Here is a 115343-nt window from a genome sequence, read left to right on the forward strand (position 1 = left end):
CAAATATAAAAACAAGCTGGTTGCAAAGAATCAGGGACATCCTACTTCAGCAGCACCGTCCGGCAGTATCCGGAAAGAATTCATAGAGTCTGAAGAAGAGTCTCCCGAGGACAACGAAATCCGTATCGTACGTACGAAAAAGTTCGGCATTAAACCGATGTATCCTGAAGATGCATGTATTCAGATGGAACTTCTGGGACACAGCTTCTTTGTTTTCTCCAACGCAGAGACCGAAGAGGTCAATGTAGTATACAAAAGAAAAGACGGATCTTTCGGTCTGATCGAGCCTGAATTCTCATAACTTCTGATCACACGTTTTACCTCCGCCTGTGAAAACGGATTCCATGAGTCCCTCATGAAATACCGCTTTCACAGGCGGTTTTTATTCATTCCAGATCTGGATGCCATTTTCTGTCTGCGCAAACCAGCAGTCACCTTTTTTCTCCATGACAGCCTGTCCGTTCGTCCCTTCCTGCACTTCTTTACTGAACGCCCTCTCTTCTTCCTCCGGAACAAGGACCGATATCACCACCCGGTCCGTATAGACCGTATCCTGTATATACAAGCCCCGCTGAGCGATCAGATACTGTATCTTTCCCAGTCCGGCATAGTCTGTATGGATGTCCACTCTGAATCCGAAAATTCTGGTAATGATCACACTGTGGGAAAGCGCTTCGGCAGACGCGGCAGTATATGACCGCACAAGACCGCCTGTCCCCAGGAGTGTGCCTCCAAAATACCGGGTAACGGCAACCAAAACATTCGTGATCCCTTTGCCGCGGATCACTTCAAGGATCGGTTTTCCCGCTGTACCCGCCGGTTCCCCGTCGTCACTCATCCGCTCTGAAGCAGGATTCCTTCCGATTATATATGCCCAGCAGTGATGTCTTGCATCCCAGTATTTCTTCTTTATCTCCTCCAGATAAGCGAAAGCCTCCTCTTCAGAGGCCACCGGATAAACTTGCCCTATAAAACGTGATCTCTTTTCGATATACTCTCCTGTTCCGCCTCTGTATACAGTATCATATCTGTCCATACCAATTCTCCTTCCGGCGAAATCCGCACTCTGCAGATTAACGATATTATATTATCAAATAATTTAGAAAATATGAAGATTTTATTTTTAACTTTATTTATATGCGTATATTTGATATAATCATGAGAGTTGAAAAGGAGGATGTTATTCGTGAATTACGGGAAAAAAAATCTTTCCAAAAGAAAGAAAGCTCTTTCTTCAAAAAAAAGAATGAAAAAGAAACGTGTAGGCGTACGGTTCTTTAAAGCTCTTATCATATGTATAATCCTTCTGGGTATCATATGCGTCGCCGGGGCGGCGGTTTTCGCCAAGAAGATTATAGACAACGCACCGGATGTCTCGGCAGAGGACATACTTCCGCAGGGATATACGACCAATATCACGGATGAAAGCGGGAACGTGATCGAGACTCTGAGCGACTCCGATTCAAACCGTGTATACAAGACATATGAGGAGATCACAGCCAATTCCGAATATCTTCCGCATGCATTTGTCGCCATTGAGGATGAACGTTTTTACGAACACAACGGAGTTGACCTTCAGGGCGTTATACGTGCCGGAATAGTGGGAATTACCAACGGCTTTAATTTTTCAGAGGGTGCCAGTACACTTACACAGCAGCTTATCAAAAACAATATCTTTCCTGATTTTGTCAACGAGAGCAGTTTTGAGAGAGTTGAACGTAAGCTCCAGGAGCAGTATCTGGCCCTGCAGTTTGAAAAAGAAATGAGCAAAGAACAGATTCTGGAAGCTTATATGAACACGATCAATCTGGGGCAGGGATGTCTCGGAGTAGAGACTGCGGCTCAGCGCTATTTTAACAAATCAGCCTCTGATCTGACGCTGTCCGAATGCGCGGTCATTGCAGCTATCACACAGAATCCGACTGCTTATGACCCGGTGACAAACCCTGAAAAAAATGCGCAGCGCCGGCAAACCGTCCTCGATAATATGCTGGAGCAGGGGGATATCACCCAGGCTGAATATGATGAAGCTATAGCAGATAAGGTGTACGACCGCATTCTTGAGACCGCAGCCGTCACACAGGATACTACTCCTTACTCCTACTTCACTGACGCTCTGATCGAAGATGTTGTTCAGGATCTTATGGATGTAAAGGGCTATTCGGAGACACAGGCATACAATCTGCTCTATAGCGGCGGACTTACGATCACTTCCACGCAGGATACGTCGATCCAGGATATCTGCGATGAAGTAATCTCTAATGAAGACTATTATCCGGTCAAGGAGTACGGGCTTGATTTCGCTCTTACGATCCATCGTGCCGACGGAACTGCCGAGAACTACAGCAGGGAAATGCTCGGTCAATATATACGGGAAACAACCGGGGACAGCAACCCTCTTGTCTTCTCTTCCGAGGAAGAGGCCAAGCAGGCGATCGAAGATTATAAGAGCACACTGAATATTAATACAGAAGCAGGTGATACAGTTGATGAGAATTACACTGTCACGCTGCAGCCTCAGGTATCTTTCGTCGTCATGGATCAGTACACCGGCGAAGTCAAAGCCATCGTAGGGGGCCGCGGCGAGAAATCAGGAAACCTCACGTTCAACCGCGCCACTGACGACCCTCAGCAGCCGGGTTCTGTATTCAAGATCCTTTCAACTTATGCGCCCGGCCTGAACGAGGGTAAGATTACTCTTGCAACGACGAAGGTAGACGAACCGTACAAATATGCAACCGGACAGAACGTGCCCAACTCCTACAGCGGTTACCGCGGAGCCATGTCCGTCCGCGATGCGATCAAGATATCATGTAATACGATTGCCGTAGAGACCTTCACTGATGACGTCGGACTGCGGACCGGATACGAATATCTGAAAGAGTTCGGATTTTCAACGCTCAGCGATTCCGATATTGCTCAGGCAACGGCGCTCGGAGGAATCACAAACGGTGTCTACAATCTCGAGCTGACTGCCGCATTCGCTTCTATTGCAAACAGCGGCACATATACGGAACCAGTCCTTTACACACAGATCCTTGACCATGACGGCAATGTCCTGATCGACAATTCAACTCCGTCCACTCATGAGGTAATAAAGGACTCCACTGCTTATCTTCTGACCAGTGCCATGGAGGATGTAGTCAACAGTGGTACAGGTTACGGTGCCGGATTAAGCAATATGACAACAGCAGGTAAGACTGGTTCCACAGACGACTATGCGGACCGTTGGTTTGTCGGATTTACACCTTACTACACTGCCGGTATCTGGGGAGGTTATGATTCCAACAAATCCATGGCGAGCTACGGCTCCTGGCATCTTTCTATCTGGAATGCCATCATGGAGAGGATACACCAGAACCTTGAAGATAAAGACTTCGAGATGCCTTCTTCTGTTGTGCAAAGGACAATATGTACGGAAACCGGACTTCTGGCAGTAAGCAGTTGTCCATCCCGAACAGATTATTTCGATGCAGATACACTACCTACCGAGAGCTGCTCAGGGCATTACGTTGAACCTGAACCGGAAGAAGAGGAAGAAGACAGCGAGGAACAGGACTCAAATACCGATAATAATCAGGACAATACAACTGGCGATAATACCGGTGACAATAACACCGGCGGTGATAATACCGGTGACAATAATACTGGGGGCAACACCGGCGGCGGCAATACTGACGGCGGCAACACTGGCGGCGGCAGTACCGGCGGCGGCGATTCCGGCGGTGGCAACACCGGCGGCGGTAACACCGGCGGCGGTAACACCGGCGGCGGCGGAACAGCACCGCAAGGATAAAAGAAAGATCATACCATAAAGAACGGAACCCCTTCCTTTTATACCGTGAAGGGGTTCCGTTCTTTGTTTATGTGACCGTCATGATCCTTTTATATTAATCCATCTTATTATAGATTTCTTTATTAAGCACGCCCTCTTTAAAGTTTACGATAACGTTTGTAGCTGCATCACCGATAACGTTCAATGTGATAACCGCCATTCCCGGCAGATAGTTCATTGCAAGAACTAATGAATAGCCGATCATGCACAGTTCTGAAGTCATTCCGAGTCCGGACATAACGACATATACCATTGTTGTTCCCGCTACAGGGATCGCCGGGCACCCCATTGCTGTACAAATTGAAAGGAATGCTGCCATAACCAGTGTTGACGGTGTGATATCGATTCCCGCCGCTGTAGCAATAAATGTGATCGCTATCATATGCATTGCTGTCGTACCGTTCATATTGATCGTCATACCTGTCGGGAGTACGAAACTGCTGATCTCTTCCGTACAGCCAAGTTCATTGATACATGTCTTTGTATTCAGCGGAAGTGTTGCTGCCGATGAGTTTGTTGCCGCCGCAAACAGACCGATCTTAAATGATTTCTTAAGGAACGGAATCGGATTCAGCCGTGTGGTAAGGAAAATACCGATGGGATATATAGTAGATACAAGCACCAGACTAACAATGATGGTTGTTATCATCCATACAAGCGTCGGTCTGATATATTCCACACCGTAAACAGCAAGTGTCCTGCAGATCATACAGAAAATCGCAACAGGTCCCACTCTGTCGATAAGGAAATTCAGGAACATCTGAATAATATCATTGAGATTCTCAAGCACTTTCTTCAAAGGATCTGCCTTTTCGCCTAAGAATGTCATGCATAATCCCATTATGATCGCTACCACACACACTGCCAGAATCTCATTATTTGATGTAAATGCCGAAAACAGGTTTGACGGTACAGCCGTAATGACAGCTGTCAGCGGATTATATCCTTCCATCGTTACTGCTTCTGTCGCCATTTCACTTGGCAGGTTGACGTTAAACCATCCCATGCTTCTTACAAAGTAAGCTGCCGCCCCGGCAAGAGCTGCTGCTACAACATAAAAGCATATGTATGTAATAAATGTCTTGCCTGCGATCTTCCCCAGCCTCTCAGGATTAGCCAGACTGCACATCGCAAGGCTCAACGAGGTCAGTACCAGTGGTACGATCGCCATCTGTAGTCCTCTCATAAAAAGCTGCCCGATAATATAAAGGAGGCCAAGCCCTTCAAACCCGTCTGTTGCCGTGATATCCTGGAAGAATATCGCGTCTACAATATTCCAGACTCCTTCATTTCCGTTTCCATTGAGAAATTCTCTGAGGACAAGACACAGAAAACCGACTACAAAGCCGGCGATCACTGCGATGATCATCCTTTTGACAATTGAACCTCTCTTCTTTTCTTTCTTTTCGTTTGCCATAATTCCACCTTCCCCGTTTTTTGTTTTTAACTTGTATACCAATGACTTCTCATTGTGTATACTGCACGAATGCTTTACATGTATTTTACGATTGAGAAAGTTTAATGTCAACATTTTTTCTTTATTTCAAAGATTTTTCTATGTTTTAACCAATTTTTTTGATTTTTTTTGTTATATATTTTTTTGATTTATGCATTTTATTTTCGTTTCAAAGATATTTCCAAAAGCAAACAAAAAATTCCTCTTCATTTCTCTGCGGATGAGCCTTCATATACGGAAACAGGGGGCCGGATTCGGGTAAATATATCTCCTCGATTCCGGCACCCCTGTTTCAGTGCACATTCTGTCAATATTCAGTTTCCATCATTTTCCGGGATAAAGCGGCTTAATATATAAGCTCTATACCATATTCGTTGCAGTAATCGACCCATTCGTCGTCTGGTTTTCTATCCGTAACAAGATAGTTCACACGTTTCAGATCAATCAGATTGACAAACGCCGACTGTCCGAACTTAGAATAATCTGCCAGAAGAGCCACTTCTTCCGCCTGGGCAAGCATAGCCTTTTTGATCTCCGCCTCGCTCTCATTGGAATCCAGGACGCCTTTTTCGATACTCAGGCCCTTGCAGCTGATCAGCGCAAGATCTACATTATACTTTTCAACATTGGTCTTTGCCAGCTGACCCTGAAGAGACAGAGCCTTTTTGTTAAATTCCCCGCCCGTGGAAATAATATTAAAGGGCGATTGCTGAAATTCCCGAAATACTTCTGTGGAATTTGTCACGATCGTAATCTCCTGAGACTCTGGGATAATCTTCAATGCCTCTACCACTGTCGTGCTGGAATCTGCAATAATCGTGCTCTTTCCCTCTAGAAGTCTCGCTGTCTTCCTGGCAATTTCCTGTTTTTCTCTCAGATGTCTGCTCAACCTCCTGTAAAAATGGATGCCTTCTTTCTGGGCGCCCTCATTCCAGATAGCGCCGCCGTGTATCCTTGTCAGAATTCCTTCAGTCTCGAGCTTATCCAGATCTCTTCGAATAGTTTCTTCCGTCACCCGGCATATTCTGCTCAGATCACTGACAGTTACCTTTTTTTCGGTCTGAACAGTCTGGCGGATGACCATCAATCTCTCTTTGCCGGCCATACTTTCTTCCCTTTCCCCGCTCACGGTATTTATCCTTTCTTTATCTAATAATATACCTTCCGGGTTGGTTTTTGCAAGACTTTTGTCCTGTGAAAGCATGTTATCCTCCTTTAAAACCTACATGTTTGAGGTTGAAATCAAATGAAACAGTCTTTAAAAAGCAGACAGCCCAATTTTACCGATTATTTGTCAATCTCTTCTGCCAGTTCTCTCATGTAAGCCACATCCTCCGGATCAAGATCCAGTTCTGCAGATTTTACATTTTCCTCAATCTGCTCTGCTGTAGTTGAGCCGCTGAGAAGGTTCATGAAATCTCCCTGTGCCAGGATCCATCCAAGTGCAAGATTGGCAATCGTGCAGTTGTATTTCTCACAAAGCGGTTTCCACTTGTCCATCATATCCATAGCAGCCTGCATGTTATCCGGCTGAAACCATTTTTTCGGAATCTGCGCGCCTACCGGTTTGTAGTCTCTCGGCATTGTTCCTGATAAAAGTCCCATCTCAAGCGGCGAGTAGGCCTGGATTGTCACACCGTTCTCACGGCAGCATGGAATAATCTCGTCTTCAATTCCACGGTCAAGTATGGAGTATTTTGCCTGTACAATATCAAGATCTCCCCATTTCAGGTATTCTTCGATATGATGAATATCTACATTTGCAGCTCCGATCGCTCTGATCTTTCCCTGTGCTTTCAGATCATTAAGTACATCCATTGTCTTTTCGATCGGCACGTAATACGGAGAGCCTTCGATTGACTGCCAGTGCGTCATATATACATCTACATAGTCTGTTCCCATACGCTCCAGAGATGCCTTGATCTCTTTCTTTACGGACTCGCTGTTTAAGTTCTTGTAAAGCTGGATACCGTTTACGACATTAAACATATCGCCTTTCATTTCCTGATCCCACGTAACTCCGCATTTTGTGATGATCACAAGATCCTCACGGTTCATACCTTCAAGTGCTTTTCCGAGAATCTTTTCACTGTTTCCGAAGTTATATCCCGGTGCTGTATCGATCAGGTTGACACCTGCTTTCGGCGCTTCCCTGATCGTGTCAACTACAACCTGGAGATCATGGTCTCCGCCCCATGCAGAACCGCCGCCGATGGACCATGTGCCAAGACCGATTCTTGAGATATCAATACCTGTTTTTCCTAATTTCATTGTTTTCATAACTGATTTATTCCTTTCTCCTGTCCGGTACCTGTCCGTACAGATTTTACTGCTGCTGTCCGTAGTCCGCAAGATACTTCGCGAGCATCTTATCTACATCCGCCTTCTCCTGGACTCCTCCGGTAGCGCCGACATACTGAACCGACACAGCCGCCGTACAGTTTGCATAGACGGCACAGTCCCGGATGCTCTTGCCCTCAAGAAGTCCGGTTATGAACCCTGAGGCAAAATTATCTCCGGCGCCGATCGTGTCGATGGCTGTCACTCCTTTGCATGCCGGAACAATCTGTGCTCCTTGTGCATTGCGGATATAGCAGCCTCTCTTTCCAATCTTCATGACCACATTCTTCACTCCGCACGCATACAGCTTATCGGCAACCTTTGCCTCGTCTGTCTCGCCTGTCATTTCGCTGGCTTCTTCAAAGTTCGGGAAGAAATAATCCACATACCCCAGCGCCTCCGTGATATCCTCCAGTTTTTCATTTAGTCTGGGGGATACCATATCCGCACAGATGATCATGCCTTCTTCTTTAGCTTTCTTAAATACGGATACCATTGCCTTGTTATCAAACAGCGGATTATTGAAAATACTTGCAAACGAGAGGATCTTCGCATCCTTCAGGGCGGACAGATCCAAATCATCATATTTGAATTTCCACAGGCTGCCCTGACGGTTCGTAATAAATGTACGTTCCCCGTCCGCAGCTACCAGCCCCACATTGATCGAGGTGTCAATTCCGGGATCCTGTTTGATATATGTAGTATCAATTCCGGTACGTTCACAATGACTCAGCACAAAAGCGCCCGCCACATCGACGCCGATACAGCTCATCAGCGACACCTTATGTCCCAGCCTTGTAATGATCGTAGCTTCATTTATGGCATCTCCGCCTATGGTCATGGAAATCCCATCCACCGGATAAGAGACGGTATCAAACACCTCTTTGCTCACCGGGCGCAGCGGCAGATCCACGATCGCCGCCCCGATGATAATTACGTCTGTACCTTTACTCACTTTATTCATCAGCCCTTCCATCATCACCAAACAATTTAATCTTATACATTGCGCGCTCTTTCACTGCCTGTCTTACAGCTCGTTCTACTGCCAGGAACGGCTCGTCCTTATGCTCGTTGATCGCTTCCATCGCAGCCTGGCACAGTTCTGTATGGATATTGATCTTTGCGATTCCAAGAGAGATTGCTTTTTTGATATCCTCATCGCCGATGCCGGAAGCGCCGTGCAGTACGATAGGAACATCTACTGTCTTTGCAACTTCCTCAAGTATATCAAACGCCAGTTTCGGTTCGGAAGAGTATACTCCGTGTACATTTCCGATAGCGATCGCCAGAGAATCACACCCTGTTCTGTCTACAAAGTCCTTCGCCTGTTTCGGATCTGTATAGTGATACTCCGCCAGAGCTTCTTCATATATTGTCTCATTTCCTACATGTCCGAGCTCGGCCTCTACAGGAATGTTATATGCATGGAAATAATCAACGCATCTCTTTATCTCTGCAACATTTTCCTCATACGGAAGAGCCGAAGCGTCACGCATTACAGAGTTCATACAGTGATTTACCGCATTCTGCAGGATCGTCATATTGCGTCCGTGATCCCAGTGCAGGATAACCGGTACAGTTGCCTTTTTCGCCATAGATTCCATCATATAGCAGTAGTCTTCAAAGGAAGTGTTCCCTGTAAATCCAGTTCCAAAAGAGATAATGATCGGAGCACGCAATTCCTCTGCGGCATCGATAACGCCCATCAGCATCTCTGCATTCCACACGTTGAAATGAGGAATTGCGTAATGTCCTTCACTTGCTTTCTTTTCCCAATATCTGATATCTGATATCATAACTTATTCTCCTTTCTCACCACGGTTGAACGTCTACTCCGCAACCTTCACAACGCCTTTGATCATCTCTGTCTTCTTAACCGGATCAATAGCGTCCTCGAAAGCCTGCTGAACATCTTTGTAATCATAAACATTTGTTACCATATCTTTTACATTAAACTTGCCTGTAGCGATCGCTTCGATCGTCTGCGGGAAGTTATTGCAGTAACGGAATGAAGTCTGGATGGTCACCTCACGGTTGATCTTAAGGAAATCGATCGGCACCGGTTTGGACTGTGTTCCAACCATCATGATCTTGCCGCCGCGGGCAACGATCTGGACTGCCTGCTGAGCCAGAAATACGGATCCGCCGCACTCAAATACAAGCTCTACGCCGTGATCGCCGTACATCTCTTCGGAGCGCAGATATGCAACCGTATCCTGCTCTTTGCCGTTGATCACTCTCTTTGCGCCAAGTTTCTTCGCCAGATCCAGACGTTTCTCTATAACATCTACAACTGTAATGTCCGTAGCGCCAAGGCTTAAGCATGCCTGAAGTACCATAAGTCCGATTGTACCTGCACCCAGGATAACAATACTCTTTCCAAGTCTTGCCTCGCCCAGGATAGCAGCGTGCATACCGACTGCCGCAGGCTCTACAAGAGCAGCTTCCATCGTCGTCATGCCTTCCGGAATGTGGTAAGTCCACTCCTCCGGATGAGTCATATACTGTGTCAGGGCTCCTTTATAATTCGGCTGTGTCGCCATGAAATCCACGCCCGGGCAGATATTGTAACGTCCTGATTTGCAGTAGTCGCATGTATTGTCCGGTACGCCCGGTTCGATGAGAACTTTGTCTCCCACTTTAAACTTCGTTACTTTTGATCCTACGGCCGCAACTTCACCTGCGACCTCATGGCCGAGACCGATCTTCTGGTTCGGATCTTTCGGAGGGATGAATGGTCCGAACTCGAAACCGTGGATATCAGACCCGCACATTCCCACATACTCTACTTTCAGGAGGATTTCATTCTCCTTCGGCTCCGGAACCGGGCACTCCTGGATCTCAAAATGTTTTGGAGTCACTAAGATTGCTTCTGAATTTTTCATCTTCGTTACTTCCTTCCTTTTAAATAATATTCTGTGCGAAATATTTAACACAGACTAAACTTAGTCGACATTACCGATATCTTCTACAGACTCTCCTCTTGTCTCAACACCGAATACTGCAACGCTCACAGCGATGACAACAGCTACGATAGAGATCAGGACGAATACGCCTGCGCTTCCCATTGAGCTCGCCGCAACATATGTAACAAGGAACGGGAAGAAGATGTTGCTGACACGTCCGATCGCATTACAGAAACCGGAACCTGAAAGCTTCGCCGATGTAGGCCACATCTCCGGTACGTACACTGCAGATGCATAGCATACATACATATAAATAACCGTGTTCAGTAAGAATGTTGATACAATCAGCGGAGTCATTGCCGTCTGCTGGCTTGTGATAACACCGAGTACAGCCATGAGGATGAGCAGGATTACACCTGTGACTCTTCTCGGGATCTTATCCATGTAAAGTGATGCGATAAAGATTCCAAACGGAGCTCCAAAGAGGCCGAACATTGTCATGAACTGAGACTGTGATGTATCATATCCGAGTGATACAAGCAGTGAAGGCATCCATGTCATCAATGTATACTGGATCGTGTTCATACCGATCAGCACAAGGGAACCGACGATTGTTCTTCTGAGCAGTTTTCCTCTGAACAGCGCGGAATACGGAAGCTGTTTTACCGGCTTCGGCTCCTCTGTTACAGGCGGAAGCGGTTTACCTGTTGAAGCTTCGATCTCTTTCTCGATCTTTGTAAGGATTGCGTCAGCCTCGTCTACTCTGCCCTGGGACTCCAGCCATCTCGGAGACTCCGGGAATTTCTTGGCGATAAGGGCAACTGCGATAATTGACAGGATTGACGGGATCATGTACTGGATTCTCCAGTTTGCATTCAGGCCAACGCCTGTCAGGCCAATAAGGAATGCGATACCGTTGCTGACCGGGTGAGACCAGTTCCCGATAAAGGAGTTACGGCTGGACCATGTACCACGGTTTCTGCCCGGCACATACTCTGTAAATCCTGCAAACAGAACGACCAGAAGAGCTCCAAGTCCGAATCCCTGAACCAGTCTGAATACATACAGTACATATACGTTAGGAGAAATAGCTCCTCCGATCATAGCGATGATATGTATTATTTCATATAACATAATACTTTTTTTACGTCCGATCTTATCACCGATCGGTCCTCCGACAAGTGCTCCGAAGAGCTGTCCTGCCGTATAAGTTGTTCCCCACATTGCAAGGAGCGTTGTACCTGGCTCCAGCCAGTGAAGTTCATTTAACAGTACGTTCTGTACAGAACCGCCGATTGCGTTTGACCAGCACACGAGAAGTGCGAATGCTGTGATCAGCCACATTTTGATATGCCAGCCGGAATTCGGCAGACGGTCAAGTCTTGCGCCGATATTGGCGCTTTTCTTATTAGATGCCATAATTGTTTTCCTCTCTTCCTTCTTTATAGTTTATAAATTTTCCTTTGTTTTACATTTCTATCGGGCAGTGCGGCAGGCAGAGAAAAAGCCGCACCGCCTCAGTCAGTTATCGATTTAAGTCTTTTAACTCTTCGTCAACTTCGCCCTGCATGATCGTCCACGCTTTCTTGATGTCGGGATCTTTATTCCACAGAGCCGGCGGTCCGAGAACCACCACATCCGCGCCCGCTTCATACAGCGGAGCGTACACTCCGGCGTTCATGGAGCCGTCCGCTTCGATCAGGAAATCAAGCCCCATCTCTTCTCTCCACTTCACCAGCGTCCGGATCTTATCATACATCTGTGTGATGACTTTCTGCCCCGCATAACCTGCGTCCACGATCATGATCGTAACTTTAGACAGCAGCGGCAGATAATACCGGATCGCCTCCAGCGGCGCGGCGGGATTCATTGCGATTCCCGCCTTGCAGCCAAGAGAGAGGATTTTGTTGATTGTGACGAAAGCATCACTCTCTATACAGTCGGTATGCGGAGTTATATAATCTGCTCCTGCCTCCGCACACGCCTCGATAAAGTCCTGCGGGTGTTTTACCATCAGGTGGGCATCCATTGGTTTTTTGACCACTTTCTTCAATACCGTCATAAAGTCAGGGCCTACACCAAATGTCTTGACATAATTGCCATCCTTAATATCAATGTGGAGAAAATCTGCATGTTCATCGATATATCTCACCTGATTCTCAAAATCATATAAATCACAGCATCCCATTGAGGGAGCCAGCAAAAGTTTCTTTTCCATCCGGATTACTCCTCATCATCAAAGTCATAGTGGAAGATTACTTTGATTGCTTCTTTCCTTGCCATTGCATCAAATCCTTCCTCATACTGTGATAAACCGAGTCTGTGTGTGATCATCGGCTGAACCTTTATCTGACCGGATGCGAGCAGACGGATCGCATTTCTCCATGACGTGGAGTCATATGCCATATGTCCGATGATGCTCTTATTCCAGGATGTTATGTCGTTAATAGAGAAGTCAAGCGGCTTGAATCCCATTCCAACACGGACAACCTCGCCGTTCGGACGAAGCATCTCAATCGCCTGTTTCAGGGCAATGTTGGCTCCTGAGCACTCAATCACAAGACCTAAATTATCTCTTCCGCAGATCTCTGTACATCTCTTAACGACGTCCTCTTTTGATCCGTTGACCACATGCGTAGCGCCGACTTCAAGGGCAACCGGGAAGCGGGTCGGAACATCCTCGTCAAGTCCTACCATTACAATGTTGACAGCACCCATGATACGTGCAATCTGTACGGAGAAGAGTCCGAGCGGGCCTGTTCCGAATACAACAACATCCTGCCCCGGCATAAGATGGCTCTGCTGGGCTACAGCCTTGTATGCATTACAGATCGGATCGAGCACTGCCGCTTCTTCGTATTTCACGTTCTCAGGAATTTCCCAGATCGCATGTTTGTGAATTGCGAGGATTTCGCCCGGAACCTTACAATACTTGGAAAATCCGCCGCCCCATGTATTATTGTCCAAACCTAAGTTTACTTTCTCTTCACAGCAGAGAAAATCACCCTGCTCACAGGCCGGGCATACGCCGCATACATGAGCGCTGTTATCGGATACAACTCTCTGTCCGACTTTCCAGTCCTTTACATTTTCTCCCACTTCTACGATATCTCCTGCAAACTCATGTCCACGGATGGAGTTGAATTCATCTGATCCGTTATCTACTCTCCAGTGCTTCATATCAGCCCCGCAGATAGCGGCTGCCTTGATCTCAATGATAATATCATCCGGTCCACAAGTTGGCTTCGGGACATCAATCATTGTATATCCGCCAAATTCTTTTCCAAATCTTGCTATTGCTTTCATTTTTCAATCTCCTCTTCCTTCTTAACATTCGGGGGATTCCCCCATTGCTTGATACTCGTTCCCGGCCAGAAACTTTATTTTTTTGATCTGTCTGTATTTTATCGCTTTTCTTTGTTTTAGTCAATTATTTTCTTTGAAATAAAGATTTTTCAGCATTTTTAATACTCATATTTCTGTGAAACCCACTTTTTACGTTCTTATCAATACAGTTTTTTGGTTATTTTGTACATCATTTCTGTGTTTCACATATTTCAAAAATTAAAATCAAAGAAACAAAGAAAAGCGCCGGAACCCGAACCAGTTCCGACGCATACTTCCCGACTTCAGCTTCTCAGTATTTATTTGTGTTCTATCCTATTCATTGTCCAGCACAAGCTTGGCAGCTCCACAGATTCCCGCATCGTTTCCAAGTTTTGCAAGGACAAATCTCACGTTCTTGTTGGCAAAAAAGGCCCTTTCCATGTACGGTTCTCTTATGTACGGAATCAGAACTTCTCCTGCCTTAGACACGCCGCCTCCAATGACAAACACAGCCGGATCTGCCACCACTGCCAGATTAGCCAGCCCGTATCCCAGATATCTTCCGAATACAGTTGCTATCTCTTTTGCCACTTCATCGCCTGCTTTAACTGCATCAAACACATCCTTCGCTGTTACATCCTGCTTATTCAAGATTGTCGGCCGCATTTCCTGTCCAAGTTTCTGTCTGGCCAGCCGCACGATCCCTGTTGCCGACGCATACTGCTCAAGGCATCCTCTGTTACCGCAGCCGCACTGGTCTGTCTCTTCATAGTTTACGCAGAGATGTCCGATCTCTCCGCCTGCTCCGTTTGAACCTACGAGTATCTTCCCGTCAATGATGATTCCGCCGCCGACACCGGTTCCGAGTGTCACCATGATCATATTCTTCTCGCCTTCGCCGCCGCCTTTCCACATCTCGCCGAGCGCTGCCACGTTCGCGTCATTTCCGATATATGACTTCAGACCGGTCAGTTCCTCAAGTTCTTTCTTTACTTCTTTATACGTCCATCCGAGATTTGCGCTTCCGTTCACAACACCTTCTGCTGTAACAGGAGCCGGAACTCCGGCACCGATTCCGATAATATCGTCCTTGATCAGCTTATGCTCCTCGATCTTCATCTCAATAGAAGCCGCGACATTCGGAAGAATCGCTTTTCCCTCCTCAGATGTATCTGTCGTGATCTCCCACTTGTCAAGGATCGTTCCCGTCTCCTCAAACAATCCCATCTTCACTGTGGTCCCTCCGATGTCAACCCCAAAACAATACTTCATAGTTCTGCTCTCCTTTCCGCTCTTCCCTTATTATTTTCTCTTTTTGGCAATATTCTCCTGAACCCTCTTGTAGAGCTCTTGAGCTGCATTATACCCCATTTGTTTCTGTCTGTGGTTTACAGCCGCTGATTCGACGATGATAGCCAGATTTCTTCCAGGACGGATCGGAATCCTGTGACACACAACTTTATTCCCGAGAAATTCTGTATACTCCTCCTCCAGACCCAGCCGGTCGTACTCCTTATCTCTGCTCCAATCTTCCAGCGTAATAACAAGGTCTATATTCTGTGTCTCCCTGACGCTCTGCACACCAAACATGGATCTTACATCTACAATACCGATACCTCTAAGCTCGATAAAATGTTTTGTAATATCCGGCGCAGTACCGACAAGCGTCTCATCACTCACTTTTCTTATCTCAACCACATCGTCCGTCACAAGACGATGTCCTCTTTTGATCAGCTCCAGTGCAGCCTCGCTCTTACCGATCCCGCTCTCTCCCATGATCAGGACGCCGACGCCGTATACGTCGACAAGCACTCCGTGAATAGAGATACACGGTGCCAGACGCACATTCATCCAGCGGATGATCTCAGCCATGAAGTCAGATGTCTGTTTCACAGTATTAAAAATCGGCACACCGTATTTCACGGCTGTTTTCAGAAAACTCTCCTCAGGCACAATATCCCGGCAGAACACAATACACGGGATCGGATGCTGCAGCAGCTTCTCAAATGTATCTTTCCGCTGCTCTTCACTCAGTGTCTGAACATATCTGCTCTCCACATTTCCTATGATCTGTACTCTGTTTGAATCAAAGCGGTCATAAAATCCGGCAAGCTGCAGCGCCGGCCTGTTCACATCCGGTACGTTTACCTCCTTCTCAACCATATCGACTTCAGGTGTGAGATTTTTCAAATTCATCTTTTCTACTATCTCACTTAATTTTATCCCATGTCCCATAGATTTTCTCCTCACTTTCTCCTGCTCTTTTTATCATATCACTAGTGAAAGAACTTGTACACAGATTCTGCTGCTTTTTCATTCATTGATGGAATTTTTGCAAGTTCTTCCACAGATGCTTTCTTTATATCTTCCAGGCTCAGATATTGTCTCATCAAGGCTTTTCTGCGCGTCGGTCCGATCCCCTCGATATCGTCAAGTATAGAATGCACCTGCCCCTTGCCTCTCAGCTGACGGTGATACTCGATTGCAAACCGGTGTGCCTCGTCCTGAATCCTGGTGATCAGACGGAACGCCTCCGAAGACCTGTCGATCGGAATCTCTTCATTATGATAGTATAACCCGCGTGTGCGGTGATGATCATCTTTTACCATGCCGCACACCGGAATATTCAGATGCAGTTCATCGAGCACCTGCAGCGCCACATTGACCTGTCCTTTTCCTCCATCCATCATAATAAGATCCGGGAATGCCGTGAACTTGCCCAATTCTGTATTCTCACTGCGCTCTTTCAGGCCATGGGTAAATCGGCGCGTCAGAACTTCACGCATACTCCCATAATCGTCGGCACCTTTAATTCCTTTAATCTTAAATTTGCGGTAGTCGTTCCGTTTCGGACGCCCGCGCTCATATACAACCATCGAACCCACCGATTCAAATCCGTTCGTATTCGAGATATCGAAAGCCTCCATACGAACAATCTCGCTGAGACTAAGAAGGGCAGCAATCTCTTTCACAGCGCCGATCGTGCGTCCCTCTTCCCTTTTCAGCCTCTCTTTGTCTTTGGACAATACCAGCCGGGCATTCTCCTGTGCAAGCTCCACCAGCTTTTCTTTTGTCCCTTTCCTTGGTACTTTCAAGATCACTTTCTGTCCGCGCTTAGATGTAAGCCATGTTTCCAGCAGCTCCCGGTCTTCTACTTCTTCCTGAAGCATCAATTCCCCTGGAATAAAGGGAGTCCCCGCATAATACTGGAGAATAAAGCTATTCAATATCTCCGACGCATTCTCCCCTTTTGAAATACGCAGATAAAAATGATCCCGTCCGATCAGCCGCCCGCCCCGGATGAAAAAAACCTGCACAACTGCATCTTCCTCTTCTGACGCTACGGCCAGTACATCTCTGTCCTCACCACTTGAATCCGTGATCTTCTGTTTCTGTGCCACTTTCTTCACACTGCTGATCAATTCTCTGTATTCAATCGCCCTCTCGAATTCCAGCTCCTCGGAAGCGGCATTCATTTTATCTTCCAGTTCTTTCAAAACTGAATCATAATTTCCGTTCAGAAAACGCAGGACTTCATTTACCGCTTTCCCGTATTCTTCCCGAGAAATATACCCCTGACAGGGAGCATCGCACTGCTTGATATGATAGTTGAGACACGGACGCTCTTTCCCGATATCCCTGGGCAGGCTGCGGTTGCAGCTCCTCAAATGGAACAACTTATGAATCAGGTCGATCGTGTCCCTGACTGCCTGAGAACTTGTATAAGGCCCGAAATACCGGGCCTTATCCTTTAACATCTTTCTTGACAGCACCACTCTGGGAAATGCCTCGTTAGTCGTCACCTTGATAAACGGATATGTCTTATCATCCATAAGCATCGTATTGTACTTCGGATGATGCTCCTTGATCAGATTGCACTCCAGCACAAGCGCCTCCAGCTCCGAATCGGTGACGATATACTCAAAACGGCGGATATGCGTCACCATCTGCTCGATCTTAACGCCTTTATTCCTGCTGCTCTGAAAATACTGCCGCACCCGGTTCTTAAGGCTGATCGCCTTGCCTACATAAATGATATGATCCTTCTCATCATGCATGATGTAAACACCGGGTCTGCCCGGCAACTTCTTTAACTCTTCCTGGATATCAAAATTATTATTCTCCATCTTTCATAACAATTCGTCCTTCACGCTCTGTCGAACTGCTCTCCTCTGTCTCGTCCGGTTCCGGTATTCCCTTTACCTCGCGGAATATTTTCATAAATTCTTTGCCTGTGATCGTTTCTTTCTCAATCAGAAACGCGGCGATCTTATCCAGAGCCTCACGGTTCTCTGCGAGCAGTTTCTTCGCCTCTGCATATGCGCCTTTGAGCATCTTCATAACTTCCTCGTCGATCTCACCTGCAGTCGCATCACCGCAGTTTAATACCGCCCGGCCATCCAGATAGCGGTTCTGGATAGACTCAAGCCCCATAAGACCGAAACGCTCGGACATTCCATACTGTGTGATCATTGCACGGGCAATTTTCGTCGCCTGCTCAATATCATTGGCTGCACCGGTCGTCACTGTATCGAAGACAATCTCCTCCGCGGCACGTCCGCCCAGAGCCACGACTATCATTGCTTCCAGCTCTTTCTTTGTATTTAAGAATTTCTCTTCTTCCGGAGTCTGCATTACATAACCGAGAGCCCCCATGGTCCTCGGAACGATCGTGATCTTCTGTACTGGTTCCGTATTTTTCTGAAGCGCCGTCACAAGAGCATGGCCTACCTCATGATATGAAACGATCTGGCGCTCCTCTTTGCTCATAATGCGGTCTTTCTTTTCTTTGCCCACAAGTACGACTTCAACCGCTTCAAAAAGATCTTTCTGGCTGACCACTTGTCTGCCATGCTTCACCGCATTAATTGCCGCCTCGTTGATCATATTTGCAAGATCTGATCCGACTGCTCCGGAGGTAGCAAGGGCAATTGCTTCCAGATCCACACTCTCATCCATACGCACATCTTTTGCATGGACTTTCAGTATCTCCACACGGCCTTTCAAATCCGGCTTATCCACGATAATCCGGCGGTCAAAACGTCCCGGGCGCAGAAGTGCCGGATCCAGGATCTCAGGACGGTTTGTAGCTGCAAGTATCAAAAGTCCTTTATTTGTGTCAAACCCGTCCATCTCGGCAAGTAACTGGTTAAGAGTCTGTTCTCTCTCGTCATTTCCACCCAGGGATGAATCACGGGTCTTTCCTATTGCATCGATCTCATCGATAAACACGATACACGGAGCCTGCTGCTGGGCCTGTTTGAACAGGTCACGCACACGGGAAGCTCCCACACCGACATACATTTCCACAAATGCAGATCCCGACAGAGAGAAGAATGGCACCTTTGCCTCTCCTGCCACCGCCTTTGCAAGGAGCGTCTTACCGGTTCCCGGCGGTCCTACAAGCAGGGCACCTTTGGGCAGCTTGGCACCTATCCCGCTGTATTTCCCGGGATTATGCAGGAAATCCACTACTTCCTGCAGAGACTCCTTGGCTTCATCTTCCCCGGCCACATCCTGGAATGTAACTCCAGTCTCTTTTTCCATATACATCTTGGCGTTACTTTTGCCGATTCCCATTACGCCGCCGCCTTTGGTCATCTTGCGCATCAGCCAGACAAGCATGGCCGCCATCAGACCGATTGGCAGGATCACGGTAAGGAACAGTTCAAGGAGTGTCTGCCCCACAGTATCCGCCGGCTGACTCTTGAACTCCACACCCGCCTCGTCAAGTCTCTCCACCAGTGTATAATCGTTGACATATCCGGTATAGTAATCCGGATCTCTCTTGGCTTCTTCATCGCCGCTTCCCGTCTGTATCTGTTCCTGCATCTGGCTCCAGATATTTCCCGTATTTGCGATCTGTCCGTTTTCTTCCAGTTCTTCCTGACGCGCCTCATCCGTCAGTGTGATGTAGATCCGGTCGCTGTTGAGACTTACTTCCTGTACCTTTTTGTCATCTATGAGCGTAAGGAATTTATCATAGCTGATTTCCTCCGGACCGGATCCCCGCATCATGGAATATAATCCCATCACCATAAAAGTGACCAGCAGGGTTGTTATGAGGATGATTCCCCAGCCCTGCCGGTTATGGTTCGGATCTCTATTTTTATTATTATTGTCCATTCTGTTCCTCCTAAAAATAACTATTATCATTATAAAGACAGGTTTTGCATAAATCAATAAAAACATTATGAAAATATTGTAAATCCATGAGATTTTATAGTATACTGGGTACGAAATATGTCCTGTTATCTTTCAGCGCCTTATCAGCGCCATCCAATATAGATACAGAGTAAAATTTGAAAGGGGAAAATATGAAAATCGGTTTTGACAACGAAAAGTATCTGAAAATGCAGTCTGAACACATTCGTGACCGAATCAGCAAATTCGACAACAAACTTTACCTTGAATTCGGAGGAAAACTTTTTGACGATTATCACGCCTCCCGCGTGCTGCCGGGTTTTGCTCCCGACAGTAAGCTCAGACTTTTAAAAGAGCTCAGCGATCAGGCTGAAATTGTCATCGTCATCAGCGCGAAAGACATCGAAAAAAACAAGATCCGAGGGGATCTCGGCATCACTTACGATACAGATGTTCTCCGTCTGATCCAGACATACAGAGATCAGGGGCTCTATGTTGGAAGTGTCACGATTACCCAGTTCTCCGGCCAGGAAAGTGCGCTTCTCTTTAAAAACAGGCTGGAAAATCTGGACATCCCGGTATATCTTCATTATATTATTCCTGGTTATCCGTCAAATGTACCGCTTATTATCAGCGAAGAGGGATATGGAAAAAATGACTATATCGAGACCTCCCGCCCACTTGTAATTGTAACGGCGCCGGGACCGGGAAGCGGCAAGATGGCCACCTGCCTTTCACAGCTCTATCACGAGCACAAAAGAGGCATTCATGCAGGTTATGCCAAGTTTGAGACATTCCCTGTCTGGAACCTTCCGCTCAAACACCCGGTCAATCTGGCTTATGAAGCGGCGACAGCCGACTTAAATGACGTAAACATGATCGATCCTTACCACTTGGAAGCTTACGGGGAGACAACCGTCAACTACAACCGCGATGTGGAAATATTCCCTGTATTAAATACGATCTTTGAAAAAATCTACGGAGAAAGCCCTTATAAGTCGCCGACGGATATGGGCGTAAACATGGCCGGAAAATGCATCTGCGACGATGAAGTGTGCCGTGAGGCTTCCCGTCAGGAAATCATCCGCCGCTACTATGCCGCCCTTAATGCTCTTGTAAAAGGGGACAGCTCTGATAAAGAAGCCCAGAAGATCGAACTTCTTATGAACATGGCGGGAATTACCATTGCGGACCGCAAAGTAGCTGTCGAAGCACAGAAACGTGCAAAAGAAACCGGCGGTCCGGCAGCTGCACTGGAACTGGAGGACGGTACGATCGTGACCGGAAAGACCACAAACCTTCTGGGGGCCTCCGCTGCCCTGCTTCTCAATGTACTGAAACTGCTTGCCGGTATCGATCACGAGGTGCATATCATCTCTCCAAACTCAATCGAACCGATCCAGAAACTGAAAGTAGACTATTTAAAAAGCAAGAATCCAAGACTTCACACAGACGAAGTGCTGATTGCCCTCTCAGCCAGCGCTGCGGAAAATCCGCAGGCACGTCTGGCCCTCTCTCAGCTGCCGAAACTTGAAGGATGCCAGGCGCACACTTCTGTCATGCTCTCGGACGTAGACATTAAAATATTCAAAAAGCTGGGCGTACAGCTTACCAGTGAGGCAGTATTCGAACATATACTTCTCTCATAAAAAAGTACTGTACTTTCTCTGGTTTATGTTGTATACTATATAGGTATTGTTTCAGACAGTCTGACTATATGTATGGACAGGTCACAATGGCGTTACCTTCCATTCATAGTCAGACTGTACTCTTTTTTAAGAATCAATTAATACCGTTCAGCAGATAGTTTATTGACAGGAGGGCATCTATTATGGCAGTTAAATACGTATTTGTCACCGGCGGCGTTGTGTCCGGATTGGGAAAAGGAATCACGGCTGCATCTCTCGGGCGTCTCTTAAAAGCCCGTGGGTATACCGTCACTATGCAGAAATTTGATCCTTATATCAACATCGATCCCGGTACAATGAATCCAGTCCAGCACGGAGAGGTTTTCGTCACAGACGACGGCGCTGAAACCGATCTTGATCTGGGGCATTATGAAAGATTCATAGACGAGAGTCTTACTAAGAATTCCAACGTCACGACCGGAAAGATCTACTGGTCCGTACTCCAGAAAGAGCGCCGCGGCGACTTCGGCGGCGGCACCGTACAGGTCATTCCTCATATTACAAATGAGATCAAAAGCAAATTCTACCGGAACCCTGCTGCTAAAGGCACTGAAATCGCCATTATCGAGGTCGGAGGCACAGTCGGGGATATTGAGAGTCAGCCTTTTCTCGAATCAATCCGTCAATTTCAGCATGAGAAGGGGCCGGAGAACGTCATCCTCATCCACGTAACACTGATCCCGTATCTGAAAGCTTCCCAGGAGATGAAAACAAAGCCGACACAGGCAAGCGTCAAGGAACTTCAGGGGATGGGAATCCAGCCGGATATAATCGTGTGCCGCTCCGAATATCCTCTCGATACCGGCATGAAAGACAAGATTTCTCTGTTCTGCAACCTGCCGGCAAGCCATGTGCTCCAAAATCTGGATGTAGAATATCTCTATGAAGCTCCGCTCGCTATGGAGAAAGAGCATCTTGCACAGGTTGTATGCGAATGTCTCCATCTTGACTGCCCTGAGCCGGATCTGAAAGACTGGATCGAGATGGTAGAAAACCTGCGCCATCCCACTCAGGAAGTAACTGTCGCTCTTGTAGGAAAATATATCCAGCTGCACGATGCATACATCAGCGTTGTAGAGGCGTTAAAGCACGGCGGTATCTACTCTCACACTACTGTAAATATCAAATGGATTGATTCCGAGACAGTAACCGCAGACAACGTGGATGAACTCTTCTCTGATGTAAGCGGTATCCTTGTTCCCGGCGGCTTCGGTCACAGAGGGATTGAGGGTAAAATCACTGCCATACAGTATGCCCGCACTCATGATATCCCCTTTCTCGGGCTGTGTCTGGGCATGCAGCTTGCTATTGTGGAATTTGCCAGAAACGTCATCGGATATAATGACGCCCACAGTATGGAGTTGAAACCCGATACCACTCATCCGGTCATCCATATCATGCCTGATCAGATTGGTGTCGAAGATATCGGCGGAACACTCCGCCTTGGTGCTTATCCGTGTGTACTCAAAAAAGGCTCTCTGGCAGAGAAGCTGTACGGTACAAACGAGATCAGCGAACGCCACCGCCACCGTTATGAAGTAAACAACGATTACCGCGAAGTACTGGAGAAGCACGGCATGTCTCTGTGCGGTCTTTCCCCTGACAGCCGTATCGTCGAGATGATCGAAATTCCGGCTCACCCGTGGTTTATCGCTACTCAGGCTCATCCTGAACTCAAATCCAGACCGAACAGGCCGCATCCGCTTTTCAAAGGATTTGTTGAAGCCGCTCTAAAAAAACAGAACAAATAACAGCAGAAGATCAGCGCCCCTGTTCATCAGGATGCGCTGATCTCCTCATTTTCAAATAACTCTTCTACTACTTTTTCATAAACCGCACATTTCTCTGCCTTTTTAATTTTCTTCGCATATTTTTTATAATCAGTGAAACAAGGGGCGAGATATGTCCAGAGTTCTTTCATCTTATATAGTATCGTCCGGTCACCGGACATCTCTTCACAGTACCCCGCATACAGCAGATCGTGAAACCGCCGCAGTTCTTCCTTTCCCGCCGCGCTGCCTCCCCGGATCCTGCGCGCAAGTGCCGGATCAGCCATCACTCCCCTCCCCGTCATGATCCGATCGACAGACGGCTGCAGCCCCGCGAATCTCTCATAATCATCCGGAGTAAAAATATCTCCGTTATAACATACCGGATTTCTGCTCTTTGGCAGAATTTCCGAAAACAGTTCCAGATTCGGTGTATTTTTATAAAAATCTTTCTGCACGCGCGGATGGATGATCAGCTCTTCCATCGGGTATTTATTGTATATTTCCAGCAGATGATAGAATTCTTCCGGTTCTTCCATTCCAAGTCTTGTCTTAATCGAGATCCGAATGTCACATTTTTCGAATATCTCGTCAAGAAAGGCATCCAGTCTGTCCGGGTATGCAAGGAATCCTGCGCCCCTCCCCTTTGTAACTACTGTCTTGGATGGGCAGCCCAGGTTCAAATTAATCTCTTCGTATCCGTATTCTTTCAGTTTGGCGGCAGTCCGTATAAAATCCTCCGGTTTGTTCGTGAGTATCTGGGGTACCGTATACATTCCTTCGTTGTGTGCAGGAAGGATATCCTTTTTCTCTCTGGCGCTGAAATGTCCCATCTGATTTGGCCGGATAAACGGCACGAAATATTTGTCAAATCCGCCGAAGCATTTGTAAAGGGCACTGCGGAAAATCCAGCCCGTAATTCCCTCCAGCGGAGCAAGATATAGTCTCATAATACTCTCTCTTTCTCTGTAAATTAATGTAGCATACAATACATACGCAACAATTCAGCTCACACCATTTGCAAATCTGAACTATTACATGATACGTTATTACAGGGGATAACTTCTTGTCAAGCAGAAAATGATATGCTAAGATGGTCAGCAGGGTATAATGATTGAAACAAGGAGTGAGACTATGCATACAATAAGAAAATTCATAGACTACTATGCACCATATAAAGCAGTCTTTTTTATCGACCTTATCTGTGCTGCTTTTATCAGTATCGTGGATCTCGCATATCCCCAGATCCTGCGTACTATGACAAATACACTTTTCACAAAAGACAGCCACATTATCCTCGGCACGCTGCCCTGGATTGCCCTCGGGCTTCTGATCATGTACATCATCCAGAGCTTATGTAAGTATTATGTAAGCTATCAGGGGCATATGATGGGAGCCAACATGGAACGTGACATGCGCCAGCAGCTCTTCGATCACTATGAAAAGCTCTCATTTTCCTATTACAGCCGGAACAATTCCGGACAGATGATGAGCAAGCTTGTATCTGACCTGTTCGATATTGCAGAGTTTGCCCACCATGGTCCGGAGAACCTGTTTATTTCCGTAGTAAAGATTGTCGGCTCTTTCATTTTTCTATTCCTCATTAACTGGAGACTGGCTCTTCCTCTTGTCGTGCTCGTACTGTGCATGTTTATCTTCTCCTTCCGCCAGAATCAGCGGATGCAGGAGACCTTTATGGAAAACCGCAGGAAAATAGGTGACGTCAACTCAAGTCTCCAGGACACACTGGCCGGCATCCGTGTTGTTCAGTCTTTTGCCAACGAAGACATAGAACGTGAGAAATTCAGAAAAAGTAACCACGCCTTCCTCATTTCCAAAAAGAATAATTACAGCTGCATGGGAAATTTCATGGGATGGAACTTATTCTTTCAGGGAATGATGTATCTCGTTACCCTCGTATTCGGCGGCTGGCTTATCGCTCATGATATGATGAATGTGACAGATCTGGCAATGTACGCCCTGTACATCGGCATTTTTATCAGCCCCATCCAGATTCTGGTGGAACTGATTGAAATGATGCAGAAGGGGCTGGCAGGATTCCGCCGTTTCCTCGATGTAATGGAGACAGAGCCGGAAATTGTAGATGCTCCGGATGCGAAACCTCTTACTGATGTAAAAGGCCGTGTCTGCTACGAGGATGTCTCCTTCCATTACAGCGATGACGAGACTCCTGTGCTCTCCCATGTATCCTTCGAAATCCCGGCCGGAAAATCTATTGCTCTCGTCGGACCATCAGGCAGCGGAAAGACAACTATATGCTCCCTTCTGCCGAGATTCTATGACGTGACCGGAGGCCGGATAACGATCGATGGCAAGGATGTGCGTACACTCGGACTTAAAAGTCTGAGAAGTCAAATTGGTATGGTACAGCAGGATGTCTACCTCTTCTCTGGCACTATCCGGGAAAACATCGCGTACGGAAAACCCGGCGCATCCATGGAGGAAATCATAGAAGCCGCAAAACGCGCCAATATCCATGACTTCATCGAAGAACTTCCTGACGGCTATGACACCTTTGTCGGCGAACGCGGCGCCCGCCTCTCCGGAGGACAAAAGCAACGCATCTCCATCGCCCGTGTGTTCCTGAAGAATCCGCCCATTCTTGTCCTCGATGAGGCGACCAGCGCACTCGACAACGAGAGTGAGCGCTGGATCCAGCAGAGCCTGGAAGAACTTTCCGAAGGCCGTACTACCATAACTATCGCTCACCGGCTTTCCACAATCCGAAACGCCGATGAGATCATCGTAATCACTGAAGACGGCATCGCCGAACGCGGGACACATGAAACACTGTTGAAGAAAAACGGAATATATGCACACTACTATAACATGTAGATGAATTCCGGATTTATCGTACTGGCTGATAGTACAGAAAACGTCCGAAATACAGCAATATACAGCGACCTGACTTGCGTGTACGCAGGCGGAGAAAAAGGTTGATCCCGGCTCCGGTTACAGGAAATAACTCAAAGTAACAAAGCAGGAAAATGGTTAAAAGCAAGTGAAAAAATGACGAACTCGCAAGCTCAGACAGCATCATTTTTTCACTTAACACCATTTCCCTGCTTTTAACTTTTCCTAATTTCCTTCCACAGTCGCCGTTCTCAATCTTTTTCTTCCTCTGCGTAAGGTGCATCAGAGCGGCTGTAACCGTCCATTTTGACGTTTTACCGACTAACAGACCAACCCGAAAATCCTCATACAAACAGGAGGAAGTCGGCGCTTTTTCGTAAATGGTTGATAATTCTACAATTATTTCCTTAATCTTTTTATGTCAGATAGATAACCGACTCCGGTTATGGAGATTTCTGGTTCCGCTTGTCTATTTTATATCTGCAGAAATAATTCCATGTCAAGCCCTTGCCCGTAAACGGGTGCTTTGCAGGCTTGACATGGAATTATCCTGCAGATAAGTATTAATCAAGCGGACCAGAAATCAAAGCGGCTCGAATTCGCCCCCACAGCTTAACTAATACTATATCAGCCAGGATTTATGAAATCTTAGTTAAGAAAGATCCGGCTTTGTTCCTTCCGTCAGAAATTCGATTTTCGGGATGGGAAAGAAAGCAGCCGGGAGGTATGTATTGTGTACGCACCGTTGGAGCGGCGTCGGCATTTAGAGCGCGTTTTCTGCGCTCTTATGTACCGCTACGCCGCGACCGAGTGAAAACGTGTGCGCTAACAATACATACCTCCCGGCGGACTCTTTCTCAGTCAGATAAATCCGGAATTTTAATTCCAGAAATCCGTCTTGCTTTGAAGCCCGATATCTTTTGCCCGGAATACGGGATTCTTCCCTTCTTTTTTCTGTTTCATGTAATCTTTCATGCATCGAAGCGCGGGACCTCCGAGTATGATGATAACCGGCAGGTTGATAAGCGCCAGGAATCCCATGATGACGTCTGCCGTGCTCCATGCCACGCTGAATTCCATCAATGCTCCACCGAACACAACGATGGTAGCTATAGCGCGCAGTCCGATGAGGAGTGCCTTGTTTGGCTTTTTATCACACAGATAGCCAAGCCCCATCTCCGCGTAGAAGAAATTCCCGATCAGTGTTGTAAATGCAAACAGGAACAGTGCGATCGTGATAAATGTAATACCGATCTCTCCTAAAGCAGCCTCCGCGGCAGCCTGTACCCATGGCATCCCTTTTAGTGACTCGCTCGGAGCGACTCCGGAACAAAGCAGCAGGAATGATGTTGCCGAGCAGATTACGATCGTATCGATAAATACAGAGAGCATCTGCACCAGTCCCTGTTTGACAGGATGAGACACAGAAGCGCTGGCAGCCGCATTTGGAGCGGAACCGACGCCTGCTTCATTGGAGAAGAGCCCACGCTTGATTCCGTGCATCACACAGGAACCGGTGAATCCGCCGAAGATTGCCGGAAGATCAAATGCATTTGAAAAAATATCGGCAAACATGCGCGGAATCAGTTCAAAATGCGTGATGACAACAAAGAGCGCCAGCGCGAGATAGAAAATTCCCATTGCAGGCACGAGGATTCCCGTGATTTTTGAAATCTGCTTACTGCCGCCGCAGATACAGATGCAGAAAATCACGGCCAGGATCCCTCCGATAACTGCCGGCGACCACGATTCATTGAAGAAGCTGTATGCCCGGAATGTATCGATAATATTAAAAGACGCTACAAGATTAAAGCCGACCATATATGTGAGGATCAACAGTATGGCGAAAAGTGCGCCCAGCCATCTTCTCTTCAGTACTGCCTGAATATAGTAAGCAGGGCCTCCGTAGCATGTGCCGTCTTCGGCCTTTCTCTTATAGATCTGTGCCAGTGTGCTCTCAATAAAAGCAGACGCGCTGCCGAGAAGTGCAGTGATCCACATCCAGAATACAGCGCCCGGACCGCCCAGGCAGATAGCGGTTGAGATTCCGGCGATATTTCCGGTGCCGACGCGCGATGCAGTGGATACCATCAGTGCCTGAAAGGATGAAAGCCCGTTTTCGTCCTCTTTCGGTTCCATGACAACCCGGATGGATTCCCGCAGCATGCGGAACTGTACAAAATGCGTCCTGATCGAGAAGTAAATGCCTGTACCAAGGAGCAGGATGATCAGAATATAGCTGTACAAAAGATCACTCAGTGTGTTGATGATTTGTGCAAACAATATGTGGTCCTCTCTTTCCTTTTCTTTTTGTGCTGCATCCGCTGTGAAGCGGAGTGTTTCTTTATGATGTATTATATTTTCTCCAGTATTTCCCACAGGATACAGCCTGATATATTATATAGAACAGAGCATTGGTTGTCCAGAGCGGATGTGACAGTTCAGCCAGCGTTATTCGCAAAGGCGCACTGACTGAACTGTTACGGGCAGATAGACTTTGCAACCCATCGTGTATTGTGTTATCCTATAATATAATGTTGGGGGCAAAGGCCCCAACCATTAAGTGAGACAATCAGGAGGAATTGATCGTGAAGTTAAATAAACTACTGGAACGTCTGGACTACGAAGTGGTACAGGGTAGTGATGAAATTGAGATCACGACGCTGATCAATGATTCGCGAAAGGTGGAGAATGGTTCTGCCTTTGTATGTATCAGCGGCGCGGTGTCCGACGGGCATAAGTTCATCCCGGATGTAGCAGCGAAAGGCGCGGCGGCTGTTATCGTGGAGCGCGAGGCGGAAGCGCCGGAAAATGTGACGGTGATCCGCGTGAAGGATACGAGATATGCGCTCGCCCTTATGTCGGCGGCTTATTTCGGATATCCGGCTGAGAAGCTGAAAGTTATTGGCATTACGGGGACTAAGGGAAAGACAACGACGACATATATGATCAAGTCGATCCTCGACAGTGTAGGGTACAATGTGGGGCTGATCGGAACGATAGAGGCGATCATCGGGGATAAGAGGATTCCGGCGGCGAATACAACGCCTGAGTCTTATACGATCCAACAGTATTTTGCACAGATGGTAGAGGCAGGATGCGACTGTGTCGTGATGGAAGTTTCATCCCAGGGACTGATGCTCCATCGGACAGCGGGGATTCCGTTTGAGATCGGGATCTTCACTAATCTGGGCAAGGACCACATCGGTCCGAACGAGCACAAGGATTTTGATGATTACAAGCGCTGTAAAGGCCTTCTGTTCAAACAGTGCAGGCTTGGCATTGCAAATGTAGACGACAAGTATTTCCATGATGTATTCCAGGGTGCGACATGCCGTACGGAGACGTTCGGCTTCTCAGAGGAGGCGGATCTGCGGGCGGAGAATGTACAGCTTGTCTCCAGACCGGGATATCTGGGAGTTGCCTATCATGTGGCAGGCCTGATGGACTTTGATGTGGAGATCGATATTCCGGGCACATTCAGTGTATATAATTCGCTGACGGCGATCTCGGTATGCCGTCACTTCAACGTGCCGGTAGAGAAGATCAAAGATGCACTCAAGAAAGCGAAAGTAAAAGGCCGTATTGAGATGATCAAGGTGTCAGATGAATTTACCCTGATGATCGATTACGCGCACAATGCCATGAGTCTTGAGAGTCTTCTTACTACATTGAAAGAGTACAATCCGAAACGGCTCGTCTGCCTCTTCGGATGCGGGGGCAACCGTTCAAAAGACCGCCGGTACGAGATGGGCGAGGTGTCCGGAAGGCTGGCAGATCTTACGATCATTACCTCAGACAATCCGAGGTTCGAGGAACCTCAGGCGATCATTGATGATATTAAGATCGGTATCGGGAAGACAGACGGAAAATATGTGGAGATCTGCGACCGGAAAGAGGCGATCAAATATGCGATCGAAAACGGTCAGCCGGGCGACGTGATCGTCCTGGCAGGAAAAGGACATGAGGATTATCAGGAGATCAAAGGTGTGAAATATCCCATGGATGAACGTGTGCTGATCGCGGAAGTTTTAGAAGAGCTGGCAGAGGAAAAGAAACAGGAAGTGTGACCAATTGTTTGCAGATGTTATCGTAGATATACAGCATGAAAAACTGGATAAGATCTTCCAGTACCGGATTCCGGCTTCCATGGAAGACCGTCTGGAGCCGGGCATGGAAGTGCTCGTTCCGTTCGGAAAGGGAAACAGACAGATCAAAGGCTATGTGACAGGCATCTCTGAAACGTGTGATTATGATCTCTCAAAAGTGAAGGAAATCATTGAGATTCCGGAGAGAGGGATGGAGATCGAGGCAAAGCTTGTTGCTCTTGCTGCCTGGATGAAAGCAAATTACGGCGGCACGATGATCCAGTCGCTGAAGACCGTCCTTCCCATCAAGCAGAAAGAGAATGCCAAAGTGAAGAAGAGGCTGCGGCTCCTGCTCGATGAGGAGACAGGAAAGCGCCAGCTCCATTATTACCTGGAGAAGAATCAGAAGGCGCGCGCCAGGCTGATGGCGGCGCTTCTGGATGATCATCTTCTGGAATATGAGCTGGTGACGAAGAAGCTGAATATCACTATGCCGGTCATCCGGGCCCTTGAAGAGCAGGGGGTGCTTGCTGTCGAGACGGAACAGGTATTCCGCACGCCTGTAAAGCAGACGGAACAGAAGGCACAGCAAATCACGTATACGCCGGAACAGCAAAATGTGATCGAATGTTTCCGGCAAGACTATACGGAAGGGCTGCGGAAGACCTATCTGATCCATGGCGTGACCGGGAGCGGAAAGACAGAAGTCTACATGGAGATGATCCGCACAGTCGTGGATCAGGGCAAACAGGCGATCGTACTCATCCCTGAGATCGCTCTGACCTATCAGACGGTGATGCGTTTCTACAGGAGATTCGGCAACCGGGTGGCTATCATGAATTCCCGGCTGTCGGCGGGGGAAAGGTACGATCAGATGATGCGGGCGAAAGCGGGGCAGGTAGATGTAATGATCGGTCCCAGATCTGCCCTTTTCACACCATTTCCGGATCTGGGGCTCATCGTCATAGACGAGGAGCATGAGCCTACCTACAAGAGCGAGCAGACGCCCCGATATCATGCCAGGGAGACCGCTATACGCCGGGCAGAGACGGAAGGAGCCAGCGTAGTGCTCGGAAGTGCCACTCCGTCCATGGAGGCCATGTACCGCGCAAAGCGCGGAGAGTATGTACTCTTTGAGATGAAGAACCGTTCACGGATGCAGCAGATGGCAGAAGTATACACTGTCGATATGCGGGAAGAATTAAAGAATGGGAACCGTTCCATCCTCAGTATAAAGCTGAAAGAGCTGATGGAGGACCGGCTGGAGAAGGGGGAGCAGATCATGCTCTTCCTGAACAGAAGAGGATATTCGGGTTTTATCTCCTGTCGGGAATGCGGCCATGTGGTGAAGTGTCCTCACTGCGATGTGTCGCTCTCAGTCCACAGAGACGGGAAGATGCGCTGCCACTATTGCGGGTACGAACAGCCGAAGATCACGGTGTGCCCGGAGTGCGGCTCACGGTACATCGGGGAGTTCCGCGCGGGCACCCAGCAGATCGAGGATATGGTGCGGGAGACATTTCCGCAGGCGAGAGTGCTCCGGATGGACATGGATACGACGAGACAGAAGGATGCTCATGAGAAGATACTTTCTGCGTTTGCCAATGAAGAGGCGGACGTTCTCGTGGGAACACAGATGATTGTGAAAGGCCATGATTTCCCGAATGTGACGCTTGTGGGCGTGCTGGCAGCAGATATGTCGCTCTATACAGGTGATTACCGTTCCGGGGAGCGCACGTTCCAGCTCCTGACACAGGCGGCGGGCCGGGCAGGCCGCGGAGAGAGGCCCGGCGAGGCGGTGATCCAGACGTACGACCCGTCTCATTATGCCATCGAGACAGCGGCGAAACAGGACTATAAGGCGTTTTATGAGGAAGAGATCCGGTATCGTGAACTGATGGGGTATCCGCCGGCGGAACAGCTCCTGGCGGTGTTCGTCTCCGGTGAGGACGAAGCACTTCTGGAGAAAGGCTGTCATTATCTCAGGGAATATATCCTGAGAGTGATCAGACATTTGTCCGGTGCGGGAAGTATCAAGGGTGGAAGTCCGGACGTACAGACTGACAGAACAGGCGCGTATGCGGCAGGTGTCATCGGCCCTGCGAGTCCGGGGATCGATAAGATCAAGGATGTCTACCGGAGAGTGATTTATGTCAAGGCGGAGCGGTATGACATTCTGGTAGGGATAAAGGACAGAGTCGAGAAATATATTGAGATAAATTCCGGTTTTGACAGGATGCGGATTCAGTTTGATTTTAATCCGATGTAAGATGATGTTGGGGCAAAAACCTCCAACTATATACAGAGAAAATATACAATAAAAAGGAGAAAATTATGGCAATCAGACAGGTAAGAGAAATTGGAGATGACATACTGACAAAACAGTGCAAGGATGTACCGAGGATGACACTTCGCACGAAGATCCTGATTGGGGATATGCTGGAGACAATGTACGAGTATCACGGAGTCGGCCTTGCCGCACCGCAGGTAGGAGTCCTGAAACGGATCGTTGTCATCGATGTGGGCGAAGGACCGATCGTTCTGATCAATCCTGAGATCGTCGAGACATCAGGCGAGCAGACCGGAGAGGAAGGATGCCTGAGCGTGCCAGGGAAATGGGGGATCGTGACAAGACCGAATCATGTGAAGGTGCGCGCTCTCGATCAGGAGATGAACCCGATCGAACTGGAAGGAGAAGGACTTCTGGCAAGGGCATTCTGCCATGAGATCGATCATCTCTCGGGACAGCTCTATGTGGATAAGACAGAGGACGGACTTCACGATGTAACATACGACAATGAGGAAGATGAAGGAGAAGAAGAAACGGAGGAATAGTCAGATGCGTGTAATATTTATGGGTACCCCGGATTTCTCCGTGGGAACACTGGAAGCTCTGATCGCGGCGGGACACGACGTCTGCCTGGCAGTGACACAGCCGGATAAGCCGAAAGGAAGAGGCGGAAAGATGCAGTATACGCCCGTCAAGGAGAAAGCGCTGTTCTATGATATACCGGTGTATCAGCCGAAGAGAGTGCGTGATCCCGAGTGTGTAGAAGAACTGCGGAAATATAAAGCGGACGTGATCGTGGTCATTGCTTTCGGACAGATTTTACCAAAATCTATCCTCGAGCTGACGCCTTATGGCTGCATCAATGTACACGCATCTCTGCTCCCGAAATACAGAGGCGCCGCCCCGATCCAGTGGGCGGTCATCGACGGTGAGAGCGTCAGCGGCGTGACGACTATGCAGATGGACGAGGGGCTGGATACCGGAGATATGATCATGAAGACGGAAGTGCCGATCGCGGCGGATGAGACCGGGGAAAGTCTCCATGATAAGCTGGCGGCAGCAGGCGCGGCCCTCTGTGTGAAGACTCTGAAAGCACTGGAGGACGGGACTGCCGTGCATGAGAAACAGGGAGAGAGCCCTACGGCTTATGCTAAAATGCTCACAAAGGAACTGGGGAATATTGACTGGACACAGCCGGCGGTCAAGATCGAACGGCTTATCCGTGGCTTAAATTCATGGCCGGGTACTTACAGCCATTGGAACGGGAAGGTGATGAAGATCTGGCGCGCCGAAGCATATACAGCAGAAGAAGGCGTGAAGTATGTACAGGGGACGGCAGGCGCAGAAGAGTCCGCGCAGCCCGGAACAGTGCTGTCTGTAGGTAAGAACGACTTTACGGTTCAGACCGGTGACGGTGTTTTGCGTATCCTGGAAGTACAGATGCCGGGCAAGAAGAGAATGGAGACAGGGGCTTTCCTGAGGGGGAATGCGATGGAACCGGGAGATGTTCTCACACAGGAGTGACATCAGGGCGTGAAAGCAGACTTTCGGTTCTCGTGATTTCAGGAGGTTGATCTTATGTTTTACTATTACTATGACTGGACATATATACTTGTACTGATCGGGGCGCTGATCTGTATTGCGGCGTCGGCCAGGGTGAAAAGTGTTTTCAACAGGTATTCGACAGTGCGCAGCCACACAGGCATGACGGGACGTGAGGCGGCGGAACAGATCCTGCGCAGGAACGGGATCTATGATGTGCAGGTGGTCCATATAGCGGGAAATCTGACGGATCATTATAATCCGGGCAATAAGACACTCGGACTTTCGGATACGGTCTACAACTCCGCGTCTGTCGCGGCCATCGGCGTGGCAGCGCACGAATGCGGGCATGCGGTACAGCACGCTACGGGCTATGCTCCGCTCTCTATCCGGGGAGCGCTGGTACCGGTGGCGAATTTCGGATCTATGGCGGCGTGGCCGCTGATCATCATCGGCCTGTTTATGAACGGAGAGACGTCGGCGTTTTTGATCAATCTTGGCATACTGCTTTTTTCGGCGGCAGTGCTCTTTCAGCTCGTGACCCTGCCGGTGGAATTCAACGCGTCGAACCGCGCAGTGAAAGTACTTGAATCGTCAGGGATGCTCTATCCCGATGAGGTGGGATCGGTAAAGAAAGTTCTGGGTGCCGCAGCTCTTACTTACGTGGCGAGCGCTGCTTCTATGATCCTGCAGCTTCTGCGTCTCATCATTTTGACAGGAGGAAGAAGGCGGAATGACTAAACCGGTAAATGAACGGGAGATCGTACTTGAAGTTCTCCTGGAAATTACAGAGAAGGGACAGTTCAGCCATATTATTTTAAGAGATGTGCTCTGGAAATATCAGTATCTCGAGAAGCGGGAGAGAGCGTTTATCACCCGGGTGACCGAGGGGACACTGGAGCACATGATCGAGATCGATTATATACTGGACCGATTCTCAAAAGTAAAAGTGAAAAAGATGAAGCCTGTGATCCGGGCGATCTTAAGGAGTGCGGTATATCAGCTCAAATATATGGACAGTGTGCCGGACAGCGCAGTGTGCAATGAAGCGGTAAAGCTGGCGGCCAGAAAAGGCTTTTCCGGATTAAAAGGATATGTAAACGGAGTGCTCCGGAGTGTGGCGAGAGGAATTGACAGTGTGCAGTATCCGAAAGAGAAGATGGAGGAACTGTCTGTGAGATATTCCTGTCCGGAGTGGGTGCTGGATCTGTGGAGCGGATCATATGATATAGAAGTGATCGAGATGATGCTGCGCGATTTCCAGAAGGAGAAACCGGTCACGATCCGGTGCTGTCTGAACCGCACTACGCCGGACGAACTGAAAAAACGGCTGGAGGCAGAAGGCGTGAAAGCAGAAATTCATCCGTATCTGCCTTATGCGTTTCAAATTTCAGGATATGATCATCTGAATGATCTTGAAACTTTTCAGGACGGATTGTTTGTCGTGCAGGATATCAGTTCTATGTTAGTGGCAGAGATCGCGGCTCCGTCCGCAGGGGCACAGGTGCTCGACGTATGCGCAGCGCCCGGAGGAAAAGCTCTCCATGTGGCCGAGAAGCTGTTCCTGGCGGAAGCTGTCTGCGGGGATGCAGCCTGCGCCGGGAACAAAAGCGGCGGCGGAGCCGCGGCCGGATGCGGAATTGAAGACCAGATGCCTCCGGGCCATGTGGAGGCCCGGGATCTGACTGAGCTGAAAGTGGATCTGATCCGGGAAAATATTGAGCGAACAGGACTTCCCAATATTACAGCTGTGTGCCGGGACGCATCTGTGCCCGACGAGACAGCGGCAGAGAGTGCGGACATTGTGATCGCGGATCTGCCATGTTCCGGGCTGGGAGTGATCGGGAAGAAGCCGGATTTAAGATATAAGGCGTCCCCGGACGGGATTGACAGTCTGGTCCGTCTGCAGAGGCAGATTTTAAGCTGCGCGCAGGATTATGTAAAACCGGGCGGAACCCTCGTCTATAGTACCTGTACAGTGAATCCGGCGGAGAATATGGACAACGTGCACTGGCTCATGGAACAGTATCCGGAGTTTATCCTGGATGACATCCGTGGGAAACTCTGCCCGGAACTGCGTGACAACGTCATGGAGAACGGATGCATCCAGCTCCTGCCGGGTGTACATAAGAGCGACGGGTTTTTCATTGCAAGACTGGTGAGAAAGATAGAAAGCGAAGGAAGTCGGAATATATGAAAAAAGATATCCGGTCATATGGATATACAGAACTGAAGAAAGAGATGGAACATCTCGGGGAGAAAGCGTTCCGCACTAAACAGGTCTATGACTGGCTGCATGTGAAGCTTGCGGACAGTTTTGATGAGATGACGAATCTCTCTCTGAAACTGCGGGAGAGACTGAAAGAAGAGTATGAGATCTATCCGGTGGTCATGGAGGAGCGTCAGATATCGAAGCTTGACGGGACGAATAAGTTCCTGTTCCGTCTCTGTGACGGAAATATGATAGAGAGTGTACTTATGAAGTATAAGCACGGCAATTCTGTGTGCATCTCTTCACAGGCGGGCTGCAGGATGGGATGCGCCTTCTGTGCGTCTACCATCGGGGGACTGAAAAGGAACCTGTATGTATCCGAGATGCTCGGACAGATTTATCAGATCCAGAAGATCACGGGAGAGCGTGTGTCCAATGTGGTGATCATGGGCACCGGGGAGCCGCTTGATAACTATGATAATTTCGTAAAGTTCATCCGCATGCTGACGGATGAACACGGACTGAATATCAGCCAGAGAAATGTGACGGTATCTACCTGCGGCATCGTGCCCAATATGCTCCGCCTGGCGGATGAGGGATTCCAGATCACGCTCGCCCTCTCCCTGCACGGCTCTACTCAGGAAAAGCGGCGGAAGCTTATGCCGGTGGCAAATAAGTATGAGCTCACGGATGTACTCGCAGCCTGTGATACATACTTTGAGAAGACAGGGCGCAGAGTGACATTTGAGTACAGTCTTGTGCACGGTGTCAATGACAGGGACGAAGATGTGCGGGAACTGAGTGCGATTTTGAAGCCGAGAAACTGCCATCTGAACCTGATACCGGTCAATCCGGTAAGGGAAAGACAATTTGTGCGTCCGAGCAGGGAAAATGCCCTGAATTTCAAAAATAAACTTGAAAAAAGCGGAATAAATGTTACTATAAGAAGGGAAATGGGCTCTGATATTGACGGGGCCTGTGGACAGCTCAGACGCCGTTATGTGCGATAAGCGCGGAAAAACAGCCGCTGTGCCTGCACGAGCGGAGATTTGACGAACGACGGGATATAAGGAGAAAGATATGAGGACATTTTCTATTACAGATGTGGGAATGGTACGACAAGTGAATCAGGATTATGTCTATACGACAGACAGACCTCTGGGTATTCTCCAGAATCTTTTCGTAGTTGCTGACGGAATGGGCGGACATCAGGCGGGAGATTATGCCTCAAAATATACAGTGGAAGTACTGCAGCGGGAACTGGAGATGAGCGAGGGGGAAGACGTGGAGAAGTGCCTCGTCAAAGCCATCAAGACAGCAAACCGCGAGATCATCAGAGAGGCGTCCCGGGATGAACATTTGAAGGGAATGGGGACAACAGTAGTAGCTGCAACGATCATGAACCAGATGATGTATTTCGCAAATGTGGGGGACAGTCGTCTGTACCTGATCAATCAGGGAATCCAGCAGTTGACAAAAGACCATTCACTGGTAGAGGAGATGGTGAGACTCGGAGGCATTAAACCCGAGGAAGCCAAGCACCATCCGGATAAGAATATCATTACAAGGGCTATCGGCGCCAAGGCCGATGTGGACGTGGATTTTTACGAGCACCGTCTGAAACGGGGAGACATTATATTGATGTGTACAGACGGTCTGAGCAATATGGTCGAGGATGAAGAACTCTTCCATATCGTCCAGGGCGGCAGGGATATCGTGGAAGCCGGCCAGGCTCTTGTGGACGCTGCAAAGGAAAATGGCGGTACGGACAATATAGGGGTTGTCCTGGTAGAACCGTTCGCAGATGAGGTGAGTGTATTATGATTAAAGAAGGAGTTATTTTAGGGAAACGATATGAGATACTGGGCCGTATCGGCAGCGGAGGTATGGCGGATGTCTATAAAGGCAAAGACCATAAGCTGAACCGGTATGTGGCGATCAAAGTGCTGAAAAGTGATTACCGTTCCGACGAGGTGTTTATCAAGAAGTTTTTAAGCGAGGCCCAGGCAGCAGCCGGGCTGATGCATCCGAATGTAGTAAATGTCTATGACGTCGGCCAGGACCGCGGGCTTTATTATATGGTCATGGAACTGGTAGAAGGGATCACGCTGAAAGACTATATTGAGAAAAAAGGAAGGATTTCAGCGAAGGAGACAGTCAGTATTGCAATCCAGATGGTGACAGGTCTCCAGGCAGCTCACAACCATCATATCATCCACAGGGATATCAAACCGCAGAATATAATTATTTCAAAAGACGGGAAAGTAAAAGTAACCGATTTCGGTATTGCGCGGGCAACTACGTCTACTCAGACGATCAGTACAAGCGTGATGGGATCGGTCCATTATACGTCTCCTGAACAGGCCAGAGGAGGGGTTGTCGATCAGAAGAGCGATATTTATTCTATAGGAATTACTCTGTATGAGATGGTGACAGGGCATGTGCCATTTGACGGGGATTCCACTGTGTCTGTGGCGCTGAAACATCTGCAGGAGCAGATCGCCTCCCCGGCAGAGGAAGTGCAGGATCTTCCGTACAGTCTGGAGTGCATCATAATGAAATGTACCCAGAAAAACCCAAATCTCCGTTACCATGACTGTGCGTCACTGCTTCTTGATCTGAAGCGGTCGCTGGTCGATCCGGACGGAGATTTCGTCGTGCCCGGAGCAGGCGCCGGAGCAGATACTGACCGTACGGTCGTCATGTCCACAGAAGAACTGGAGAGGGTGCAGCAGCGGCAGTACGATCAGAACGATGATGATGAGTACGACGATGATGACGAATATGATGATGACGAATACGACGACGATGATGATGACGATGACTATGACAGAAGGCGCCAGGACCGCAGACGTAAGAATAATGTGAATTCTGATACGAAGCGGATCATGAAGATCCTTATGATCGTGGCCGGAGTTGTGGTGGCGCTGCTTGTTCTTTTCCTCGTGGCAAATGCGGCCGGCTTCTTCAGCGGACCGGGACTACTTACACAGAATGAGACCGAGATGGTGGAGGTGCCGGATCTGAGAGGAATGACAGAGGAAGAGGCAAGAGAGGAGCTTAAAGGAACGGGGCTCGGACTGGACGTTGAGAATGAGGCGCAGCCGTCTAATCAGTATGAGGAAGGCGAGATCATGAGTCAGGATCCGGAGCCGGGTAAAGAAGTAGAGGCACACACAACGATCACTGTTGTTTTAAGCAGCGGAGAAGAAGCCAAGATGACGGAAGTTCCGGACGTAGTCGGCAGGAGCGAGGCTGAAGCAGAGAAGATGATCCAGGATGCAAACCTCATCGTACGTCATGATTCGGATTACAGCAGCGAAGTCGAGGAAGGAGATGTCATCTCAAGCGATCCTAAAGGCGGAACAGAAGTGGAAGAAGGAACTGAGGTGACGATCGTGATCAGCCTCGGGGCCGAGCAGGCAACTGTGCCGGATCTTAGGAACAGGACTGCATCGGAAGCAGAGTCGGCGCTTGCGGATGCAGGCTTAAGCGGCAGCGCGAGCGAGGAATACAGCGACAGCGTGCCGGAAGGACAGGTTATTTCACAGGGCATTGATCCCGGGGAGAAAGTTGAGAAAGGAACAACAGTATCCTATGTTGTCAGCCTCGGGGCAGAGACAAAATATGTCACTGTGCCGGGACTTGGCGGATATAAAGAAGCGGATGCCAGAGCGAGACTTGAAAACGCGGGGCTGAGCGTCGGGAATGTGAGCTATGCTTACAGCAGTACTGTGGGAGAAGGGTATGTTATCGACCAGACAGCAAGCCCGGGAAGCTCCGTGGAGGAAGGCACTTCCGTAGGATTTACAGTCAGTCTCGGACCGGAATCACAGCCGGAGGATCCATCCGGCGGTGACGGTACGGATACCGGAGACGGCACAGAGACACAGTCAGATTGATCTCCGGAGAATTGTAAATATATGCAGGGAAAAATTGTAAAAGGTATTGCCGGATTCTACTACGTTCACGTAGTAGAATCCGGTGTTTATGAGTGTAAGGCAAAAGGAATCTTCCGTAAGGACGGCGTGAAGCCGCTGGTAGGTGATAACGTTGAGATTGAGATTCTGGATGAAAAAGACATGGAAGGAAATATTACACAGATCCTTCCACGGAAAAATGAACTGATCCGGCCGGCAGTGGCAAATATTGATCAGGCGCTTGTAGTATTTGCCGTGACAAAACCAAAGCCGCATTTTAATCTGCTGGACCGGTTTCTTGTTATGATGGAAAGCCGGGAAGTGCCGGTTATTCTATGTTTTAATAAAACGGATATTGCAGAAGATCCTGAGATCGCAGAGCTGAAAGATATCTATGAGGGATGCGGATATCCGCTGCTGTTTACCAGCGCTAAGCAAGAACAGAATATTGAGGAACTGAAAACGGTGCTGCAGGGGAAGACTACAGCGATCGCGGGACCGTCCGGCGTGGGAAAATCGTCTCTTATCAACCTGCTCCAGTCCGGGGTGAAGATGGAGACCGGACGCATAAGTGCAAAGATAGAGCGAGGCAGGCATACGACAAGACATTCGGAGCTGATTGTCCTTGGAGAGGATTCCTATATTATGGATACGCCGGGATTCAGTTCACTCTATATCAGTGATATAGATAAAGAGTCGCTGAAGTATTGCTTCCCGGAATTTGCTTCTTGTGAAGGATACTGCAGATTCAACGGATGCGATCATGTACACGAACCGGGCTGCGCAGTCAAGCAGGCCGTAGAAGAGGGAAAGATACACAACTCCAGATACGAAGATTATCTCACTTTGTATCAGGAACTTCAGGAAAGGAAGAGGTACTAGACTATGCAGAATATTCTCGCACCGTCTATATTGTCGGCTGATTTTAAAGTGTTGGGAGACCAGATCCGGCAGACGGAAGAAGCAGGAGCCGGGTATATCCACTTTGATGTAATGGACGGAATCTTTGTCCCGAGTATTTCTTTTGGGATGCCTGTGCTCTCATCGATCAGAGGATTGACCGGCCAGGTGATGGATGTACATCTTATGGTGACAGAGCCGGTCCGCTATGTAAAGCAATTCGCTGAATGTGGGGCAGATATCATTACAGTCCATTTTGAAGCGTGTGAAGATCTCGGGGCAACGCTGGAAGCGATCCATGCCTGCGGAGTAAAAGCAGGTATTTCCATAAAACCGGGTACACCGGTGGAAAGTCTGGTCCCTTATCTGGAGCAGGCGGAGATGTTTCTTATTATGAGTGTGGAACCGGGATTCGGCGGCCAGGCGTTTATCCCGGAATCACTGGAGCGCATCAGAACACTGAGGGACATGCTTGAGGAAAAAGGAATCGAGAAGGACATTGAGGTGGACGGAGGCATCTATCACAGTAATGTGGCGGAGGTGCTCAAAGCCGGAGCCAATGTCATTGTATCGGGATCCGGAGTCTATAAAGGCGATATCAGAGAGAACACGACAGGATTCATGGAGATATTGAAAGCATATGAATAAGAGAACTGTGATCGTGAGCGGCGGAATGCTTGAAGAAGATTTCGTGCTCCCAATATTAAAAAATGAAGCGACAGAATTTATCATCGGCGTAGATAAGGGGCTTGAATTTCTTTATAAACATGAGATCAAACCGGATTATATTGTCGGGGATTTTGACAGTGTGTCCAGAGAACTGGTTGACTATTACAGGGAAGAGCTGAATGTTCCTGTGCGGGAGTTCAATCCGGTGAAAGATGCATCTGATACAGAAATTGCATTGAGACTCTGCCTGGGGCTTAACCGGAAAGCAATCTGGATACTGGGAGGTACCGGGAATCGGATCGATCATCTGTGGGCAAATGTACAGTGTCTTCAGATAGCCCTGGATGCCGGGGCGGATGCAAGAATCATAGACAGCCATAATCAGATCCGTCTGCTCGATAAGGACATTACGCTGAAAAAGTCTGAGGCGTTTGGCCCGTATTTTTCGCTGTTCCCGCTGGAAATGCCGGTGGATGAACTGAGTATCAGAGGCGCCAAGTATCCTTTGAAGAATCATTTCCTCAAGCCGAACGACAGTCTGTGCGTGAGCAATGAGTTTGAGGAGGACGAAGTGACTATTTCGTTTGTATATGGCAAACTGATACTGATGGAGACGAGAGACTGAAAGGAGATATAAAAATTATGAAATTAGGAATCGTCGGACTCCCCAATGTGGGAAAAAGTACATTATTTAATTCACTGACCAAGGCGGGCGCGGAATCTGCAAATTATCCGTTCTGTACGATCGACCCGAATGTCGGCGTCGTGACAGTGCCGGACGAAAGACTGAATGTGCTGGGCGAGATGTACCACACGAAGAAGATCATTCCGGCAGCGATTGAGTTTGTGGATATTGCAGGACTCGTCAAGGGCGCGTCCAAAGGAGAGGGACTCGGCAACCAGTTCCTTGCTAATATCCGTGAAGTCGATGCAATCGTGCATGTGGTGCGCTGCTTTGAAAATACGAATATCGTACATGTGGATGGCAGCATTGATCCGATGCGTGACATAGAGACGATTAATCTGGAGCTGATCTTTTCAGATCTGGAAGTACTGGAGAGAAGGATCGCAAAGACTGTAAAGTTATCCCGCAACGACAAGACAGCTGCAAAAGAACTGGATCTGCTGAACCGTGTGAAAGCCCATCTGGAGGAGAATAAGCTGGCAAAGAGCTTTGTGACGGATGATGAGGATGAGCAGGCATGGCTGGCAGGGTATAACCTTCTGACCGCTAAGCCGGTTATCTTTGCGGCAAATGTATCAGAGGATGATCTGGCCGACGACGGAGCGTCAAACACGGGTGTTCAGGCTGTACGCGAATATGCGAAAGAAGAAGACTGCGAAGTATTTGTCGTATGTGCGGAGATCGAGGAAGAGATATCCCAGCTCGACGATGATGAGAAGAAAATGTTTCTCGACGATCTCGGACTGGAAGAATCCGGTCTGGAGAAACTTATAAAGGCAAGTTATCATCTTCTCGGCCTGATCAGCTATCTGACGGCGGGCGAGCCGGAAGTGCGTGCCTGGACGATCACCAGAGGAACGAAAGCGCCCCAGGCTGCAGGTAAGATTCATTCTGATTTCGAGAGAGGATTCATCCGTGCGGAAGTTGTAAGCTACGATGACCTGATCGAATGCGGTTCACATGCAGCCGCAAAGGAAAAGGGCCTGATACGTCTTGAAGGAAAAGACTATGTAGTGCAGGACGGCGATATCATGCTGTTTAGGTTCAACGTATAGCACCAGTTCAGCCATGCGTATACTCTGGCAAGGAAAATCATGCTTGCATGGATTTGCTGCCAGGTATATGCATGAGATGAGCGCCAGAATACGAGCAAAACAGCGGCGTCAGCCGCAGTAAGCACGGAGTGCGGTTTTGCGAGTGGCGCGGCTGAACTGTGGAAGGAAAGGGGCATTTCCATGCATTATGACATTGCGTTCCCCAATTTGGGCATTTATCTGGAACATGTTGGGAAGAATATTGATATTTTCGGTTTTACGATCGCTTACTACGGTATCATCATCGGATGTGCGATTCTGATAGGGTTTCTGATCGCTACGGCAGAGGCGAAGCGGACGAGACAGAATCCGGAAGACTATCTGGATATGGGAATCATCGGCGTGATTGCAGGAATAGCGGGAGCCAGAATATATTATGTGGTTTTCTCGTGGGATATGTACAAAGACAATCTGCTCGATATCTTTAATCTTCGGGAGGGCGGACTTGCTATTTACGGCGGTGTGATCGGAGCAGTGATCGCTGTGTTTGTCCTTGCGAGGATAAAACATCTGTCACCTTTCCAGATCCTGGATACCGTGGCTCTCGCGATCCTGAACGGGCAGATGCTCGGACGCTGGGGCAATTTCTTTAACCGTGAGGCATTTGGTGACTATACTGACGGTCTGTTTGCCATGCGTCTTCCCGTGGATGCGGTCCGTGCAGGCGATATTACAGATACGATGCGGGAACATATGGAGACAATCGCAGGAGTCGATTATATCCAGGTAAGCCCGACATTTCTTTATGAATCAGTGTGGTGTGCTGTCCTTCTGATTCTGCTCGTGCTGTACCGGAAGCATAAGAAATATGAGGGGGAAATGTTTCTCCTTTATATTTTCGGGTATGCACTCGGGCGAGTGTGGATCGAGGGACTTCGTACGGATCAGCTGCTGATCCCGGGAATCGGGTTCCCTGTATCACAGGCACTTGCGGGATGTGTGGTGGTATTTGCCGGAATAGCATTGCTTTATCTGCGTAAGAATCATAAGCGGATGCCGCTTTTGAAAAGTGAGAAAGTGTATGAACCTATGCCGGATAGGATCGAGGGGAAGAAGCCGCCGAAGAAAAAAGACAGGATCTTTAAATTTAAAGATAAATAATGGTTTAGCTGACAGTTATACGGAGGAAAAAGAAAATGGGAATAGCTTCACTTGTACTTGGTATTATCTCAATCGTGATCGGCGTGTTCAGTGCCGGCAGTCTCGGATGGATCGGAGCGATCATCGGCATTATCGGTATCGTCATCGGAGTCCAGGGAAAGAAGACTCCGGATCAGGCCGGAATGGCACAGGCAGGATTTATCTGTTCGATCGTCGGAACAGTCCTCTGTCTTCTCTCGTACATTGCATGTATTGGCTGTATTGGCTGTCTCGCGGTGTTAGCATAAATTTGAGCATTTTTAATCGGGAAAAGGGGTGGAGATCACTCCTTTTTCTTTTATAAAAGACAGCTGTCCGTAAATGTGGGATACAGTGTAAAGGAGACGGGAATATGGGAATACAGATTGGGACAATCATGATATCGTGGTATGGATTATTTATCGTGCTTGGGATTGCAGCGGGAGTTCTCCTGGGATATATTTTGATGAGGATAAATCATTTGAAGTTTGATGATTTTATCCAGATTGCATGTTTTGTGGGGCTGGGAGCAATGGCGGGTGCCAAGCTGTTGTATCTGATCGTTTCATGGGAAAGTATCGATTTCTCGAGAATTACAGACCCGGAGTATTTTAGTGCGCTCATGGGCGGCGGATTCGTATTTTACGGGGGCGTGTTTGGCGGGCTGCTAGGGCTGTATCTCTGTGGCAAAATCCTGCATATACAGGTGGCGGTTTACGCGCGGGCTGCAATTCCGGTAATTCCGGTGGCACATGCTTTTGGAAGAATAGGGTGCGCATTGGTGGGATGCTGTTACGGCGTGCCATATGACGGCCCGGGGGCGGTCGTATATACAGAGTCGATTGCCGCACCGTTAAATGTGCCGCTCTTTCCGGTTCAGGCGGTTGAAGCGGCAGGCAATCTTGTGATTACCGGTGTGCTGTGTATGTATGACGTATACTGCCGTAGACAAGGCAGGAGGGCAAAGAGCGTACAACTGTATCTTGTCATGTATGCTGTCCAGCGTTTTGTTCTGGAGTTCTTAAGGTATGATGACAGCGAGAGGGGGATTATACTCGGACTGTCTACGTCGCAGTGGATCGGCATAGGGATATGTGCAGGAGTTATTACGGTGGAAATTTTCCGGCAAAAGAGAGTGGCAATGAAGAGAAAAATGTAAATAGCAGAAAATCCGGCTGAATAATCGGTTACAGATATTCAGCCGGATTTATTTTTTTGTTCGGAAATACTGGATTAATTCATAGACAAGTTGTATTTCTCGTTCGTTTAGATGGGAGATATCCAGTGTTACATTATCGGAGAGACCGAGCAGATAGTCAGTGGATACATGGAATAACTGTGCAAGTGCGATAATGTACGTTGTTGATGGAGTGGAGATGCCCATCTCCCAAGCATTGACGCTGCTTCGAGTAATATTTAGTTTTTTTGCAAGATCAGTCTGCGTCATGTCATTTGACATGCGCAGATTTTTTATTCTTTCGGAAACCATATTATCAATCCTTCCTGTTCTAAAGAGTGATAGTAAACTAAACCTTGCGATATTACATTATCAAAAAGATAGTTTAAATTGACACAAACATTTCTCAGTGATAAAGTAATGGTGAAATAAAAGAATAGTTACGATATATTCTTAAAAGTATTATATGAATATTGGAAAAGAATATTATGAAGGCGGCTTTGAAGATCCTTAGCCGCAATTGTTGAAGTATTTTGATGAGATTACAAAGATGGAAAATGAACGACAGATCGAGCAGAACTCTGCAATAGATCATATATGCGTGTCGGCTTTAAACAAGGTGAAAAGGATGAATACTGGATACTTGCAGACAGTCGCGGTAACATGGTTGATGAAAAGTTCGATTATATGTATTACCAGAGCGAGAATGGTTGGATTGTTGTCGGAGAGATTGTGGAAGAAAGAAGTGATGGTTCGCCAAGATACATACAGTTATATTGACACACAAGGAGAGAGAATGTTGGATTTGTCGGAAAAGTATACTTCTGCATGTCAATTTGTATCGGTATATCAATAGTTGCCATATTGAGATGGTTACAGTTTTGAGATAGAGGAAAGAGCGACTGATCGGAGACTAATAACTAATATGAAGTGCATAAAATGTGGTAAGGAAAATAAGAAAAGCGCTAAATATTGCGCATCATGCGGCGCAAGTCTTTTAACTGTTTCAGGCAAGAGACAGAAAAATATAAAAAGAAGAATAATTTTAACAGTATCTATATTAGTTTTCATTGCGGCAGTATCAGGCGTTATACTACTGGTCTACGGAATATTGCAGGAAAACAGGCACAAGGATAATGCGCAGGCGGCTGTGACTGAATTTTTGGCAAGGTATAAAGCTTGTGATCCTGCGGCATCGGAACTGTTGGCGGGAACAGGCGATATAGAGATGAGCTACGAAGGAATTTCGTCGTCATTTGCAGACGGACTGAGCTATGAAATTATTTCCTGCAGAAAAGATTCAGATGATCTCTATATAGTGGAAATTCAGGCGACAACGATAGATTTCGAAAAGCTGTTTACAGTTTCGGCTGAAGAAACTGTAAAAAATTACGGTGAGGACAATGTGACGGATTATCTGTTGGGCGTTATGGAGCAAAAAATAACGGATGATACTTGTGAAACAAAGACCATACCAGCCCAAGTATCAGTCCTGAAAATGGATGAAGAATATAAGATCCAGATGGATGGTTCACTCGCTAACGCACTTTCCGGAGGCATGAATGATTATCTGGAATCTCTGACAGGAGGTGAGTGATCCGTGTATCGAAGATTAAGGATAAAAAGGGCAGTCGCGCTGCTCCTTTGCTTTTGTACGCTGCTTATATGTATCCCATATCAGAAAGTCAACGCGAAAGAATATGAGGAAAAATATCTGACGATAAAAAGAGTTAATGACGGGAAGCAGGATACATATAAGATAGTAACTGACGGAGAAGAAGTATTTATCAGCGCTGCGCAATTAAGTGAATTAGCGGGCTTTGTTAAGGCAAGCATTGTCAGGGATGGAGACAGGCTTACGGCGGTTACATTGGTAAAAGGTGAAGAACAGGATACCAATCAGGATATTATTATTTCGGCCTCTAATAATACAATTTATTCACTTAGATACGGGGAAAGAGAGTTTGACGGCTGTCTGGATACCGGAGAAGAGGTTTACCTGAACCTCATTGATATGTTTAATTATCTGCGAATCAAGGCGGAAGTCATAGATGGAAGGTTATTCATTAATGTGCCGGTATACACGATGTACGACTTTATGACGGTGGATTATCCGGAAGTGTTGGAAAATAGTGTATCACAGCTTGACCTGCTGGAACCGGGGGAGGATCTAAAATCATCAGGAACCTGGGATGCGGTATATTTGGCATGTAATAATTTCGATTTCCGTTTTCTTGTCCCTATATGGGGGACGAATCAGATAAAAGATGAACAGTACGCGAAAGCGCTCCAGACATTGAATGAAGAAGATGAAAGTTTCTATGATGAAGATACGAATGAATACTTTCAGTCTGAGCTAGAGGGACGAGGTTTGGGAAGCTGCCTTGCCAGTGGACAAGATCTTATCGATACTTTGTCGGTTGGCGGTGGCGCGATGGAAAGCGCAGAAGATGTTATAAAACGATTAGATGGATTGTCTGAGACGGATCAGGATGCGCTTTTTTCTCTGTGGGATACGTTGAATTGGAATAGAGAAGATTTCCTGAAAGCAACAGGACTGAAAACGTTCAGCGACCATGCGGGCGAACTTTCAGATGCCCTTACGGTGGTCGAAATTGCGGTATCCGCATATGAGGCATATGAGCAGGCAGCAAGTTGGAGCGAGGACTGCCTGAATGATTTTGATGTCCTGCGCAGTCTGAATGTGGATAATTATGGTGAGAACAAAGACTATGTGAAGAGAATCAGCCAAGTCGCAGAAGAGAGTTATCAGGCAAGTTCAGATCCTGAAAATGCGGCGGAAGAGCAGTTAGTCAGCGAAATAGCGGATCTTGCATTGGAGAAAGCGATAACAGAATCTAGTGTATATGGAAAAGTTGCGGATCTGTTTATCTTTTCTGTCAATCTCGGGGTAAGTGTGGCTCGGTGTTTCGGAAACATTGCAGAAGAGATGGATAAGGGTGAATTGTCTTATATGGTTTCCTGCCTGATCAATATAGCAGTTGCGTCGCGAATCGATGCTGAGGTAAAACGAGACCAATTGGATATAACGGATCTTACCTCGGGGAATCAATTGAATGATTTCAGAAATTCTATACGAACTTCGATAAAAAGCAATCTGAGATGCTGGAGTTATATTTACTATCTGAACAGCAATGGTACATGGGAAATATCAGAAAGAGGGCAGTATGTGAAAGGCCAGATTGACAAGATGCATGTGTATCTGGCGCTCTTGGATGAAACAAAACAGTATGATTACGCGTTGGATGAATATGATTTGATTACATATAGTCCGGAACGGATTGTGGAAATCGCAGGAGAAAGTATGCCAATCGACAGTAATGAATTCTGGATGGATTTTCTTGAAACCGGTGATTATGCACAATATATTGGCGAAGAATGGACGGATTCACTGTTAGAATATGTTTTGTATGATATAAACGGGGATGGTATTTTAGAGTTATTGATACAGGCTACCAGAGATATGCCGTTTTTTAATACATGGCTATTTTCAATTGATGCAGGTAAGGCTGTGTTAGTGAACGAACAATACGGATATGGCGAATATAGGTATTCGCCGGAATATAAAGCTATACTAATTTCGGGTGATTTCAGACCTTTTATGGATGTTACGGTATTGCAAGCATTTTGCGAATTAGCAAAAACGGAGCTTGTTACAAAATTTGTTGTAGCTATTGAGCATAACAATACAGAGTCGGAAAGTTACTATTTTGAGGATGAGACGGGGAGAAAGGTTATAACACAAGAAGAAAGAGATAAATATTTTTCGGAAATCATATTGTTCGAATGGACGGCCTTAGATGAGGTGAGAAATTTCGAGACTGGTCAGCAGAGCAGTTCTGGAAATGAAATGAAAAATTTTGGAATTATGGCAGGCGAGTATATATTTTCAAGCGGTGCAGGCGCATGGGCAACTATTATTAATCTGAATTCAGACGGTTCTTTTACAGGACAATATCATGATTCGGATGCAGAAGATACAGGGGATGGATATGCAAATGGAACAAGGTATATATGCAATTTTCACGGTAATTTTTCGCCACTTGACCAGATCGATCCATATTCTTATTCGATGAGATTAGAAAACCTTGAAATGGAGAATGAACCGGGCGAGGTATATTATGAAAATAATATGCGGTATATCTGCGTGGAACCGTGTGGATTTGATGAGGCAGGCGATTTTGTAATATATACTCCGGGTATGCAGATTGCCAGTTTGCCGGAAGAATTTGTAACATGGCTTTCCGGGGTCATAAATGTACAGGACACAAGTATATTACCTTGTTATGGGATATACAATGTCAATGGCAAAATGGGATTTGTGCAATATGAATAGTGGATAATGTGTGATTTCATTTTTAGTAAAAAGTATCCAAAGAGATTAATCTGCTCATTGCTTGCTGATAGAATCCGCGAGATTCACTACGGGCGAAAGATATCACAGAAAAAAATGAGCGAGAAATCAGGAGTAAGCTTAGGCGTTGTGAAGCGGTTTGAAAACAGTGGAGAGATATTGTTGAAGCCACTTACAAAAATTGCAGTAGCGCTGGAAATGGCAAGAAAACTGGAGCAGCTATTTGAAGACGCTCCATATCTGTCAATCGAGGAGAAAATTGATGAGAACAACTGACAGGCGACATTTAATGGAGTTTCATTTGAAACAGTAGAATTGATTGGTTATAGATTTTTTCTCGCATACAGGCATGAGCGGACATCGACATTGCCTCTGGGAAATATTTACATTTTTATATGCAGAAAAGATGCAACTTTAGAAAGGAAAACTGAAATGAACAGAGAACAAATGATAAAATATTTAGCTAATGTCTTGGTGTTAGAAACTAAGCTATACGAGCTTAATCAAATTTGTTGGAATATCGATATTAAAATTAACGAGTTAACAGAAGTGTTAAACAAAAAACCATCTCCAGAATATAAAGAACGAGATAATAAAGAAAGAACTGGGGATATGTTATCTATTGCAGCGTACGCATTATTACCAGGAGGAGTTGTTTTTGTTATTGCTTATATTGTGCTGCATCTGTTTAAAGGACCAACCCAGTCTTCGGTTGCATTGTGTGTTTTGGCAGCTTTAGTTGCATATGGAATTGGATTTGCAAGTTTTTATCACGATAATTCAGAGATAGATTTGCATTATGAATCGGAAAATCGTCGAATTAGGAATGAAAACAGAAAAATTTATCAGGATGCTGAAAGAGCTAATCATGAAATCGAGCAATTGGAAAAGGCGTATAGTCTTTTGTCACAGAACTATTATTCAGTCAAGGACACTCTTGATAAGTTGTATAATATGAATATTATTTATTCCAAATATCGCAATATGGTTGCTATAGCGTCTTTTTATGAGTACTATTTATCCGGCAGGTGTTCACGATTAACAGGGCATGAAGGCGCTTATAATATTTATGAAAATGAGTTGATAGGTAAGATTATAATAGGAAAACTAGATGATATAATTTGCAGACTAGATGAAATTAAAAGAAATCAGTATATGTTATATAACCAGCTGACTTTAAGTAATCAGAAAGTTGACAGGTTAACATCTGAATTAAAATGGGCATCTGACAAGATTGAAGATATTGCACACAATCAAGAACTTATAGAGTACAACACAGACATTACTAGGAAAAATTCTGAAGTAATTAAATGGATTTCTGTTTGTGATTATTTAAATGTATGATGTGATGAATACAACGGATATTGCCGTGGCTTTCCAGATTGATACAGAGGCGAAACGTGCGCAACTGGATCTGACGTGGTTTAATTCTGGAACAGCACTAGATGACTTTAGAAAACCACTTCGGACAACCATAAAGGTAATAGGAGATCTTGGAGTTATATTTATTATGTGGAGAGCGATGGAAGAAAGCAGAACACTGATTATTGATAATGACGGAGTAACAATATATCTTATAATGGGATTGTATGAATATGAGTTGTGGTGGAAGAAAAATAATTTGATAAGAAAAATGAAAACGGAGGATGATTACTATGTTGATTACATCAGGATATGAATTCGATGGATACCGAATTACAAAATATTTAGAATTCTGTTCCGGAGAATGTGCAATGGGTACGGGATTTCTGAGTTCTTTTGGAGCTAATCTGGCTGATTTCCTGGGGAAAAACAGTTCGCTGTATGAAAGTAAATTGAGCAAAGCCCGTGAACATGCTCTTAAACAGCTAATCGCCAGCGCTTCATCTCTTGGCGCGGACGGGATTATCGCAATTGAAATGAATTATACTGTTTTTTCTGCTGATATTATGGGCGTGACCGCCAATGGTACGGCTGTAAAGATTGAAAAAATTGCAGAATCGCTCACCTATCCGACAAACACTCTGAATGTAAAAAATTTTAATCCCGATCTGCCGATCAAACCGATAAATATGCAGATTACTCCTCAGGGCGATAAATGCAGTGCTGTGCTTACAATCACTGATATTACTCAAAACAATATTTCAGCTATATCCTGTGATGTAGAATTTACAACCACACTCGATGACTATTATTGTTTTGAGAATCTTCCGTTTTATGACTTCCGTCTAATACCGGATTCCGTACGCCGGGATAAAACAAGTGCTGCAGTACCTGTTTCCCTGCCTCCGGAGCAGGTGGGGATGCTTAAATCTGTTCGGGTCACAATACGGAAATATTGCGACCTTGGTGTGGTTGTAATCCCTGAAGTCAATGATGTAGAATGGCAGTCAAACACTGCACCAAAAGAAATGAACAGTACAGAGAATGACGGATCAGCTGAACTTCCGTTTTCAATTCAATTTAAGCTCACAATAAAGGAAATGAAAACAGCAAAAGAAATCTATGAGTACTGTGTGGAATACGACAACACCAACCGTGGGGTAATCCCTCCAGATCTTATAGAAAATGTAAAGGCTATGGCTATGAAAGAACGTCTGTATGGAAATATGTATGATGAGTGTATTAAAAAAATTGAGGAAATCATATAACAATGCAATATCCAGAAAATTCACCGCAGACGCAAGACATTACGGGAAAAATTTAGCGAGGAGTCGGGAGCAAACTTAAGATCTGTGAATCTGTCCAAAAGCATCGGAGAGATAATCAATGAGAACAACTGAGAGTCTGAATGTAATATATAATATCACAAAAGTCATTTGAAAAATGTGGAAAATATCACAAAAGTCGTTTAAAAAATGTGATTATCTGTCGTAAAATACATATGAGCAGGCTCCCCAGTATTATGTCATGGCCGCAGGTTCGCTGCTTGGAATTGCACTTCATGAGGGAACTTCGTTTCCGGTGGGGAAAGTTGATTTCTGTAATCTGTATCCTATGACTTTCCGGGAATTTTTGAGGGCATGCGGACAGGAACGTTTTGTAGAGCTGATGGACTCACAGGATTTTACGATGCTCAGCAATTTTAAATCTAAAATTGCCAACTATCTGAGAACCTACTATTTTGTTGGCGGGATGCCGGAAGCAGTGGAAACATATGTCAAGACAAGAAATCTTGATGAGGTAAGAGCAGTACAGAACAGACTCCTCATGGCATATGAAAATAATCTGTCAAAACATGCTCCGGCAGAAATCGTAACGAAAACCCGTATGGTGTGGAATTCGATTCCCACGCAGTTATCCAGAGAAAATAAAAAGTTTGTGTATGGACTGGTTCGGGAAGGAGCAATGTCCAGACTGAATAAAAGAATCCTTCTGGAGGGAGACAGGCTTTTTGAAGAGTTTAAAGGGGCATTGACAGAGCAGTATGTTCTTCAGCAGCTTATCGTACACGAAGAAAATGATATTTTTTACTGGTCAGCAGAACGAGGCACTGGGGAAATTGACTTCTTAGTGCAGATGGATGATAAGATTGGTCCGATCGAGGTTAAGGCGGAAGAAAATCTTCAGGCAAAGAGCCTTCGGATATTTGTACAGAAATACAATATGAAATATGCAGTCAGAACATCGATGTCAGATTACCGGGAGCAGGAGTGGATGGTGAATTTCCCATTGTATTATATTGGGAATCTGAACCAATATTATCAAGATACAAAATATAGCTAATATACTAGTTGCTTATTGCAAAAAAAAGGATATTAAGCTAATATATTATCTATGAATGATTTTATTTTCAACAAAAAGACCCCCAAAGAGATCAATATGCTTATCGCTGAAAGAATCCGCAAGATCCGCCGCAGACGCAAGATATCACAGAAAAGACTGAGTGAAAAATCGGGAGTAAGCTTAGGGTCTGTGAAGCGGTTTGAAAACAGTGGGGAGATATCGTTGATCTCGCTTACGAAAATTGCAGTGGCGCTGGAACTGGACGGAGAACTGGAACGGCTGTTTGAAGACGCACCATATCTGTCGATCGAGGAGATAATCAATGAGAACAACTAACAGGCTGAATGTAACGTACCATGGCAGGAAAGTCGGAACTATGGCCCTGTATAAAGGGCGTTTTTCCGCTTTCGAATATGACCGGGAGTGGCTTGCAGATGGATTTTCGATCAGTCCGTTCTCTCTGCCGTTAGAGCAGAAAGTTTTCATCCCGAAACAGGAACCCTTTGACGGCATATTTGGGGTTTTCGCGGACAGTCTTCCGGATGGATGGGGAAGACTGCTGGTAGACCGACTTATGCTTAAAAATCATATGAATCCTTATGAGGTGGGAAATATGGACCGGCTTGCGATTGTAGGGCAATCGGGAATGGGGGCGCTGTGCTACGAACCGGAACGTCATTTTGAAATAGAAGAAAATCCTATAGATCTGGATACGATAGCGGAAGAGTGCCGACAGATTTTGAATACAGAATCAGCAGAAAATCTCGATGAGCTGTTCCGCCTGGGAGGTTCTTCCGGAGGGGCAAGACCTAAGATACTTACGCAGATCGACGGAGAAGAATGGATTATTAAATTCCCATCTCCGGCTGACCGCGAGAATATTGGGAGGCAAGAGTATGAATACTCTTTATGCGCACGCAAATGTGGAATCCCTATGGCAGAGACGCGCCTGTTCCCCTCGAAAATCTGCGACGGATATTTTGGGACCAAAAGATTTGACAGAAGACAAAAAACAGATGGAAGTGTGGAACGGGTGCATATGTTGTCTGTTTCAGCAGTGCTGGAGACGTCCCACCGTATTCCTAATCTTGATTATGAGATTCTGATGAAACTAACACTGGAATTGACAAAGGACTTTTCGGAAGTAGAGAAGCTGTACAGGTTAATGTGTTTTAATGTCTTTGCTCATAATCGTGATGATCACTCGAAAAATTTCACTTATCTGTATGAAGAAACAGAGGATCAGTGGAGGTTATCGCCGGCATATGACCTTACTTACAGTTCTTCGATCGGTGGGGAACATGCGACGACTGTCTATGGAAATGGGAAAAACCCGGGAATGAAAGAAATTCTGGCAGTAGCGGATCAGATAGGTATGGACGGCAGGAAATCAGAACAAATTGCAGAGGAAGTAAGGAATTGCGTGAAAGAGCATCTGAGCGAGTTTATATCAAAAAACACAAAAGTTCTTTAAAAAATATAAATTGGAAGATTATTCATCAATATCATATTATTTGTTGTGAGAGCCTGCTTTTTGCAGGCTCTTTCGCTGTAAACTGCACTCCAAAATATACAAAAAACCCGACGGCACTCTATAGACTTTTGTCATTTTTGGCGATATAATGAAGCTGTATGTGAATATGTGAGTTCTATGCCGCGTGCGGATGCACAGTGACAGGCTCTCACCACTGTATATTTTTAAGGAGGAACAAGAAAATGGCAAGAAAAATGAAGACCATGGACGGTAACCAGGCTGCTGCTCACGTGTCATATGCTTACACAGAAGTTGCGGCGATCTACCCGATCACACCGTCATCCGTTATGCCGGAGCATGTTGACGAATGGGCAACAGAAGGCAGAGAGAATATCTTCGGACAGACAGTCAACGTTGTTGAGATGCAGTCTGAGGCAGGTGCGGCAGGTGCTGTACACGGATCTCTGGCAGCAGGTGCTCTGACGACAACATTTACAGCTTCTCAGGGACTTCTGCTTATGATCCCGAACTTATATAAAGTAGCAGGAGAGCAGCTCCCGGGCGTATTCAATGTATCTGCCCGTGCACTGGCAAGCCATGCACTTTCTATCTTTGGCGATCACTCAGACGTTTACGCCTGTCGCCAGACTGGTGCAGCTATGCTGTGTGAATCAAGTGTACAGGAGGTTATGGACCTGACACCGGTTGCTCACTGTGCTGCACTGGAAGGAAAACTTCCTTTCATCAACTTCTTCGACGGATTCCGTACATCCCACGAGATCCAGAAGATTGAGACATGGGACTATGAAGATCTGAAAGATCTGGTAAATATGGATGCGATCGACGCTTTCCGTGCTCACGCGCTGAACCCGAACCATCCGTGCCAGAGAGGTTCTGCACAGAACCCGGATATCTTCTTCCAGGCAAGAGAGGCTTGTAACCCGTATTACGATGCTCTTCCGGGAATCGTTCAGAACTACATGGACAAAGTAAACGCTAAGATCGGAACAGATTACAAACTGTTCAACTACTATGGAGCAGAGGACGCTGAGCATGTGATCATCGCCATGGGTTCTGTCTGCGATACGATCGAGGAGACAATCGACTACCTGATGAAGGCAGGAGAGAAAGTCGGCGTTGTAAAGGTACGTCTGTACAGACCGTTCTGTGCACAGGCACTTATCGATGCAATTCCGGATTCTGTTAAGAAGATCTCTGTTCTTGACAGAACAAAAGAGCCGGGAGCTATGGGCGAGCCGCTGTATCTGGACGTTGTTGCAGCTCTCAAAGGTTCCAAATTTGACGCTGTACCGATCTACACAGGACGTTACGGACTTGGTTCCAAAGATACGACACCTGCTCAGATCGTTGCTGTATATCACAATGATGAGAAGAAAGTATTTACACTCGGTATCGAAGATGATGTGACACACCTGTCACTGAAAGCTGACGAGCCGCTTGTTACAACACCGGAAGGAACGATCAACTGTAAGTTCTGGGGACTTGGCGCTGACGGTACAGTCGGAGCGAACAAGAACTCCATCAAGATCATCGGTGACAACACAGACATGTACGCACAGGCTTACTTTGACTATGATTCAAAGAAATCCGGCGGTGTTACAATGTCTCACCTCCGTTTCGGTAAACTGCCGATCAAATCTACATATCTGATCCACCAGGCAAACTTTGTGGCATGCCACAACCCGTCTTATGTGGACAAGTACAACATGGTACAGGAGCTTGTAGACGGCGGTACATTCCTTCTGAACTGTCCTTGGGATATGGAAGGCCTTGAGAAACATCTGCCGGGACAGGTTAAAGCTTACATTGCAAATCACAATATCAAGTTCTACACGATCGACGGTATCAAGATCGGTAAAGAGATCGGACTTGGCGGACGTATCAACACAGTCCTTCAGTCTGCATTCTTCAAACTTGCCGCTATCATTCCGGAAGAAGAGGCAATCGACCTGATGAAGGCTGCTGCTAAAGCTACTTACGGAAGAAAAGGTGACAAGATCGTACAGATGAACTACGATGCGATCGACGCAGGTGCAAAACAGGTTGTTGAAGTAACAGTTCCGGAGAGCTGGAAAGACGCAGCTGACGAAGGGCTCGCTCAGCCGAAGGTAGACGAGAACGGAAGAAAAGACGTTGTTGATTTCGTTAAGAATATTCAGGCAAAAGTAAATGCTCAGGAAGGAAATACACTTCCGGTATCTGCATTTAACGACTATGTAGACGGTTCTACACCGTCAGGTTCCTCCGCATACGAGAAACGTGGTATCGCAGTAGATATCCCGGTATGGAAACCGGAGAACTGTATCCAGTGTAACCGCTGTGCATATGTATGTCCGCACGCTGTTATCCGTCCGGTAGCCCTCACAGAGGACGAGCTTGCGAAAGCTCCGGAAGGAATGGAAGCAATCGACATGATCGGTATGCCGGGAATGAAATTCTCCATGACTGTATCTGCTTACGACTGTACAGGATGTGGATCATGTGCTAACGTATGTCCGGGCAAGAAGGGCGAGAAGGCACTCGTTATGGAGAACATGGAAGCAAATGCCGGCAAACAGGACTTCTTCGATTACGGAAGAGAGATCCCGGTAAAACCGGAAGTTGTTGCAAAATTCAAAGAGACAACTGTAAAGGGAAGCCAGTTCAAACAGCCGCTGCTTGAGTTCTCAGGCGCATGTGCCGGATGTGGCGAGACACCGTACGCTAAGCTGATCACACAGCTGTTTGGTGACAGAATGTACATCGCAAACGCTACAGGATGTTCTTCTATCTGGGGTAACTCCTCACCGTCCACACCTTACACGGTAACTCCGGAAGGCAAAGGACCGGCTTGGTGTAACTCTCTGTTCGAGGACAATGCTGAGTTCGGATATGGTATGCTGCTCGCTCAGAATACAATCCGTGACAGAATGAAAGCGAAAGTTGAGAAGATTGCTGAAATCGCTGAGAAAGAAGACGTTAAGGCTGCTGCAAAAGAGTATCTTGATACATTCGGATGCGGAGCTACAAACGGAACAGCTACAGATAAACTTGTGGCAGCTCTGGAAGGATGCGACTGTGATCTCGCAGAGAAAACAGAAGTTCTTAAGAACAAAGACTTCCTCGCTAAGAAATCCCAGTGGGTATTCGGTGGTGACGGATGGGCTTACGATATCGGATTCGGCGGTGTTGACCACGTACTTGCAAGTGGCAAGGATATCAACATCATGGTATTCGATACAGAGGTTTACTCCAACACAGGCGGACAGTCTTCCAAGGCTACAAAGACAGGTGCTACAGCACAGTTCGCAGCAGGCGGTAAAGAGACGAAGAAGAAAGACCTTGCAGGTATGGCAATGAGCTACGGATATGTATACGTTGCACAGATCGCTATGGGTGCTGACTTCAACCAGACAGTCAAAGCCATCACAGAGGCTGAGGCTTATCCGGGACCGTCACTCATCATCGCTTACGCTCCGTGTATCAACCACGGTATCAAGAAGGGCATGAGCAAGGCTCAGACAGAGGAGCAGCTTGCAGTAGAGTGCGGATACTGGAATAACTTCCGGTTCAATCCGGCTGCAGAGGGAGATAAGTTCTCACTCGACAGCAAGGCTCCGAAGCAGGAAGACTATCAGGCATTCCTTGACGGCGAGGTTCGTTACAATGCCCTGAAGAGATCCAACCCGGAGAAGGCTGCAAGACTGTTCGCACGCAACGAGCAGGAAGCTATGGAGAGATACGACTACCTGAAGAAACTGGTAGATGTATACGCAGCTGATAAAGCTGAATAACATTTTCAATTGAAACGACGAAAAGGGGGCTGTCGGTTAATGCCGATTTTCAGCCCCTGACAAGCGAAGAAGAGACGAACCAGCAGAATTCTGGCTTTTAGAGTCGGAATTTTGCTGGTTCGTCTTCTGTCTTTAGTCCCGTCGGAATACATCGCGGGTATATACCTTTTAATTTGCTAAAAGCTGCTTGGTATCCTTGGGGAGACAGTAGCCGCCGTAGCCGAAAGAGGGATTGTTGTAGTGAGTGCCGATGCGGGGATCCAGACAGACACCGTCAATGATTGCACGAGTGTCCAGCCCTTTTATTTCCGCATATGTATCAAGCTCATTAAAGTATGATACACGAAGTGCCAGATAGGTATTGGCAAAGAGCTTAACGGCTTCAGCCTCCGTAAATCTCATGAAAAGAGTGTCAATTTTTTCTTTGACTGCCCCTTCCTGAAGCAGACGGGCAAATGTACGAGCGGCTTTTGCCAGGAAAGGATCGGTGTCATCTGTACCTACGATAATTCGTGATGGGTAAAGGTTGTTGTACAATGCTTTCGATTCACGGAGAAATTCCGGACTGAACAGGAGATTTGCGATTCTGTATTTCTTTCGGATGGACACCGTATATCCCACCGGAATCGTGGATTTGATGACGATGACTGCCTTGGGATTGACCTTCAGTACAAGCTCAATCACTGATTCTACCGTAGAAGTGTCAAAGAAATTTTTTTGGCTGTCATAATTAGTCGGGGTTGCTATCACGACGAAATCAGCATCTTTATAGGCGGAAGTAGCGTCTGTTGTTGTGGTAAGGTTAAGCCTCTTTTCGGAAAAATATTTTTCGATATATTCGTCCCGGATCGGGGGAATTCGTCGATTGATCTTTTCTACCTGTTCCGGAATAATATCCACGGCTGTTACAGTGTGGTGTTGGGATAGCAGAACAGCTATAGAAAGCCCTACGTAGCCGGTTCCTGCGACTGCAATTTTCAGTTCTTTAAATGTTCTCATGACAGTATTGAAATCCTTTCTATGATGTCAACGGACGGAGCTGTTCGATGTAACTGTACCAATTACATCATTCTTTATTCATATTTGTCATGGGAAATATGAGGATTCAATACTGTTTACGGCAAAACTCTTCCTGATTGTGCCAATTTGTTAAAAACCGGCAACATGAAAGGCTTTATAAAAATTCTAAAAAATTCCAATTTTTTGAAAAAAATTCATATTTTTGCCTTTTTGTTCTGTATACTTTCCGGATTTCGAGAGCTATACTTAACACGCTCGCTGCAAAAAAGTTATATGAAGATCAATGTATATTCAGGACAATATTTGCTATGGGTTACAAAGTTTTAAGGAGAAAAATAATAATGAGTAGTACAAATTTGACAGGAAAACCGAGTGTAGACCGTCCGTGGCTGCAGTATTATCCGGAACCGCTGAGGAAGATTACAGTTCCGGAATGCACGGTAAAAGAGTATCTGAAGATGAATTGTCCGGGTGAGGATGTGGCTGCGATGGATTTTTATGGCAGTCAGATTTTGTGGGGTACAGTTTTTCAGAAGACAGAAGCTGTTGCCAGATCTATGCGTGCGGTCGGTTTTAAAGAAGGAGACCAGATTCCGGTATTTCTTTCTTCTGTGCCGGAGTTTATCTATATTCTGCTGGCGGCAGAACAAATCGGAGCATCTCTGCTGTGCAGGGATAACACACTGAAAGAAAATGTAGAGGCTGTGCGGAAGTCAGGCGCCAAAGTGATCATCGCCCAGGATTATCTCGCTCAGCATGAGCTGGGACGTTTCCTGTCTGATACAGATGTTGAGAAAGTAGTGCTGATCGATGCGTGTCAGTCATGCAGACGGGAAGATATGCCGGATTATGTCCGTAAAAATCTGGACAGCAGGTATCCTGATGAAAAGGCTCACGGACCGAAGACGATGGATTGGGAGGAATTCCTTGCGATAGGCGAGAGTTACAAGGGTCCTGTAGATGCGCCGGTCGATGTGAACCGTCCATTATTCAGGGCCTATACAAGCGGATCTACAGGACCGTCCAAACAGGTTATACACTCTGCACACACAATGCTGGCTGTTATTGCACAGATGAATTTTTATGCAGGAGCAAGTGATTACCGTCCGACCTGGATGGTAACGGCACTCCCTCCGGCTCTGGTTGCTGTAGTAGTTGCTATGGAACTGATGCCTCTGGCATCTAACAAGCTTTTGATTTTAAATCCTTACGTTGCAGTTGAGGATGTGGACTTGGAGCTGATGCGCTGCCGTCCCAACTCCTGGCCGCTTATTCCGATGTTTATTGAGACAGTAATGCGCAATGGGCGTATTCCTGATGATTATGATCTGTCACATCTGACTGCGGCAGGCGCCGGATCGGAATCCTACAATAATAATCAATTGAAGCGTGCCCAAAAGTTTGTGGATTCGCATAACTGCCATATCCGGTTTACTACAGGTTATGGAAACAGTGAGGCGGGCTCCAATGTCACGCTGCCTATGTCTCCGTATCCGATGGGAAACGGGAACGTGGGAGTTCCTACGATCCTGAATGTGATCAGCGTATTCGAGCCGGGGACTCAGAAGGAGCTTACGTATAACGAGATGGGAGAAATTTGTATCAGCGGTCCGGGGCTCATGCTTGGTTATGATAATGAAGAAGCAACGAAGAAAGCGCTTCAAGTACATGAAGACGGCATGACATGGCTGCATACGGGGGATATCGGATTTATGAATGAAGACGGCGTTCTGTATGTACAGACCCGGGGAAAAGCACCGCGCTATGGTGGCGGAGACCTGGCTACCCTGCCGATGGAAAATCGATTGGCGGATGCAGATATAAAAGGGATTGATGACGAATTTTTCGTAGTGGTTCCGGACAGCGAGCACGGAGGATGTTTCCTTCCATATCTGTATGTTGTGCTTGAAGACGGATATGCGATTGATGATATCGAAGATAAAGTAAGAGAGTGTCTGGATGATTATATGCAGCCGGTTGAGATTATTGAACTCTCAGAGCGGCCGTTCTTCCACTTCAAAACAAACCGTATTGGACTGACCAAAACGATTTTGAAAGAGCAGCTGAAGAAAGTGCCCGGAGAATTAAGAAGGGCAAATGCATAAGGAAGATGAAAAGGGGCAGTCGCACTAAATAATGGTGCGACAGCTCCTTTTTAAAATATCTGGCTAAAAATCTGGGAAAAAACGGGATTGATAGAAAACTCAAATTAGAGTAAAATGAATAAGACAAAATTTATATAAGGTATTCTTTTTGTGTTATGAGGGGAAAATGAGTGAAAAGAACAGATTCAGCAGACTTTTGAAACATTTGATGACAGTTGCGGGTATAAAGAACTACGCCCTTGCCCAGGAACTTAAGTATGATGTGTCTTATATCAGCAAGTGGACGGGTGGACAAATGATCCCGTCAGAAAAATATGCATCGAAGATTCTGAAAGGGATAAGTGAGTGTATCGTCACACAGTGCGGAGCTGAAGCGGCGACTGGCTTGATGCAGGAGTATCAGGTGGAAAACAAATCGGATCTGCAGCAGGCAATTTGGGATAATCTTGAAGCTGAGTACAACTATGTCCGGGATCTCCAGAACAGTCCGGACGCGGATGTAATCCTGGGTTTGCAGTTCTGGCCGGAGATGAAAATTGTACAGTTTGTGGTTAAGATGAGACATCCGGTCCTGCGTCGCGTGAGCTCTTTGAACATTGTAGGCGCGTTTGATATTTTTGCTTTGGAGCGTGAGTATCAGCTTCAGATTATAGAAGCAAAAAATAAACACGTTTCGAAAGGAAAATGGTATCAGGATGTACATTATTGTATGGTGATCAATGTGCAGAAGGATACATTAGATTATTCACATGATATAAGCTTTCTCGTGGAGGTATTGGATCGAAATCGCTGCATTGACTTTCATTTGTACGGAAGTGCCGGGGCGGCTGGCAAAGCAATTTTTGCCGTAGAAGACGACTATATGATTTCTGGATTGCTTGTCAGCGGGAATCATTGTGTATCCGTGGTGACAAGTGAAAATTCAGATAATTGCCGGTCTGTTTTTCGCAGTGTGAAAGGATTGTGCAGTCAGGAAAATCAGCTTTTTCGCAAAACGTCTATGCGGGAAATGATTTTAAAACATGAGTATGTTCATGGATTGTTTGCTCTCTGCCAGCAGTGGATAATAGGGCATCTGACAGAACATTTTTTGCCGGAGGATTTATTTGAGGAGATTGTGGAGCAGATTGCCGGACAGATGGATGAAGAGGAGAATGAATCCCCAGCGCTTGATGAACTGCGAAGTATTCACAGAATTGCCAGAAATGCCGTAGAAGATTTTGAAATCAGTATTCTGCTTTATAGAACAGCTTTTTATAATCTTGTGGTTGACAATGAGATTGACTTTTTTAATTACAAAGTACATCTTACCCAGAAACAGATCATACGATGCCTGGAATATTTTATTGAACTGTGCAGGAATCATCAGAAATTGAAAATTAAGATGGTGTCAGGAAGGCTGATTCCCAATATGGATTATGAAACCAGATACTGTATCTTATTGAACGATACAATTTCTCATATCCGGCTGGACGGTGATTATAATAATATGTATATTATTAGCCGAATTGATATGAGAGACGCTTTTGTAAAGACTTTTTATGAGTTTTGGGAGAAGCGATCCGATTCGTTGATTACAGATAAAGAAATAATTATTGCAAACGTTGAACAGGTAATCAATGGAATCAAAGGGAACAGCTGATGAGTTATCAATAATCTGTATATTATCACTCGGCGCGATATGGGGGAGTCCTGAACATTAACCTCTGTTTTGGAAAAATGTACATATTAGGGGAGAAAAAAATTGAAAATTGCAATGCTGGGACATAAACGGATTCCGTCACGTGAAGGCGGAGTAGAGATCGTCGTGAAAGAGCTGGGAACGCGTATGGTGCGGCTCGGACATCAGGTGACATGCTTTAACCGGCGGGAGCATCATGTGAACAGAAAAGGATATGGCAGATGTAATCTTCATGAGTATAAGGGGGTCAGGATCCGGCCAGTGCCGACAGTTACCGGTAAGGGGCTGGCCGCAGTTTCTTCCTCGTTTTTCGCTTCTATATTTGCGGCTTTCGGAAGATTTGACGTAGTTCATTTCCATGCGGAAGGTCCCTGCGCCATGCTCTGGATTCCCAGACTGCTGGGGAGGCGGTGTATTGCCACTGTCCATGGTCTCGACTGGAAACGGCAGAAATGGGGAGCGTTTGCCAGAAATTACATCCGCTTCGGAGAAAAAATTGCGGTAAAATATGCTGATGAGATTATAGTGCTGAGCCGGGGAGCAAAAGAATATTTTCTCAAAGAATACGGAAGAGAAACTGTGCTTATTCCAAATGGAGTGGACCGGCATCGCAAGATAGAGGCAGAGCAGATCAACCAGTTGTTTGGTCTGAAGAAGGATGAGTATATCTTATTTCTGGGGCGTGTCGTTCCAGAGAAGGGGATCCGGTATCTGATCGAGGCATTCAGGACAGTTCATACGGAGAAGAAACTGGTCATTGCAGGCGGAAGTTCGGATTCCCAGGCTTTTATGAAGGAGATGCAGCGACTCGCCGGAGGCGACAGTCGGATCAGGTTCACCGGTTTTGTCGGGGGGAGAGTGCTTGCTGAGTTATTCAGTAATGCATATGTGTACTGTCTGCCCAGTGATTTGGAGGGAATGCCGCTCAGCCTTCTGGAAGCGATGAGCTATGGCTGCTGCTGTCTTACCTCGGATATTCCGGAATGTGCTGACGTAGTGGAAGACAGGGCTCTGACATTCCGGAAAGGCAGCGTAGATGATCTGAGAGAGAAGCTTCAGTTTCTCTGTGACCATCCGGACGTTGTGGGGCAATACAAGAGTGAGGCGGCGGATTATATCTGCGGCAGATTTGACTGGGATACTACGGTGAAGAAGACACTGGAGATATACAGAAGATGAAAAAGTATTATGGTTCGGCTGACGGACTTCGGACGATCGCCTGTATCGGGATCGTAATGATGCATGTGGCAGAGAACAGCACCTACTCGATACAGGGGTATTTATACGACACAGTAATTCCGTCTTTTACAGATTTTGTTTTTCTGTTTATGATGCTCTCTGCTTTTGGTATGTGCTGCGGGTATTACAATAAGATGCTGAGTGGGAAGATCAGTCTTTCAGAATTCTATGGGAGACGTTTTAAAAAGATCTTTCCCTTTTTTGCAGTTTTAGTGCTCCTGGATGTGGTAATGTCGCCATCGGCAGGATCATTCTGCGAGGGATTTGCTGATCTGACATTAATGTTCGGATTCCTTCCGGATCCCCGTAGCATTGCGGTTATCGGTGTGGGCTGGTTCCTGGGGCTGATATTTGTATTTTATATCTGTTTCCCGTTTTTTTGCGTGCTGATCGAGAACGGGAGGAGAGCCTGGACTGTATTCGGGCTCAGTGTGGTCTGGCATTTTATGTGCCTGTATTATTTTGGGGCAAGCCGGGCTAATGTCCTGTACAGCGCCTGCTTTTTCCTCGCCGGAGGTATGATCTATCTGTACAGAGAGCAGATTGAAAGATGGAATAAATGGGCGGCGGCAGGGCTTGTTCTGTCAGCGGCTGTGGTATATTATGTAATAGGAAGAAATACTGCGGCCTGTCTGGTACTGTCAGCTGCGTTCCTTATCTATGCTGTGTCAGATCAGGGAAAACTTTTGAACAACAGGATAACGAAGTTTATCGGCGGGATCAGCATGGAGCTCTATCTGTCTCATATGGTGGCCTTCCGGCTTGCTGAGAAGCTGAAACTTACTTCTGCATTGGGAGACGGCTGGGAACAGTATATTTTTTCAGTGATCATAGTGCTCTGCGGAGCTGCGGTATTTTCTCTCGTGCTTCAGAAAAGCTTAAAGAAACTTGGGGAAAAGGTTTCCGTGACAGGAAGAAAGATAACGGGACAAGAAGAAAGATAAGAGGTATGAGTGGAAAATGAGGATTCTCCTGATCAATAAATTCCTCCATCCGAATGGGGGATCGGAAACATATATATTTAAATTAGGCGACTCCCTGAAGGAGCAGGGGCATGAAGTACAGTACTTTGGAATGGAGCACGAGGGCAGATGTGTGGGAAACCGGGTGAACGTATATACCAGCGACATGGATTTTCATCAGGGATCTATGCTGGCCAAGCTGACCTATCCGGTCAAAACGATCTATTCCTCCGAGGCAAGGAAGAAGCTGAGGCTGGTGCTGGATGATTTCCGGCCGGATGTATGTCATATCAATAATTTCAACTATCAGCTGACGCCGTCCATGATCCTGGAGATTGCGAAATGGAGGAGAGAAAGCGGCAGGAAGTGCAGGATTGTATACACTGCCCATGACTATCAGCTTGTCTGTCCCAACCATATGCTGTATGATCCGAATACTCATGAGAATTGTGAGAAATGTCTGGGCGGTCATTTCCAGAACTGTTTCCGCGGCAGATGTATCCATGGCAGTCTGGCAAAGTCTGCTGTCGGTGCGGCGGAGGCCTTCTTCTGGAACAGCTGCGGAGTATATCGATATATAGATACAGTCATCTGCTGCAGCCGGTTCCTGAAGACGAAGATGGATACGAATCCGGTTTTTGCAGGGAAAACAGTAGTCTTGCATAATTTTGCTGATTGTGTGGAGAGGAGAAAAACAGAGAAAAAGGACTACGTACTTTATTTCGGCAGATTTTCAGAGGAAAAGGGAATCCGGACCCTTCTGCAGGTGTGCCGGGAACTTTCTGATATCCCATTTGTGTTTGCAGGCACGGGGCCGCTGGAGAGAGAAATCTCAGGAGCGGACAACATTAGAAACGCAGGCTTTCAGTCCGGAACGGCGCTGGAGACACTGATCCGTGAGGCAAGATTTACCGTATATCCGTCAGAATGGTACGAGAACTGTCCTTTCTCCGTTATGGAAAGTCAGCTTTATGGGACGCCGGTTCTGGGTGCGGATATGGGAGGTATCCCGGAGCTGATCCGGAACGGGGAGACAGGAGAACTGTTTACAGCTGGCGGCACAGAAGATCTGAAGGAAAAGATACGGAAGCTCTGGAGCGACAGGCAGCTGACGGATCAGTATGCAGAGAACTGTCTGAATCGTACGGACTTTGATACAGGTGACAGATACTGTGATAAGTTAATGAAAATCTATACAGGAAGGCGGAAGCCCTCCTCCGGGCATGAACATTCTAAAGGAGGGAGAAGAACAGGAACGCAGAAAAAAGGAAAAAGGATGAAAGAAAAGAAACTTAAAGACAAGAAGCTGAACGGAACGATTATTATTACATATCGCTGTAATGCACGATGTTCCATGTGCAATCGCTATAAGGCACCGTCCAGACCGGAAGAAGAAATATCGATCGAGACAATACGGAAGCTGCCTCGAATGTATTTTACCAATATCACCGGCGGCGAGCCGTTTATCCGGACGGATTTGAAGGATATCGTGAGGGAACTCTATAAGAAAAGCGACCGCATCGTGATCTCCACCAACGGTTTCTTCACAGACCGCATCGTGAATCTCTGCAAAGAATTCCCTGATATCGGTATTCGGATCTCTATTGAAGGAATGGAAAAGACGAATGATGAGATACGCGGGCTGCCGGACGGGTTCAAACGTGGATACCATACTCTTCAGGTTCTCCGCAGGATGGGGATGAAGGATGTAGGATTCGGCATGACAGTCCAGGACAGAAATGCACCGGATCTGGTGCCTCTCTACCGGATCTCTGACAGAACAGGGATGGAGTTTGCCACGGCCTCTCTTCACAACAGTTTTTATTTCGTTGAGACGAAAAATATCATACATGACCGTCCCATGGTAGCAAAGAATTTTGAAAAGCTGATTAATGAGCTTCTCCGCAGCAGAAGCCCCAAGAAGTGGTTCCGGGCGTATTTTAATCATGGCCTGATCAATTATATTTACGGCCAGAAGCGGCTCCTGCCATGCGATATGAGCTTTGATACCTTTTTCATCGATCCCTATGGAGACGTGATGCCCTGCAACGGTACGAAGGACAAGGAAGTGCTGGGCAATCTGAATACCCAGACATGGGAGGAACTGTGGAACAGTCCGGAAGCAGAAAGGGTTAGAAAAAAGGTGCGCTGCTGTGACCGGAACTGCTGGATGATTGGCTCTGTATCACCGGCTATGCACAAGTATATATGGGTGCCGGCATGGTGGGTGTTCCGGCATAAAGTGAAGGCGCTGTTTACGAAGAAGCCTTATTCCATGTATGAGAATAAGATCTGCAGAGATTACCGGGATGGCAAGGTGACGAAGGAAGAATTGGACAGGTGTAGCACATGTGATATGAAGGCGGCGGCATGCGATGGTCTGAGTGGGGCGAGCCGGGCGCAGCTGCACAGGAAAAGCGATGAGGACATGGCACAGTGAGAGACAAGATCGATTTTGTTATATTGTGGGTAGATGGGAATGATTCAAAATGGAAGCGCAGGAGGGCGTTTTTTTCCCCGGAAGAGAAGGACAACGGAAGCACAGAGAACCGGTTCCGGGACTGGGGGCTTCTGCGCTACTGGTTTCGAGGCGCAGAGTGTTTCGCCCCCTGGGTGAACCGGATCTTTTTCGTGACGGACGGACAGATTCCTCCATGGTTGAATCGGGAGCATCCCCGGCTCAGGATTGTCAGTCATGAAGAATATATTCCGCCACAGTATCTTCCCACATTCAATTCCAATGTGATCGAGCTCTGGCTGCACAGGATTCCAGAGCTGGCAGAGCAGTTCGTACTTTTTAATGACGACATGTATCTGATAGCCCCTGTGGCTTCGGAAGATTTTTTTCAAAAGGGGGTTCCCATGGAAACAGCTCTTCTGGATATGATAACCGCCACAGATCCGGAGGACTGCTTTCCGCACACGGAGCTGAATAATTTTGCACTGATCAACAGCCATTTTAACAAGAAAGACGTGCTCAGAAAACATGGCGGCAAGTTTTTCTCCATGCGGTACGGAGGAAATCTGATGCGCAACCTGCTTCTTAGTCCGTTCAAATACTTTTCCTGTTTTCGGGACTCACATCTTCCCACCTCCCATCTGAAAAGCACATTTACAGAGGTGTGGGAAGCGGAACCGGATGTGCTGGAGCAGTGTTCTGCGAACAGATTCCGCTCCAGATCGGATGTGAGCCATTGGCTTATGAAGGACTGGCGGATCTGCAAAGGAGAGTTCTGTCCGAGAAGTACAGGATGGGGACGGCATTTCGAACTGGGAATGGATAAAATTACAGAGATATGCCGGAGTATTGAGAGGCAGAAATACCGGGCAGTCTGTCTGAATGACAGTGCAGATGATATTGATTTCGAAGAGATCAGAGCCTGTCTGACGAAAAGTTTTGAGCGGCTGCTGCCTGAGCGCTCACAATATGAGGAGTTATAGATTATGAAGACAGTTACTATGCGGAATATTTTACTTATTTCATTCTGTATCATTCTTTTCGTTCTTCAGGACTGGTTCCAGCAGCATCTGGAAGTCTTTCAGTATGCAGATGAGCTGTTTGCTCTGCTGATCGTTCCGATGGCTGTTCTCCGGTTCCTCCAGAAGAAGCTTAAGATCAGCTGGACAAGGGAAAGAATCCTGTTTGCTATATTTCTGATTGTGTTCTGGGTCAGCGGATGGTGCGGATACTTTGTCTGGCACTATCAGCCTTTTGTGAATACGGCAAAGGATTCTTATGTGAATATCAAGTTTTTCCTGGCTGCGGGCGCTTCCTGGCTGATGTTTGCGTATGACGATCCGGATGAGGCGGAATCCGGCCGGCTGCGGCAGATCCTGTGGTATGTTGTCAATGCCGTTACGACAGTGCTTTTTGTACTTTGTATGGCTGACCTGTTTTTCGGGATATTTGACGCGGATATGCGAGGCGGACTGCGGGCGGTGAAGCTGTTTTACTCAGTCTATACGGTCCTGGTAGGAATCTGCGTGTTCCTCTGTGCGATCTGTCTCTGGATGTATGAAGAAAAGAGGAAGATGATCTTTATCCCTTTGGCCATGCTTGCTTTTATTATGGTCAGCACCAGGAGGGTCAAGGCCATGGGCGCACTTGCCTGCCTGGTCTTGATCTTTCTGGTCGTATTCAGAAACAGGAAGAAGAAACTGAGCAGAAAAGTAAAGATATTCGCTGCTGTTGTAGTAACTGTGGCAGGCGTCGCCGCCTTGTATCAGACAATCAGCTATTATTTTCTCATGGGAACAGAGTCTGCCCGGGCTGTGCTGACGATCGGAGCCCCGTTTATTGCGGCGGATCATTTCCCTTTTGGAACCGGGTGGGGGACATACGGGTCCGCATTTTCTATTGAACCATATTCTCCGGTATACGGCATGTACTGGATGGCAGGAATATGGGGGATATCCCAGTCCTATTCAAGCTTTGTGTCTGATACGTTCTGGCCGATGATTCTGGGACAATGCGGATATTTCGGCTTCGCAGCCCTGCTGGGCGCACTCTGGATCTTTATAAAGAAGGTTTTTGCACTCTGGGATTACAGATGTGATTTTGCGTCCACTCTGTTCTTGATCTTATATCTGCTCATATCAAGTACAAGCGAGTCGGCATTTGCCAATCCGGTGGCAGTGCCAATGGCGTTCTGGATTGGATTTGTTCTGGCGAGTCACCGAAAGGACAGAGAAGAGATCCGGGCATCTATTACAGAACGACGGAAGAAACGGATACGTTTAAGGCGACAAAGGAGAATGAGACGACGTGCAAATAAATCTGCTGAATAAATACAAAGAAATGCCCGCTGCGGTGCGGACGTCTGTCTGGTTTACCGTCTGCCAGTTCCTTCAGCGGGGACTCTCTTTTATAACGGTCCCGATCTTCACCAGACTGCTGACAACAGAGGAATACGGTATTTGTAACATTTACTTTGCCTGGTTCGATGTATTTATACTTTTTACGTCTCTGAAACTGCCTTATGAAGGGCTGAATAACGGTTTGATCCGTTATGAAGATGACAAGGACGGTTACACGTCATCCATCATGGGATTGATCTCTGTCCTGACTCTGTCAGCAGGCGGAGTGTATTTTTTGTTACATAAATGGATTGACCGGGCTACCGGGCTGAGCAGCTTTATCATGCTGCTGATGTTTATCCAGCTTATGTTCAACCCGCCTCTGATGCTATGGACGAACCGGGAGCGGTTTGATTTCCGGTACAGGAAACCGGTGGCGGTTACTGCAGTCAGCACTGTGCTGAACCTGTTTGTTACGGTTGTGGCTGTGATAAGTACAAGCTATAAGGCAGAAGCCCGGATCATAGGCACAGTATCCGTTCAGACTCTGTTTGGTGTAATATTTGCGGTCCTGCTCTTTGTCAGAGGGAAAACCTTTTTCAAAAAGGAATACTGGAGTTTTGCCCTGCGTTTTAATCTCCCTCTTATATTTTACTACGTTTCCCAGATCATCCTGAACCAGTCGGACCGGATCATGATTAATTATTATCAGGGCAGCGGCAAGGCGGCAGTGTACAGCGTGGCGTATTCTGCGGCGACTCTGATGCTTCTCGTCCTCTCATCCATAAACGGATCATTCAATCCGTGGATGTACAAAAAGCTGAAGGCTGGAAAGTACAGAGATGTTGGACAGACTGCGTCAATCGTATGTCTGCTCGTGGGAGGAGCTACCTTTGCCGTAAGTGCTCTGGCGCCGGATCTGATCAGGATACTGGCTACAGAGGAATATATGGAGGCTATCTGGATCATTGCTCCTGTTTCAGCCAGTGTATACTTTATCTTTCTGTATATGGTGTTTGCAAATGTGGAGATGTATTACGGAGAAAATAATGGAATATCTGTGATCTCGATCATCTGCTCTGTCCTGAACATTGTCCTGAATATGATCTTCATTCCGATGTTCGGATATTTTGCAGCGGGATGGACTACGCTGGTCAGTTATATGGTGCTGACACTGCTGCATTTTGTCCTGATGAAACGGGCGTGCCGACGTAAGGATCTTCCGGAGAAAGTCTTTCAGGAGAAAAACCTTCTGGCCATCAGTTCCGGTGTGATCCTGCTGTCATTTGCCGCGATGGGACTGTACCGGCTTCAGTATTTCCGCTACGCGGCGCTTGCAGCGACGCTGATCCTGGCGTTTGCTTTCCGGAAGAGGCTGATCACCGTGTTCCACCAGATAGGCAAAGGAGGTGCGGAGGATGAAGAGTGAACTCAATAAGAGTGGATCCAATGTAAGCAGGACCCTGGGACTTGGGTACTTTAATCTTGCCAGAGGACTGGGAATGGTCCTGATTGTTCTGGGACATTCCATAAACCTGTATCTGGAACCGCAGCCGACAGGAAGCGGGGAACTCTTTTCCGGAGCCGGCAGTGTGTTCGGAGGCGGGATCATGGCGGCATTTTTCATGATCAGCGGATACGGCTTCTATAAGAGAAAACCTCGGAAATGCTTTGTCATCCAGAGAAAACTGCTTCTCCTGCCATATTGTATTGTCGCTGCCGCTGTGATCATATCCAAATTCCTGCTGGCAGTGGTCCGTCATCGCTCCTTTATGGAGAACGGCGGCGAGTTTATCCTGACTTATCTGCTGGGACTGAATGCGGAAGGCGGAGGTACACTGTGGGGGATTCCGGTGGAATCTGTCAGTATTTTCTGGTTCGTGCTTGCGCTGTTCGGCGGCTGGCTGATCTATAACGGTATCGTACAGATAACTTCAGACAGATTACGTGTTCTCCTTACGGCGTCCTGTGTGATCCTGGGATATGTCCTGACACTGATCTCTAAAATATGGCCCTGTTGTCTGCCCATGGCCCTGATCGCAGTGGGATATCTCCATGCCGGAGCAGAACTGAAAGAGAGAGGACTTCTTGAAAAAGAAATATCATGGAAATGGTGGGGAGTTATTCTTGCATTAATACTGCTCTCGGCGGCATTTGGGCAGATCAGTATCGTAGCCTGTATGTGGAAGCTGGGACTGGCGGATGTGCTGGCTACATTCTGCACCGGATTCCTGTTCCTCAGAATATATGCCGCCTATATGAGAAGAGAACATACAGGCAAACTGATGGCAGTTCTGGAAGAGATTGGGTTTAATTCTATCTGGATCGTCTGCCTTCATGCCTATGAGAAGGTGATCTTCCCCTGGTACCGACTGACGGATGCTATGGCTTTCTGTCCGGCCGCCGGAGTATTGGTCTGCTTTGCCGCCAGATGCATTGTGATGTATATCATGTACAGGATCCTAATGTTCCTTCACCGGAAGCTGCAGCGGAAGAAAAGAGGGAAATTTGTTCTGGACTGAAACATAGTCTGGACTGATACAGAAATCGGGGAAGAAAGGAGTTAAAGATGACAGTGAAAACAGAACAGCCGAAAACCATGCGTGAAGTACTTGGAATGCTGGAAAGCAGGCTGAACGGGAAAAGGGTGTTCCGGTATATGGATGACAGCTGTATAACGGAGATTTCCGCCGAGAGATTTTTTCATGATATCAGGGCGGCGGCTGCTGTGCTGAGGAAAGGGAATCTGGCAGGCAGACATATCGGTATCATGGGGCGCAACAGCTATGGATGGCTTGTAAGCCTCTGTGCGGTATTCCGGACGGAATCAGCTGCCGTGCTTCTGGATCGTGAAATATCCTCTGGTGAACTCAGTGCCAGGTTGAGGAAGACTGACGTCAGCGGGATCATTTATGATTCTGTGGCTGCGGACACAGTCCGGGATGCAGACCTGACCGGCAGGATAACCGGAATCCCCATGGAAGAGCTGTTTGATGATGAGGAAGAGCGCGGCGGTGATCCAGCATCTCAAATGTCTGTGGTCTCATGGGAGAATTATGAGAAACAGGAAGGTCAGGGGAAATGCACAGCCGGACATTCCGGAGACAGCCTTGCATGCATTTTTTTCACATCAGGAACAACGGGAGAGAGCAAAGCCGTCATGATGTCCGAGCGGGGGCTTACAGCAGGAATCTGCCACAGGATCAATAACAGGGGATTCCATTCTCTTCTGGCTGTCCTGCCTTTTCATCACCTTTCCGGGTTCTCTTCTGTGCTGAACGCGCTGTATCTGGGAGCGGAGGTTTGTATCGCAACAGATATCAAGTATTTTTACCGATATCTGGAAGCTATGAAACCGGACTATGTATTTGTAGTGCCTTCCATGCTCCGTATGCTCGCAAGAAAATTGAAAAACGGAGGCCCCAATGGCAGAAATCTGGGATGGGATCTCCACCTGATCAACTGTGGGGGCGCTGATTTCCGCCCGGAGTTCCTGCAGATGCTTCTGGAGAGGAATATTACTGTTCTCCAGGGATATGGAGCATCCGAGGCGGGTGCCATCGGCTTCCTCTGGGAGATGACGCCGGAACGGCCGGATACGATAGGTAAGCCTCCGGCTGAGATAAAAGCCAGGATCATAGATGGAGAGCTATATGTAAAGAGCGATGCGGTGATGACCGGATACTATGGAGATGAAGAGGAGACGATGAAAGTACTGCATGACGGATGGTATGCCACAGGCGACCTCTGCCGGATGGACGAGGAAGGATTCCTCTATCTTACCGGACGCAGAAAAAATCTGATCGTACTTGCTAATGGCGAGAATATCAGCCCGGAAGAGATCGAACGAAAGCTGTTGTATGAATACGATGATATCAGTGATGTGGTAGTATGTGCGGAAGGAGATCTGATCACCGCTCAGGTGTATCCCGGTTATCCGGACGGGTGTACGGCGAAAGAAAAAACAATAATACAGGAACGGATCCGGGAAGAGATCAGGCAGTATAACGAGAGTGAACCTGTCTATCGGCAGATCATGAAGATATGTTTCCCGGAAGGACCTGCCGGGAAGACAAGCAGCGGGAAACTGCTGCGCCGCAGGGTTCAGGAGGAACAGAAAGATGAGCATTGAGGAACTGAAGCAGAAGATACTGGAAGTTATCGCAGAATCTACCGAGTCTGATCTGGAACTGACAGAAGATACTACATTATATGAAGAGATGGGACTTGCCTCGGTAGAGGCCTATGTGCTGCTGAGCGATCTGGAAGAGGAGTTCGGAGTCAGGATCCCGGCGTCTGCACTTCGAAATGTAAGGACAACAGGGGACTTGTGCTCATTGGTGATACGCAAAATGACGTAACAGGATTTTATTGCTTTTAAATTGTGTATAAAATGTAATACAGGGGCTGAAGTGGTGGAAAAACCATGAAGTTTTTACTTGATATTTTGAAACCTTAGTGGTAATCTTACATTGATATATCTCTTCTGATATGCAGAGGGAATTTGCGCCTTTTTCAGTCATCTTGTATATGAGGAGTGGGGTATAAGTATGCTTTGCCTGAAATATTCCTGTCAGGCGGAGCGTAAATTCATTGAAGGGAGAAGTGAAGATGAAGAGGAATTCAAAACGGTTTCTGAGTCTGTTTCTCGCCGTTCCGATGACACTGAGCCTTATGTCTATGCCGGTCAGCGCCGCTCCGACTGGTTCTGCTGATCAGCAGGTCCAGGAAGAGACAGCTGCGCCGGAGACGTCTGAGGACACGCAGGAAGATGCCGATACGGACACGGCGGAAGAGACCCAGGACAGTGCTGCCGGAGCGGATCAGGAGTCATCTCGTACAGAGACGGACACGGAGACCTCAGCGGCAGATAATGCAGGAGAAGATGCTGAGATCAGTATCAACCTGGAAGACAGTCTGACAACATTCACAGTAGATGCTTCCAAGATCGAGGCGCCGGAGATCACTCCGAATGAAATGCAGCTCAGTGAAGAGGAGCTGGATGCAGTTGACACGAGCGATCCGGAAATCGCTACTATTGAGGAAGAACTGAAAAGTATCAAGGTACTTGATGCTGAAGGCAATTCCGTTGCACTGACAGATGAGCAGATCCAGACAGTTCTGGGAATGTACACTGAGTACCAGCAGCAGTGGCAGGCCAACGCAGACGTTCTTGGTGTGCAGAGCCCGTTCTATCTGATGTTTAATGATAATGGAGAGGACGGTCTTGGAGTGCTGGGAGAGATGCTTTGTCTGGCAGGCGTTTCTGTTGAAGATGTAAGATCTGGAAACTATTCCTATGATGATCTGACCGGTATGATCATGAACTTCCTGTATGGTGATCAGTTCGCCATCGAGTATTATGCAGGTACAATCAGAACGAAGAGAGATGAAGCTCTGAAGGCAGTTGAGGATTCAGGCGCCCAGACAGATGTTCAGAAGATCATGGCCTTGAACTCATGGCTGGCTCAGAACAGCAGCTTTGATATGTCTTATATCATGAACCAGATGGATCCGGAGAATCCGATCATGGCAGCTGAAGAGCCGCAGCAGCATGAGTATTATGATGAGATCTATGCGGCGATGGAAGAAGTATATCGTCCGCAGATTGAGAAACAGTTCCAGTCTCAGTTTAAAGCGGTTGCAGAGCAGCAGGTTTCTCTTGCAATTTATCAGAATGCAATCAAACAGATATTGATGGGAAATGGATCATCGGAAGAAGAGGCAGATGCGTACTTACAAGAACATGCAGCTGAGATTTCTGAAAATCCCCATGAGTTCATTGCGGCTAATTTCGGTGGAGAAGAGGTTGCTGCCGGGGTTGATGAGCAGGTGAACGCATTTCTTCAGTCTGAAGATGGACAGGCGGCTGTTGATCAGGCATATACTACGATCATGGATACACAGATCCCGGATCTTGGCAATATGACTCCGAACCAGGCGATTGAAGTTTACGTCGAGCAGGCGGCTTCCGGTCTGACAAATGGTATCCTCGGCTACTGGGAAGGCAACCACATTGGCGCTCTTGCAGAAGGCAAAGCCGTATGTATGGGATATGCAAAGGCTTTTGCTTATCTGATGCAGTGCATGTATCCGGAATACTACCTGAAGGATGGAGCTACAGATATCACAGTTGCTGAAAATTGGAAGACAGCATCAGAGCTTTACTATGATGAGGAAGGCAATCTGGATATCGACCAGGATTACAATGTTGACCTTGTAAGAATTACTTTCGATGCAGCGGTAAGCATGTATGGTATTCCGCAGCCTGATTTCAGTTCAGATCATTTCTGGAATGCAGTTAAGGTGGATGGAAAATGGTATTATGTAGACCCCTGCTATACTGATGTATTCTCAGAGGTTATGAACCGTGACCGTGTTGAGACGGACGGTTATATGAATCATACATACTTTATGATCAGCCATAGTTCTCTCGCAGAGATGTTTGATGGAAACTATAAAGAGATCAAGACGTTGTATGCGGATTGCACCGGATCTACAGTGAATGCAGATTATACAAGCTCTGATTATGAAGGCAGCTGGGTAACCCGCGCTGTCAGCAATGTATATTCTGACGGTACTTACATGTATTATATGTATGACTCCACAGATATGCTTGATATGCTGAGACAGTTTAATGACAGCGAAGGCAATTACCAGGATATGGACATCGAAGATGCGGTATACAAGATAGTACGCCATCAGATGGACGGCGATGATATGGGAGATGGAGACGAAGATTATGAAACTCTCATTGATTTTAACTCCGATGAATCTGGTTCTGTAATGGTGCGGAATGCAGAGGGCGAGATGGTAGCCAATGAGATGCTTACAGAGCTGTATGCGCAGTTCGTGGAAGAACAGTCCGTTTATCCGGCAATTCATACGACACCTGTCCTGTATGAAGGAAAGCTTTATTTCAACGTTTCTAACTGTATCCTGAGCTATGACCTTGAATCCGGTGAGGTTGTCAAGGTGAAAGAATACAATACAGTAAGCGCCACAAGAGATAAAACAGAAGTATTCGGCGCTATGGCTTTCGACGTAGTTGATAATGCGGAAGGCGCTGATTTCACATTTGAGAATCATCCGATCGCCGGCATGACGCTGAAGGGTGATACGCTGTACGTTGATATTGCGACAAATCTTTCTTATATTGCAGGAAAAGCTGATCTTTATGATTATGCGAGTGAGGGTTATGGATATGCATATGAAGAAAGCAACTATAATCCGAATTACAATGAGTTCTCAGCTCAGATGATGGAGGATCAGGGTATCTCCGATGATATGCTTGAGCAGCTGGGATACAAGCGTGAGATTAATGACAACTCGGAATTCATGTGGGTTGCAAATGCGGTTGAAACTATGGATATGGGCCATTTCGCAGGAACATCTCACACATATGAAGACGTGACAGTAGATGCTTACTGCGGCCGTGACGGATATACAGAGAGCCGCTGTACAGAGTGCGGCGCAATTGAAGCGGACAGCCGTGTGCCAGAGGAAGGCACAGCGCACACTCATCACTATCTGCTGTATCAGGAAAAGTACTATACGACAGAGGATGATGTTACAAGCGAGACAGATCCGAGTACTGTAACCTGGAATTCTGGCGAATCCTATGTCTGCGCAGAGTGTGGTTTCCACATCAGCGAGCCTACAGAGCCGAAGAAGAATGGCTTTGTAACAGATGAGGAATATGAAGAGCAGCTTGCTGAGTACGAGAAGAATAAAGAAATTTATGATGAGGCTGTTAAAACGGCAGGACATACTTATGAGGCGGCAGATGCTAAGTGGAGCGATGACTGCTCAACAGTAACATTCTCCAACCTTGTTTGTTCTGCTATCTGTGAAGAAAGAAAGGAAACACTGGATCTGCTGCGTAATGATAACACTATTTCTGTAACTCTTGATACACCGGAGACAGCAGAGGCTACACTTACTTCTTCGGAAGGAGAATGTACAGAAGGGGCAACAGCAACTTATACGGCAGAAGGCGAAGTGAACGGCATCAAGTATTCATTAAGTACTACGAAGCAGCTGGATCCCGGTCAGCATCCTTATGTCGGTGTGTTTACATGGACCGAGGTTACTAATGATGACGGCAGTATCATTGGTTATACGGCAACAGCGACAGCAACCTGTTCTTCGTGTGGCGATAAGCACGAAAATATTGAGGCTGAAGTCGTAAAAGATGAAGAAAACAGCAAGCCGGCAACAGATGAAGAGGATGGAAAAGATATTTATGTTGCAACTGCTGTCATTACAGATGAGAACGGAGAGGTGCTTGGAACCGTAACTGAGACAAAAGAAGTTATTATTCCGGCAACCGGTCAGGACGTTGAAGATGACTTTACCGGTCTTAGAAAGATGGATGACGGCGTATGGTACTACTTTGTAAACGGAGTAGTTCAGACAGAATACACCGGACTTGTAAAGCATACGAGCGGTACATGGTATTATGTAGTGAATGGAGTTATCGACTTCGAAGCAACTGGTCTGTATAAGCACTCAAGCGGCAGCTGGTACTATGTAAAAGACGGAAAGATGCAGAGCAACTATACCGGACTTGTAAAGCATACGACAGGCAGCTGGTACTATGTAGTGAAGGGTAAGATTGACTACAGTGCGACAGGTCTGTTCAAACACGTCAGCGGCAGCTGGTACTATGTAAAAGAGGGAAGAATGCAGAGCAGCTATACTGGACTTGTGAAGCATACGACAGGCAGCTGGTACTATGTCGAAAAAGGTAAAATTAATTACGACAAGACAGGTCTGATCAAACATGTCAGCGGCACATGGTATTATGTAGTAGGCGGCAGGATGCAGAGTAACTATACCGGACTTGTAAAACATACGACAGGCAGCTGGTATTATGTTGAAAAAGGAAAGATGATGAGTAATTATACCGGCCTTGCGAAACATACAAGCGGCACATGGTACTATGTTGTAAACGGAAAATGGAACTCATCCTATAATGGAACTACAGTTTATAATGGAAAGACTTATACAGTCAGACAGGGAAAGAAAGTATAACTTATGACAGAGTTAATAAAATCGGGCTTTTAACTGATTTTACTGACAGATTCCGGTTGACTGAATATTAGTGAAAATGGTTAGATTGCATGAAAGTGGAATCTAACCATTTTTCATAGGAGGATATAAAGCAATGAAAAAAATCAGAAGAAAGACTGCTCTTCTTCTTGCTGCTGCGCTTGCCTTTTCGCAGGTTGCCTGTGTTCAGGCAGCCGGAAACATCGGTTCGGATATGACCGGAACCGGCAAAGCGGATGGAACATATGTTATGGAAGAAACATATGTAAATCCGCTTTATGAAGATGTTGTGACAGAATCTGAGCTAAAGACAGTTACGGCAGGAAGTAATGAGAACGGGATCGCTCTTTACAGCGACATCGATGACGGACAGATTAGTGAAGAAGAATATGCAGATACCATTGAAGAAGCTGCCGAAGTAATCCGAGAGGGCATGAAAAAGAGGGAGCAGACTGTTAGTGTGCATTACAAAACACCGGAAGAACCAACAAAAGCTTTATTGCGTGAAATCGCCGCTCAGGCGTTGATCCATACAGGCATACCTGATGAAGGAGATTATCTTCAATGGCAGTATGCCGGCTGGGACTGCAGCGGACAGGGGCAGGTTTTGGAAAATATGTATTATATGACCTTTACATATACATATACTTATTATACAACATATGAGCAGGAAAGCGTTGTTGATGAGCAGGTCCGGGCGGTCCTTGATAAACTGGATGTGTATGACAGCAGTGAATATGAAAAGGCAAAAGCTGTTTATGACTATATATGCGATACGGTATCTTATGATTATGACAATCTGGATAATAGCGATTATAAACTGAAATATACGGCATATGCAGCGTTGATGGATCATAAGGCTGTCTGTCAGGGCTATGCATTGCTGTATTACCGTATGGCTTTGGAACTGGGACTGGACAGCCGTGTTATATCCGGAACCGGAAACGGAGATGCACATGGCTGGAATATTGTGTGCCTGGACGGTTTGTATTACGATCTGGATACCACATGGGACGCGGGGAACACCGAATACAGTTATTTTCTGAAATGTGAGGCGGATTTCTCAGATCATATCCGGGATGCAGAATATATGACAGATGAGTTTAACGCTGCATATCCTATGTCACCTGTAAGTTATGTCATAAAGGATGATGAAGAAAATCCGGATGATGGAGATGATGCGGATGATGGAGAAAATCCGGATGATGGAGAAAATCCGGACGAAGGAAATAATCCGGATGAAGGAGAAAACCCGGATGATTTTACCGGCCTTCGAAAGATGGACGATGGTGTATGGTATTATTTTGTGAACGGCGCAGTTCAGAACGATTATACCGGCCTTGTAAAATATACGTCAGGCAGTTGGTATTACGTAGAAAACGGCAGGATCGACTATGGAAAGACAGGACTGATTAAACATGTAAGCGGCAGTTGGTATTATGTGGAAAAAGGCAGGATGCAGAGCAATTATACCGGCCTTGTAAAGCATACGACAGGCAGTTGGTACTATGTAGTGAAGGGTAAGATTGATTACAGCGCGACAGGACTGATCAAACACGTCAGCGGCAGCTGGTACTATGTAAAAGAGGGCAGGATGCAGAGCAGTTATACCGGCCTTGTAAAGCATACAACAGGCAGCTGGTATTATGTGGAAAAAGGAAGAATGAAGAGTAATTATACCGGTCTTGCCAGGCATACTTCCGGAACATGGTATTATGTAGTTAAGGGAAAATGGAACTCTTCATATAATGGGATTGTAAAATATAACGGAAAAAGTTATAATGTCAGACAGGGCAGAAAAGTCTGATCTTATATACATTGGACTGAACAGCACTTCAAGATAAAATGAAGGAGATCTGATTCTTGAATCTCCGATAGGAGGTAGCAGATTGCATAATAGTATTTCCGGTGGCTGGCTGAAACATTGGGATTTTATGATTCTGGATACGTTGTTTATACAGGTTTCCTATATTTTGGCATATATGCTGAGAAATGGATTTGAAAATCCATATGCGTCAGAGCTTTATCTGAATATAGGAGTCATGCTTTTTCTTGTCGGTATCTGTGCAGGATTCTTTCTTGAGAATTACAGCGGGATCCTGAGGAGAGGATATTTTCAGGAGTTTAAAGCTGTTCTGAAATATATGTTTACAATATGTGTATTTATAATGTTTTATTTATTTCTGTCGAAAAACAGCAGGGATTACTCGCGCATATCTTTTCTGGTTTTTGTGTTCGGTGCGGTTTTTATTATATACCTTGAGCGGATTTTCTGGAAAATGTATGTCCGGAAGCACAGAAGTGTAAACTTTAATCAGACGGCGCTACTTATACTTACTTCAGCCGATATTGCGGAACAGGTGATCACTACAGTTAAAAAGAATTCTTATAACGAACTCAGGATTGTGGGGATTGTTCTGGTAGATCAGGATGACATCATTGGCAAAAAGATTGCTGGCGAATACGTAGTTTGTACGAAACAGGAGCTCTTTGATTATATCCGGAATAAATGGATTGATGGAATACTTGTAAATGTAAAGGATAAGTCGAAGATTCCTAAAGATCTTGAAGATATCTGTATCCAGATGGGAGTGACTGTTTATCAGAAACTTACTGAACCCGAGAATGATATTTATACTCCGAAAATTGAGAATTTTGCGGGATATGTGGTAATGTCTTCGGGAATCAGTTCTGCAAGTGTAGGTGAGCGCTTCCTGAAGAGATTGATGGATATTGTCGGCGGACTGTTGGGGCTTGCAGTTACAGGTATACTTTTCCTGTTTATCGCTCCGACGATCAAGGCTCTTTCTCCAGGACCGGTAATCTTTTCCCAGATCCGTATAGGAAAGAACGGCAGACAGTTTAAGATATATAAGTTCCGAAGCATGTATATGGATGCTGAAGATAGAAAAAAGGAACTGGAAGCAAAGAATCAGATGCAGGGGAATATGTTTAAGCTTTATGATGATCCCAGGATCATCGGCAGTGGACCGGATGGAAAACGTCACGGTCTGGGGCGGTTTCTTCGGAAGACATCGATTGACGAATTTCCACAGTTCTGGAATGTTCTGAAGGGAGACATGAGCCTGGTAGGGACGAGACCTCCTACTTTGGATGAATGGGAGAAGTATCAGTATCATCACAGGGGGAGACTGGCCATGAAGCCGGGAGTAACGGGAATGTGGCAGGTGAGCGGAAGAAGTAACATTACAGATTTTGAAGAAATTGTCAAGATGGATATGGAATATATCCAGAACTGGGATATTGGACTTGACATAAAAATATTATTGAAAACATTTTGCGTAGTATTGAGAGGAGAAGGGGCAGCGTAATAAGATACTGTAGACAATGAAACCGGAAATAATAAAATATACAAAAAGGGGAGAAGCCTCTATGGAGAACATGTATAAAAGAAAACACGGAAAAAAGGGTAAGAGAAAACATAAGGGGCTTACTGTATACAGAAAAGTCGGCTATTCATTTGTCTCTATCTATGCAGTGGCGGCAGTTGTGCTGCTTTCGTTTCTGGCTGGGACAGATATGTTTCCCGGTTTATATCTTGCTGCATTGGGAGGGGGGTTACTTGTTCTCGGCGTCCTAACGGGTGTTATACAGAAATGGAAGACATCTTCAGTGATCGCGGATGTAATCTGTACAATCCTAACGGCGGCATGTATTGCCGGGTGTGTGTATATTGACAAGATGGATTCAACGATTCGGGATGTGGCCACAGTGTCTGCTTCTACAGATGTGATCGGCGTTTATGTAATGGATGCGGATCCCGCGCAGGAACTCGCAGATGTGGCAGATTATCAGTTCGGGATCGCCACAGCTATTGACCGGACGAACACAGATAAAGCAATGGACGAGATCACGTTTACTATTGGAAAGAATCCTGCGGTTACCGAGTATGGAGATGTATTTGCACTTTTGGATGCACTGAACAACGGAGAGGCCGGGGTTATTGTCGTTAACAGCGCTTATATTTCTACGGCGTCAGAAGCTGAGAATTATGCATGGGCAGAAGAAGGGCTTCGGGAGATTGCCTCTTTTACTTATGAAAGTGCTGATGGAGGCAGCGAGACTGTCACATCTCAGCCGGATGCAGGTTCCAATTCTTTTATCATGTATCTGAGCGGAATTGACACGTATGGGGGCATTTCGACACGTTCCAGAAGCGACGTGAATATTCTTGCAGTTGTAAATACGGAAACGAAGGATATTCTTCTGCTTTCGACGCCGCGTGATTATTATATCAGTTATTCTGAAACCAGAGGGGCTAGGGACAAGCTTACACATGCAGGCATTTATGGGATAAATGCATCCATTGACGCTCTGGAACAGCTGTATGATGTAGATGTAAACTATTATCTCCGTGTAAATTTCTCAGGATTTATAGATATTATCAATGCGCTTGGAGGTGTTGATGTCAATTCTGATTACGACTTTACGGCAAGAGGTACAGAGATCCACCAAGGGAAAAATCATTTGACCGGTGAAGAGGCACTTTCTTTTGCCAGAGAGCGTTATAGTTTTAAAGATGGAGATTTCCAGAGAGGACGGAACCAGATGGAAGTGATTCGTGCAGTGATCCAGAAAGCGGCATCGTCTTCGCTCCTGACAAACTATATGAGTGTGATGAACGCAGTAGCTGGAAGTTTTGAGACAAATATGAGTCAGGAAGAAATATCTGATCTTGTCAAAATGCAGCTTTCAGATATGGCAAGCTGGAATATCACGTCCTATACAGCGGAGGGGCAGGTTTCTAGCGCTGAAACTTATTCCATGCCCGGTCAGACGCTTTCAGTAGTTATTCCGGATGAAAGCAGTGTGAAAGAGGCGAAGAATATGATTACAGATGTCATAGAGGGAACGGCACAGTGACGGGAAAGTATCGAAAGAGAATGATCCGACCTGAAATTTCTTGATTTCCTGGAACAAACAGTCTAACAGAGTTTTGGGGGCAGATAAATTCCTTTGGTTTTTTGTCTTATTTTAGAGCGAAAAAGGAATGATAGCCCCTTTTTTATTCCATTTTTGAATGGTGGGTCCACAGGCAGGTTACCGGCTATTTGTCGCCATCCAGCCATTTGATGATGTAGTGGCAGGCTGTTTATAAAGAAAACATAAAGTGAATAATGAATATTCCTTGACCTTGTAATTCGCAGATAATATAATCATATGCGATACAAGGTCATTTTCTTATAGAAAGAACAGAGGTTGCAGTATGATCAGGATTGCGATCGTGGAGGATGAGGAAAGTTACATTTCCGTATTGAAGGAATATCTGGAGCGATATAAGGAGGAGTCCGGCGAGCAGATCGAGGTTACAGTCTATCACGACGGCGATGAGATCGCGGCGTTTTACCGGGCGCAGTTCGATATTATCCTGATGGATATTGAAATGAAGTTTATAGACGGCATGACTGCTGCAGAGGAAATCCGGAAAGTGGATTCATCTGTCTCCATCATATTTATCACAAATGCGCCGCAGTATGCGATCCGCGGCTATGAGGTAGGGGCGCTGGATTATATCTTAAAACCGGTATCCTACTTTACATTCAGCCAGAAGCTGGGGCGTGCCGTCGGGAAGTTAAAAAAGCGCAGCAGAAAATGGATCACTGTCCCGGTTAAAGGCGGTGTCATGCGGATGGAACTGTCCGATGTCTACTATATTGAGAGTGAAGGACATAATCTTATCTATCACGCGAAAGAAGGCTCCGTTGTATCTTCGGGGACTATGAAGTCTGTGGAAACGGCGATGGAAGGAATGGATTTCTCAAGGATCAACAAGTGTTATCTGGTCAATCTTGAACATATTGACGGTGTACAGGATAAGTATGCTATAGTCCATGGCGAGCGCCTGCTGATCAGCCGGCCGAGGACGAAGCAGTTCATGCAGGAACTGACAAGATACTGGGGGGAACGCTCATGACGGTTGCAGATTTTATAAGGGATCTTCCGGATATACCCAGAATCATTACAGCGCTTGCAGAGTGGCTTGCCTGCCTGGTCTGTATCCTGCCCGTGAGACGCCGGGAGATTGCAGGGAGTTGGAAGTTTGCGGCGATAAGCGGCGCATTTCTGGCGGTACAGTGTGCCTTTATGGTTATTACGGATGGATTCGAAGGGGTTGCATGGAATCTGTGTATGGCAACGGCGGCGCTTCTGATGTTCTGCTATATACGAGTATGTACGGAGACGACACGGAATAATGCCATATGCTGCTGCTGTACGGCTTTTATCGCATCAGAGTTCGCTGCGTCCTTTGAATGGCAGATCTGGTGCTATGCTTATGACTTCCTGAAACTCCGGCAGAGGGGCTGGGGGATTTTGACCTTAATCCTCGTGTATGCCATCGTGTTTTTTGTCATCTGGCAGCTCAGCAGGACGATATCTGTGATGGATGACGAATTCAGTGTGACGCCGGGAGAAACAGTTATGACTGCCGTGGCGTCAGTGCTTATATTTGCCGTGAGCAATCTCGGTTTTCTGCCGGTCAGCGTGCCTTTTGCAGGAAGAGACAGCCTGGAAATATTTAATATGAGAACACTTGTGGATCTCGGAGGACTTGCGATTCTTTATGCATACCAGTCCCAGTGGAAATCCACGCATATTCAGCGGGAACTGGAGACGATCCAGACGATTCTTAACAGTCAGTACGAACAATACAAACAGGCGCAGCGCGCTGTGGATCTGATTAACTACAGATATCATGACCTGAAGAATCATATTATTGCGCTGCGGGCGGATGGGAGTGATTCCCAGAGAAATGAATATCTTGATAAGCTGGAAAATGAGATCCATGATTATGAGGCTATGAATAAGACCGGGAATCAGGTGCTGGATACGCTCCTGACAAGTAAGAATCTGCGCTGTATGCAGCACAAGATTGATATGACCTGTGTGATCGACGGAAAGCTGTTTGATTCTATGGATGTTATGGATATTTGTTCGATTTTCGGAAATGCGCTTGACAATGCGATTGAGTGCGAGCTGAAGATTAAAGATTATGGCAAGAGAATGATTCATGTGGATGCATTTTCGGAGAGAAGCTTTCTTATTATTCGGTTTGAAAACTATTATGAGGGGGAAATCCGTTTTGAGAGAGGACTTCCGGTCACCAGCAAGATTGAGAAGAGTCTGCACGGTTACGGACTGAAAAGTCTTCGCTATACCGTCCATAAGTACAAGGGGGAGGTCCAGATTGATGCGCGGGATAACTGGTTCAGCCTTCGTATATTGATACCACTTGAAGTAGAAAAGACATCTTTTGAGCAGAATGCCTGATTCCGGCATCGGCAGGAAAATGTGCCGTAAGACGGAAGGATAGAGAATAAGCACGCATATGAAGTTGTGAAAAGTGCACAATTTCATATGCGTGTTTTTGTTATATTTTGATATAAGAGAAAACAGTTTATGCAGAAAATGAACAATTTGTGAATGTTTCGTAAAAAAACAGTTAAACCCTGCTATAATAACGCCAGTTGACGGGGAGATCCCGTCGAAATCTATAAGAGAAAGGGAGGAATAAACTATGTTAGCAATTAACATGGCCGATGTGGTTAACGTGTTAAATACATGTAAACCATATCTCATTGGCTTTGGCGTTGTATTTGTGATCGCGCTGATCGTGCTGATCGCAGCATTCAAACTGGACAAAGCCAAAAGAAAACTGGTCCGCTCAGAGGCGGGCATCGCTATCCTGCTGGCACTGGTCGTAGTAGTGAACCTGATCTGTTTCGGACCGATGAACAGCATGATCTCACTGGCGACAGGAAACGGTACGATCCAGGAAGAGACTTCTGCCGAGGCGACAGACCTTGTAGAGCAGATCGCGGATGAAGGCATCGTGCTCCTGAAGAATGAGGATAATATTCTTCCGCTGGCAGACAGCAACAAACTCAATGTATTCGGATGGGCTTCCACCAATCCGTGCTATGGCGGTACGGGATCCGGATCCCTGTCTGACGCGTACGAGACCGTATCTCTGCTTCAGGGACTTGAGAATGCAGGGTTCGAGCTCAACACGGAACTTTCTGATTTCTATACGGCTTACCGTGCAGACCGGCCGGAAGTCGGTATGTGGGCTCAGGACTGGACCCTTCCGGAACCGACAGCTGATTCCTACACAGATGATCTGATGAACAACGCAAAAGACTTCTCAGATACAGCGATGGTAGTGATTACACGTGTCGGCGGCGAAGGCGCGGACCTTCCGGTTGATGTAAGCCAGGTTACCTACACAAACAATTCGGACGAGTACAATGATTTCGAGCCGGGCGAGCATTATCTCCAGCTCAGCCAGACAGAGCGGAACATGCTCGATCTGGTGTGCGAGAACTTCGACAATGTCGTTGTAGTGTATAATGGCGCCAACGCAATGGAACTGGGATTCCTCAACGAGTACGAGCAGATCAAAGGCGCTCTGTGGTGCCCGGGAACAGGCCAGTCAGGCTTCAACTCACTGGGATCCATCCTGAGCGGTGAAGTGAATCCGTCCGCTAAGACAAGCGATACATTTGTCGCTGACCTGACAGCAACACCGACATGGAACAACTTCGGCATCATGTACTATGACAACATGGATGAGTTCAATGTTGTATCTGTAGGAGCTACTGGCGAGGAAGAAGTCAGCACGCCGTCCTTCGTAAATTATGTTGAAGGAATCTATGTGGGCTACAAATTCTACGAGACAGCTGCTGCAGAAGGCCTGATCAATTACGATGAAACGGTTGTGTATCCGTTCGGATACGGACTTTCCTACACAACATTCACCCAGGAGATGGGCGAGATCACTGAGGCTGACGGAAACATTTCCTTCGATGTGACAGTAACAAACACAGGGGATGCTGCAGGCAAGGATGTTGTAGAAGTATATTACAATCCTCCGTACACAAACGGCGGCATCGAGAAAGCAACTGCTAATCTGGTTGCATTCGAGAAAACAGAGACACTGGAGCCGGGTGCATCCGAGACTGTAACGATCACGTTCAAAGCCGAGGACATGGCTTCCTATGATTATCAGAACGCGAAGGCGTATGTGCTTGAGGCGGGAAATTATGAGATCAGCATTAACAGTGATTCTCATACAGCGATCGATTCTCAGACATACACGGTTGCGGAGACCATTACATACAGCGGCGACAACGCGCGTTCAACAGACGCCCAGACGGCTGAGAATACATTCGATTACGCAGCCGGTGAGGTTACATACCTTTCAAGGGCGAACGGATTTGCAAATTATGCCGAGGCAACTGCAGAGCCGGCAACATACACCATGCCGGAAGACCAGAAGGCTAATTTCCATAACAACAGCAACTACGACCCGACAGAATACAATAACGCTGACGATGAGATGCCGACCACAGGCGCTGACAACGGCATGGAGCTGGCGGATCTGCGCGGGGCGGCTTACGATGATGAGAACTGGGACAAGCTTCTTGACCAGATGACGGTAGAAGACATGGATGCGCTGATCGCACTTGGCGGCTTTCAGACGAACACTGTTGCAAGCATCGGCAAAGTGCAGACCATCGACTGCGACGGTCCGGCTTCTATCAACAATAACTTTACAGGCACAGGATCAGTAGGATTCCCGTCTGCAGTTATGATCGCAAATACATGGAGCACGGATGTGGCTACGGCATTCGGCCAGAGCATCGGCAAGATGGCGGATGAAATGGGCGTATCCGGCTGGTATGCACCGGCTATGAACATCCACCGCAGCGCATTTGCAGGACGTAACTTTGAGTACTATTCAGAAGACGGACTTCTCTCAGGTAAAATGGCTGCAAACGCTATCATCGGAGCAAACGAGTACGGCGTGTATGCATATATGAAACATTTCGCGCTGAATGATCAGGAATCCAATCGTCTGAGTATGCTCTGTACATGGTCCAACGAGCAGGCAATCCGTGAGATCTATCTGAAACCATTCGAGCTTGCAGTAAAAGAGGGCGGCACGGGAGCCGTAATGTCCTCCTTCAACTACATCGGAACTCACTGGGCTGGCGGAAGCAGCTCTCTCCTTCAGACAGTGCTCCGTGACGAGTGGGGCTTCCAGGGATTCGTACTTACCGACTACTTCGGAGTATACGGATATATGAACTCTGACCAGGCGATCAGAAATGGTACAGACTGTATGCTGGTTGCTTATGATACTGAGACGAACCATGTGAAAGACCAGGAGAGCGCGACAGGCGTTCAGGCAATGCGCCAGGCATGCAAGAACATCCTGTATACTGTTGTAAACAGCCGCGCATATGACCCGGAGAACCTTGAAACAGGGCTGATGGGATGGCAGATAGCAGCAATTGTGATCGATGTGATCTTTGCAGCGATTATCATTGTGCTTGAAGTTGTGGCTATCAAGAAATTCCTTAAGAGAAATGCAACAGAAGTAAAATCACAGGCTTCTAAATAAAAAGCAGCAATAAGCGGCCCGGACCGGAAGTGTCCGGGCTGCCTTGTAAACATGGAACGGAGGCAGTTTATGAGTAATGTAAAGACATGGTGGATGGGAAAATGGAACGGGTTTGAAAAAAACCATCCGAAGCTTGCGAAATGGGTTTACCAGATATTCTACTTCTTTGTCTTCAGTATGGGTGTAACAATCTTCCAGTATCTTGTATTCACTTTCATGCCGCATCTGCTCGGAAAAGGTCTTGCGGGTACGGAGTTTATGTGGCCGCAGGTACATATGAACCTGTTTGGCGTGGAATTCGACTGGAGCCTGCTGGGATACGAAGTGCTTACAGATAAAACAACAGGCGAAGTGCTGATCGGAGGAGGTCTTGGTTACTTCATCAGTTATGAAGTCGGATCATTCCTTGCCCAGTGTATCAATTTCCCGCTTCAGAGAAATATCACATTTAAGAGTAAGGGAAATCCGGTTTACCAGGCTATGTGGTACTTTATCGCATGGGTTGTGATCTCTCTGATCTGTAACGGATTCAACAACCTGTGGATGCCGATCGCGCAGCAGTATGTAGCTCCGGCAATTTATAACCTGCTTGTAACATTTATCACAGGCGGCGTGTCTATGATCATCTTTTTCTTTGTATTTAAGATCATCTTCCCGGAGGGAGAGCCGGATAAGAAGTAGGAGGAGCGTTGTGAAACATAAAGAAATAATTGACAAAATGAAACTGGAAGAAAAGGCGGCTCTTCTGAGCGGTAAGGGAGAATGGCAGACTTGGGATTTCGCCCGGCTGGGAATTCCGTCCATGTACTGCTCCGACGGACCGCATGGTATCCGTAAGCAGGCCGGGGCCGGCGACCATCTGGGGTTAAACCCCTCGCTTCCCGCTACCTGTTTCCCGACGGCGGCGACGGTAGCCAATAGCTGGGATCCCGAACTGGGAGAGGAGATAGGAAAAGCGCTCGGCGAAGAGGCAAGTGTACAGGGCGTGCATGTAGTGCTCGGCCCCGGACTCAATATAAAGAGAAGTCCGCTCTGCGGAAGAAACTTCGAGTATTTTTCCGAAGATCCGTACCTTGCGGGCAAGATGGCAGCGGGATATGTACGCGGAATCCAGAGCCGGGGCGTCTATGCCTGCCCGAAGCACTTTGCCGTAAACAGCCAGGAGCTTCGCAGAATGGCAATGAACGCGGTGGTAGATGAGCGTACTCTTCGTGAAATCTATCTGACCGGATTTGAGATTGCCGTGAAAGAAGGCGGCGCAAAAGCGATCATGACCAGTTACAATCAGGTCAATGGAACATATGCCAACGAAAACACACATCTTCTCAGGGACATTCTGAGAAACGACTGGGGATATGACGGGATCGTCATCACGGACTGGGGCGGATCCAACGATCATATCAAGGGCGTAGAAGCCGGTTCCGATCTGGAGATGCCGACACCGGGACTAGATTCTGCAAGGCAGATCGTGGCGGCTGTGAAAGATGGTAAAATATCAGAGGCGGCTGTGGACGAGTGTGTTGACCGTCTTCTGGAAGCCGTTCTTACACTTACGAAAGAAAGAGATATTCCTGCAGAGTTTGACAAAAAAGCGCACCATGCGCTGGCTCGGAAAGCTGCGTCGGAAAGTGCAGTACTTCTGAAAAACGAGGAGAATATCCTTCCGCTGAAGCCAGGGACAAGAGTTGCGCTGATCGGTGATTTTGCATTCGATCCAAGATATCAGGGCGCGGGTTCTTCCATGGTAAATGCAACAGAACTGGATAAGATGGCAGAGCTGATCAAAGGATACGATCTCGTGCTCGCAGGAACTTCAAAAGGATACATCAGAACCGGAGAAGAGGATGCTGTTCTGGCAAAAGAAGCTGTTGATCTTGCACAGGCGGCGGATGTCGTTCTGTACTGCTTCGGACTGGATGAGCTGAGCGAGTCTGAGGGAATCGACCGGACGCATATGCGTATCCCGCAGAACCAGATCTCTCTTCTGGAGTCCATGGCGAGAGTAAATAAGAACATTGTCGGAGTGCTGAGCGCGGGTGCTGCGATTGAGATGCCGTGGCACTACTGCCTGAAAGGACTGCTCCACGGTTATCTGTACGGACAGGCAGGCGCGGGCGCGATGCTTGATATTCTGACAGGTAAGGTCAATCCGTCCGGAAGACTCAATGAGACATATCCTCTCCGTTATGAAGATACTCCTGCGTTCCGTTATTTCCCGAGTGAAGAGCGCAACTCGGAATACAGGGAAGGGCTTTATGTGGGATACCGGTACTATGACACAAGCAAGGTGCGTGTGATGTACCCGTTTGGATTCGGACTGTCCTACACGACATTTGAGTACAGCGGCATCAAAGTAGATGAGTCGGGAGTCGCATTTACGGTGAAAAATACCGGAAAAGCAGACGGAGCGGAAGTGGCTCAGCTCTATGTCGGTATGAAAGACGCAAAGGTGTACCGTCCGGAAAAAGAGCTGAAGGGTTTTGCGAAGATTTTCCTGAAAGCAGGCGAGAGTGCGGAAGTAAAGATCCCGTTTGACGATAAGACATTCCGTTACTGGAATGTAAGGACAAATGCATGGGAGATCGAAGGCGGCACCTACCGGATAATGGTCGGCGCGAGCTGCGCGGATATCCGTCTTGAAGCGGAAGCAGATGTTGCGGGCACGACGGAAGAATTCCCGTATTATACGAATCGTATGCCTTCCTATTATTCCGGCCTGATCCAGCAGGTTGATGACAAAGAGTTTGAAGAACTGCTTGGAACTCCGATCCCGTCCGGAAAGTGGACCGGCGATCTGACAGTCAATGACGCGATCTGCCAGATGTACTACGCAAAGAGTGCCATTGCGCGGTTTGTGTACAAGAAACTGACGCAGATGAAAAAGAAGAGTGAGGACGCAGGCAAACCGGATCTGAATATCCTCTTCATATATAATATGCCGTTCCGCGCCATAGCAAAGATGACCGGAGGCATGGTGAGCATGGAGATGGTAGAAGGAATCGTGACTATGGTCAACGGACATCTGTTCCGCGGACTGGGACGGACGATCGGCGGCTTCTTCCGGAACAGGAAACTCAATAAGAAATACGTGAAAGAAATTACCGGGAAATAGACCCGGACTGAAAAAACCGGCATTGCCAGAACAGATGGCTCTGCCGGTTTTTTGTGGTGAAAACTTGTCAAAGTCCGAGGCTGCCCGGGCCCGTGGCGGCCGCTTGCAATCCAGGAATCTGCCTTTGGGCACATCCGGTGACTGCGGTCAGTTTGTAAGAGGGGTGCTTAGATACTTCTTCGGCGTAACCCCTTTGTACTTCTTGAATGTCTTAATGAAGTAGCTCTCATCGTTAAAGCCGCAGCTCATACCGATTTCGGACACGGAATCATTAGAAGTGGCAAGTTTGAAACATGCCTGTTCGATGCGGTAGTAGTTCAGGTAATCGATGGGAGTCCGATGAGTCATCTCCCGGAAATAGCGGCAGAAATATTTTGAGTTCATTCCCGCGGCGCGCGCCAGATCGTCCAGAGTGATGCATTCATCATAGTGATCCTCGATGGTGGCGATTACATTTTTTAAATGTTCGATCCTGAGTCCGTCCTTTGCGGAGATGCTTTGAGCCTCTCTGTACCACCCGTGTTCGAGAATATATCCGAAGAATTCATAAAATGCACCGATCACGGTGAGTTCGTGTCCTTCAGCGCGTGTCTTCATATGCCCGAACATTCTGTCGGTGATGCGGGAAAGCTCTTTGCCGGCAGGAGAGAGGTGATTGTTGATGTCAATAGAATCGCTGCTGACCTTTTTCAGCAGGCGTTCTCCAGCGGGGGTGGCTGTCATGAGAGAATCAAGATTAAACACAATACACTCATACAGGCAATTCTTCGGTATGCCCCCGTGGAGCAGCCCTCCCTTGATAAAGATGATATCCCCTGCTTTTGCGGTGAATTCCTCCTCGCCTATAGTCATTAGAAACTCGCCCTTCAATATCCGTATAATTTCATATTCGATGTGCCAGTGGTACGACATTTCATATCTCGGATGCGCCGGCCCAACATGATAAAACTCCATCGGAAACTCAAACGTTCCGTGTTCTTTCGCTTCCCTGTATTTGATATATTTCACAGTATATTCTCCTTTACGTCTGATTTAATACTTTTATACAGTTTTTATATAAGGATGAGATGTGGTCTACGGGAAAAGATTATCTATTGCGATATCCCGACTCGCGGCAGATCAATCTGCAATATCTTTCCGCACGCCCATGCGCCGGCTCGAATCCGCTGCATAGCAGCTCCTTCTCGCTGTATGGCATCCGCCATATGCAGATATCACCGGACAACGCCGCATACAAGCAAGCTTGAGCGGCATTGCCCGCTGATATCCGCGCATGTGCTGATTTTGTACAAAAAGTGAATATCTTTATATTTTTATTCTATTATAGCACGAGACAAACAAAAAAAATAGTATTATAATGATAGACAAGAAACGAGCTATAAAGCCAAAGAAGAGGAGGAATGTTACTATGGCAGAAAACAGATACGTAGGCTCTTATCCGGTAATCGGCATCAGACCTACCATCGACGGAAGAAAAGGCGTTCTCGATGTAAGAGGATCTCTGGAAGATCAGACAATGGCTATGGCTAAGAACGCTGCGAAACTGTTTGAGGAGAACCTGAAATACTCAAACGGCGAGCCGGTTAAGGTTGTTATTGCTGACTCCACGATCGGACGTGTCGGCGAGAGTGCTGCCTGCGCGGACAAGTTCAGAAAAGAAGGCGTTGACATCACTCTGACAGTTACACCGTGCTGGTGCTACGGGTCAGAGACAATGGATATGGATCCGCAGACGATCAAGGCTGTATGGGGCCTGAACGCTACAGAGAGACCGGGCGCTGTATACCTGGCATCCGTTCTTGCCACACACGCTCAGAAAGGTCTTCCGGCATTCGGTATCTACGGACATGACGTTCAGGATGCTGACGATATGACGATCCCGGAAGATGTTAAAGAGAAACTGTTAAGATTCGGCCGTGCAGCAGTTGCAGCTGCTTCCATGAGAGGAAAATCATGGCTGCAGATCGGTTCCGTTACAATGGGTATCGGCGGATCTATCATCGATCAGGATTTCATCGAGTCTTATCTTGGCATGCGCGTTGAGTCTGTTGACGAGGTTGAGATCATCCGCCGCATGACAGAAGGCATCTACGATGAGGCTGAGTACCAGAAAGCTCTTGCATGGGCAAAAGAAAAATGCCACATCGGATTTGACAAGAACCCGGAACACTTGCAGAAATCACAGGAAGAGAAAGAAAAACAGTTCGAGTTCGTTGTTAAGATGGCAGTTATCATCAAAGACCTGATGCAGGGCAACAAGAACTTCCCGGAGGAGCTTTCAGAGGAAGCAATCGGACACAATGCGATCGCAGCAGGTTTCCAGGGACAGAGACAGTGGACTGACTTCTATCCGAACGGAGATTTCGCAGAGGCAATGCTCAACTCTTCATTTGACTGGGATGGAGCACGTGAGCCGTACATCCTTGCTACAGAGAATGACGTGCTTAACGGTCTTGGAATGCTGTTCATGAAACTCCTCACAAACCGTGCACAGATGTTCGCGGATGTTCGTACATACTGGAGCCCGGAGGCTGTTAAGAGAGTGACAGGATATGATCTTGAGGGTGTTGCAAAAGAGAACGGCGGTATCATCCACCTGATCAACTCAGGAGCATGCTGTCTTGATGCAAGCGGTGCGGCAAAAGATGAGAACGGCAACGGCGTTATGAAAGAATGGTGGAATGTAACAGAAGAAGACCAGCAGGCCATCATGGACGCTACAACATGGAACATGGCTGACCTCGGATACTTCCGCGGCGGCGGATACTCCAGCCGTTTCGAAACAAAAGTACAGATGCCGGCTACAATGATCCGTCTGAACCTTGTAAAGGGCCTTGGACCGATGCTTCAGATTGCAGAAGGATGGACAGTAGGACTTCCGGAGGATGTATCTGACACACTGTGGAAACGTACAGACTATACATGGCCGTGTACATGGTTCGCTCCGAGATGCGACGGCAAAGAAGGCGCATTTAAGTCCGCTTACGATGTAATGAACAACTGGGGAGCTAACCACGGTGCAATCTCCTACGGACACATTGGTGCAGATCTTATTACATTCGCATCTATGCTCCGTATCCCGGTTGCTATGCATAACGTACCGGAAGACAAGATCTTCCGTCCGGCAGCATGGAATGCATTCGGAATGGACAAGGAAGGCGCTGATTACAGAGCTTGCGCAAACTACGGTGCTCTTTACAAACCGTACAAATAATAGATCGTTGACATTTGCATAAAGTATGAAGAGAAAGGGGAGGGTTGAAAGCAAAACTTTCAACCCTCTTGTCTAAGGAGGAAAAAATGGAGAAGAAAGTATTGGCTTTTGACTTTGGCGCTTCGGGCGGCAGAGCAATGTGCGGAACTTTTGACGGTGAGAAAATCACGATTGAAGAACTGCACCGTTTTTCCAATGATCCGGTTATCTTAAACGGTACAATGTACTGGGATGTGCTCCGTCTTTTCTTTGAGATCAAGCAGGGACTTATTAAAGCTAAAAAATGCGGAAAGATTGAGAGTATCGGTATTGATACGTGGGGCGTTGATTTTGGCCTGATCGACAGCGAGGGCCGTCTTCTTGAGAATCCGGTCCACTACCGTGACAGCCGGACAGAGGGGATGCTTGCAGAAAGCTTCAAGATGATCGACAAGCAGAAATTCTACGAGATTACAGGCAATCAGTTTATGGAAATCAATACTGCATTCCAGCTTCTGTATCTTCTGAAGAACAGAAAAGATCTGCTTGACCGCGCAGATAAGATGATCCTGATGCCTGACCTGTTTAACTATTTCCTGACAGGAGCAAAGAAAGCGGAATATTCTATCGCGTCTACCACACAGCTCCTGGATGCGAGAAAAGGACAGTGGTCGGATGAGGTGCTCGATGCACTGGAACTTCCGAAGCATATCTTCCCGGAGATTGTTCCTACGGGAACGAAAGTCGGGGAACTGACAGATGAAATCTGCACAGAACTTGGACTTGATAAGATAGATGTTATGGCTGTTGCGGGACATGATACACAGTGTGCGCTTGTGGCTGTTCCGGCGTCGGAGGAAGATTTTATCTTCTTAAGCTGCGGTACATGGTCATTGCTCGGAACCGAACTTGCCGAGCCGATCATCAATGACAAGTCAGAGTATTACAATATAACAAACGAAGGCGGATATGGAAGAAAAATCTCTTTCCTTAAGAATATTATCGGTCTGTGGTGCATCCAGGAAAGCCGCCGTCAGTGGATCCGTGAGGGTCAGGAGTACGGGTTCGGTGATCTGGAGATCATGGCGAAAGAGGCTCCGTCGCTTCGGTGCTTTATCGATCCGGATGCTCCGGAGTTTACGCCGGCAGGCGATGTGCCTGGCCGTATCCGTGAATTCTGCAGGAGAACCGGACAGCCGGTGCCGGAGAGCATTGGAGAGGTTGTCCGCTGCATCAACGAAAGTCTTGCAATGAAGTACCGTCATGCGATGGAAGAGATCAAAGACTGTACAGGTAAAGATTACCAGACTGTCTACATGGTGGGCGGCGGCACACAGAGTGCCCTGCTGTGCCAGTTTACGGCAAACGCCTGCGGATGCCGCGTGAGCGCCGGACCGGTCGAGGCTACAGTGCTGGGAAATGTCGCACTGCAGCTTATGGCTTCGGGGGATATCAAGTCTCTCGGCGAGGCGCGAGAAATCATAAAACGCTCTCAGGATATTAAGATTTACGAGCCTCAGAATACAGCAGAGTGGGACGAGGCATATGAGAGATTTAAAAAGATTCTTGTATAGACTTGACTGTCAAAGTGCTGTGTGTTTTAATTAAAACAGCAATTGCATTAGACAGAATGCATAAAACGGTTCGCCAGCTCCCCGAAAGGAGAGTAAAAAATGGCTGCAACGATTCGCGATATCAGAGACAGGACCGGCCTTTCCCTGGCGACGATTTCCAAATACTTAAATGGCGGGAATGTGCTTCCGAGGAACCGGAAACTGATCGAAGAAGCAATCGAAGAATTACATTATGAAGTGAACGAACTGGCAAGAGGACTGGTCACAAACCGTACAAAGACGATAGGAGTCCTGGTATATGATATTCAGTGCATTTTCGTGGGGAATATGCTTCATTATCTGGGGCAGGCACTCCATCAGAACGGTTATGGCATGCTGATCTGTGACTCCTGTAATGATGCGGAGATTGAGTCGAAGAATCTTCAGTTCCTGTTGAACAGAAAAGTAGACGGTATCCTCGTGTTTGCCGTCAGCCTGAATGGGACGTTTTTAAAATCTGCAAGGAAAGCGGATGTGCCGGTGGTGCTGCTGGACCGGGCTTTTCGTAACGAGGAGTTTGACTGTATCGAGATTGACAACAGAACAGCAATGCTGCGGGCAACAAATAAGCTGATCAGGCGGGGGCATAACAGGATTGCACTTGTTGCATCTAATATCGAATACACCGGAATGGAGAGGATGAAAGGGTTCGAAGATGCACTGTCGGACGCAGGGATTCTGATCCCTGATGCTTACCGTGTGTACGGAAGACATTCTTTTGAACTTGGGTATCAGGGGATGAAAGGCCTTCTGGAACTGCCTGAACCACCTACTGCGGTGATCCTGAGCAATTACGATACCACGCTTGGCGGTATAATGGCGGTAAACGAGTCGCAGTTTACGTGTCCCAGGGACGTGTCAATTATCGGTTTTGATGATCTGCTTATGTCAAAGGTGATCCGGCCGAGACTCTGGATCGTGGCCCAGCCTATGGAAGAAATGTCGAAAAGAGCGGTCGAACTGCTCTTGAAACGCATTTCGCACGAGGAAGAAGGCGGGCCTCTCAGGATAAGTTTCAGCGCCGGAATACGGGAGGGAGATTCAATCCGAAATCTTTAGAAAATTTGGGCATTATGTACAGAAAAAGAGCCGTAAACTCCATAATATCAATCTGACTTTGGTCAATACGACAAAAGCGAACCGGTTCGCTTTTAAAAAGTTCGCTTTTGTTGACAAAGGGTAAAAGCAGTTGTATAATTTCACTATACGGGCACTTTTTATTTATGATAAATGTCAAAAATGCCTGAAAACTGCAAACAAAAATGTATAGGGAAAAAGCGAACCGTTACGCGCAAACGAATGAGGAATGGGAGAATCATTACTTAAAAATGAGGCACCATGAATCAGAACAATTCATCGAATGAAAAGATGGGAGGAAGAAAAGTGGAAAGTATCAAACAAAATCCTTTAGTCAAAAAGGTGGGATTTAACAGAATCGTGCTGTGCATCGTACTGCTCCTGATGTACGGACTGTTCTGCGCCCTGACCGGAGGCGATTTCTTCGGTATGCGCCGTATCTTAAGCGCATTGAACTATGCGTACTTCCTGGGATTTTTATCACTGGCAGTTACGTTTGTCATTGCGACAGGAGGAATTGATTTCTCCATAGGACCGGTTATGTTCTGCTGCGCATTGATGGCAGGCTTCTGTTTTACAATGTACGGCATGCCGATGCCGGCAGCGCTGCTGATAAGCCTGGTGATCGGACTTGCATTCGGTATTTTCAACGGATACCTGGTGGCGTACTGGAATGTGCCGTCATTCATTACATCCATGGCGAGCATGAACATAGCAAAAGGACTTGCATCAGTATTTACTAAGACACAGTCTGTAAGCTGGCCGCAGTCCAGTCAGGAGGGCGGATGGTTCAGAAATCTGGTAACGATCGAAGATATTCCGGTAGGTCTGATTATCCTGATTGTTATTGCAGTTGTCTGTGCTATTCTTCTGAATCAGACAAAGATGGGACGCTATATCCTTTCTCTTGGAAGCAACAAGGAAGCTGTAAGACTTTCTGGTGTTAATGTAAAAAAATGGGAAATGTCGGCATATGTTGTCTGCGGACTTCTGGTCGGCATCGCGGCAATCTTCTTTGTAGGCGCATATTCAACGGTACAGCCTGGTTATGGTGACCAGTATAACAATGAGGCAATCGCCGGATGCGTAATGGGCGGAACATCCATGGCAGGCGGACTTGCATCGATCAGTGGTACGATCATAGGCGTGTTCATTATTTCACTCCTTCAGGAAGGAATTATGGCGCTTGGCCTTGATAAGAACCTTCAGCTGATCATCACAGGAATTATCGTTATCGTTGCAGTATTCGCTGACGTTGTGGCAAGACGCAGGAAGAACTAAAGACGGTACATGGAAATCAGTAAGTGTGATTGAGAAAGGCAAGGGTAAAGAATATGGGCGAAGTTATATTAACAATGAAGGGAATCGACAAATCTTTCCCGGGTGTTCATGCACTGGACCATGTAGATCTGGAAGTCCGAAAAGGTGAAGTACACGCACTCATGGGAGAAAACGGTGCCGGAAAGTCAACATTAATGAAGGTGCTGACAGGTATCTATAAAAAAGATTCCGGAACAATTACATATGAAGGAAAAGAAGTAGAATTTCATAATACAAGAGAAGCGCAGGATGCAGGAGTCGTAATCGTGCATCAGGAGCTGAATATGCTCGGTCATCTGACAGTTGCCCAGAATATTTTCATCGGACGTGAGTTTAAGAAGGGTATCCGTATTGATGACAAAAAGATGAACGAGGAAGCAAAGAAGCTTTTTGACAGGATGCATATTGATATTGATCCGAAGGAGACGATGAGTAAGCTGACAGTCGGAAAGCAGCAGATGTGTGAGATTGCAAAAGCAATTTCCCATAAGGCGAAGGTTATCATCTTTGACGAGCCGTCAGCAGCTCTGACGGAGTCGGAGATTGAAGAGCTGTTCAAGATCATCCGCGATTTGAGAGACCAGGGGCTGGGTATTGTTTATATTTCCCACCGTATGGATGAGATCAAGGTGATTACAGACCGTGTGACGGTTATGCGTGACGGTGCTTATGTAGGTACTCTGATTACGAAAGACTGTACAAAAGATGATATCATTAACATGATGGTCGGCCGTGTGATCTACGAAGATCCGAAGACTCAGAACATGACACCTAAGGGATCGCCGGTTGTGCTGAAGGTAGATCATCTTAATGCGGGCAAGATGGTTCAGGATGTAAGCTTTGAACTTCATAAAGGTGAAGTGCTCGGCTTCTCAGGACTGATGGGCGCAGGACGTACCGAGACGATGAGAGCGCTGTTTGGAGCAGACCCGATCGACAGCGGTGACATCTACATTAACGGGCAGAAGGTTACTATTAAGAGCCCGCAGGATGCAGTTAAGCACGGTATCGGTTATCTGTCGGAGGACAGAAAGAGATACGGTATTGTTGTTCAGAAGTCGGTGGCAGAGAACACGACGATGGCTGATCTTGACGAATTCTCCAACGGTCCGTTTATCAATAAGAAGAAAGAGAAAGAAGTCGCAAACAAATATGTGGAGTCACTTGCAACGAAGACACCAAGCGTTGACCAGCTTGTTGTAAATCTGTCAGGTGGTAACCAGCAGAAAGTCGTTATTGCAAAATGGCTGACAAGAAACTGTGATATTCTCATTTTCGACGAGCCGACAAGAGGTATCGATGTCGGAGCTAAGAATGAAATCTATAAGCTGATGAACCAGCTTGCAGCAGAAGGCAAAGCCATTATAATGGTTTCCTCAGAAATGACCGAAATCTTGCGTATGAGCGACAGGATTGTCGTTATGTGTGAAGGCAAGAAGACCGGTGAACTGGATATTTCCGAGGCTACACAGGAAAATATCATGAACATGGCTACAAGAGAGATTAGTTAGGGAGGAAAATGTGATGGCAAATAAATCAGTAAGTAAAACGGCCGGCACGAATAAGTCGTTCATTGACAAAATGGGCGGTCAGCAATTTATCGTCCTGATCATCGTCATTGTAATGTTTATCTTTTTCAGTGCAATGAGCCCCGGATTCAGAAAGTATACAACGGTAGTAAGTATTCTTGATTATTCTTACTATATCGCGTTGATGGCAATCGGTGTTACGTTCCCGCTTCTGACAGGCGGTGTTGACCTTTCAATCGGAACAGGTCTGATCTGTTACTCGCTGATCGGCGGACTTCTGGTGCGTCAGCATGGAATGCCGGTCGCGGTAGGGATGCTTGTAACTATTTTGATCGGTATTGTTTTCGGTATTATTAACGGATGCCTGGTGGCACTGATGGATCTGCCGCCATTTCTGGCAACTTTGTGTACCTGTATGATCACCCGTGGTTTTGGTGCGTTTGTAGTAGGCGGCTATGGTATTCCGTGGCCGGCAGCAGGACAGGAAGGCGGATGGTTCAGAAGTATCTTCAAGATTCAGATGGGCGGTCAGAACATTCCGATCGGTTTTCTTTGGATCATCCTTCTGGTTATCATCATGAGTTTCGTACTGAACCACACAAAGATGGGACGTTACACACGTGCGATCGGAAGTAATAAAGAAGCAACAAGGCTTTCAGGAGTCAATGTTAAGTTTTACCATATAATGGCATATGTGATCTGCGGACTCTTTGCAGGGCTTGCAGCAATTGCTTACTCGGCAATTTTCGCTACAGTTCAGCCGGGCAGCGGCGCCGGATTTGAGATGGATGCAATCGGCGGTGCAATCGTCGGCGGTGTGTCTATGTCAGGTGCCGTAGGAAATGTTACAGGTACTCTGATCGGTGTCTTTGTTATCTGTCTGTTGAAGACAGGACTTCCGTTCATCGGACTGACTGCGAACTGGCAGCAGATCATTACAGGTTTTGTCCTGATCATAGCTGTATTGATCGATATCTTTAAGAGAAAGAAAGAGTCAGGACAATAATCAATTTAATTTCAGTGATAGATAACAGCCGGGAGCTGTATCAGCAGTAAAATGTCTGCCGGCTGTTACTATAGAAACCAAGTAAAGGCAGACCATGCCGGAAGGATCAGCGAATTGATGTGCGTATATATTGGAATATACAGATATATGCACGGTATCTGTACTATATGCGGACTGACAGAAGTATATCTTTCAAAATGGTCGCAAAAATTATTTCAGGAGGATATGAAATATGAAAAAGAAAGTATTAGCAGTATTACTCGGCGGATGTATGGTAGCAGGGCTTCTGGCAGGCTGCGGCGGCGGAGATGAGGCTACAACCTCAGACAATGGCGATGCAGCGACATCAGAGGAAGATAGCTCAGGCGGCGGAGATTATACATTTGAAGTCGTAGTAAAGAGCTTCCAGTCTACATACTGGCAGGCAGCTATCCAGGGAATTGAAGCAGCAAAAGAAGAACTTGGCGTTAAGGTTAACACAACAGGACCGAATGCTGAGTCTGATATTGCCGATCAGGTTAATATGCTGAATAACGCGATCAGCCAGAATCCGGATGGTATCGCTCTTGCAGCAAATGACCAGAATGCAGTTCTTGATTCTCTTCAGGATGCACTTGACGCAGATATCCCGGTAGTATGCTTCGATACAGGTGTGCCGGACGCTCCGGAAGGATCTGTAATCGCTACAATCGCTACAGACAACGAGGCAGCAGGTGCTGTTGCAGCAGAAAATATGTATAATGTAATCAAAGATACAATTGCAAATGCAACAGAGCCGGTTAGAATCGGTGAAGTTAACCAGGATGCTACATCAGCTAACATTTCCGGTCGTGGTATGGGATTCATCAACAAGATGAAAGAGCTCATCGAGGCTGACGGAAAGACAGTAGCAGTTATCGGTAACCAGTTCTATGTAGACCAGGTTGAGAACAACGGTGATGAGGGATCAGCAGACGTTATCATTGAAGTAGCCGTACCGGCTCAGACAACAGTTGAGCTGTCCGCTACAGAGGCTTCCAACATCATGAACAAAGATGATACGATCGCTATCTTCGGTTCCAACCAGGTTACAGCAGAGGGTGTCCTCACAGCTAACCAGAACCTGAATGTACTTGCAGCTACTCCGGACGAGGGTATTGTTGGTGTAGGATTTGATGCAGGTGCTACACTGAAAGCAGCAGTTGCTGACGGAACACTCATCGGTGCAGTTACACAGGCTCCTGTTGATCAGGGTAACCTCGCTATCCACGCACTGTATGACTACTGCGAAGGAAAAGAAGTATCCGATATCCCTACAGACAGCTACTGGTATGATGCTTCCAACATGGAAGAAGAGGACATCGCTCCTAACCTGTATGACTAATCAACAACAGTCATTTGGAAAAAATACTAAAATCTGATTTAAATTAAAACGTGCATACAGGCTGGGATGAGCCAGCCTGGAAAGAAAAGGAATCGGGAAATTCCCGGTTCCTTTTTAAAAGAAAAATATTATATCGAGGAGGACATCATTATGTTAAAAGGAATCCCGAAGATCCTGTCACCTGAGCTTCTGAAAGTATTAGCAGAGATGGGACACAGCGACAGACTGGTTATTTCAGATGGAAACTTTCCGGCAGAATCCATGGGAAAGGATGCAATCGTGATCCGCTGTGACGGACATGGAGTTCCGGAACTGCTGGATGCTATACTTCAAGTATTTCCGCTTGATACATACGTAGAGCATCCTGTAAACCTTATGGAAGTAATGCCGGGAGACGATGTGGAAACTCCGATCTGGGATACCTACAAGGAGATAATCCGAAAACATGACGACAGAGGAGATGCCGTTGTCGGGAACATTGAGCGCTTTGCATTCTATGAAGAGGCTAAGAAAGTATACGCCATTATTGCTACAGGAGAATCTGCACTCTATGCGAATATTATGCTGCAGAAAGGCGTAGTTACCGACTGATCACAAAAGATAAGGCTGTTTACAGAAATACCAGAGACGGAGGATATCACATGCTGGATCATGTAGAAATTGTTTTTGAAAATATGAAACCGATGATGAAAAAGCTCAAGAAAAAAAATTATAAGAGCAATATGGAAGATTTCCTGGGCAGATATGGGCATTATTTTCAGGAAATGACAATACTGACGGAAAATGCAGATGACAAAGAAGCAGCGGCAGATGAGATTGCACGTACCTTTGCGGAATGTGTGGAACGAAAATTCACATCACCGAAAAAAGGGAGGATTGACGGTGTTGTCCAGCTCGATCTGAATTTCTTCATGATCTACTATATTTTCCCGGCAATCCTTAAAACCGGGCATGAAGATGCAAAGCTTATCGCCGACCATATACGCGATGAGTGGAGCCGCCGTTTTAAGGACAGCGACATCCAGTATACAGATTATGATTCGATCTACTCCGCATTTCGCGAGAAAATATTCGGGCTCTTTTAGTTTGTCTTGCAATGATCCCGTAATTGTGGTAGAATAATCGTGGTTTATCCGCAGGAGGTGTAGAGATGGATATCTTAAAGACCGTGATAACGATCATCTTTGTTATAGACTGCATTGCATTAGCTGCGATCATTCTTCTTCAGGAGGGAAAGTCAGCAGGACTGGGTACGATCAGCGGAGCAGCAGACACATATTGGGGACATAATAAAGGACGTTCCATGGAAGGAACTCTTGTAAAAGTAACCCGTGTGGTAGCGGTTCTTTTCATTGTACTGGCTGTGGTTCTCAACCTTAAGATCTTTAATTAATGCAGCGGACGACGGTAAATTATCGGCCGTAAAACGCTGTGATGGTATCAAATGCACTATATCAGAAGATAATAATCACGTAAGCACTCTATAACGGACATAGAGTGCTTATGTTTTGTCCAGAGAAGAATGTTGATATAGAGACGGAGAAACAGATATGGATCAGACATTTGAAAAGAGAAAAAAGGTGATACTGGACTTCATCAGCGATGATATGTATGTACCTATGAAAATAAAAGAGATAGCAATTGTGCTCCAGATTCCCCGCGAACAGAGGGACGATCTGAAAGAGGTCCTTGACGTACTTGTGGAAGAAGGAAAGATATCGCTGTCAAAAAGAGGGAAATACAGCAAGGGTCAGGCTGTGCGCCTGAAAGGAGTCTTTCAGGCCAATGCGAGAGGATTCGGGTTCGTAACGCCGGAAGACGGCGCGGAAGATGTATTCATTCCAGAGGAGAATATATCCGGAGCATTTCAGGGAGACCAGGTAGAGTATATTATCACGGCGGCACCATCGGGAAGGCGCAGGGAAGGAAAGATTGTGAGAATACTCTCGCACAGTGTGGTGCATATTGTGGGACTCTATGAAAAAAGCAAAAATTTCGGGTTTGTGCGTCCTGATAATCAGAGATACCTGAAGGATATTTATATTCCTGCAGGCAAAGAAAAGGGAGCGATGAACGGGCATAAAGTCGTGGTGGAGCTGACCTCCTACGGCGGTGAGAATATGAAACCGGAGGGGACTGTCGTCGAAATCATCGGACACATTAATGATCCGGGAACAGATATACTGTCTGTTGTGATGGATGCGGGAATTCCGACGGAATTTTCAGAGAAGGTACTGAATCAGGCAGTGAGAGTATCAAAAGAAGTGAGCGAAGCAGACAGAGCGGGAAGAAAAGACCTGCGGGACTGGCTGATGGTGACGATAGACGGCGAGGATGCGAAGGACCTGGACGATGCTGTCTCCCTGCAGACGATAGACGGCAATTATGTCCTGGGCGTGCATATCGCGGATGTCACTAATTATGTGCAGGAGAACAGTGCCCTTGACAGAGAGGCTTTTGAAAGGGGCACGAGTGTGTATCTTGCCGATCGTGTTATACCGATGCTGCCCCATAAACTGTCAAATGGAATATGTTCACTGAATGCCGGAGAGGACAGGCTGGCATTGTCATGTATTATGACATTTGATCAGGCAGGAGAAATGATCGATCATGAGATTGCGGAAACAGTCATTCATGTGGACAAGAGAATGAGCTACAATGGTGTTGCGAAGATACTTGAGGACAATACAGAGGAAACCGGGACAGATCAGGAAATTGTCTCGATGCTCCTGAGCATGAAAAAACTTTCGGATATACTGAGAGAACGGCGAGGGAGACGGGGATCTATTGACTTTGATTTCCCGGAAACGAAAGTGATCCTCGATGAAAACGGAAAGCCGGTTGATATCAGGCCATATGAGCGGAACGATGCAACAAAGATCATTGAGGATTTTATGCTGATGGCAAATGAGACCGTTGCAGAGGAATACTACTGGCGAGAGCTGCCGTTCATTTACAGGACTCACGAAGTGCCGGATGAAGATAAAATACGGAAGCTCAGTACATTTATCAATAATTTCGGATATCATATCCATGTCCGCAATGAAGTACGTCCGAAGGAGATACAGAAACTTTTGGACAAGGTGGACGGAACGCCCGAAGAAGCGCTGATCAGCAGACTGACGCTCCGCTCCATGAAACAGGCGCGGTATACTACGGAGAATACGGGGCACTTCGGACTTGCGGCAAAGTACTATACACACTTCACTTCGCCGATCAGGAGATACCCGGATCTTCAGATACACCGGATCATCAAAGAAAACCTGAGAGGGCGGCTGAATGAGGACAGGATCTCGCATTATGAGGAGATACTCTCCCGCGTTGCAGCCCAGTGCAGTGACCGCGAGCGGAGGGCTGAAGAAGCAGAGCGTGAAGTGGTCAAGATGAAGAAGGCCGAATATATGCGCTCCCATATCGGAGAAGAATATGACGGCGTAATCTCCGGAGTGACGAAGTGGGGCGTCTATGTAGAGCTTGCCAATACGGTTGAAGGGCTTGTGCATGTGGCAGATATGCGGGATGATCATTACGAATTCGCAGAGCAGACATACGAACTGGTTGGAGAACACAGCGGAAAAACATACAAACTCGGACAGACTGTGCGGGTACGTGTTGCTGATGCAGACAAGCTGCAGAGAACAGTTAATTTTGAAATTGTATCGTGAATACAGGGGATTCTGCGGGAAAGCAGAGATGAAGTCCCTGCACATGCGCGGGCAAAGGAGTGTTAATATATATGGCTAAGGCAGAAGTAAAACTTATCGCCAATAATAAAAAAGCATATCATGATTATTTTATCCTTGAAAAATATGAAGCAGGGATTGTACTCCATGGTACGGAAGTCAAATCCCTGCGCATGGGAAAATGCAGCATCAAAGAATCATTTATCCGTGTTGAAGACGGGGAAATGTATATTTACGGCATGCATATTTCACCTTATGAAAAAGGGAATATCTTTAATAAAGATCCGCTGAGGGTACGTAAGCTGTTGCTGCACAAGAAGGAGATCCTCAAGATTTTCGGTAAGATGAAAGAACAGGGAATCACTGTTGTTCCGCTGAAAGTGTATTTCAGCGGAAGTCTGGTGAAAGTAGAGATCGGTCTCGCGAAAGGTAAGAAACTCTATGACAAGAGAGCGGATATCGCGAAGAAAGATCAGAAGAGAGAGGCGCAGAGAGACTTTAAAGTCAGAAATCTGTAGCGAGAATTTAAAAGAAACAGGAGATGTATCATGATCCAGGATATCGAACCGCGGCATTTGAATAATCAGTATGATCCCGTGCCGCCGGATAAAGACAGCTATGCACTGTATTATGAGGAACATGCGGTGCTTCTGAAAAAGACGGAGGAAGGCATTACATTCCCCAGATTCCGGGAAATCGAGAGGCTGAATGAAGAAATATATGAAGATTACATATATCTGTTTTCTGTAGATGATGAGAGATATTATCTTGTACAGGAAATCAACAGAGAGCCTCTGTCCGAATTTACAATGGAGAATACAGAGGTGTTCCGCAATGCAGATCCCCAGTATCATGCTTTTGCAGGAATCACGGGATATCAGCTCTACAACTGGTATAAAAATCATAAATACTGCGGAAGGTGCGGAAAGATGATGCGCCGCTCTGAAAAAGAGCGGATGCTCTACTGCGAAGACTGCCGTAATATGGAATATCCGAAGATCTGTCCGGCTGTCATTATCGGGGTTACGGACGGGAACCGCATCCTGATGTCCAAATATGCCGGGAGAGCATATAAGAAATATGCACTCCTTGCAGGCTTTACCGAGATCGGGGAGACGGTCGAGCAGACTGTTGCCCGGGAAGTCATGGAGGAAGTCGGGCTGAAGGTGAAGAATATCCGTTATTATAAGAGTCAGCCGTGGGCGTTTTCCGACACACTTCTGATGGGATTCTACTGTGATCTTGACGGAGAAGATAAGATAACGCTCGATCAGGACGAGCTGGCGCTTGCCGAGTGGTTTGAGCGGGAAGAGATTCCGGTTGAGCCGTCCAGGGACAGCCTGACAAATGAGATGATTATACGGTTTAAAAACGGTGCGGTCTGATGTATAATAGAGAAAATGTTTTAGTTACTGAGAATATTGTAAAACAGGAGGTACTGATTAATGAGAGCAGAATTTGACGAGAGCCTGGTAACCGGCAATGAGATGATCGATGCACAGCATAAGGAATTGATCGATAAGATCAACAAACTTCTGGACAGCTGTGAGACGAGCAAAGATAAGGTTGTTGCAGTAAAGACACTGGATTACCTGGCAGATTATACAGAGTTCCATTTTGGCGAGGAGGAGAAACTCCAGGAGTCGATCAATTATCCGGGCATCGCAGAGCATAAGAAAGAGCACGACAAACTTCGTCAGGTAGTAAAAGATCTCTACAACATGCTTGAGGAGGAAGAGGGACCGTCAGATGCTTTTGTCGAGCAGGTGAATAAAAATGTGATCGAGTGGCTGTACCGCCATATCAAAGGATTCGACCGGTCAGTGGCCGAGTATAAGTTCATGAATTCAAGCAGTGAGAGACTGTAATAAAAATCAGTCAGTGATAATCCTGCGGAAGAGAATATCCGGAAACAGGCGGAATGAGGATACTGATACACCTCATTCCGCCTGTTTTCAGTCTTGCAGGTCTTAGCTGCAGTTCTCACTGTATACTTCAAAGGACTTCTCCATCTTTTCCAGTATTTCTGAATACTGCAGGAAGGCGTTTTTCATTTCAAGCTCATTGAACGGCTGGTTTTTATAACAGATTCGGTGTTCCATTGCAGCCCAGAAATCCATGGATATTGTACGGAACTGGATTTCGACCGGATAGTACTCCATACCGTCCATATAATAGATAGGAACGCCGATAATCACATGATAACTGCGATAGCCGTTCGGCTTTGGCGCGGTTATGTAGTCTTTCTCTTTGATCACAATCAGGTCAGACTGTTTTTTCAGACATTCTACAAGATGACGGATGTCCTTTTCAAAGAAGCAGATTACACGGATGCCTGCTATGTCCTGAAGGAAAGATTTTGCATCCTGCATGCTTGTGGAGACGCGTTTTTTAACCAGTTTATTTTCAATGCTTTCCTTTTCTTTTATACGGTTTGTGATACTGTGAATCGGCTGAAAATCCTCATTCTCATAAGCAGTGTGATTCAGTATCTTGAGCCGGGTAAGGATCAGATTCATGGCATCCTGATAAGGATGGATCAGTGTGTAATATTGTTCATCAGTCATATGCATTATACTCCCTTCGATATGGAACAGTTTATTTCTAAAATGTGACGAAAGTGTGACGATAACATTATGAATTGATAATAAAACACTAAATTTGGATGACCGACAAGCCGCTTTACATACGTGAAATAATCTTATATAATTCGAGATAAGGCGGAGGTGGAGATGAATACGGATTTATTTAGAGATGCTTTCCCTTTCTGGGAAAACCTGACAGAAGCTCAGAGAGCTGAGATGGAAAATAATACGACTAGGAATCAGTGTGCGAAAAAGACCCGGATACATTTCGGAGGCGGAGAATGTGCGGGCGTTCAGATTATCGGAAAGGGAAGGGCACGTGTATTTATTACGTCTCCGGGAGGCGGAGATATTACTCTTTTCCGGCTGCTTGACGGGGATGTGAGTATTCTGAGCGCGGCCTGTATGTTAAATGGCATGGATATCGAACTGGATATGGAGATGGAGACCGACTGTGAGATCTACACGATTCCGAAGAAAGTGTACCGAAAACTGTATGATGAGAACGGCGCGGTGAAAGACTACACTATGGAGATGATCTCAGAGAAATTTTCGGATATTATGTGGCTGTTCAATCAGTTCGTATTTTCTAATGTGGCGTCCAGGATCGCGGGAGCGCTGCTCGAGCACAGGGCGCTGGAAGGCGGAGACGAATTGAAACTTACGCATGAGGATATCGCAAAAGATGCCGGGACAGCGAGAGAGGTTGTGACGAGGATCCTGAAGCAGTTCCAGGCGGACGGGCTTGTAAAGCTGACAAGGGGAAAGGTCACAGTACTGGATGCGGGAAAGCTCGGAAAGATATAGAGGAGAAATGTGATTTTGTCACTGAAAAGACAAAAGAAAGTGGTATAATAATCACATAGATTTGATTCAAATAGTGTATAGGAGGATATAAAAATGGCAGTTGTAAAGTTGACGACAGATAATTTTGATCAGGAAGTATTACAGGCGGACCAGACAGTGCTGGTTGATTTCTATGCAGACTGGTGCGGACCGTGTAAGATGATGGGACCGGTCGTTGAGGAGCTCGCCGGTGAGGAGAGCAATGTAAAAGTGTGCAAGATCAACATCGATGAGGAGATGGCGGTCGCACAGAAATATGGTGTTATGAGTATTCCTACATTTATCTCCTTTAAGAACGGAGAGGTTGCAGGAAAGCAGGTAGGCGCAGTACCAAAGAGCAAACTGCAGGAACTGATCAGATAAGTGTCTGACAGATGGCATAAGCCGGGGATTCACGCAAGTGATGAACTTTATAAGACAAAAGCTCTGTGAAAAATGGAATGTTCATTTGCACAGAGCTTTTTCTTCCGGAAATTTCAGGGATGAGCGTGCAGCCGGTAAATTTAGTCTACAGCTCGATGACTCTCGTGGCTATCTTCTCCCTGAAAGTACGGTCGTGTTCTACAAAGAGCATGGTCGGGCAGCAGGAGAGGAGCAGATCCTCGAGCTGCATGCGGGAAAAGACATCGATATAATTCAGAGGCTCATCCCATACAAAGAGATGGGCGGGTTCGCAGAGGGATTTTGCCAGAAGTACTTTTTTCTTCTGACCCTCGCTGTAAGTTTCAATCTGCTTCTCAAACTGAGGGCGTTCCAGCCCGAGCTTTGTCAGAACGGTGCGAAAGAGCGAGCCGTCCAGCCCGTATTCTGAGGCGAACTCTGAGAGGTTGCCGCGCAGGTAAGACGTATCCTGAGAGATGTAGGAGATACTCAGCCCTCCGGCTGTATATAGTTCGCCTGTGTGTGGCACATCCTCTCCAAGGATAAGGCGGATCAGGCTGGATTTACCGCAGCCGTTCTTTCCGGAAAGAGCAATCCGGTCGCCGGGATGGATCTCCATAGAAAAGTTCTCAAGAAGCGGTCCCTCCGCATCCGGGTAACGGATGGTCAGATCCTTCAGGGCGACGAGACGGCTGCTGTGGTGTTTGAGTATATTGAGTTTCAGTGAGTCGAGAGATTCGACATCCTTTAAGAGCTTTTCCTTTTCCTGAACAGCATTATCACGCCGGCGCTCCAGAGTTTTGGAGCGCTTCATCATTTTAGCGGCCTGATGGCCGATGTATCCCCGGTCCGGGCGCAGCCCCGCGACGCGGTTTCCGGTCTTAGTGCTCTCCACTTTGTCAGACCAGCGTTCTGTACGCCTGGCAGCTTCCTTTAATTTAACGATATCTTTTTTCAGACGCTCATTCTGTCTGCGCTCTGTTTCATCACGCGCTGTCTTATCTCTGTACCAGGAAGAGAAGTTCCCTTTACAGACTTCGATCGTTCTGCGGTTGAGTACGAGGACGTGATCCACACATCGGTCGATAAAATCCCGTTCATGGGAGACGAGGATGAAGCCTTTCTTGTGGGAGAGATATTCCGCAACTTTATCCCGTGCCGCGGCGTCCAGATGGCTGGTCGGCTCATCGATCAGGAGAAAGGCGTGTTCTTTGAGGAAGAGCGCGGCCAGCAGTACCTTCGACTGCTCTCCGAAACTGAGTGAACAAAACGGGCGATATAAGATCTCTGCATCCGCATCGAGCAGATTCAGTTCACGCAGGAGCTCCCACTGTTCCATGGCAGGGTTGACGGTTTCGGCAACTTCATAGGTGAGCAGATCCTTATTTTCTACGTGATAAGGAAAATACTCAAAGTCGACGGAAGTAAGGATAGAGCCGGAGTATTCATATGTACCGGTCAGAAGGCGCAGGAATGTAGTCTTCCCTTTGCCGTTCCTGCCGATAAATCCAAGCTTCCAGTCTGTATCGATCTGGAAAGTAACATTTTCAAAGACAGGTTCAAAACTGTCTTCATAAGTAAAAGTCAGATTGCTGACCTGTATCAGTGACATATCGATCTGCCTCCTTTTATAATACCACTACGATATGACCGGGGTGCTGTCCGGTAAATGTCCGCTCATGCAGGCATGGCGGCCGCTTGCCGGGCATATCGCGCAAAAAGGACCGCGGGAAAGTAAATTCCGCGGTCCTTCTGTCATACGGTATCCGGCACATGGATGAACTGTTACGATTACTTTCCTGCGATCACATGACAAAACAGACAAATGTTTTCTTTATTCTGCACAAAGAATAACAGAAAAGGAGGGGGATGTCAATCGTAACTTATGGCGTGAGAAAAATGACAGAAAACATGCAGTATGATATAATCACTGATGAATTCTGATTTTCGGCGTGACCATGACACCAGGGAGGAGACGTATGTCATTACAATTTATATTCGGCAATTCCGGCAGCGGTAAATCACACTGCCTGTACCATAGTATCATAGAGCAGTCCATCCGGCACCCGGAGAAGAATTATCTTGTCCTCGTGCCGGAGCAGTTTACCATGCAGACGCAGAAGGATCTGTGCCTCATGCATCCGAGGGGTGGAATCATGAATATCGACGTCTTGAGTTTCGGAAGGCTGGCTCACAGAGTATTCGAAGAGGTGGGGCAGGATAACCGGACGGTGCTGGATGATGAGGGAAAGAATCTGATCCTTAGAAAGATTGCGGGAAATTATGAGGATGAGCTTACAGTACTGAAGGGAAATCTGAAAAAGCAGGGGTATATCAGTGAGGTGAAGTCAGTTATATCGGAGTTTACCCAGTATGGCGTCAGTTACGAGAGTCTTGACGAGTTCATGGACAGTATCAGTCCGGACAGCTATCTCTATTATAAATTGAAAGATATACGGAAAGTCTATGAGGGATTTGAGGATTATTTAAGTGAGAAATATATTACAAAAGAAGAAATGCTGGATGTCTTGAGCGATGCGGTGCCGCGCTCGGGGATCTTACGCGGGAGCGTCGTGGCGATGGACGGGTTTACCGGATTTACGCCGGTGCAGGATCGTCTGCTGGGCGAGCTTCTGAAAGTGTGCGACAAGGTCATGATCACGGTGGAAATGGACGCGAGGGAAGATCCGTTTGTGTACCGGCATCCTTATCAGCTCTTTGCACTGAGCAAACAGATGGTGACTTCTCTTGTGAAGATCGCGCACGACACAAAGACAGGAGTGGAAGATCCTGTATATCTGTACGGGAAACCGCCGAAAAGGTTTGAGCATAATGAGGAGATGGCGTTCCTTGAGTCGGAGTTGTTCCGGTATTCCGGAAAGCAGTGTGACAGTACGGGCGCGATCTCCCTTCATGAGACCCGCAATCCCCGCTCAGAAGCACAGTATGTGGCAGAGAGTATACGTTA

The 115343-nt window shown here is 46.8% G+C and carries 88 protein-coding genes and 3 pseudogenes (2 of these 91 cut by a window edge); 70 read left to right on the plus strand and 21 right to left on the minus strand.

The window, feature by feature from the left end:
• On the plus strand, nucleotides 1–301 hold the 3' portion of the coding sequence (hpf, locus tag FNY66_RS00245) for a ribosome hibernation-promoting factor, HPF/YfiA family (protein ID WP_087151060.1). 257 nt of this gene lie to the left of the window's left edge; only the last 301 of its 558 coding nucleotides appear in the window; the start codon falls outside the window, past its left edge; its stop codon occupies nucleotides 299–301.
• Nucleotides 302–382: 81 nt separating this feature from the next.
• Here hpf and FNY66_RS00250 read toward each other — a convergent pair whose 3' ends face one another.
• A complete protein-coding gene (locus FNY66_RS00250; RefSeq protein ID WP_150309932.1) occupies nucleotides 383–1036 on the minus strand; it encodes a YigZ family protein in 654 nt (217 codons plus the stop codon).
• A gap of 150 nt (nucleotides 1037–1186) precedes the next feature.
• On the opposite strand from FNY66_RS00250, the gene FNY66_RS00255 reads away from it, so the two are divergent.
• The gene (locus FNY66_RS00255) at nucleotides 1187–3796 is read left to right on the plus strand and encodes a transglycosylase domain-containing protein (protein WP_150309933.1); all 2610 of its coding nucleotides are present in this window, start codon (nucleotides 1187–1189) and stop codon (nucleotides 3794–3796) included.
• 94 nt (nucleotides 3797–3890) lie between these two features.
• On the opposite strand, the gene FNY66_RS00260 is transcribed toward FNY66_RS00255, so the two are convergent.
• From FNY66_RS00260 to ftsH, 13 genes are all read right to left on the minus strand, one after another.
• Complete coding sequence (locus FNY66_RS00260) at nucleotides 3891–5252, minus strand: dicarboxylate/amino acid:cation symporter (RefSeq protein WP_150309934.1); 1362 nt, start codon at nucleotides 5250–5252, stop codon at nucleotides 3891–3893.
• A gap of 385 nt (nucleotides 5253–5637) precedes the next feature.
• On the minus strand, nucleotides 5638–6495 hold the full coding sequence (locus FNY66_RS00265) for a DeoR/GlpR family DNA-binding transcription regulator (protein ID WP_087151056.1): 858 nt from the start codon (nucleotides 6493–6495) through the stop codon (nucleotides 5638–5640).
• Between the two features lie 83 nt (nucleotides 6496–6578).
• The gene (gene ydjG / locus FNY66_RS00270) at nucleotides 6579–7571 is read right to left on the minus strand and encodes an NADH-dependent methylglyoxal reductase (protein ID WP_087151055.1); all 993 of its coding nucleotides are present in this window, start codon (nucleotides 7569–7571) and stop codon (nucleotides 6579–6581) included.
• A gap of 46 nt (nucleotides 7572–7617) precedes the next feature.
• Complete coding sequence (locus tag FNY66_RS00275) at nucleotides 7618–8595, minus strand: carbohydrate kinase family protein (protein ID WP_150309935.1); 978 nt, start codon at nucleotides 8593–8595, stop codon at nucleotides 7618–7620.
• The gene (locus tag FNY66_RS00280) at nucleotides 8588–9427 is read right to left on the minus strand and encodes a class II fructose-bisphosphate aldolase (RefSeq protein WP_150309936.1); all 840 of its coding nucleotides are present in this window, start codon (nucleotides 9425–9427) and stop codon (nucleotides 8588–8590) included. The genes FNY66_RS00275 and FNY66_RS00280 overlap by 8 nt, the downstream gene beginning before the upstream one ends.
• A 33-nt stretch (nucleotides 9428–9460) precedes the next feature.
• Complete coding sequence (locus FNY66_RS00285; RefSeq protein WP_150309937.1) at nucleotides 9461–10516, minus strand: NAD(P)-dependent alcohol dehydrogenase; 1056 nt, start codon at nucleotides 10514–10516, stop codon at nucleotides 9461–9463.
• A gap of 60 nt (nucleotides 10517–10576) precedes the next feature.
• On the minus strand, nucleotides 10577–11956 hold the full coding sequence (locus FNY66_RS00290; RefSeq protein ID WP_150309938.1) for an MFS transporter: 1380 nt from the start codon (nucleotides 11954–11956) through the stop codon (nucleotides 10577–10579).
• A 106-nt stretch (nucleotides 11957–12062) separates the two neighbouring features.
• Complete coding sequence (locus FNY66_RS00295; RefSeq protein WP_150309939.1) at nucleotides 12063–12755, minus strand: beta/alpha barrel domain-containing protein; 693 nt, start codon at nucleotides 12753–12755, stop codon at nucleotides 12063–12065.
• A 5-nt stretch (nucleotides 12756–12760) separates the two neighbouring features.
• Nucleotides 12761–13843, minus strand: a complete 1083-nt coding sequence (locus FNY66_RS00300) for a zinc-binding dehydrogenase (protein WP_087151050.1) — start codon at nucleotides 13841–13843, stop codon at nucleotides 12761–12763.
• A gap of 354 nt (nucleotides 13844–14197) precedes the next feature.
• On the minus strand, nucleotides 14198–15136 hold the full coding sequence (locus FNY66_RS00305) for an ROK family glucokinase (protein WP_150309940.1): 939 nt from the start codon (nucleotides 15134–15136) through the stop codon (nucleotides 14198–14200).
• A gap of 30 nt (nucleotides 15137–15166) precedes the next feature.
• Nucleotides 15167–16099 carry an HPr(Ser) kinase/phosphatase gene (gene hprK / locus FNY66_RS00310; RefSeq protein WP_087151048.1) on the minus strand — a complete coding sequence of 311 codons (933 nt, stop codon included), beginning with the start codon at nucleotides 16097–16099 and terminating at the stop codon, nucleotides 15167–15169.
• Nucleotides 16100–16140: 41 nt separating this feature from the next.
• Nucleotides 16141–17991, minus strand: a complete 1851-nt coding sequence (gene uvrC, locus FNY66_RS00315) for an excinuclease ABC subunit UvrC (protein ID WP_150309941.1) — start codon at nucleotides 17989–17991, stop codon at nucleotides 16141–16143.
• The gene (gene ftsH, locus FNY66_RS00320; protein WP_150309942.1) at nucleotides 17981–19990 is read right to left on the minus strand and encodes an ATP-dependent zinc metalloprotease FtsH; all 2010 of its coding nucleotides are present in this window, start codon (nucleotides 19988–19990) and stop codon (nucleotides 17981–17983) included. Before ftsH ends, uvrC begins: the two co-directional genes overlap by 11 nt.
• Before the next feature lie 191 nt (nucleotides 19991–20181).
• Here ftsH and FNY66_RS00325 point away from each other — a divergent pair, with 191 nt between their 5' ends.
• A complete protein-coding gene (locus FNY66_RS00325; RefSeq protein WP_087151045.1) occupies nucleotides 20182–21657 on the plus strand; it encodes a DUF1846 domain-containing protein in 1476 nt (491 codons plus the stop codon).
• A 182-nt stretch (nucleotides 21658–21839) separates the two neighbouring features.
• Nucleotides 21840–23447 carry a CTP synthase gene (locus FNY66_RS00330; protein ID WP_150309943.1) on the plus strand — a complete coding sequence of 536 codons (1608 nt, stop codon included), beginning with the start codon at nucleotides 21840–21842 and terminating at the stop codon, nucleotides 23445–23447.
• 26 nt (nucleotides 23448–23473) lie between these two features.
• On the opposite strand, the gene FNY66_RS00335 is transcribed toward FNY66_RS00330, so the two are convergent.
• A complete protein-coding gene (locus FNY66_RS00335) occupies nucleotides 23474–24415 on the minus strand; it encodes a tRNA dihydrouridine synthase (protein WP_150309944.1) in 942 nt (313 codons plus the stop codon).
• 184 nt (nucleotides 24416–24599) lie between these two features.
• On the opposite strand from FNY66_RS00335, the gene FNY66_RS00340 reads away from it, so the two are divergent.
• A complete protein-coding gene (locus FNY66_RS00340; RefSeq protein WP_087151042.1) occupies nucleotides 24600–26321 on the plus strand; it encodes an ABC transporter ATP-binding protein in 1722 nt (573 codons plus the stop codon).
• Nucleotides 26322–27218: 897 nt separating this feature from the next.
• Here the strand turns inward: FNY66_RS00340 and FNY66_RS00345 are convergent.
• Nucleotides 27219–28622: an alanine/glycine:cation symporter family protein gene (locus tag FNY66_RS00345; protein ID WP_150309945.1), complete on the minus strand. Its 1404-nt coding sequence runs from the start codon at nucleotides 28620–28622 to the stop codon at nucleotides 27219–27221.
• Nucleotides 28623–28927: 305 nt separating this feature from the next.
• Here FNY66_RS00345 and FNY66_RS00350 point away from each other — a divergent pair, with 305 nt between their 5' ends.
• The 16 genes from FNY66_RS00350 (at nucleotide 28928) to FNY66_RS00425 (ending at nucleotide 46017) form a co-directional block, all read left to right on the plus strand.
• Nucleotides 28928–30409 carry a UDP-N-acetylmuramoyl-L-alanyl-D-glutamate--2,6-diaminopimelate ligase gene (locus FNY66_RS00350; RefSeq protein WP_087151036.1) on the plus strand — a complete coding sequence of 494 codons (1482 nt, stop codon included), beginning with the start codon at nucleotides 28928–28930 and terminating at the stop codon, nucleotides 30407–30409.
• Between the two features lie 4 nt (nucleotides 30410–30413).
• Nucleotides 30414–32696, plus strand: a complete 2283-nt coding sequence (gene priA, locus FNY66_RS00355) for a replication restart helicase PriA (protein WP_150309946.1) — start codon at nucleotides 30414–30416, stop codon at nucleotides 32694–32696.
• 65 nt (nucleotides 32697–32761) lie between these two features.
• Nucleotides 32762–33262: a peptide deformylase gene (gene def, locus FNY66_RS00360; RefSeq protein ID WP_150309947.1), complete on the plus strand. Its 501-nt coding sequence runs from the start codon at nucleotides 32762–32764 to the stop codon at nucleotides 33260–33262.
• Between the two features lie 4 nt (nucleotides 33263–33266).
• Complete coding sequence (gene fmt / locus FNY66_RS00365) at nucleotides 33267–34241, plus strand: methionyl-tRNA formyltransferase (protein WP_150309948.1); 975 nt, start codon at nucleotides 33267–33269, stop codon at nucleotides 34239–34241.
• A 54-nt stretch (nucleotides 34242–34295) separates the two neighbouring features.
• The gene (locus FNY66_RS00370) at nucleotides 34296–35000 is read left to right on the plus strand and encodes a zinc metallopeptidase (RefSeq protein ID WP_150309949.1); all 705 of its coding nucleotides are present in this window, start codon (nucleotides 34296–34298) and stop codon (nucleotides 34998–35000) included.
• Nucleotides 34993–36456, plus strand: a complete 1464-nt coding sequence (rsmB, locus tag FNY66_RS00375) for a 16S rRNA (cytosine(967)-C(5))-methyltransferase RsmB (protein WP_150309950.1) — start codon at nucleotides 34993–34995, stop codon at nucleotides 36454–36456. The genes FNY66_RS00370 and rsmB overlap by 8 nt, the downstream gene beginning before the upstream one ends.
• Nucleotides 36453–37481 (plus strand): 23S rRNA (adenine(2503)-C(2))-methyltransferase RlmN, encoded by a 1029-nt coding sequence (gene rlmN / locus FNY66_RS00380; RefSeq protein ID WP_087151030.1) that lies wholly within the window; start codon nucleotides 36453–36455, stop codon nucleotides 37479–37481. The genes rsmB and rlmN overlap by 4 nt, the downstream gene beginning before the upstream one ends.
• Before the next feature lie 70 nt (nucleotides 37482–37551).
• On the plus strand, nucleotides 37552–38295 hold the full coding sequence (locus FNY66_RS00385; RefSeq protein WP_087151029.1) for a Stp1/IreP family PP2C-type Ser/Thr phosphatase: 744 nt from the start codon (nucleotides 37552–37554) through the stop codon (nucleotides 38293–38295).
• Nucleotides 38292–40373 carry a Stk1 family PASTA domain-containing Ser/Thr kinase gene (gene pknB / locus FNY66_RS00390; protein ID WP_150309951.1) on the plus strand — a complete coding sequence of 694 codons (2082 nt, stop codon included), beginning with the start codon at nucleotides 38292–38294 and terminating at the stop codon, nucleotides 40371–40373. Before FNY66_RS00385 ends, pknB begins: the two co-directional genes overlap by 4 nt.
• 21 nt (nucleotides 40374–40394) lie before the next feature.
• Nucleotides 40395–41273, plus strand: a complete 879-nt coding sequence (rsgA, locus tag FNY66_RS00395; protein ID WP_150309952.1) for a ribosome small subunit-dependent GTPase A — start codon at nucleotides 40395–40397, stop codon at nucleotides 41271–41273.
• A 3-nt stretch (nucleotides 41274–41276) separates the two neighbouring features.
• A complete protein-coding gene (gene rpe, locus FNY66_RS00400; protein ID WP_150309953.1) occupies nucleotides 41277–41939 on the plus strand; it encodes a ribulose-phosphate 3-epimerase in 663 nt (220 codons plus the stop codon).
• A complete protein-coding gene (locus FNY66_RS00405; RefSeq protein WP_087151025.1) occupies nucleotides 41932–42585 on the plus strand; it encodes a thiamine diphosphokinase in 654 nt (217 codons plus the stop codon). The genes rpe and FNY66_RS00405 overlap by 8 nt, the downstream gene beginning before the upstream one ends.
• A 17-nt stretch (nucleotides 42586–42602) precedes the next feature.
• Nucleotides 42603–43700, plus strand: a complete 1098-nt coding sequence (gene ychF / locus FNY66_RS00410; protein ID WP_087151024.1) for a redox-regulated ATPase YchF — start codon at nucleotides 42603–42605, stop codon at nucleotides 43698–43700.
• A 180-nt stretch (nucleotides 43701–43880) separates the two neighbouring features.
• On the plus strand, nucleotides 43881–44840 hold the full coding sequence (lgt, locus tag FNY66_RS00415; protein WP_150309954.1) for a prolipoprotein diacylglyceryl transferase: 960 nt from the start codon (nucleotides 43881–43883) through the stop codon (nucleotides 44838–44840).
• A 35-nt stretch (nucleotides 44841–44875) separates the two neighbouring features.
• Nucleotides 44876–45127, plus strand: coding sequence for a hypothetical protein (locus FNY66_RS00420; RefSeq protein ID WP_087151022.1), 252 nt, complete (start codon nucleotides 44876–44878; stop codon nucleotides 45125–45127).
• A 104-nt stretch (nucleotides 45128–45231) separates the two neighbouring features.
• A complete protein-coding gene (locus FNY66_RS00425) occupies nucleotides 45232–46017 on the plus strand; it encodes a prolipoprotein diacylglyceryl transferase (RefSeq protein ID WP_150309955.1) in 786 nt (261 codons plus the stop codon).
• A 48-nt stretch (nucleotides 46018–46065) separates the two neighbouring features.
• On the opposite strand, the gene FNY66_RS16070 is transcribed toward FNY66_RS00425, so the two are convergent.
• Nucleotides 46066–46347 (minus strand): helix-turn-helix domain-containing protein, encoded by a 282-nt coding sequence (locus FNY66_RS16070; protein ID WP_150309956.1) that lies wholly within the window; start codon nucleotides 46345–46347, stop codon nucleotides 46066–46068.
• Between the two features lie 613 nt (nucleotides 46348–46960).
• Between FNY66_RS16070 and FNY66_RS16210 the strand changes: the two are divergent.
• The 11 genes and pseudogenes from FNY66_RS16210 to nifJ all read left to right on the plus strand — a co-directional run.
• Nucleotides 46961–47026: pseudogene (locus FNY66_RS16210) on the plus strand (zinc-ribbon domain-containing protein); the annotation flags it as partial.
• A 171-nt stretch (nucleotides 47027–47197) separates the two neighbouring features.
• Nucleotides 47198–47632 carry a hypothetical protein gene (locus FNY66_RS15630; RefSeq protein WP_229409398.1) on the plus strand — a complete coding sequence of 145 codons (435 nt, stop codon included), beginning with the start codon at nucleotides 47198–47200 and terminating at the stop codon, nucleotides 47630–47632.
• 507 nt (nucleotides 47633–48139) lie between these two features.
• Nucleotides 48140–50392, plus strand: coding sequence for a hypothetical protein (locus tag FNY66_RS00440; RefSeq protein ID WP_150309958.1), 2253 nt, complete (start codon nucleotides 48140–48142; stop codon nucleotides 50390–50392).
• A gap of 114 nt (nucleotides 50393–50506) precedes the next feature.
• Nucleotides 50507–50686 (plus strand): hypothetical protein, encoded by a 180-nt coding sequence (locus tag FNY66_RS15960; protein WP_324613876.1) that lies wholly within the window; start codon nucleotides 50507–50509, stop codon nucleotides 50684–50686.
• A 156-nt stretch (nucleotides 50687–50842) separates the two neighbouring features.
• Nucleotides 50843–51754 (plus strand): YIP1 family protein, encoded by a 912-nt coding sequence (locus FNY66_RS00450; protein ID WP_150309960.1) that lies wholly within the window; start codon nucleotides 50843–50845, stop codon nucleotides 51752–51754.
• Entirely contained in the window at nucleotides 51747–52088 is a 342-nt protein-coding gene (locus FNY66_RS00455) for a hypothetical protein (RefSeq protein ID WP_150309961.1), read from the plus strand. Before FNY66_RS00450 ends, FNY66_RS00455 begins: the two co-directional genes overlap by 8 nt.
• Nucleotides 52066–53040 (plus strand): YbjQ family protein, encoded by a 975-nt coding sequence (locus FNY66_RS00460; RefSeq protein WP_190324736.1) that lies wholly within the window; start codon nucleotides 52066–52068, stop codon nucleotides 53038–53040. The genes FNY66_RS00455 and FNY66_RS00460 overlap by 23 nt, the downstream gene beginning before the upstream one ends.
• Before the next feature lie 259 nt (nucleotides 53041–53299).
• Complete coding sequence (locus FNY66_RS00465; RefSeq protein ID WP_150309963.1) at nucleotides 53300–54115, plus strand: DUF4143 domain-containing protein; 816 nt, start codon at nucleotides 53300–53302, stop codon at nucleotides 54113–54115.
• A 96-nt stretch (nucleotides 54116–54211) separates the two neighbouring features.
• Nucleotides 54212–54451, plus strand: a complete 240-nt coding sequence (locus FNY66_RS00470) for a helix-turn-helix domain-containing protein (protein WP_229409399.1) — start codon at nucleotides 54212–54214, stop codon at nucleotides 54449–54451.
• Nucleotides 54438–55589, plus strand: coding sequence for a type II toxin-antitoxin system HipA family toxin (locus FNY66_RS00475; RefSeq protein ID WP_150309964.1), 1152 nt, complete (start codon nucleotides 54438–54440; stop codon nucleotides 55587–55589). The genes FNY66_RS00470 and FNY66_RS00475 overlap by 14 nt, the downstream gene beginning before the upstream one ends.
• A gap of 242 nt (nucleotides 55590–55831) precedes the next feature.
• A complete protein-coding gene (gene nifJ / locus FNY66_RS00480; RefSeq protein ID WP_150309965.1) occupies nucleotides 55832–59383 on the plus strand; it encodes a pyruvate:ferredoxin (flavodoxin) oxidoreductase in 3552 nt (1183 codons plus the stop codon).
• A 171-nt stretch (nucleotides 59384–59554) separates the two neighbouring features.
• Here the strand turns inward: nifJ and FNY66_RS00485 are convergent.
• Nucleotides 59555–60382 (minus strand): annotated as a pseudogene (locus FNY66_RS00485) (nucleotide sugar dehydrogenase); the annotation flags it as partial.
• Nucleotides 60383–60744: 362 nt separating this feature from the next.
• On the opposite strand from FNY66_RS00485, the gene FNY66_RS00490 reads away from it, so the two are divergent.
• From FNY66_RS00490 to FNY66_RS00585, 21 genes and pseudogenes are all read left to right on the plus strand, one after another.
• The gene (locus FNY66_RS00490) at nucleotides 60745–62508 is read left to right on the plus strand and encodes an AMP-binding protein (RefSeq protein WP_087151017.1); all 1764 of its coding nucleotides are present in this window, start codon (nucleotides 60745–60747) and stop codon (nucleotides 62506–62508) included.
• Nucleotides 62509–62674: 166 nt separating this feature from the next.
• Complete coding sequence (locus FNY66_RS00495; RefSeq protein ID WP_150309966.1) at nucleotides 62675–64150, plus strand: helix-turn-helix domain-containing protein; 1476 nt, start codon at nucleotides 62675–62677, stop codon at nucleotides 64148–64150.
• Between the two features lie 114 nt (nucleotides 64151–64264).
• Nucleotides 64265–65368 (plus strand): glycosyltransferase family 4 protein, encoded by a 1104-nt coding sequence (locus tag FNY66_RS00500; protein WP_150310108.1) that lies wholly within the window; start codon nucleotides 64265–64267, stop codon nucleotides 65366–65368.
• Nucleotides 65365–66372 (plus strand): acyltransferase family protein, encoded by a 1008-nt coding sequence (locus FNY66_RS00505; protein WP_150309967.1) that lies wholly within the window; start codon nucleotides 65365–65367, stop codon nucleotides 66370–66372. Before FNY66_RS00500 ends, FNY66_RS00505 begins: the two co-directional genes overlap by 4 nt.
• 16 nt (nucleotides 66373–66388) lie before the next feature.
• Nucleotides 66389–67510, plus strand: a pseudogene (locus FNY66_RS16075) (glycosyltransferase); the annotation flags it as partial.
• Between the two features lie 156 nt (nucleotides 67511–67666).
• Nucleotides 67667–68830: a radical SAM protein gene (locus FNY66_RS16080; protein ID WP_229409413.1), complete on the plus strand. Its 1164-nt coding sequence runs from the start codon at nucleotides 67667–67669 to the stop codon at nucleotides 68828–68830.
• Nucleotides 68827–69831, plus strand: coding sequence for a Stealth CR1 domain-containing protein (locus tag FNY66_RS00515; protein ID WP_150309969.1), 1005 nt, complete (start codon nucleotides 68827–68829; stop codon nucleotides 69829–69831). The genes FNY66_RS16080 and FNY66_RS00515 overlap by 4 nt, the downstream gene beginning before the upstream one ends.
• A 3-nt stretch (nucleotides 69832–69834) precedes the next feature.
• Nucleotides 69835–71178: a hypothetical protein gene (locus FNY66_RS00520; protein WP_150309970.1), complete on the plus strand. Its 1344-nt coding sequence runs from the start codon at nucleotides 69835–69837 to the stop codon at nucleotides 71176–71178.
• Complete coding sequence (locus tag FNY66_RS00525) at nucleotides 71156–72616, plus strand: lipopolysaccharide biosynthesis protein (protein ID WP_150309971.1); 1461 nt, start codon at nucleotides 71156–71158, stop codon at nucleotides 72614–72616. Before FNY66_RS00520 ends, FNY66_RS00525 begins: the two co-directional genes overlap by 23 nt.
• A complete protein-coding gene (locus FNY66_RS00530; RefSeq protein ID WP_150309972.1) occupies nucleotides 72606–73709 on the plus strand; it encodes an acyltransferase family protein in 1104 nt (367 codons plus the stop codon). The genes FNY66_RS00525 and FNY66_RS00530 overlap by 11 nt, the downstream gene beginning before the upstream one ends.
• Nucleotides 73710–73756: 47 nt before the next feature.
• The gene (locus FNY66_RS00535; protein ID WP_150309973.1) at nucleotides 73757–75319 is read left to right on the plus strand and encodes a class I adenylate-forming enzyme family protein; all 1563 of its coding nucleotides are present in this window, start codon (nucleotides 73757–73759) and stop codon (nucleotides 75317–75319) included.
• Nucleotides 75309–75548, plus strand: a complete 240-nt coding sequence (locus tag FNY66_RS00540) for an acyl carrier protein (protein WP_087151008.1) — start codon at nucleotides 75309–75311, stop codon at nucleotides 75546–75548. The genes FNY66_RS00535 and FNY66_RS00540 overlap by 11 nt, the downstream gene beginning before the upstream one ends.
• A 250-nt stretch (nucleotides 75549–75798) precedes the next feature.
• Entirely contained in the window at nucleotides 75799–80223 is a 4425-nt protein-coding gene (locus FNY66_RS00545) for a hypothetical protein (protein WP_150309974.1), read from the plus strand.
• A 133-nt stretch (nucleotides 80224–80356) separates the two neighbouring features.
• A complete protein-coding gene (locus tag FNY66_RS00550) occupies nucleotides 80357–82048 on the plus strand; it encodes a transglutaminase domain-containing protein (RefSeq protein ID WP_150309975.1) in 1692 nt (563 codons plus the stop codon).
• Nucleotides 82049–82130: 82 nt separating this feature from the next.
• Nucleotides 82131–83573, plus strand: a complete 1443-nt coding sequence (locus FNY66_RS00555) for a sugar transferase (protein ID WP_229409400.1) — start codon at nucleotides 82131–82133, stop codon at nucleotides 83571–83573.
• A gap of 61 nt (nucleotides 83574–83634) precedes the next feature.
• Nucleotides 83635–85125 carry an LCP family protein gene (locus FNY66_RS00560; RefSeq protein ID WP_190324737.1) on the plus strand — a complete coding sequence of 497 codons (1491 nt, stop codon included), beginning with the start codon at nucleotides 83635–83637 and terminating at the stop codon, nucleotides 85123–85125.
• A 343-nt stretch (nucleotides 85126–85468) separates the two neighbouring features.
• Nucleotides 85469–86176 carry a LytR/AlgR family response regulator transcription factor gene (locus tag FNY66_RS00565; RefSeq protein ID WP_150309977.1) on the plus strand — a complete coding sequence of 236 codons (708 nt, stop codon included), beginning with the start codon at nucleotides 85469–85471 and terminating at the stop codon, nucleotides 86174–86176.
• Complete coding sequence (locus FNY66_RS00570) at nucleotides 86173–87531, plus strand: ATP-binding protein (protein WP_150309978.1); 1359 nt, start codon at nucleotides 86173–86175, stop codon at nucleotides 87529–87531. Before FNY66_RS00565 ends, FNY66_RS00570 begins: the two co-directional genes overlap by 4 nt.
• Nucleotides 87532–87778: 247 nt before the next feature.
• Nucleotides 87779–90667 carry a glycoside hydrolase family 3 N-terminal domain-containing protein gene (locus tag FNY66_RS00575; RefSeq protein WP_150309979.1) on the plus strand — a complete coding sequence of 963 codons (2889 nt, stop codon included), beginning with the start codon at nucleotides 87779–87781 and terminating at the stop codon, nucleotides 90665–90667.
• A gap of 69 nt (nucleotides 90668–90736) precedes the next feature.
• On the plus strand, nucleotides 90737–91348 hold the full coding sequence (locus tag FNY66_RS00580; protein ID WP_150309980.1) for a hypothetical protein: 612 nt from the start codon (nucleotides 90737–90739) through the stop codon (nucleotides 91346–91348).
• 10 nt (nucleotides 91349–91358) lie between these two features.
• Complete coding sequence (locus FNY66_RS00585) at nucleotides 91359–93779, plus strand: beta-glucosidase family protein (protein WP_150309981.1); 2421 nt, start codon at nucleotides 91359–91361, stop codon at nucleotides 93777–93779.
• A 147-nt stretch (nucleotides 93780–93926) separates the two neighbouring features.
• Here the strand turns inward: FNY66_RS00585 and FNY66_RS00590 are convergent, their stop codons facing one another.
• Nucleotides 93927–94787, minus strand: coding sequence for an AraC family transcriptional regulator (locus tag FNY66_RS00590; protein ID WP_150309982.1), 861 nt, complete (start codon nucleotides 94785–94787; stop codon nucleotides 93927–93929).
• Between the two features lie 400 nt (nucleotides 94788–95187).
• On the opposite strand from FNY66_RS00590, the gene FNY66_RS00595 reads away from it, so the two are divergent.
• The 14 genes from FNY66_RS00595 (at nucleotide 95188) to FNY66_RS00660 (ending at nucleotide 110431) form a co-directional block, all read left to right on the plus strand.
• The gene (locus FNY66_RS00595) at nucleotides 95188–96993 is read left to right on the plus strand and encodes an L-fucose isomerase (protein WP_087150999.1); all 1806 of its coding nucleotides are present in this window, start codon (nucleotides 95188–95190) and stop codon (nucleotides 96991–96993) included.
• An 86-nt stretch (nucleotides 96994–97079) separates the two neighbouring features.
• On the plus strand, nucleotides 97080–98546 hold the full coding sequence (locus tag FNY66_RS00600; RefSeq protein ID WP_087150998.1) for a rhamnulokinase: 1467 nt from the start codon (nucleotides 97080–97082) through the stop codon (nucleotides 98544–98546).
• A 99-nt stretch (nucleotides 98547–98645) separates the two neighbouring features.
• Nucleotides 98646–99644: a LacI family DNA-binding transcriptional regulator gene (locus FNY66_RS00605; protein ID WP_150309983.1), complete on the plus strand. Its 999-nt coding sequence runs from the start codon at nucleotides 98646–98648 to the stop codon at nucleotides 99642–99644.
• 279 nt (nucleotides 99645–99923) lie between these two features.
• Nucleotides 99924–100943: an ABC transporter permease gene (locus FNY66_RS00610; protein WP_229409401.1), complete on the plus strand. Its 1020-nt coding sequence runs from the start codon at nucleotides 99924–99926 to the stop codon at nucleotides 100941–100943.
• 53 nt (nucleotides 100944–100996) lie between these two features.
• Nucleotides 100997–102493 (plus strand): sugar ABC transporter ATP-binding protein, encoded by a 1497-nt coding sequence (locus tag FNY66_RS00615; RefSeq protein WP_150309984.1) that lies wholly within the window; start codon nucleotides 100997–100999, stop codon nucleotides 102491–102493.
• A 13-nt stretch (nucleotides 102494–102506) separates the two neighbouring features.
• Nucleotides 102507–103517 (plus strand): ABC transporter permease, encoded by a 1011-nt coding sequence (locus tag FNY66_RS00620; RefSeq protein ID WP_087150995.1) that lies wholly within the window; start codon nucleotides 102507–102509, stop codon nucleotides 103515–103517.
• 232 nt (nucleotides 103518–103749) lie between these two features.
• The gene (locus tag FNY66_RS00625; protein ID WP_150309985.1) at nucleotides 103750–104880 is read left to right on the plus strand and encodes a substrate-binding domain-containing protein; all 1131 of its coding nucleotides are present in this window, start codon (nucleotides 103750–103752) and stop codon (nucleotides 104878–104880) included.
• Between the two features lie 150 nt (nucleotides 104881–105030).
• Entirely contained in the window at nucleotides 105031–105471 is a 441-nt protein-coding gene (locus tag FNY66_RS00630; RefSeq protein ID WP_087150993.1) for an RbsD/FucU family protein, read from the plus strand.
• Nucleotides 105472–105521: 50 nt separating this feature from the next.
• A complete protein-coding gene (locus tag FNY66_RS00635; RefSeq protein ID WP_087150992.1) occupies nucleotides 105522–105965 on the plus strand; it encodes a hypothetical protein in 444 nt (147 codons plus the stop codon).
• A gap of 65 nt (nucleotides 105966–106030) precedes the next feature.
• Nucleotides 106031–106273 carry a preprotein translocase subunit SecG gene (secG, locus tag FNY66_RS00640; protein ID WP_087150991.1) on the plus strand — a complete coding sequence of 81 codons (243 nt, stop codon included), beginning with the start codon at nucleotides 106031–106033 and terminating at the stop codon, nucleotides 106271–106273.
• Between the two features lie 157 nt (nucleotides 106274–106430).
• A complete protein-coding gene (gene rnr / locus FNY66_RS00645; protein WP_150309986.1) occupies nucleotides 106431–108545 on the plus strand; it encodes a ribonuclease R in 2115 nt (704 codons plus the stop codon).
• A 71-nt stretch (nucleotides 108546–108616) separates the two neighbouring features.
• Nucleotides 108617–109081 (plus strand): SsrA-binding protein SmpB, encoded by a 465-nt coding sequence (smpB, locus tag FNY66_RS00650; RefSeq protein WP_087150989.1) that lies wholly within the window; start codon nucleotides 108617–108619, stop codon nucleotides 109079–109081.
• Nucleotides 109082–109111: 30 nt separating this feature from the next.
• Entirely contained in the window at nucleotides 109112–109948 is an 837-nt protein-coding gene (gene nudC, locus FNY66_RS00655) for an NAD(+) diphosphatase (protein ID WP_150309987.1), read from the plus strand.
• 60 nt (nucleotides 109949–110008) lie between these two features.
• The gene (locus FNY66_RS00660) at nucleotides 110009–110431 is read left to right on the plus strand and encodes a bacteriohemerythrin (protein ID WP_087150987.1); all 423 of its coding nucleotides are present in this window, start codon (nucleotides 110009–110011) and stop codon (nucleotides 110429–110431) included.
• A 102-nt stretch (nucleotides 110432–110533) separates the two neighbouring features.
• Here FNY66_RS00660 and FNY66_RS00665 read toward each other — a convergent pair whose 3' ends face one another.
• Entirely contained in the window at nucleotides 110534–111130 is a 597-nt protein-coding gene (locus tag FNY66_RS00665) for a GTP pyrophosphokinase (protein ID WP_087150986.1), read from the minus strand.
• A 165-nt stretch (nucleotides 111131–111295) separates the two neighbouring features.
• Between FNY66_RS00665 and FNY66_RS00670 the strand changes: the two genes are divergently transcribed.
• Nucleotides 111296–111955 carry a Crp/Fnr family transcriptional regulator gene (locus FNY66_RS00670; protein WP_150309988.1) on the plus strand — a complete coding sequence of 220 codons (660 nt, stop codon included), beginning with the start codon at nucleotides 111296–111298 and terminating at the stop codon, nucleotides 111953–111955.
• Between the two features lie 93 nt (nucleotides 111956–112048).
• Complete coding sequence (trxA, locus tag FNY66_RS00675; RefSeq protein ID WP_087150984.1) at nucleotides 112049–112357, plus strand: thioredoxin; 309 nt, start codon at nucleotides 112049–112051, stop codon at nucleotides 112355–112357.
• A gap of 145 nt (nucleotides 112358–112502) precedes the next feature.
• On the opposite strand, the gene abc-f is transcribed toward trxA, so the two are convergent.
• Complete coding sequence (gene abc-f, locus FNY66_RS00680) at nucleotides 112503–113987, minus strand: ribosomal protection-like ABC-F family protein (protein ID WP_150309989.1); 1485 nt, start codon at nucleotides 113985–113987, stop codon at nucleotides 112503–112505.
• Nucleotides 113988–114354: 367 nt separating this feature from the next.
• Here abc-f and FNY66_RS00685 point away from each other — a divergent pair, with 367 nt between their 5' ends.
• Nucleotides 114355–115343, plus strand: the start of a protein-coding gene (locus FNY66_RS00685; protein ID WP_150309990.1) for a PD-(D/E)XK nuclease family protein. The gene runs 2398 nt beyond the window's last position; only the first 989 of its 3387 coding nucleotides appear in the window; the start codon lies at nucleotides 114355–114357; its stop codon lies off the right edge, out of view.

The organism is Mediterraneibacter catenae (genome assembly GCF_008691045.1).
In the GTDB taxonomy this organism is placed as follows: Bacteria; Bacillota; Clostridia; order Lachnospirales; family Lachnospiraceae; genus Mediterraneibacter; species Mediterraneibacter ornithocaccae.

What these genes read in the sequence shown, in the direction of transcription:
- FNY66_RS00600 (WP_087150998.1), top strand. Translation starts at nt 97,080, where the DNA reads ATGGAGAAGAAAGTATTGGCTTTTGACTTTGGCGCTTCGGGCGGCAGA.
- FNY66_RS00670 (WP_150309988.1), top strand. Translation starts at nt 111,296, where the DNA reads ATGAATACGGATTTATTTAGAGATGCTTTCCCTTTCTGGGAAAACCTG.
- def (WP_150309947.1), top strand. Translation starts at nt 32,762, where the DNA reads ATGGCAATCAGACAGGTAAGAGAAATTGGAGATGACATACTGACAAAA.
- nudC (WP_150309987.1), top strand. Translation starts at nt 109,112, where the DNA reads ATGATCCAGGATATCGAACCGCGGCATTTGAATAATCAGTATGATCCC.
- FNY66_RS00535 (WP_150309973.1), top strand. Translation starts at nt 73,757, where the DNA reads ATGACAGTGAAAACAGAACAGCCGAAAACCATGCGTGAAGTACTTGGA.
- FNY66_RS00465 (WP_150309963.1), top strand. Translation starts at nt 53,300, where the DNA reads ATGGCCGCAGGTTCGCTGCTTGGAATTGCACTTCATGAGGGAACTTCG.
- FNY66_RS00455 (WP_150309961.1), top strand. Translation starts at nt 51,747, where the DNA reads ATGTATGATGTGATGAATACAACGGATATTGCCGTGGCTTTCCAGATT.
- FNY66_RS00625 (WP_150309985.1), top strand. Translation starts at nt 103,750, where the DNA reads ATGAAAAAGAAAGTATTAGCAGTATTACTCGGCGGATGTATGGTAGCA.
- ftsH (WP_150309942.1), bottom strand. Translation starts at nt 19,990, where the DNA reads ATGGACAATAATAATAAAAATAGAGATCCGAACCATAACCGGCAGGGC.
- FNY66_RS00560 (WP_190324737.1), top strand. Translation starts at nt 83,635, where the DNA reads ATGGAGAACATGTATAAAAGAAAACACGGAAAAAAGGGTAAGAGAAAA.
- FNY66_RS00295 (WP_150309939.1), bottom strand. Translation starts at nt 12,755, where the DNA reads ATGGAAAAGAAACTTTTGCTGGCTCCCTCAATGGGATGCTGTGATTTA.
- FNY66_RS00570 (WP_150309978.1), top strand. Translation starts at nt 86,173, where the DNA reads ATGACGGTTGCAGATTTTATAAGGGATCTTCCGGATATACCCAGAATC.
- FNY66_RS00425 (WP_150309955.1), top strand. Translation starts at nt 45,232, where the DNA reads ATGGGAATACAGATTGGGACAATCATGATATCGTGGTATGGATTATTT.
- FNY66_RS00335 (WP_150309944.1), bottom strand. Translation starts at nt 24,415, where the DNA reads ATGAGACTATATCTTGCTCCGCTGGAGGGAATTACGGGCTGGATTTTC.
- FNY66_RS00500 (WP_150310108.1), top strand. Translation starts at nt 64,265, where the DNA reads ATGCTGGGACATAAACGGATTCCGTCACGTGAAGGCGGAGTAGAGATC.
- FNY66_RS00520 (WP_150309970.1), top strand. Translation starts at nt 69,835, where the DNA reads ATGAAGACAGTTACTATGCGGAATATTTTACTTATTTCATTCTGTATC.
- rsmB (WP_150309950.1), top strand. Translation starts at nt 34,993, where the DNA reads ATGACTAAACCGGTAAATGAACGGGAGATCGTACTTGAAGTTCTCCTG.
- lgt (WP_150309954.1), top strand. Translation starts at nt 43,881, where the DNA reads ATGCATTATGACATTGCGTTCCCCAATTTGGGCATTTATCTGGAACAT.
- FNY66_RS00405 (WP_087151025.1), top strand. Translation starts at nt 41,932, where the DNA reads ATGAATAAGAGAACTGTGATCGTGAGCGGCGGAATGCTTGAAGAAGAT.
- FNY66_RS00325 (WP_087151045.1), top strand. Translation starts at nt 20,182, where the DNA reads ATGAAAATCGGTTTTGACAACGAAAAGTATCTGAAAATGCAGTCTGAA.
- uvrC (WP_150309941.1), bottom strand. Translation starts at nt 17,991, where the DNA reads ATGGAGAATAATAATTTTGATATCCAGGAAGAGTTAAAGAAGTTGCCG.
- FNY66_RS00660 (WP_087150987.1), top strand. Translation starts at nt 110,009, where the DNA reads ATGAGAGCAGAATTTGACGAGAGCCTGGTAACCGGCAATGAGATGATC.
- FNY66_RS00385 (WP_087151029.1), top strand. Translation starts at nt 37,552, where the DNA reads ATGAGGACATTTTCTATTACAGATGTGGGAATGGTACGACAAGTGAAT.
- FNY66_RS00530 (WP_150309972.1), top strand. Translation starts at nt 72,606, where the DNA reads ATGAAGAGTGAACTCAATAAGAGTGGATCCAATGTAAGCAGGACCCTG.
- FNY66_RS00265 (WP_087151056.1), bottom strand. Translation starts at nt 6,495, where the DNA reads ATGCTTTCACAGGACAAAAGTCTTGCAAAAACCAACCCGGAAGGTATA.
- FNY66_RS00330 (WP_150309943.1), top strand. Translation starts at nt 21,840, where the DNA reads ATGGCAGTTAAATACGTATTTGTCACCGGCGGCGTTGTGTCCGGATTG.
- FNY66_RS00460 (WP_190324736.1), top strand. Translation starts at nt 52,066, where the DNA reads ATGTTGATTACATCAGGATATGAATTCGATGGATACCGAATTACAAAA.
- FNY66_RS00605 (WP_150309983.1), top strand. Translation starts at nt 98,646, where the DNA reads ATGGCTGCAACGATTCGCGATATCAGAGACAGGACCGGCCTTTCCCTG.
- FNY66_RS00665 (WP_087150986.1), bottom strand. Translation starts at nt 111,130, where the DNA reads ATGACTGATGAACAATATTACACACTGATCCATCCTTATCAGGATGCC.
- abc-f (WP_150309989.1), bottom strand. Translation starts at nt 113,987, where the DNA reads ATGTCACTGATACAGGTCAGCAATCTGACTTTTACTTATGAAGACAGT.
- FNY66_RS00610 (WP_229409401.1), top strand. Translation starts at nt 99,924, where the DNA reads ATGAATCAGAACAATTCATCGAATGAAAAGATGGGAGGAAGAAAAGTG.
- smpB (WP_087150989.1), top strand. Translation starts at nt 108,617, where the DNA reads ATGGCTAAGGCAGAAGTAAAACTTATCGCCAATAATAAAAAAGCATAT.
- FNY66_RS00420 (WP_087151022.1), top strand. Translation starts at nt 44,876, where the DNA reads ATGGGAATAGCTTCACTTGTACTTGGTATTATCTCAATCGTGATCGGC.
- FNY66_RS00370 (WP_150309949.1), top strand. Translation starts at nt 34,296, where the DNA reads ATGTTTTACTATTACTATGACTGGACATATATACTTGTACTGATCGGG.
- FNY66_RS00545 (WP_150309974.1), top strand. Translation starts at nt 75,799, where the DNA reads ATGAAGAGGAATTCAAAACGGTTTCTGAGTCTGTTTCTCGCCGTTCCG.
- hprK (WP_087151048.1), bottom strand. Translation starts at nt 16,099, where the DNA reads ATGGGACATGGGATAAAATTAAGTGAGATAGTAGAAAAGATGAATTTG.
- FNY66_RS00635 (WP_087150992.1), top strand. Translation starts at nt 105,522, where the DNA reads ATGCTGGATCATGTAGAAATTGTTTTTGAAAATATGAAACCGATGATG.
- FNY66_RS00580 (WP_150309980.1), top strand. Translation starts at nt 90,737, where the DNA reads ATGAGTAATGTAAAGACATGGTGGATGGGAAAATGGAACGGGTTTGAA.
- FNY66_RS00470 (WP_229409399.1), top strand. Translation starts at nt 54,212, where the DNA reads ATGCTTATCGCTGAAAGAATCCGCAAGATCCGCCGCAGACGCAAGATA.
- FNY66_RS00340 (WP_087151042.1), top strand. Translation starts at nt 24,600, where the DNA reads ATGCATACAATAAGAAAATTCATAGACTACTATGCACCATATAAAGCA.
- ydjG (WP_087151055.1), bottom strand. Translation starts at nt 7,571, where the DNA reads ATGAAAACAATGAAATTAGGAAAAACAGGTATTGATATCTCAAGAATC.
- FNY66_RS00615 (WP_150309984.1), top strand. Translation starts at nt 100,997, where the DNA reads ATGGGCGAAGTTATATTAACAATGAAGGGAATCGACAAATCTTTCCCG.
- FNY66_RS00505 (WP_150309967.1), top strand. Translation starts at nt 65,365, where the DNA reads ATGAAAAAGTATTATGGTTCGGCTGACGGACTTCGGACGATCGCCTGT.
- FNY66_RS00280 (WP_150309936.1), bottom strand. Translation starts at nt 9,427, where the DNA reads ATGATATCAGATATCAGATATTGGGAAAAGAAAGCAAGTGAAGGACAT.
- FNY66_RS00450 (WP_150309960.1), top strand. Translation starts at nt 50,843, where the DNA reads ATGAACAGAGAACAAATGATAAAATATTTAGCTAATGTCTTGGTGTTA.
- FNY66_RS00250 (WP_150309932.1), bottom strand. Translation starts at nt 1,036, where the DNA reads ATGGACAGATATGATACTGTATACAGAGGCGGAACAGGAGAGTATATC.
- FNY66_RS16080 (WP_229409413.1), top strand. Translation starts at nt 67,667, where the DNA reads ATGAAAGAAAAGAAACTTAAAGACAAGAAGCTGAACGGAACGATTATT.
- FNY66_RS00305 (WP_150309940.1), bottom strand. Translation starts at nt 15,136, where the DNA reads ATGAAGTATTGTTTTGGGGTTGACATCGGAGGGACCACAGTGAAGATG.
- fmt (WP_150309948.1), top strand. Translation starts at nt 33,267, where the DNA reads ATGCGTGTAATATTTATGGGTACCCCGGATTTCTCCGTGGGAACACTG.
- FNY66_RS00550 (WP_150309975.1), top strand. Translation starts at nt 80,357, where the DNA reads ATGAAAAAAATCAGAAGAAAGACTGCTCTTCTTCTTGCTGCTGCGCTT.
- rlmN (WP_087151030.1), top strand. Translation starts at nt 36,453, where the DNA reads ATGAAAAAAGATATCCGGTCATATGGATATACAGAACTGAAGAAAGAG.
- FNY66_RS00290 (WP_150309938.1), bottom strand. Translation starts at nt 11,956, where the DNA reads ATGGCATCTAATAAGAAAAGCGCCAATATCGGCGCAAGACTTGACCGT.
- FNY66_RS00575 (WP_150309979.1), top strand. Translation starts at nt 87,779, where the DNA reads ATGTTAGCAATTAACATGGCCGATGTGGTTAACGTGTTAAATACATGT.
- FNY66_RS15960 (WP_324613876.1), top strand. Translation starts at nt 50,507, where the DNA reads ATGAGCGAGAAATCAGGAGTAAGCTTAGGCGTTGTGAAGCGGTTTGAA.
- FNY66_RS00490 (WP_087151017.1), top strand. Translation starts at nt 60,745, where the DNA reads ATGAGTAGTACAAATTTGACAGGAAAACCGAGTGTAGACCGTCCGTGG.
- FNY66_RS00300 (WP_087151050.1), bottom strand. Translation starts at nt 13,843, where the DNA reads ATGAAAGCAATAGCAAGATTTGGAAAAGAATTTGGCGGATATACAATG.
- FNY66_RS00595 (WP_087150999.1), top strand. Translation starts at nt 95,188, where the DNA reads ATGGCAGAAAACAGATACGTAGGCTCTTATCCGGTAATCGGCATCAGA.
- pknB (WP_150309951.1), top strand. Translation starts at nt 38,292, where the DNA reads ATGATTAAAGAAGGAGTTATTTTAGGGAAACGATATGAGATACTGGGC.
- FNY66_RS00285 (WP_150309937.1), bottom strand. Translation starts at nt 10,516, where the DNA reads ATGAAAAATTCAGAAGCAATCTTAGTGACTCCAAAACATTTTGAGATC.
- rnr (WP_150309986.1), top strand. Translation starts at nt 106,431, where the DNA reads ATGGATCAGACATTTGAAAAGAGAAAAAAGGTGATACTGGACTTCATC.
- FNY66_RS00630 (WP_087150993.1), top strand. Translation starts at nt 105,031, where the DNA reads ATGTTAAAAGGAATCCCGAAGATCCTGTCACCTGAGCTTCTGAAAGTA.
- FNY66_RS00260 (WP_150309934.1), bottom strand. Translation starts at nt 5,252, where the DNA reads ATGGCAAACGAAAAGAAAGAAAAGAAGAGAGGTTCAATTGTCAAAAGG.
- rsgA (WP_150309952.1), top strand. Translation starts at nt 40,395, where the DNA reads ATGCAGGGAAAAATTGTAAAAGGTATTGCCGGATTCTACTACGTTCAC.
- trxA (WP_087150984.1), top strand. Translation starts at nt 112,049, where the DNA reads ATGGCAGTTGTAAAGTTGACGACAGATAATTTTGATCAGGAAGTATTA.
- ychF (WP_087151024.1), top strand. Translation starts at nt 42,603, where the DNA reads ATGAAATTAGGAATCGTCGGACTCCCCAATGTGGGAAAAAGTACATTA.
- FNY66_RS00620 (WP_087150995.1), top strand. Translation starts at nt 102,507, where the DNA reads ATGGCAAATAAATCAGTAAGTAAAACGGCCGGCACGAATAAGTCGTTC.
- FNY66_RS00565 (WP_150309977.1), top strand. Translation starts at nt 85,469, where the DNA reads ATGATCAGGATTGCGATCGTGGAGGATGAGGAAAGTTACATTTCCGTA.
- nifJ (WP_150309965.1), top strand. Translation starts at nt 55,832, where the DNA reads ATGGCAAGAAAAATGAAGACCATGGACGGTAACCAGGCTGCTGCTCAC.
- FNY66_RS00495 (WP_150309966.1), top strand. Translation starts at nt 62,675, where the DNA reads ATGAGTGAAAAGAACAGATTCAGCAGACTTTTGAAACATTTGATGACA.
- FNY66_RS16070 (WP_150309956.1), bottom strand. Translation starts at nt 46,347, where the DNA reads ATGGTTTCCGAAAGAATAAAAAATCTGCGCATGTCAAATGACATGACG.
- FNY66_RS00475 (WP_150309964.1), top strand. Translation starts at nt 54,438, where the DNA reads ATGAGAACAACTAACAGGCTGAATGTAACGTACCATGGCAGGAAAGTC.
- rpe (WP_150309953.1), top strand. Translation starts at nt 41,277, where the DNA reads ATGCAGAATATTCTCGCACCGTCTATATTGTCGGCTGATTTTAAAGTG.
- FNY66_RS00275 (WP_150309935.1), bottom strand. Translation starts at nt 8,595, where the DNA reads ATGAATAAAGTGAGTAAAGGTACAGACGTAATTATCATCGGGGCGGCG.
- secG (WP_087150991.1), top strand. Translation starts at nt 106,031, where the DNA reads ATGGATATCTTAAAGACCGTGATAACGATCATCTTTGTTATAGACTGC.
- FNY66_RS00540 (WP_087151008.1), top strand. Translation starts at nt 75,309, where the DNA reads ATGAGCATTGAGGAACTGAAGCAGAAGATACTGGAAGTTATCGCAGAA.